Genomic DNA, 115,343 nt, shown 5'->3' with positions numbered 1-115,343 from the left:
GCAGCACCAGGTATATAACGCGCCCTTCGCCCTGGCAAACCAGCTGGTGAGCAACCGCCAGTGGTTGCAGTTTATAAAAGACGGCGGTTATCAGCGCCCTGAACTGTGGCTTTCAGAAGGTTGGGCCTTATCTCAGCAAGAGCAATGGCAGGCGCCCCTGTATTGGTTCAAAAAGGATAACCAGTGGTACCAGTTCAGCTTTCGCGGTCGCCACCCGGTTATCCTGGATGAGCCGGTGTGCCATGTCAGCTATTACGAAGCAGACGCCTATGCGCGTTATGCAGGTGCGCGCCTGCCAACTGAAGCCGAATGGGAACAGGCGGCAACAGCACAACCCGCCAAGGCGAAAGCGCAGGGACAGTTTCTGACTGTGGACACCGCGCACCACCCTGCAATGCCAGTGCAGAGCGGTTTGCAACAGCTTTTTGGAACCCTTTGGGAGTGGACTCATAGCGCTTTCCTTCCCTACCCCGGTTTTACCCCGGCGCAAGGCGCGCTCGCCGAATACAATAGTAAATTTATGATCAACCAAATGGTTTTGCGGGGGGGGTCCTGCGCGACCCCGGCAGCGCAAATCCGTAGTAGCTATCGTAACTTTTTTCACCCGTATCAACGCTGGCAGTTTAGCGGCGTACGGCTGGCAATGACTCTCGATAACGAGGTATAGATGAGCAGTTTACCAACCCAAAACAATGATCCCGTCGTCTCTCCGTCCGACACCTTCTTAGCCGATGTGTTAGCCGGATTGAGTCAGCCGCAAAAACAGCTATCACCAAAGTACTTCTATGATGCGCGTGGATCTCACCTATTCGATCAGATTTGCCAGCTGGATGAGTACTACCCCTATGCATGCGAGATGACAATGCTCCCGACGGTCGCCGAATCGCTCGCTGACCGCTTTCGTCAGCCGGTAGAAGTGATTGAATTCGGCGCTGGTTCATTGCATAAAGTGAAACCCCTGCTGGACAAAATTAGCGCAATCAGCCGCTTCATCGCGATTGATATCTCAGGCGACCACCTTGCCCTGGCCAGTACTAATTTAAAAGCACGCTATCCACATCTCGAGGTCACGGCGGTGGAAGGTGATTTCACAGAAGCACTGCGGCTACCAGCCAGTGACGACAAGCGCATGGGCTTTTTTCCAGGTTCAACGATCGGCAACTTCTCCCCCGCCGATGCTACCCACTTTCTGCAGAACGCCGGACAGACCCTTGGCCAGGGCCAATATATGCTGTTAGGGGTCGATACCAAAAAGCCAAATGATGTACTGCAAATGGCGTACAACGACAGCAAAGGGGTTACCGCTGCATTCAATAAGAATCTGCTGGTACGTATAAACCGTGAACTGGATGCGAACTTTCAACTCGACCAGTTTGAACACCGTGCTTTTTACAATTCTGACTTAGGCCGCGTTGAGATGCACCTGGTGGCCACCCGAGAACAACGTGTCGACGTCGCGGGGCGTGAAATAAACTTTGCAGACGGAGAAACGATTCACACCGAGAACTCCTACAAGTATCACCAGAACGAGTTCGAAAGCTTGCTTGAAAAGGCGGGCTGGCAGGCCGTGGAATGGTGGCATGCACCTGACAAGATGTTTTCGGTGGTGCTGGCTCAAAATTAATCCCTCCTGAACCGGAGGCGCGAAAAAAATAGAAAACCCCGGGACTCAGGTTCCGGGGTTTTTCTTTCAGGTCGTCAGACTAGTTCTGAGTCACCTGTGCATAGTTGGCCGTACCCAGTTGGGCTATGCTCATGCTGCTGTTATCCGACAGCTGGTGGCCCTGGATCAGGTTATTGCTGCCCACCTGAACCAGGTCAACGTCACCCCATGCCCCGCCTACTTCAAAGGCGCCACCACCGATACCCTGAATGGTATTGCTGGAGCCGTACTGACCAAAGCTGGCCGTATTGCGGATATTAGAAACCAGCAAGGTGAGGCTATTCAGTTCACCAAATTGCTCGGCCTGAACATCGTTGTGGCGTGATGAAAACTCAACTTCAGACGTGTTCTCGTCACCCCACTGCGAACCTATGTACTGGTTGTCATTGCCAGCAACGGAAATAGCCAGATAGTTACTGGTCCCTTCCTGAACGCTGTCAATATAGGTGCTGTGGTGATAGATCTGATCAACGTAGGTTTCGTTGTCCGAGCCATACTGAGCCGCACTGATGAAATTGTCATCGCCGCGGAGAACCACTTCAGCGATGTTCTGATTACCATCCTGCTCAATATAGAAGGTATTGAAGGTTGAGTTTGAGCCGTTTAAACGGGTGTAGACATCAACACTGGCATAGTTATTCTGACCGCTTTGCCAGGTATCAATCGCCGTGTCGTTAGCCACGCTAACGTAGCTCAGGCTTTGGTTGCCATCACCACTTTGATAGGCGTTCAGGCTGTTGTTGGTATCCTCAAGCAAGGTTTCAACCTGGTTGTTACTACCGTGCTGCTCTGCACTAACGCCGTTATAGTCACCATACACCTCAGCCTGGATATCGTTCGAACCCGACTGGAACAGCGACCCGTAGTTATTACTTCCTTGAGCAAAATAATCAATACGGTTACCAGCACCGGCGCCTAGCTGAGTCAGGTCAAGACTGTTGTCATCACCTTCCTGCCAGGTAACTGCCTGGTTATCGTACCCGTCCTGTAACGCGTCAAGCGAGCTTCCAATCCCTGCCTGAGTAAAATCCAAATCATTCATCACACCGATTTGAGATGCCACAACGGATTGGGCGGCACCGATCTGAGTAATCAGCGCCGTATTTTGCGATCCGTCCTGCGTTAAGTCCGTCTGGTTTGCTGAAGCGACACCGCAAATTGCAACTGAAACGGCTAACGCTAATACTGATTTTTTGATTGTTAGAGTAGACATGATAAGAGCCTTCTGTATTAAAATCAGGCTGACCGACGTTTTATTATTAGTATGCGTATCAACCTATTCCTGACACTCAACCATTGAATGCCAGACCTGAATTCAGATACTTACCAGCATCGTCGTTCACTGACTCAGTGTAGGCTCAACACTGCCTGCGACAATCGTAATTTAGGGCGACATGATATTTGTAGAAAATTAGAGGCCGAACAAGAAAGGTATTAGTTTTTAATAGCTTAGAAATAGGACCAAACCCGGTTTACTTGCAATTGTCTAACCCAAATGGATTGATAATGCCCTATGAATCAAGCAGTGAGAAATAGCTAATCAGGCTATTCATCTGATTTATAAAGACTTTTAATTTAAATACCCTCACCCGAAACTCGCTCTGGGTAAGGGTATTAAATTCGGGTTTGTATTGATCGGTCTCACCGGCTATTTAATCAGCCGCGTTGAAAGTCCTCAGCACTGTGACGTTCATGAACCTGCTCATCCGGTTCACCCCAGGTCCGGTTTACCTTCCGCCCGCGCTGAACCGCCGGGCGTTCGGCTATCATTCTGGCCCAGCGCAACACATTCGGATACGAATCTGCATCAAGGAACTCAGCCGCCTCGTACACTTCATTCATTACCAGAGCGCCATACCATGGCCAGATAGCGATATCAGCAATGCTATAGGTATCACCAGCTATATAAGTTTGTTCAGCCAACTGACGGTCAAGTACATCCAGTTGTCGTTTAACTTCCATGGTGTAGCGGTTTATCGGGTACTCGTATTTCTCCGGCGCGTATGCGTAAAAATGACCGAAACCACCGCCTAACAGCGGCGCACTGCCCATTTGCCAGAACAGCCAGTTTAAACACTCGGTTCGCTGGGCCTGTTCCGTGGGGAGAAATGCATTAAACTTCTCTGCCAGATACAACAGAATTGATCCGGATTCAAATAACCGGGTCGGCGGCTGCGTGCTATGGTCCATTAATGCCGGAATTTTAGAGTTCGGATTTACTTCGACAAAGCCGCTACTAAACTGCTCACCTTCCATAATATTGATCAAATACGCATCGTATTCAGCCTCGGCGATACCCGCCTGCAGAAGCTCTTCAAGCATTACCGTCACCTTGACCCCATTTGGAGTCGCCAGCGAATAGAGTTGCAAAGGATTCTTTCCCTGCGGCAATGTCTTATCGTGAGTTGCGCCAGCCTTTGGCCGGTTAATGGAGGCAAATTTACCCCCGCTTTCACTGTCCTGTTGCCAGACTTTCGGCGGGACATAGGTAGATTCTGCCATTTGCGTTCTTCCTCTTTAAGTAAGTTATAACCCTGATGCCCTACAGCATTTCATATAGAACTCAACTAACTATCTGATTTATCGAGTTTGAGCTGAAAATTTCAGTCCATAATTAGGATGAAATGGCCATATCGGTATGCGCATAAGCCAATTACTATACCAGTTAACGCCACATAAATAGTTGGCCTGCATACGATTCAGGGACGTAGCAACACAATGAAATTTACTATAAAAATACTCGGCACGACAGCAGCGACCCTAAGCATTTTAGCTGTCGGTTTGCTTGTTTACTCAGCTCGCCAGCATACACAACCAACTGCCGAGCTTGCAGACACCGTACCTGTGTCGTCTATCCGTTACCCGTTTAATCGCCCGCCTCTGGCGCTGGCTGGTGTGCGTCCGTTTCTCGGCCGCTGGCCACGTCGCCGTCCTCAGGGATACGGGCCGTTAGTGCCACTGGATCAGCCCAGCTCACCAGGCCACCAGGTGCCTGCTTTTCTATGGCATGAACCAATAACATCCGACCAAAGTCTGGTCGCCAGTGAACCAGCTCCCGCTGAAGTACCCGCAGCACATCAAGTACGTATTCTTGATGACAACGAAATCAGTCAACTGGCGACCATCGAACCGCCACAACAAACGCCCAGCGACCGAGCCGCCCCCTCGGCTTTAATGGAGCTGGTAGAGAGCATGAGCTCACAGACCTTGCAAGGCTACCAGCTCGAGCAAAGCCTGCTCAACGGCGCCTTGCCAGCGCCTGCGACCAGCGCGCTAACCTTGCAGCAATCTCAATCAACCAATCAGGTGTCACTGCAACAGCAGGGGGAACTCAATAGTCTGGCATTGCTGATGTTAGGTGAAAATAACTACCTTGAAGTGCAACAGCGTGGCAGTGCAAACCTGATCGGCGGTATCGGAGGGGACGCCGCCTTTCAAATGACGGGAATCAATGGCAACGTCAGCTTAATTCAAAGCGGAAGTTTCAATCAGATCCACGGATACCAGCAAAGTTCTGATAGCATCATCCGTGTTGAGCAGACTGGGCGGGGTAATATAGCCATCATAACTCAGCGCTAGACCCCTATCCGGCATGATGTTCAGCGCTCAGATTGAAAAAATAAATGAAATTTCAGAGTCTTACTGGCAGAATGGAATTCCTACACGGCGTCAGACCATAAGGACATGTCGTTTCTATGCTGTTTCTCTCGTTTTATATTGCAATAGCGGCCACTATAGCAGCTGTTTTTGCTGGTCTGCACTGGCGAAATTCGCACGGCTCGAAGCACGACATGCGTCCATACGCTCGCTACCAGGCGACCGTACGCATGCTGCAAAAAAACGGCGATATTCGTAACTTACTCAGTAATGCACGGAAGTTAGAAGAGCTACTGGACGAGCCGGTACTGAATCTTACTCAGCTAAAAACGACCTACTCTGAATTCCAGCGTGGTCATAAAAGCATTCTTGATCTCCAGGCCGAAGTCCATGCATTGCTGGTGGTAGCGCAAATAGAGCCGCGAGCCCTGCATGGCGCTCGCGAGCTGCTTAGCATGCGTGAACGTCAGCTAACCCTGATGAAGAAACTGCAATCTGAATCAAAAACCCTGCAGGATGTCGCCACACGGCAAACCTTCATTCCAATAGTGTGTGATTTGCAGTCGGCGATTGAGAGCTATCTGGAAGCTATGGAATAATTCACCACCCGGTTAAATTCCTTCATTCTCCATGCTTTGACGATACTCTTTAGCCAGGTGTGTCTTGTCCCTTTCAGCTAACACCTTGCCGGCCTGTTGAAAAAAGCCCTGCTCCTCGTCTTCTAAGTGGTGACGAACTTTATGGTCGAGTTTCTTCAGGATCGCTATCCAGGCCGACGACGACATATCCGTCGCTTCCAGCTCTTCGACCAGTTCATCGATTTCGTGATGCTCGGCCATACCATGCCGCGACAGCTCGACGGTGCTGTCATGATCAATCAGTGGCTTATAGAAAAACCGTTCCTCCGCCACCGCATGCTGCTCCAACTGACGCTTTAACTGAATAAAACCTTCCTTCCGTTCTTCTTCGTCGCCTGAGGTCTGCATTAACTTGTCCAGTAAATGGCGTTGTTTATCGTGGTCGAGTCTCAGTTCTTCAAAAATGGTCATAGTCCACCTTAATTACAGAAGTTCAACGAATTTGTCCTCTAACTATGGTTAGCAATTACCGATCACGCAAGCTGCCAGCTTTCATAGCAGGCTCTGATTTACAACACGTCACTTTCTCGGCAGTATGGGATCAGGTTATTAAAATAAGGTAAAAACAATGCGTTACCTGAGCTCAATTGGCATAGCGCTGGTCGCTGTTTTTGTATCAGCGTGCGGCACCCCGGAATCTGCCAGCGATGAAATAACGCTGACCGAATGGCTCGATCAGCAGTATGCACGTCAACTTGAATTTAGCCCGGTGCAACTGTCACGTAGTGGTAATCACTCACGTCATGGAGAGATAGATGAAGTTTCCGATGCGGCATTTGTTGAACAGCTGGAATGGAAAGGTTCCAGTGTCGAGCAAATGCAGCGGATATTCGATTACGACCAGCTCAGTGACGATGAGAAACTCTCATATGATCTGTGGGCATACCAATATGAACAAATGCAGCGTGGGGCTGAATTCCGTCAGCTAGAATATGTGTTTGAGCAAATGATCGGCCCACAGTCGACCTTGCCGCAGGTCTTAATTGGCAGTCACGAGGTGCGCTCGATGCAGGATATGGGCGACTACAATAAACGTATTCGCGCTATTGCCGGGCGTATCAACGAGCTGGTTGAAATAGCACAGCAACGAGCCGAACAAGGATTACGCCCTCCCCGTTTTGCCTACAATGAAGTCATTCGACAGGCCGAAGGCGTGATAACAGGTGTGCCATTTGAGGAAGGTTCTGACTCGCCGATTTGGCAGGATGCGCAAACTAAGGTCGCTAATTTGCTCGAGACCAATAGCGTCAACGAGCGTGGTGCCGATTTATTGCTTGAAGATACCCAAGCTGCCCTGACCGAAGCACTCTATCCTGCGTATCAAAATTTAATTAGCTGGTTACAGGACGACTTGCCAAATACGCTTGAGAACCCCGAAGGCATTAGCCGCCATCAGGGGGGTGATGCCTACTATGAATACCTGTTGTGGTTTTATACCACCACGGAGCTGAATGCCGACCAGATCCATCAGATCGGCCTCGACGAAGTCGCCCGCCTTACTGCTGAGTTGGAAGATGTCCGCGAACGGGTTGGATTTGAGGGTGATCTGGACGCTTTCTTTCAGTTCTTCCGCGAAGACGAACAGTTTTTTTACCCGAATACTGACGAAGGTCGCGAAGCCTATCTGCAACAGGCGCGTGATTATCTGGCAACAATGAACGAGCAAATGTCAAAGTTTTTTGGTTTGTTGCCTGAAATAGAGTTAGAAGTTCGTCGGGTCGAAGCCTACCGCGAACAGGCTGGCGCTCCGCAACATTACATGCGCGGCTCACCACATAATGGACGCCCGGGAATTTTTTACGCCCACCTGATTGATATGCAGGCCATGGCCAGAAATGAGCTGGAAGCAATTGCCTACCATGAGGGCTTTCCTGGCCATCATCAACAAATCTCGGTGGCTCAGCAGGCCTCTGATATTGCGAACTTTCGTACTCAGGCTCGGTTTACTGTCTATACCGAAGGATGGGCGTTGTATGCTGAATGGCTAGCCAAAGAAATGGGCGCCTATCAGGACCCTTATTCTGAATTTGGTCAACTGGTCACCGAGCTCTGGCGCGCGGTGCGCTTAGTGGTCGATACCGGCTTGCACAGCAAAGGCTGGACCCGCCAGCAGGCAATCGATTACTTCGCTACCACGACCCCGGTCTCAGCAGGCGCCATCCAAACCGAAATCGAACGCTACATGACTCTGCCGGGTCAGGCCACGTCATTTAAAATTGGCATGATAAAAATCCAGCAGTTACGCCGTGAGGCAGAAGCCGCATTGGGCGACAACTTCGATATCCGCGGCTTTCATGACGCGGTGCTCGGAGGTGGCGCTATGCCGCTACCAATGCTGGAGCGCAAAGTGCAGCAATGGATAGACAGCGAGTTAGCCGAATAGAGCAACCCTTATGCATACAACCCAATAAAAGGAACTTAATCCATGTCATACATATCTGGTAGTAAAGCGGCGGCACTGGCTGTCGCTGCTATGTTGTTGTCCGCCTGCTCAGTTACCGTAACCGAGCAAATGATCGTGTCGCCCAGCAGCGAAATTGACCAGCAAAATTTAGCACTGCTTACCGAACAAGCGGGATATCAGGAATCCTTCACGGCAACCGAAAACGGCGAGCAGCTGCATACATTGACCCTTGCCCGTGAGCCAAACCAACCCACCATACTGATTCTCCATGGCAATGCACTGAACATGACCCTGCAACCCTGGTTTGGTTTACTGCAAAGTCTCGCCGAGTTGAACTACAGCATTGTTGCGATTGATTATCAGGGTTTTGGTCTGAGTAGCGGCGATGCCAGCTTTAGTGCCATGCGTGACGATGCCAGCAGTATTATCAACGCACTGCCAGCAGAGTCCGATGTTATTGTCTACGGGCTCTCGCTTGGCTCTGTGATGGCAATGGACATTAGCCAGGAACCACGGGTTCAGGGCGTTATTCTTGAGGGGGCTGTGACCACGGACAGCGAAATGATTGAGGTTTTTCGCCAGCGTAATACGTTGGGCAGGCTTGCCAGCGTGAATGTCGACGAGGCTATCAATTTCGACAACACCAGTGCCGTCAATATGCTGAACAAGCCACTTCTGGTTATTCACGGAGAGAACGACAGCAATATACCGGTGTCGATGGGTGAACAGCTTTACGCAGCTTCAAATCACGCTGACTCCCAGCTATACATTGTTGAAGACGGCACCCACGCCGACACCTTCCACGTTGCACCCGAACGCTTCCAACGTGAGCTCAGCAATTTTATAGCCCGCCTTAGCAGCTACGATTAGAAAGCGTGCTGGCTAACGTAATCAATTAAGCTCAAAGAGCAACGTCTGTAAGCTTTGCCGACTGGCCATGCTCAACAGAGGTTGCACTTCCTTTTCTAGTTATTTGCCCAACGCCGCAAGCACGTCCCGGGTAAACTGGATCTCATCAAAACCTGGTTCGCCAGCGATGTCGTAGCCGCGGCGCACGATAACCAGATCCTCGCCTGGTACGATAATCAGGAATTGTCCACGGTTACCGCGTGCAGCGATGGTGTCATCCGGTATGCCGCTGATACGATCATTGAACAGCCACCACTGGGCTCCATAACCAGGCACCACATCGCCGCGACTATTTGGAGTGGGAGGCTGTGCTGGTGACGGGGTCGAAACATACTGCAGCCAGTCCTGCGGCAGGATTTGCTCACCATTCCATTGCCCCTGCTGTAAATGCAAAACTCCCAGACGCGCTAAGTCACGTGACGTTGTCCATACCTGAGACGACAAAATGAAATCGCCCTGCCAGTCGGCTTCAAGATACGTATGGCGCATACCAATTTTATGCAGCACTGCTGTGAACGGAAACGCCAGGTAATCCTGAACTGATTCGAAGCGTTCACGCAGTGACCGTAATGCCAGCATGGTGTCATTGTTGGCATACTTCCAGCGCTGACCGGGAATGCTTTCCAGCGAATTACCAACGGCCTCATCAGCCACAGTGCCGCCACCAATGTAAATACGGTCAGTGCGGTTGCCTGCCTGATTACTGTCCAGGCCAGAGCTCATATGAAGCAAATGCTGAAGAGTAATTCGCTGGCGTGGGTCAGCCGGATGTGACCAGGCGGCAAGGCCTGCTTCGTCGTTGACATCGACAAGGTCCTGCTGCACGGCAGCCCCGACCACACTCGCACCGATACTTTTGGCCACCGACCAAGTGCGTTGGGACGTCGTTGGGGTAAAACCATCCAGGTAATGCTCGCTCAAGATTTCCTTCGGGCTTGCAATAAGGACCGCAGAGGTTCGTGCACCAGACCCATAGTGGTCGCTAAATGCTGACTCGACTACCTGATCAAGCTCAGCATTGCCCGATGTGCCATTCAGATCCGCATGCGTCTGCCAGGGTTCGCCGGAATCCGTTGCCGGGTGTTGGGTAGTGGCTAAGTCCCCCATGAGGCCGTCGACATGTGCTGCCGCCTCCGCCTCTGCGCCGACCGGTAAGTCAACGCAACCGAGCGCTGGGCGCCAGACACTTAACCGCGGTGGCATACCTTGTGCGGCCGAGTCCGACGCATAAGCCACAGCAACCGAGCGGGTGTCGTCGTCAATGGTCAATGCCCCCTGCTCTAATAAATCATGGATCCTCGTTTCCACAACGTCATAAATACCGGTTAACTCGTGTTCAGTAATCTGCTCCAGCGTTTTGTTAACGCTGGGGACATTGTCTGCGGTATTGCTAGCAGCGTTAAACACTGCACTACAGACAAAGTTACTAATGTAACCGGCTGCGTAGGCATCCAGGGTAGCATCGGTTTTATCCTCACTGGCATGCGCTACACCACCGCTGACAGTAACCCCAACGGTCAACGCGAATGCAGCAACTGCCGGAAATTTTACCTTTGAAAAGTTCATAGGCTGACTCAATGTTGTCAAATAATTGCTCTATCATGCAGTCGTTTACACCGGTCTGACAACCACACCAAGCAAAAAGCTTCAAACTTACGCCTATGCTTGGCACTATGAAAAGCTAAGAACCAGTATGAAGTGAGATGGTATGCATATAAACACTATCGCCGAGGCGGCGGACGAGCTGTTCAATTTATTGCGCCACCAAGCGCCGTTGACCGTACTCACCGGCGCTGGGATCAGCACTGATTCCGGTATTCCGGATTATCGCGACAGCCAGGGCGCGTGGAAAAAAGCACCACCGATGCAGCATCAGGAATTTATGAGCAGTACCACAGCGCGGCAACGCTATTGGGCGCGCAGCCTGCATGGCTGGCCGACTTTATACCGGGCCAAACCAAATTCAGCGCACACAGCGTTGGCGACCTGGCAACAACAGGGACTCATCGGAACTATTATCACGCAAAACGTCGATGGTCTGCATCAACGCGCTGGCGGGAGCCAGGTGATTGACTTACATGGTGACGCCAACGCTATGCTGTGTATGGAATGCGGGCAGAGAAGCCCGCGTCTGCACATGCACGAACGCTGCCTGGCGCTGAATACCCACTATGCAGAAATGACCCCGGAGGTAGGGGCTGACGGTGATTCACATCTTGAAGGGGACTTCAGTGACTTTCTGGTGCCTGATTGCATGGCATGTGGCGGTATTCTTAAGCCAGATGTGGTCTATTTTGGTGACAATGTACCCCGTGCCCGGGTCGAACAAGCGCAGCAAGCGCTGGCTAACAGCCGCGGCTTGCTCGTTATTGGTTCATCGCTGATGGTCTTCTCTGGTTTTCGCTTTGCACGTCAGGCCCATCAAGCGCAACAACCGCTGGCACTGCTTAATATTGGCAAAACCCGCGCCGATGATATTGCCGACTTACGCCTTCAGGTGCATATTGAGCCGACGCTGCGCCACCTCATTGAACGATGACGTCGTTGCCTGATGTTTCATTGAGCGTCGCCTAGCGTTAATCACCCTCGTACTCAAATAGATCGTCCAGCCGGCAACCAAATACACTGGCCATGCGAAACGCAGTCTCCAGTGACGGGGAGTAGCGGCGCTGTTCAATCGCAGCCACTGTCTGGCGGGTTACGCCGACGGCGTCGCCAAGCTCAGCCTGAGTCATATTCGCGTGCGCTTCACGCATTACTTTAACCCGGTTTCGTATCGGCAGAGTAGTAGCCATCGTGGTTCCTAAAATGCGCGTCGATAATTGAAAATGCGGAATACGTACTCACTAAGCTGACTTAGAATAAGTGACGCAAACCCCATGTAGAACAATAAGTTGGCATTCCCCACAAAAAGGAAGTGGCCGAGTGCCGTGACCAGACCAAAACCCAGCACCAGGCCCGACAAATGGCCTGCTCTGTCGTGAATACGACGCTCGCGCTCATCCAGTTTTTGCTGTGCATCTTTCGGCCAGAACAGCGCTAAGGCTATATGGCTAATGACTGACCAGACAATAATCGCGACCGTGAATTTGACCACCGCTGCCACTTGAGGATTTATAACTTCCCCCGCGTCCGCTGAAAGCTGCCCTACCTGCATAAAGTACCCAGCTGCCAACACCAGCAGTATGCCCAGCATAACCCAGGCTGATTTCTCTTGAAATGCCATCTTTGTGCTCTCCATTCATTCGTTAGCGCTGATAAGCAAACATGCCTTTTATGTTAAAAATACTTAACATTGATAGCATAGCCTCGTTAAAAGACATGTCAAATATTTTTAACATGACAACCAGCAAGGCAGTAACCTCACAGAGCTAGAGTCGCTGCGCAAAAAAACGAGCCCTAAGGCTCGTTTTTACATTGTGATACTTACAAAATGATTTGATTTACACCTTAAATCGATTCACAAGCTCACTTAAGTCAACCGCTAAACGTGACAACTCCTGACTTGAGGCGTTGGTCTGGTTTGCCCCTGATGCCGTCTGAGCTGAAAGGTCCTGAATATTGACCAGGTTCTTATCAACATCCTTCGCCACCTGCGCCTGCTCTTCTGCAGCACCAGCAATCGAGGTATTACGCTCACTGATTTGTGACACAGAGTGCGCGATTTGCTGCAGTGCTTCGCCCGCAGCTCGTGCAATTTCGAGCGTCTTATTGGCCTGCGATGAGCTGAGCTGCATTCCTTCTACCGACTCCGAACTCGACTGCTGCACCGCCGCCACCATGCCTTCAATTTCTTTGGTCGATTGCTGGGTACGGTGAGCCAGCGCGCGCACTTCATCAGCCACCACAGCAAAGCCACGCCCAGATTCACCTGCCCGTGCCGCCTCGATAGCCGCGTTTAGTGCCAACAAGTTGGTTTGCTCTGCAATACCGCCTATCACATCCAGCACTTTGGTAATATCTTCAACTTTGGCCACCAGTCGCTCAATATTGCCCGCCGAATTCTCAATTTCACCGACCAGATTCTCAATCGTGGTCACCGTAGTTTGCACTCGCTCACGGCCAAGTTGTGCGTGTCCATCTGCTGCGACCGATTCTGCTGACGTTTCCTGCGCATTGCGCGCTACTTCTTCAATAGCAGCAGTTAGTTCATTTACCGCCGTCGCTGCCTGTTCCAGCTCAGCGCTTTGTTCATGCAGACCTCGGGTTGAATCCTCAGTCACAGAACTAAGTTCTTCCGACGTCGACGCTAGCTGTGTAGAAGAATCAGCGATCATGCGTATCGAATCACGCAAATGCTGCTGCATCCCCTGTAATGCCGTCAATAGCTCACTAGCTTCATCTTTTCCTTCGATTTCGATCACTCGGGTTAAATCACCTTCAGCGATAACCTGAGCATTCACTACCGCTTGATGCATAGGAATCACAATGCTACGTGTCAGTATCACAGCCATCGCTGACATTAAGGCAATGGCGACGATAATAGCGACAATAATGGCAAAGCGAGCGTTACTCGCAATATCACTCGCTGCGGCTATGTCGCTGTCCATATGCTGGTCATACAGAACTCTCAGTTCCTCAATCTCGTCTCTGACTTCATCCACTAAAGGTGGTATTTGCTCCTCTCGCATACGCGCCACCTGAGCTGCGTCGCCTCGATCTATAGCTTCCAATAAAGAGTTAGTTACCCTCCGGAAGCTTCCCTGAGTCGCTACGAAGCGATCGAAAATCGCGCGGTCTTCACTGCTCTGAAGTCGTTTTCTAAGCACATTAGTCTGTTCATCCAGCTCTCGCTGACGTTCGGCCAAACCTTGCCGTGCCTGCCTCCTTTGCTCAGGGCTTTCTGCCAGAATAACGGTATTTATCGCATACCGAACTCCCAAGAAATCTCGATACAAATCAGCCGCAGCCATCATGCTGGGGACTTGAATATCGACTATATCTTCAGTCTCTCCATACATCCGCGCAAGCTGATTCACAGCAAAAATACCCATCATTAAAAAAATAAATCCGATCGCTATAAAAAAAATGGCTGAACGGATACCTATTTTAATATTCCTGAACATGGCAACACCTCTTAATTCCTTTAATACTCTATAGGTGAGTTCCATTAACTCACCCGGCTAACGGAAGTTATTTATTTGCTATAACTTCAGTTCATATAGGTTATCGGCGTTGAGAGTACTTCCCTGCAATAGGTGCAATAAATGATCTTGACTTGAGGTGAGGCTAGGTCATAGCTTTTGTAAGGAGTAACTTATGCAGTTGTTATTTTTATACGCTAGATTTAAAACTTAAAAAAGCGGGAAGGCAGAATAATAAAGTAGTTAACTGTATAACTTTGTGGATTTGTTGATAATTGGTAATAACCAAATAAATCTTTTCATTAGACAGGAAAATGAAAAGCAATGGATTTATTAACTCATAAAATCGAAAAGATAATTCATAAAAGTAGGTGCCGCCACAAGGTTCCCCTCGGCGGCAGGCGACATCAAGGTAACGGTTGGTAACCCATCCAGTCAGGTTCTAAAGGCTGGCTTTCCCCATCGTGCTGCAAATCGATATAGTAGCCATCAATTAAATCCAGTGTCAGACAGTCATCGACAGCCAGCAAATCATCTTTATGCAATTGCTCCGCACCAGCCAACCCTGCGTTTATAACCTTGGCCTTAGCCAGAGCCTTCGCCTCTACAGGCGATCCTGCAACCACCAGAGTAAAATCATGAAACTCGGCCATCTGCCCGGGGAAATAACCACCAAAGTTGACGAAGTAAAGTCGCCGGGACTGGGCTACAGGCTGTTCAGACAATTCGACCCGATAACCATCCACATGGTGCACATGAAGGTAGCTGTCCATATGAACGCTTTTCTTGTCGCCAAACCATTGCCGTTTTAATTCTGGGTAAGACTGCTCAATTGTAGTAGCTATCACAAAGCGAATATCATGCAGTTCAATGTTCGCTCCAGGCGCGCTGCCACCCAGGTAGACCATAAAAAGTTTCTGTGTCATGTTATTTTGTTAGCACACTTCATATCCTAAGATACCCATAGCCTACTGTAAGTAGAGGCCTATAAACAAGAAACAGGCTCCAGGTCATGCAGAACCTGGAGCCTGTTTTACTGCTGCTACTCTCATTCGAACTTAAATGCAGCGCGTACTCAACTGCCTGTACGCTCTCGCCCGCTATTAGAAGTTAGCGCGCAGACCTACCATGTAGGCACGACCGAACTGCTCGTGTTCATAGACCCGGCTGCGTTCGCCCTGAAAGCGAATAGCCTTGCTGTCAGTCAGGTTTGTTGCTTCAGCGAACACCGAGAAATTGTCGGTGACTACAAAGTTGGCACTAAAATCAAGCGTGCCACGACCATCCCAGAATATGTTCAGCGATGGGTCTGCAGTGTCAAAAGAATCAACATACTCAGAACGGTAGTTGTATGCCAATTGCGAGCTAAACCGCTGAGTATCGTACTGCAAACCAACGTTATAGCTATGCTTACTGGTACCGGCGAGCTGAGTCGTACCAATTCCAAATGGCAAATCCGCTTCCGAATCGGTGTAGGTGTAGTTAGCGATAAAGCCCAGCCCCGACCAGGCACCAGGTAGGAAATTAAGTGACTGCTGCCAGTTCACTTCAAAACCATATAGTTTACCGGACTCGCCGTTCTCCGGGCGCACCAGATCAAAGCCAGCAAATTCGCCGTCCGCTACAGTTGAACGCGCTTTGAAAATCGGGTCAGTGAGGTCTTTGTAGAACACCCCGGTGGAAATTAAGCCCAGTGGCTCGATGTAATATTCAGCCATTAAGTCAAAATTGTGCGAATAGGTTGGGTCGAGATCGGTATTACCAATATCCAGTGTTCCCTGGCCCGACGCACGGTCTTCAACAATAAAGTATGGCACCAGGTCAGCAAAGTTTGGCCGGCTCAGGCCGGTGCTATAGGCTGCCCGCAGAATAACGCCACTATCCAGTTCATGACGCAGGTGTGCGCTGGGGAATAATTTGGTGTACGAGTTGCTGGCAAAAACAGCTTCCGCCTGCTCCGTATCCTCATCAAATTCATTCGCCTGGCCAGAGGTTTCAGTCCGTTCGGCGCGCATCCCCAGTAACAGGGTAGTTTGTTCCCACTCCATGGTGCTCATTGCATACGCTGCGTAGGTGTCTTCTTCTGCGTCATAGTTTGCGGTTACTGAAGCCGCTGTACGCAACTGGTAATCGTCAGTTTCAAACAATGACCCGTACTCGCCGACAAAGTCACGAACCATTTTAAAGCCGTTGTTGTAGTAGCCACCAAAAGGCCGTGAACGAGAGTCGATCACCAGTTCAGAGTAGTCAGGGGCGCCAGCACCTTCGCCGTTACGTCGTCTGGATTCGTCATTCATTTTATCTTTAAGACGTATCTTGGCACCGACCTTATTGACCACATAGGCATTGCCCCATGTGGTTGGCAAGCTTAAATCGATGTTATACGCCTGCTCAGTTTCTTCTGAATCCCCGAAGCGACGCTCATAGCGACGAAACTCATAATCTTCCAACGGAAAATCAAAGTTATCCTGCACTACGTTATTTTCACCGTCGAGAATTTCAAAAGTCGGTAAATCAGGGTTGCTGAAATCATAGGCCATCGCTGGACGTGATGTTTCGCGGTACACCAGGTAATCCCGATCCGGGTATCTCTGCTCGCCAGTAGAATAGGCTGCAGAAAATTCCAGAGTTGCCCGGTCAAAGTGATGACGCCCGCCAAGCACGGTGCTATTGATGGTGTTTACGACGGTACGGTTACGCAGTTCGTTATCAAAAGTTGTACGTCCCGATACACCAGACAACGAATCTGAGTCCGGAGTAAACTCATCCCATGAGATTTCAATAGTGTCGCGATATTCACTATCTTCAAAACGTGAGTAGGTATGAGATACGTATAAATGCGTATTATCAGTTGGCCGGAAATCTACACGCCCGGTTGCACCGCTACGAATTCGCTGAACTTCATAGTCCTTGAACTCGGTGGTTTCCGGTATGTACGCACCATTATCCTGCAACACCCAGCTATGTTCGATATTATCAGTGACCCGGTTGGTTTCACTGTGATTGAGTGAGAACAACACACCCAGGTTGTCCTGGTCACCAATGCGGTCGCCAAAGGTAATCCCGCCCCGGTAAGCATCGCCGCTGCCCTTTTCGTTTTGACCCAGCCCCAGGTGACCACGCAAGACCCGACCACGACTGTCCAGAGCACCTTGAGTAACGATATTGATATTCCCGGCAATAGCATCAGCATCCATATCTGGAGTGATTGCTTTGGTTAGCTCCAGTGCAGATATGACGTCCGCGGGAATCGTATCTAAATCAATTGCACGAGTGCCGCCATCGGGTGAAGGCAATACAACGCCATTGACGGAAACGTTGGCAAACTCAAGCGGGGCACCACGCACGTTGACGTAACGGCCCTCGCCTTGGTCACGCTGAATAGAAGCGCCTGGCAGACGTTGCATCGACTCAGCGACGTTATTGTCAGGGAAGCGGCCTAAATAGTCAGATGAAACCACAGATTTGATATTATCAGCAGAGCGTTGAGCATTCAGCGCACGCGCCTGGCCACCCCGCCCTCCGATCACCTGAATACGCTCAATCCCGTCTTCCTGTTGCGCCTGCTCCTGTTGATCAAGTATCACACTAAGAAACTGACCACCCTGCGCGCTGACCTGTGCATCGATAAGCTGATTTTCGTAACCCAGATAATCGACCACTAATTGATAATTACCAACGGCAAGGCCGTCAAAGCGGAAACGCCCCTGACGGTCAGTGGTTACTTCACGGTTAGTTCCTTCCAGACGAACAATTGCCCCCGCTACAAACTGACCACCTGGGTTTGAAATTTCGCCGCGGATAGCCTGACTGCTAATGTCCTTGGCCGACGCTGAGATCAGGCTGAAGTTGGCAGCGCTCTGCCCTGCAAAAGCAACTCCATTGCTTGCAGAGATAATTGCCGCGATGGTTAGTGCAAGAATAGTTTTATTTGTTTTAGTGTGTAACAACATGAATTTTCCATCTGGTTGATTGAGTTTCAGATGGGAGGTCATGGTAGGCAGGAATTATGACAATCTGGGCTAAATTCAATGACGTTATTGTGACGCTTTAGCCATATTTATGAAATAAACAGGGTGACTCCGGTGGAGTCACCCTGACTGTTAATGAAGCTGCAAATGATGGATCTCGCCCAGACAACGTTTTATTTCGCTGTATGGGTAAAAGTAAGAGCCAGGCTCAAACGCCGAGCACTCAGCTGGAAAAGGAACTTCTGCCTCGTTGTGCAGCATCCGTACCAGTAAATCGGAGTCCCTGTCGGTCGCGTATATTTCCCATTGCACATTGGCTGACATCGGCGAGATGATTGCTGCACGCCACGGGTTCGTCTCATAGGCATAAAGCGTGCTCGGCTCGACAGACTTTTCTGTATCAGCCAGTTGTAGCCAGGTCGCGATGGGCATAGTTACCTGGGCATGAGTAAATCGCAGACTTGCCACAGGCGCAGCCGATGGCGCCCGCTGGAATTCGTCTATTTGTGCAAACATTTCCATAAACAACGCGTCTGCACCACGGTAGGTAATATCCTCGCCGACAAAACCAGGCCCACGACCATAAAACGAATCTGCGTCATCAACGTAGGCAAGCCAGCTGGCGTGCTCTGGCAACAAAAACGGCGTCATATCAATATCAGCATCCGCCGTTAAATTAGGAGCTATGCTGTACAAGCCATGCAAAGCAAATAACGCATCCAACTCGTCATTAATCTGGTCTTCATCATCTGCCTGAGCAGTGAAGCTATAATCCCCGGCTTGCAAACGCGCGACAAAATCATCGGTGAATAACCGGGTAAGAGCCTCTTCAGCGACCCGACGAGTTTTGTCCCCCGCTTCTATCTGCGCCATTGCCGCAACCAGCCTAGGGTCGTTGTCACGATAGTCGTCATACCCCTCAGAGCCCTCTGCTTTGTGAAAATATACCGTCTCAGGGCTCGCATAAGCGGGTTGAATACGTGCTGCTAAATGGGGTTGTTCAGCCACTAGTTGCGCAACAAAAGCTTCGCCGCTTTGTGCGGCGCGGGAGCGGCCTGAGTGACTTACCAAAATCGAACGGCTAGGGTCAACCTCAGCACTGAAAAGATCGCTATGCCGCTGCAATACACGGCTCGCCATTTGCGCATGTTCCTGTCGGCCTAAGGTGCTGATTTCACCGTATCCTAAGCGTTGATGGGCAGCCAGCATCGCATCTAAAGCTGGCTTAAGTTGCTCCCCTAACCCGGTCAACGCATCTTCCGCCTCTGCCTGCAGCCACAACTGCAGCATCAAGTCATCGTCATCGGCGCTGGATAATCCACGCGAACCATGTCGCGCAACGTGCTGCAGCATCACAATATGATAGCCGTCAGGAGCAGACGTATAAGTCGACACGTCCTGACGTGGCTGATACGGGGTCTTGCTGGTCAATACTGTGTCATCAGGTGTTGCGCCTGAGCATGCCACAAAGCCTGTGACTGAACAAAAAGCTATCAAAAGCAAAGATAAAGGACGTAAATGCATAGTTATCTCGTATATGAATTAACAAAACCAAGTAGCCTACGCATCATATATGTCACTAACATGACATTTTAATGACTACTCCTTCCCCCTCCATTCCCCGACTAACGTCTGTGTCACGCTCCGTCTAGTGACAGGTTCACCAGTCATTGGGTACTTTAAGCTACACTTATAATATTAACGCGCCTTAAGTAACACAGTAAGTGGAGGTTTGACATGGCTGGCGGATGGTCACGCGATGGGGCAGTACAGGATCAAATTGATGCAAGCACAGAAGACAGTGTAAAGCAGGCACGTAGTCAGATACCGGCGGGCGAGAGCCTGCATTATTGTGCTGAATGCGACGAGCCCATTCCTCAGGCCCGGCGCGAGGCTTTGCCTGGCGTGCGGCTATGCATTGAGTGCCAGACCGCGCTCGACAAAGACAATAAAGCCTCATCGTCGTTTAACCGCCGCGGTAGTAAAGATAGTCAGTTGCGCTGATGAGTGAGATGTTTTTTGACGGCTGGGAAAGTTTACTCCGAACACTCGTCGTTGGTGTACTTGCCTACTGCGCGCTGGTGCTGTTTCTGCGAATCGCCGGCAAACGCACCTTATCCAAAATGAACGCCTTCGACTGGGTTGTGACCGTCGCCCTTGGCTCTACTCTGGCCACGATTTTGTTGAGTAAAGATGTCTCGCTGGCACAGGGCGCCTTCGCCCTGGCTTTATTGATAGCATTGCAATTTATTGTCACCTGGTCGAGTGTACGCGCTCGCTGGGTACGCAAGGTTATTGCCGCCGAGCCCAGCCTGCTGGCGTACCAAGGCAACTACTTAGAAAAAACCATGCACCGCGAGCGCGTGACCAAAGACGACGTGATGGCTGCCGTTCGAACAGCTGGCCAGGCATCCATCGAAGATGTCGGTGCTGTTGTCCTTGGCACCGACGGCTCATTCAATGTTATCCGCAAAGGGGCCGAAAACAACTTGCAGGATCAGCGCAGCGGCGTCGCCTGAGAGGCCCCACGGAAGATTGCATTCCACAACAGTACAAACTGACCATGTTGGTAGCCGCGTAAATTTGGCTCTTGAGTAAAGCTAATCACCAGACCGCGCTCATGCGGTTGCACCATCACGTAAGGTTTGTAGGCAATCTGATGGCGGTTGTCCTGCCATAGATAACCGCTTGCCACCAGGTCTTTTGGAGCAGCAAAATTGACCAGGTTACGCCCATCTGAAATACGCAGCGGGGTGTAGATCTCATTACCGATGTAGTTGGTGTACAGCTGCTCCGGCACGCCCGCCGTAAGCCAGTGTTCCTGATCAACCTGTGTCCGGGCGATAATACCGGGCACCCAGTCGGGTTGCGCCTGCGGGTTACGTAGGTATGACTGATGCGTTTTCGCGTCGCTAATGACGGTTCCTTGCACTGAACTCCCTTCACGCGGTTCGGCTGTCTCAGCATCCGTCGCCTTTTGCTCAAGCGCACTGGCCAGTAACGGCGTCTCACCTGCCACGGCAAAACCGGTGGCATTGCCCAGGGTAATCAACACGCCACCCCGCGCTACCCAGCCACGTAAATTCTCCCGCCCCTGTTCACCCAGGGCCTGCTCGTACGCACCTGGCTGAGCGCTGGCCGGCAGTATCAACACCTGATAGCGACTTAAATCCGCTGCCCGCAGTTGCGCCGGACGAATGGCAGTCACCGGGTAATGAAACTCCCGTTCAATAATATACCGCGTACTACCAGCACTTAAGACACTCGACGGTTCGTCCCATAACAGCGCAATGTTTGGTGCCTGCACCGGTTTAAAATTACCTGACCCTATGCTCGGCCCCTGCTCTATCCAACTATTCGCTAAAGGCTCAACAATAGCGCCGGTTTGCGTGCTTAGCGTCGCGAGCAACTGCGTTAAATCATCAGGGTTACCCTGGCGTGGCAAGACAAAACTGCCGGCAGCGAACTCCCGCCCGTCTTCGTGGGTGAATGCACTGTCCGCACTGCGGATGCGCAAACCTTCACGAAGCGCTGCAGTTAACAGGCGTGCGCTATTCATATCGCCCCAACGCACCACATACCCATAATTGGCATCGCCTTCAGCAATATACCCTGGTAAGACACGTTCGCTATCCACCCGCTCGCTGGCAACATCCACCACCTGCTGACACGCAACCAAATCCAGGTTAAATAAATGCGGTAACGACCAGGCTGTCACGTCATAAATTTGATCCCGCAAGTTATTGCTCCGCCGGCGCTCCTGTTCGGCTAAAAAGTCGTCTGCCAGCGGGACTTCCGGGTCGAGTAACGCACGAACCAGAGAATGACTCGGCTGAGCCAGACCCACCACATAAGCGCCCGCCTCATACTGCTCACCGCAGGCTCTGAAACTACTGGTGGTCTGTCGCACCTCAACGCCCTGCTCGGACAGAATTGCCGCTAACCGGCGGTGGCCTGCGGCGTCACGCTGATTCGGCAAAATATAACTGCGGGTTTGACCGCGCTGTGAACCCTGCTCAATACCCTGCTGGCGAAAGGCGTAGAAATTCTGCAGCAGTTGCTCGCGATTCTCGGCAACCGTCTCGATACTGGCCATAAAGGCAACAAAATTGCGCTGTACTCCATCTGCAAAGGTCAGAATGTCGCCACTGCTTTGCAAAAAATGGTGCCCACGGGCCGATCCCATTTCATAGGTTGATGCCATAGCACCGGAGAAATTGGGCCAGTTCCCGCCGTATCCCGGGTAGAAAAGGTCAAAAATTTCAGCGGTAAAGTAATCAAAACCAAACTCATCGAACCGACGTGCGTTGTTCTTTCCCAGCGCCACCAGGCCGTCACGCTGGGCCTGAGTGACTAGCGGATTCAGCGGCTCAGCAGAAGGCGCAAAAAAGTAACTCTGATCGCCACCCATTTCGTGGGAATCTATAAAGTACAAAGGCCGAGCCTGCTGAAACGCCGCCACCCGCCCCCGTGATTCAGGCTGAGTTAAGGCAAACCAGTCACGGTTCATATCAAACAGGTAATGGTTAGTGCGCCCATTCGGCCAGGGTTCGTTCTGCTCTGCGGACAAACGGTCAGACGAGTGTTCAAGTCCGACTGTGGCATAGTAACGACTAACAAAACGAGCGCGGCCGTCTGGGTTTTGCAGCGGATCGATGTAGATCAGCGTGTTATCCAGCAAATTTTGCGTATCCTCGTGCTCACTGGCGAGTAAGTGCCAGGCAGTCACCAGCGTCGATTCCGCGGGTGAAATTTCGTTGCCATGCACGCTCGCGCCAATCCAGATACTGCCCGGTAGCTCAGCAATCAGGTCGTCAGCCTCGCGTTGGTTTGTCTCGCGCGGGTCCGCCAATGCCGCCATTGAAGCCTGATGCTGAGATAAGTTTGCCAGGTTCTCAGGCGATGAAATGACCGCATAGAACAAGCGCCGCCCCTGCCAGGTTTCGCCATAGTCAACTAACCGAATACGCTCTGGGTGCGCCTGCGCCAGCGCCTCAAAATAAGTGGAGATCTGCTCAGGGGAGCTAATCCGCGAGGCCGCCGGATACCCCAAAACGTCCTCAACTGTGGGCGTCTCGTCGTATTCTGTGTTTGCCCACTGCGGGACACCTGAATCAGCGGCAGTAACGCCACCAAAGACCAGCAAAATGCTGGCCGCCAATGCCTGATAAATACGCTTTCGTTGCATGTCTGAACCTATTATGGAATTAGAATTTTAATTTAGACGTCTAAACGTCTAGGTGCTTATCCCATATCAGAGTCAGGAAGTCTATGATTTATAAACTTCACGTGTCAGGCGTTAGCGACCCCTAACCTGAGTAGAACATGCTTTCGTGGGTTACCACTTCCTTTGACTGCTTTACTTCAAAGATAAAATCAAAATTGGAGACTTTCGCTTCGGGTTCGTCGTCAACCGTCAACGTCAGCACAAAATTGCGCTTTTCCCCGGGTTCAACAGTAAAAGTACCAGCCTCAGACAGGGTAGCCCCTTCCAATCCTGCAACGGTTAAGTCGAAGGTTTTCGTATAGCTGGATTTATTCAGCAAGGTCAAGGTGTAGGTGTTTTCAACCATCCCGTCGTTATTAATCCGATATAAAGACTGGCGATCTCGTATCACCCCAACTTCAAAGCTTTGCCAGGTTGTTGCCCAAAGGACGATCCCTGCAAGCATGACAACTGAAGCAACTCCATATAACCACTGTCCGATCCCTCGGCTTGACGCCGCTTTCTCACCGCGGAAACCGATCAACTCTTTTGCGTAACCAAACTTATCCATGACTTTATTGCAGGCATCGACGCACAAACCGCAGTTAATGCATTCGTACTGCAGACCATCTCTGATATCGATACCAGCGGGGCAGACCTGCACACATAACTTGCAATCAACGCAATCGCCAAGGTTTGCTACCGCTTGTCCACGTTTTCTTGGGCCTCGGTTTTCGCCGCGGGTGGCATCGTAGGTGACCACTTTTGTACTGGCATCAAACATAGCGGACTGGAAACGTGAATATGGACACATATGCTGGCACATTTTTTCCCGCATCCAGCCGGCATTGAGATAAGTGCAAACAGCCAGCGTCATCACCCACCCCATCACCAGAGCAGAGCTGGATAAGGTAAAAAAGTCACTATATAACTGCCTTAGCGGCACAAAATACGACATAAAAGTCAGTGCAGTGATGAGCGAAATGGCGAGCCAAAGTGCATGCTTCGCACTCTTTTTGATAATTTTTTCGGGTCGCCAGGGCGCTTTATCCAATGCCCGGCTTTGGTTGTGAGTGCCTTCGATGCGCCGTTCAACCCAGTTGAACAGCAGGCTCCAGACGGTTTGCGGGCAGGTAAAGCCACACCATACCCGACCATAACGAACACTAACAAAGAACAAAGCAAACGCCGATAGCATGAACAGCAAGCCGAATATAATCAGATCTTGAGGGAAAAGCTTGATCGAAAAAAGCGTCAGAGTTTGCTCGCCAACATCAAATAAAATGGCCTGCTGACCATGGTATTGAATAAAGGGCAAAAGAATAAAAAGAAGGACTAGAATCACGTTGAGGTAACGTCGGATACGCTGATACTTACCGGTTTCCTCTCTGATATAGATTTTACCATCATCCACCGGGGCCTGAAAAATAACATCTTTGTCTGCAATTAATTTAGAACTCACCGTAATTACTCCGCAACAAACTATACGGCGGAGTTTACGGACTGCTATGTCCTGACATAGGTACAGACAGCAGTAAAAAAAACAGATCAGCTCAGTGCTGACCTGTTGACATGCTCACGGACCTGTTGAAAGAACTTTTGCAATAACGCTTTACTCGATTCTGTTAGCTGAAAAGAAGCATTAATACGCAGGCAGTGACTGAATGCATCGTTCAAGGTAAACAACTTACCGGGCGCTACTGTTATATTCATATCCAGCGCTTCGCGGTATAGCGACGTGGTGTCGACATGACTATCAAATTCCAGCCATAGAAAATAGCCACCACTGTGACAGTGAATGGTCGCGATTCCCTTAAGCAACTGGCTTAAAAATTGGTGCATCGCCTTCTTCCGCGCAGCCAGTGTTTTACGCAGCGTCTTGAGGTGTTTTTCATAGTTCTTTGTCGACAGGTATTCAACCAAAGACAACTGAATCGGTGTGCTGGTTGCCAGCGTGCTCATTAACTGGCGTTTCTGTACGTCTAACGCGCGCGAACCTGCCGCTACCCAACCTAAGCGAAATCCAGCCACCAACGACTTAGAAAACGAAGAACACAGCATCACATTGTCACTGCAATCAAACTGCTTTACTGGCACGGGTGGCACGTCACCTTCGTACAATTCGCCATACACATCGTCTTCAATCAAAACAACCTGATAGTTAGCTAACAGCTGGGCAAGCTGCAATTTCTTATCATTACTGAGAGAGTACCCAATTGGATTCTGAAAATTGGACATCAGCCAGCAGGCTTTCACATCATAAGCCTGAAACGCTCGCTCGAGGGAGGCCAAATCAAGCCCATGTTCAGGGTCTACCTCCACCGAAACCGCTTTAAGTCCAAGCCGCTCCAGTGTCTGCATAGCGCCATAAAACGCTGGCGCTTCAATCACCACCCAGTCACCAGGCCTGGTTGCTGCCTGAAGGCTCAAACTGAGTGCCTCCAGTGCCCCGGCCGTTATTACAATTTCATCGGGCGAGATATCAACGCCACGCGCTGCATACCGCTTTGCAATAAGTTGCCGTAACGCCTCGTTGCCTGGAGGCAGGTTATCTAACGCGGCCATCAATGATATTTGCTTTGCGGCTGAGGCCACTGCCTTATTCAGCTGCTGCCTGGGGAATAACGCCGGATCAGGGTAGGCAAACCCGAGACTTAACGTGTGAATATTGCGCGATGCCTGCAGCACTTCAAATACAAAGTCATTCACACTAACCGCTTCAGTCGGTTGAATAGCGCGTGAGCGACCTTGTGGTACTGATACCGAAGCCGACACGCTATACCCTGAACGTTCCCGGGCTGCCAAGACCCCTTGCGATTCAAGCATCTGATAGGCATGCAACACAGTCATCAAACTATAACCTGACTGCTCTGCCTGCTTTCTTAAGGACGGAAGTTTTTCGCCCGGCAACCATACCCCTTTCTCAATCTGAGAGGCGAGCTGGGCGGCCAGTAATTCGTACTTTCTCATGCAGGACACCTTCATTCATAGGTCCTGCTAACGATAACAAATTAAATCTCTGGCTGTTATAAAAAAGCTGGGTTAAGCCGGGCATTGCTAGCCGTTGCAAACTGACAAACCCATCGATGATCTGAGAAGGGGTTGCCTCTCAATGTAAATAACTGTATAAATAAACAGTACATTAAGAGCACCACCGTGCTAACAAATTTAATCCATACATAGCACACCACGAGGAATGCCCATGGCTGTTATTACGCAATATGTAGTAGTGCGAGACGGAGAACAAAAGATGACATTTAACAGTAAGTCGGAAGCCGACGCACACGACAAAATGCTGGACATGGTGGAAGAACTATTCCCCCTGCTTGAGCGCAGTGAAACCCTCACCGACGAGAAGCAAGTAGAGGACATGGCATTTTTCCTCGCCCGCGAACGCGAGCAACTGCTAATCGCCCTTGGCGCGAAAAAACCAGCTAAAAAGAAAGCCCCGAAAGCCGATGCCAGCGCTGACGCCGGCGACGATGCCGCGAAAAAGAAAGAATCTAAAGCGGCATAATAAATCTATAAACTTAGTGCCCTCCTCTTCCGAAAAGTGTAGGGCACAACACCTTCTGCAATTGCTGCCAGCCTGGTCAATTTCTACCTGAACATTTTATAAAAAGCAGGTAGGATAAGTATCTATAAGACCATAAAGGCATAGGCAACCATGAAAAAACGTCAGGTTTGGGGTGTAATTACAGCACTCTCAGCAGCTCTATGCTTTAATCTTGTCGGCAGTCAGTTTAGCCCAGAGGTTGTGAACAATACCTACACCGCCCTTTTTGTTGGACTGATCTACGTGGTGGTTTGTGTTCCCCTGACCATAACGAGCATGATCCTGACACTGCCTTCAACATTCAAGTTATTAAAGGCAGAACAACGTCGCGAGCATGGCTTTACCCAACCACTATGGTTAACCGTGTTCGCCGCAAACCTGTTGCTTAGTGTCGTCTATTTATTGCTGATCGGCCTTATCCTCTATGGGATTATTGCAGTTAGCCTGGGCGGTTAACTGAAAAGCGACCATGTACAACTGGAAGATGCAATCACATCTCCACATTGAGCCGGAGTAACAACGTAATGATGATTATAGAGCTAATGAGAACCGGTGATCTTTCACCTCTTCTGGTATTGCTGATGACGTGCCTGGTTATAATTTCACCTCTGGCGCTCCTTACCGCTAAAATAAAAAATCGCTTAAGCATCAGCGTTGTCATCTTGTGCGTCATACCATTGGTGAATGTCTATGCGTTATTTTTCCTGATGCTGATGCGTAAGCTGCCTAAGACCGAGGGTCGTCCGCTACAACAGGAATAACAAACTCCAAACCAGAGTAAGCATATAAAGGTCATATCCTAACAAGAATGAGATGTTGAAAATGAATCAAAGAATAGGTAAGAAATCTGCAATCTATTTTTTCTTTATAGCAATACTATCCAGCCTGGCTGTAATTGGATACGCACTTAATTTACCCAAGCATTTATTCTTACTTGTAGCATTAGTAATCTGTAATTCATTTATCGTGGCTACAGGAGTTTCTATTTTTATAATGACATTCCTGAAAAAAGATTAGCTCGATTGAACAGGTCTCCACGGATAGATCCAAAGTTAGAAAGTACGTTGCACACCTGGCCTCACCGAAACTACCGCCGAGTCCGCTCTTAGTAAAAGCGCTGGTAGAAGCAAGGAGGCGGCATGAAAGAATTATTCATTTACCTTAAAGTCCTATATAAATAATAAAAAGAGCCTTGGGTTTAACTTATTTAATACCCAAGACTCTTTTCAATCCCAAAATCAAACCGATATATTTTCTTTACACTTCCGTCTAGAAAGTACATCTCGAACAGTAAATCCCACTCCCATAATCGAAGCGAAAAATAATTTACCAACTACCTCCTGAACACTGTTTTCTATAGTGTAGCTCCAATCAAGAAGCACATTCATAGCAAAAAGAAGCTCAATCAAACCGAAAGAAATAAGGAAATTCTTAATAAGAAAAACAACAAAATTTGATTTTTTCATAGTTAATCTACTTTCACCAAGGAAATAAAGCTATCATTTCTTTATCCCAAGTATTGTATTGTACATGCAGTTCAGTCATCGCAAATGGAGCAATTAAATCATTCAGTGAAAATGGTCGATGCTGAATTGCCGTGTAATCTGAACAAACAATATAAGTTGAGCAGTCTCTAGGGCTACCAACATTCAGAGTCCCCGGACAGTTATAAGGATTCCCCCCGCATACAGTTCTGATCCAATCATTGTATACGATCGGGTTATCCGTATAATGTTTTACAAAGTCTTGAATACCCATTTCGCAGTGGGCACTAGCACTATACCGCCCCCCGGTCACCTCCTGATAAGCATTCATTGCAGCGAAAGCAGCTCCCACACTCCTCCCAATCAATCCCCCGGGCGTAAACACCGACACTGCCGCTACTGCAGCAGAGATGCCTTGGCAAACTTTTGTTAACTCGGGGTCATTTTCATAGCCTGGCGGCAGAGGAGCTTGCTGAGCTTTAACTTGAAAGTTAGCAAGAAGCGTTATAGAGACTGTCAGTAAAACTGTTAATATTTTATTAGTCATTTTTGAATCCTTTCATTTAGTTAATTGCTTCCCAGCACTACTAATGTTGTGATAACTGATTCCTACCTTCTAACTTGATAGAACTGCAACCCATTGAATCTAAAAATAAATTCTATTCACAAATCCACATTAACTTCCTTGCAACGCTGTTGGCATCCGTTGAAGTACTCGTACAAATATCTCGAGAGTGTAGAATTATTGCAAAAAAATATTTTATTGCAAGCTTCTACAGTACAAAATTTATACGTTTTTTTATGGTAAATGAAATAGATTAATTGAATTTATCGATTGTATATATGATATTTGCTATGTGCACTCTCAAAAACCAGAACAAGGAGAATCAAGTTGATCCTAAGCTAATTGCCCAATCATTAAGCCCTTGGCATTCAACAGAAAGACCCCACTCGACGCATTTGAACATGCTAAACAATGGACCGATAGGTTTGTTCGGCTTCGTTACGAGTACAAAATATGTTTTTCGCTCTCGATGTGCCTGAGAAAGAAGAGTATAGAGAGGCATATGTCGAAGCCGTTGAAAACTGCGCCGTCTTGGCATTCCACAAGCTGATATCCCAAGCGCGATGAACTGACCAATTGACTATACGCGCCTTTCAACGAGCTGTGGCGATCACATATGATTCAGCTGCACTGTTAATGAGACGGGCCACCGCGTTCCCCGAATAGGGCTCGTTATACCCACGCAACAATTAATGAAGTAAAAAGCCGAGCGGCGATTAAAAACATCAATAGTGCAATCAGTGTATTAATGATACGCCATGCTTTAGGCTTGTTGAGAACTGTAGCAAGTTTTCTGGCTACGAAAACAAGACTATAAAACCAAGTAGCCGACGCGATTAAAGCACCGGCGACGAACCAAGGCTTTAACTCCTGAGATAAGCTTGCGGTTACCCCACCAACCAGCACCACAGTATCAATGTAGACATGAGGGTTAAGGAATGTCATCGCCAATGCCATTAGGATCGTTGATTTTAAACGAACAGGCGATTGGTCGTCATTCTCGATATTCAAGGCGCTGGTACCGTGAATTGCGGAGCGTAACGCCATGGTGCCGTACCAAACGAGGAAGATAGTTCCCGCCAGACTTAGCAATGCTCCCCATACACTGTCTACCGTGACCAACGCACCTACTCCGAATACCCCTGCACCAATAAGTAAAAAGTCACCAAGAAAACACACCGTGGCAGCAGCGAAAGGATGGCTATTGGTTAGCCCTGTTTTAAGCAAAAACGCATTTTGACTTCCTATGGCAACGATCAATCCTCCTGAAATCACCGCGCCCATAAAAAGCGTACTCACAAATTCATACATACTTGCGTCAAACATTGACTCCCTCCCTAAGCTGCACTGATAATGCTAAGATCTCAATGTTTCACTATAAAGAACAAAAAGTCAATATAATGACCGAAGCCAGCAATGAATCCGTTAACACCGCCATCGCTAAGCGCGTCAATCAGTTTCGCAAAGAGCATGGCCTGTCTTTCGATGAGCTCGCGCGCCGCGCTGAAATTAGTAAAGGCATGATTGTTCAAATCGAAAAAGGCCGGGCCAATCCCAGTATTGGGGTTCTTTGCAAGCTGGCAAATGCCTTGAGTGTATCGGTCGCAGATATTGTGGATATATCTGAAGGTTCGAATATAAAAGTTAACCAGCCCAATGACATCCCCACCCTGTGGCATGGAGAGCAAGGAGGAACAGCTCGCTTGCTAGCAGGAACCAAGGGAGCCGTCATGGTTGAGCTTTGGCGCTGGGAAATGTTTGCAGGCGAGGCATTTAAATCAGATCCTCACTCCAAAGGTACCATTGAGCTTATTTATGTTGAGCAAGGATGTTTAACCGTTGTCGTGAATGAGAAGCCCGTGACGCTGGAGCAAGGGATGTCGGTGACGGTTAGTATGGACGTGCCACATGCTTATGAAAACCGCTCAAATTCTGCTGTGCGTTTTACTATGTCGGTGTATGAGAAAAGCGGCTATTAGTTGTCACTCCAAATCTGCAGTTAGCAGCCCGTATGCGCTATGGTGATTTCAGACATAAAAAAAGGCACCCAATTGGGTGCCCTTTTTCATTTGGTGGAGCTGGCGGGATTTGAACCCGCGTCCGCAATAACTCCGCTCTCGGTCCTACATGCTTAGCCATCTCATTTAGTTAACTGCGTAAGTCGCCGAGTGGCAGGCTACTTAGCAGCGATCTCGATTAGTTTTAATGCTTCAGCTACGAGAGAAGCTTCCACACGAGTCTGATTTAGATGACTATCCGAACCTCGTCTCCCAGACTAAGCGCGAGTGGATAGTTAGCGGGTCTTAGGCCGCTAAAGCGTAGTTGTCGTCGTTTGCAACTATAAAGTTGAGGCTTTTTACGAGGCCAGCCTCACCTCGGCATGCACCTTAAGTTTCATTTATCCCGTCGAATCCAGATCAGCCCCGAATTCTGGTATATCTTACTTAAGACTGTTCAAGTGTACCTGAGCGCCAGCTATAACGCCAGATGATTCCGCTCAGGTGCCTACTCTATCACCAGATATGTGGGCTCACTATCATTTTTCAAGGCCCCGGTTACCTTGCTGATACTCTTTACGCTGGTGATAATATTCTGCGCGCATTTCCTCTACTGTCTTATGTTCGATCTCCATCATCGACTCGGCGTCGTTCATAAAGCTCAGTTCACCATCGAACTCAATTAAATGCTCGCCTGGCTGGTAGCCTTGGGCTTCGTTATGGGCTACAAATTCCGGCCACCATAGCGGATGTTCGGGCAGCTCTACTTGAGCCCATTGGTCGTTACTAAGATAACGTTTAGCCACGGCTAACATGCCGTAACTTAAAATCGGCATCAATTTCAGTAGACCCCAGCTATAACTCCACTTGGCTCTGCGGTGGTTGTTCACTGACTCCTGCAGGTTGTGGCTAAATAACTCCGCGTCATTCTTTAAAATACTCAGCATCGTACCGACTAAGGCACGGTCGTTATTGCTACGTTTATTCTGTAAAAAGCGCTCCGCCGAGTCGACTGCTGTATCGTGGAACTCTGGATTGCGTAACGCGATGATGCAATCAGTTACAATGTGGCAGGAAACCCGGCCCACGCTTAACGGAAGCGAGCGCGGCAATACGAAATCAATGTATACGTCGTCATTGGCCGCATAGCCATAAAGTGCTTTCCAGGCATAGCCGCCATGATCGTATCCACTTGAATTATGAATGACTTGGTTATATCGATTAAACGAATACAGGGTGTTAAGGAGGGACTGAGGATCGTTTTGTATTAACGCATTTATATAACCAAAACTCAGAAAATTCCATTGTCTGAAATGCACAAAAAAGTCTCGGGGTTCCATGTCGCGCGGTTTATAGCTGCCATGCGGCTCGGCATAAAAAGCCTGAAGCCTGTAGTACTCTCGCGATAGCTCGCCTTTGCACTGCGTGACCGTCATGTAATCGATTTTATGCAGTTCTTCGAGAACAAACTCGCGGTCTTTCTTGCTGAGGCGGACGGGTAGTTTCTTTGGTAGTTCCATGGCTCAGGCCGCTCCGACTTTATAATAGCAACGTAAAGACGGATAGATTACTCGGCCCACTACCGGTCGGGCAAGCTTACGAAAAAATTTTAGCCTTTATTTACAAATAGTTATATTTAAATCACAAACTGCAGTCATCACAGCGCGACTGGCCGGTCAGCAAGCGGGAAATTTTGTAGCGGTTGCGGGCGAAGAACAAATAGGCTTTATCGGCCAGCCAGCGGATCCCGGGCCAACGCAAGGGAGCAGTTAACCAGCCCCGGCCGACCAGCGACCAGGCGGCGTGGGTTACATCCAGACCGTAGAGCATCTCACCGTTGTCTGTCTTGCCATGCAAAATGCTATCCGCCGCCGTTTTGTCGATGTCCGGATAGCGGGCAGCAAAGCCGTCGGCGTGAATATCTTCAAATGCCATCTGACTCTGTGTGTCCAGTTTGCGCAACTTACGCATTTCATGCACGCACAGCGGGCAACCACCGTCATAGAATATGGTTAATCGGCTCATACTACCTCGCCATCCCCCTCCCCTAGTCAGAGAGGTTGATTTTACGCCAATTTAGCTCATGTTGGAGCGTTGCTTTGGGCTCCAGCATAGTCGGGTCCAACTCATGGATATCAAGGCCATCTTTTAACCGTAGCGGCAGGTCCTGGTGCACCAGTGCTTTACGGCCCACCGCCAGCAATGCATCCGGGTACTGTTCGGCCAAATCTTCCATATTGTTCTCGGTAATACCGCCATTGATAATCAATGACAACCCTTCCACTTCGGAGGCTACTTGCGCCAGCGACTTGTCACTGTCTTTAAGGGCTTTGCGGTTGACCGCTGTATCTGTGGTGTGGACATAGGCCAAACCGGCGTCACGCAATTTCTCGAGCAGGTAACGGAAACCGTCTTCACCCTCTGGCCATTGATAGTCAGGGTCGGTGACCGTAATCTGGCTCAAACGCATACCAATCACGAAATCTTCACCACAGGCATCATGCACGGCTTTCACCAGCAGTAGCAGGAAGCGCATGCGGTTGTCGAGGTTACCACCCCACTGATCTTTACGGTCATTAAACTCCGTGTTTAAAAACTGGTTTAGCAAATAGCCGTCTGCAGCGTGCAATTCAACGCCATCGAAGCCAGCGGCTTTTGCGCGTTTAGCTGCACCCACAAAGCCATTCATGATCTGGTTGATATCCCCTTCATCCAGGGTTTCCGGCTTAGTCCAGTTTTCAAGTTTGCCATACATAGACAGCGGAACACCTTTGGGGCGAACTTCGGAGACTCCTTTAGGGTGCTCATAAAACCGGTTGTACTGCATTTGTGCCCCGGCATGCATCAACTGGCAAATAAAAGCGGCACCCGCGCCGTGCACTTTTTCGACCACGTTTGCCCAACCTTCCTGCTGGCTGTCGTCGGTAATACCTGGCTGGTACTGATAACCCTGACTGGCTTTGCGGTCGGTGTACACGCCTTCACTGATGATAAGATCGAAACCACCATCCGCGAACCTTGTGTAGTAATCTTCCATTAGCTCTGTGGGTTCGCCTTCATGCTCTGCACTGATGCGGGTCATGGGGCCTACCACCAAGCGGTTTGATAATTCAATATTGCCTAAGGTCGCGTGCTTAAATACTTCTGACATGGACTCTCCTGAGTTCTGTTTCAATCCAATACTAACTGTCGTTTAACGTGCCTCAAGCACTTAATTTTTTAGCAATTTTTGCGATGTGTTCACCCTGAAAACGAGCACCATCGAGTTCATTTTCGGATGGCTGACGTGAACCGTCACCGCCGGCGATGGTACTGGCACCATAGGGGCTGCCGCCGCTAATCTCATCCATGGTCGACTGGCCGGCAAAACTGTACGGCAATCCGACCACAACAAACCCTAAATGCAATAACAGGGTGTGGAAGTTAAGAATGGTACTTTCCTGGCCGCCGTGTTGAGTGCCTGTCGAGGTAAATACGCCCCCTACTTTGCCAATCAGCGATCCGCTCGCCCATAACCCACCGGCCTGGTCGAGAAAGTTTTTCATTTGCGACGCCATCATGCCAAACCGCGTCGGCGTACCGAAGATCACCGCATCGTAGTTTTTCAGGTCATCGACCTTCGCTATGGGGGCGCTTTGTTCGACTTTATAGCCAGATTTCTTCGCGACTTCTTCCGGAACCAGTTCAGGAACGCGCTTTATGTCGACGTCCGCGCCACCCTTACGGGCGCCTTCTGCCACCGCATTGGCCAAGGTTTCGATATGACCATAACTTGAATAATAAAGAACCAGAACTTTTGCCATGTTGCCTCGCAATTCGAATAAGTAATAATAAGTGCATTACTTCAGAAGCTTAGCAGACGGTTTCAATCGGGCAACATGCCCTGACCTAAAACTACGGCCGCACGTAAACGTTTGCTGCCATAGCCGAATGCACGGGAAAAGATTTCCCGTGGGATGGGTAAGTACTGACGAGCGGCCGGGCTTTGCCAGGGTGTATCGTCTTCATCGGGGTCATTGATATAGACAAAGTCATCATCAATGGCCGTGATCAGGACCCAGTGCGGAGCTTTAAACTGATCAAACTGATAGGTGCTGATAAGCGTAATGACCAGCTTACCCTGCTCCAGATCCTGTTCCAACTGGGTCATGTAGTAGTCACTGACATGCACCGGCACTCTGGCCCGCTCCAGTGCTTCAATATCAGCCTGTTGGATTTTAATCATCACTTCGCGCTTGCTATTATTTCGCACCGAATCCAGCAATACCGGGCCGGGCTGGCTTATCCACAGTTCAACCGCCATGCCGCGTTTGTGCGCGGCCCGGGCCAGGCCGTGCGGGCCGCATCCTCCGTGCCCCGACGTCATATAAATGGTGGTCGCTTCGCGCCACAGCTCAAGTTCTTCCAGTTCCGGGTTATGCAGCGGATAACCAAAATACTTCATCGCCATCAGCAGGCTGGCGGGACCACAGGTAAACGGGGTGGTCTGAGTTAAATAAGGAACTTGTCGCGGTAAGCGCTCGCTATCAAAGAAATGCAGCTGCTTTTGCAGCACACAGGCGGCGGAATGGTCATCAAAGTAATCATTCTTGAGGCCAATATCCTGATAACCACGCTGATGAAAGAAACTCAGCGCTTCGTTGTCGTCGGCTTTTACTTCGAGCCGCATAAATAAACTGTGCTCACGCTGAGCTAAGCGCTCCATATGAGTCAGCAGACGGCTGCCATGCCCTTGCCGACGCTGGCTTTGTTCAATTGCAAAGGAGTACATCCGCGCCAGTTTGGTCGCCTGACGGTACAGCATAATGGCGTAACCAAGCAGACTCCCCTGATTATCCAACACCCATACTTCCGCTTCGCCCAATTTAATAAAGCGACGAAAACTGCGTTCGCTTAAAGCGTCGTAGGGAAAACTCTGGGCTTCAAGGGTCGCTAAGGCGGGTACATCAGCTAAGGATGCGAGACGGATCATAGTCATACTGCTATTTGACGCGCTTTCCCTTGTTTGCGCAAGTAGCCGCTGGAAAAAAATGCTGTTAAAATACGCGCCAAATTCCACCCCGTTGAACTGGCTGAGCTGATTCTTGTTTCAGCCACGACAGCAACCGCACAACCTACACCCAAGTATTGCGAGGACCAGCTGTGAGCGAGCAAAAAAAATCGTTAAGTTATAAAGACGCAGGCGTTGATATCGACGCCGGAAACGCATTGGTAGAGCGCATCAAAGGCGTCACCAAGCGCACTGCTCGCCCTGAAGTTAAAGGCAATATCGGTGGTTTCGGTGCTTTATGTGAGCTGCCATCCAAGTATAAAGAGCCGCTGTTAGTCTCTGGTACCGACGGCGTCGGAACTAAATTACGTCTGGCCATTGAAGCTGGTAAACACGATACCGTGGGCATCGATCTGGTCGCGATGTGCGTCAACGACTTAATTGTGCAGGGTGCTGAACCGCTGTTCTTCCTCGATTACTACGCCACTGGCAAGCTGGATGTCGATGTGGCTGCGGATGTCGTGACTGGAATCGGTGAAGGCTGTGTCCGCGCAGGCTGTGCATTGATTGGCGGGGAAACCGCAGAAATGCCTGGTATGTACCAAAGCGGCGATTATGACATCGCCGGCTTCTGCGTCGGTGTGGTTGAAAAATCTGAGGTCATTGACGGTAGCAAAGTTGCACCGGGTGACGCCTTAATTGCTGTGGGTTCCAGCGGCCCGCACTCCAATGGCTATTCATTGATCCGCAAGGTACTGGAAGTCAGCGGCGCTGACTTAAACCAACCGTTAGATGGTAAGCCTTTGGTAGAGCATCTGCTCGAACCAACCCGTATCTATGTGAAGTCAGTGCTGGCTTTAATGGCTGAGCAGCCGATCCATGCGATTTCCCATATTACTGGTGGCGGCTTCTGGGAAAATATCCCTCGTGTTCTGCCGGACGGCACTAAAGCGGTCATCGATGGCTCCAGCTGGCAGTGGCCCAGTGTTTTCAACTGGCTGCAGGAAGCCGGCAATATCGACCAGCGCGAAATGTACCGTACCTTCAACTGTGGCGTTGGCCTGGTGATTGCGGTACCGGCCGAAAGTAAAGACGCGGTGGTCGCCAAGCTCAATAGCGAAGGTGAAAATGCCTGGGTTATCGGCCATATTGAAGCGGCTTCAGCGGATGACGAGCTGGTTGTCATTAATGGTAGTAAATAAATAATGACTGATTCGTCCACAGCACGTAGAAAACGCATCGTGATCCTGATTTCGGGGTCCGGTAGCAATATGGTGAATCTGGCTGAGCATTGCAAAAACGGCAGCATCAACGCGGATGTTATCGCGGTTATTAGTAATCGCGCGGACGCCGCCGGGCTGGCGAAAGCAGAAGCGCTCGGTATCCTCGCTGAAAGCCTGCCGCATAAGGACTTTGCGACCCGTGAAGCTTATGATGAGCGGTTGACCGAACTGGTGGCGGGTTATCAGCCGGATTTGGTTATTCTGGCCGGTTTTATGCGTATTCTTAGCCCTGTCTTTGTCAATGCATTCAACGGGCGGTTGCTCAACATCCACCCGTCGCTACTACCAAAATACAAAGGTATTCATACTCATCAACGTGCGTTAGAAGCGGGTGACAAAGAACATGGTGTCAGTGTTCATTTTGTTACCCAGGAACTCGACGGCGGCCCGGTCATACTGCAGGCCAAAGTCCCTGTATTCGAAGGTGATGACATTGACGACCTGCAGGCCCGCGTGCATGAGCAGGAATATCGGATTTACCCGTTAGTGGCCAGATGGTTCTGTGCTGAGCGTTTACAGCTAACCGAGGAAGGCGTGATGCTCGATGGTCAGTTACTTGGCTTACAAGGGTATGCGGCTGATTAAAGCCGCTACCCTGCTTTCCTCGTGCGACTTTTACTCAAATTGCAGGTTGGTTAATTCGATCTGCGCCTGCTCTTTGCCTTCTTTTATCTGCTGCATCCGCACCATGGTGTAATTTAACTCGGGTGCAAACCAGAAATACGTCTGCCGGCGGTCGCTTTCACGCACCCGATCGATGCGAATCGCTTCGACCTCGCCATAGGGTAAATTCAGGGTTTCCGTTTTGACTCGGGCAAACTCATAGTCACGCTGATTCCCTTTCTCATCGACCAGTGAATACATCCAGCTGTCATCGCCTCCAGCAACATCCAGTTGCAGTTGGTGGAGGACGGCGTTCGGGTCCAGCAGGTCAGCGTCCCATTCAATATCTACTTCATTGCCGCTGGCATCCACAATACGTTCGTTCTCGCGATCGAAGCGTACATTCAACGCCCGATCCGATCCGGTACCGCTGCGGGAATACTCAAATGACTCAGGCACCACCCGCCCGTCCTGCATACGAAATATAGTTTCATTCTCACGATGATCTGACAAAAACAGCAACGACGCACTGGTCACTGTGTAATAGCGCCATGTGCCATCGTCTAACTGTTCCAGAATGCGTGAGGCATCGCCACGCTCCGAGCCTCGACGCGTTAGCACATAGCTGGCTTCATAGGCCAAGGTTTCGGCTCCGGCAGAAGCCTCCGCATCATCTTCTGCCGCCCAGCTTAAGGTCGAGCCCGTTAACATTACGCCGCCAAGCGCGGCAATTGACCAGTGTTGAAGTCGCTTCATAAAGTGTTTTCCCATCAGTCAGATAGCTGAATACCAGCGTGATTTTAGCGTAGCAGTAATCGCTAAATCTCTCCAAGTTATAGCTTCGAGTGTTTTAAGCAGAAAAAATTCCCTTAGCAGAGGTTGGTAAACTTGCAAACTGGTCGGCTTTGATCTACCTTGGAGGGTACTGGTCAGACCTCAAAACTGGAGTAAACAACATGAGTGTCGCAATTTGGATCATCGCTACCCTGCTTGTGCTTGGCGCGTTGATTTATCATCGCAGTTCACTGCGAGTATTCACCTTAGGTACCCTTGTTATGCTTGGCATCGCAACGGGGTTAAGTATTTTTGGCAACACCACGTTAACTGTACTGTGGATTATTGCAGCTGTGCTGTTAGTGCCTCTGAACTTAGGTTTTGTCCGCAAAAACGTGATGACCAAACCAATTCTGGCGATGTACCGCAAAATCATGCCGGAAATGTCGGCCACTGAAAAAGACGCTATCGATGCTGGTACTGTCTGGTGGGACGGCGAGATTTTCCGCGGGTCTCCTGACTGGAAAACTCTGCATAACATCCCTGCTCCGCGCCTTAGCGCTGAAGAGCAAGCATTCCTGGATGGCCCATGCGAAGAAATTTGCGCCATGCTGAACGACTGGGAAGCAACCCACGAACTTGCTGATATGCCGGAAGACGTATGGCAGTATCTGCGCGAGCACAAATTCTTCGCCATGATCATCAAGAAAGAATATGGTGGCCTTGAGTTTTCTGCGTATGCACAGTCCCGTGTGCTGCAAAAGCTGGCTGGTGTTAGTACAGTACTGGCGTCAACGGTCGGTGTACCTAACTCATTAGGTCCGGGCGAGTTGCTACAACACTATGGTACGCAACAGCAAAAAGACCATTATCTGCCACGCCTGGCTACCGGTGAAGAAATCCCGTGTTTTGCTCTGACCAGTCCGGAAGCGGGTTCAGATGCCGGTGCGATTCCAGACAGCGGTGTTGTCTGTAAAGGCGAATTCAATGGCGAAGAAATACTGGGTATTAAGCTCAACTTCAACAAGCGCTACATTACGCTGGCGCCTATCGCTACGGTTGTTGGTCTGGCATTCAAAATGTACGACCCGGATGGCCTGATTGGCGATAAGAAAGAACTCGGTATTACCGCAGCGCTGTTACCCCGTGATACCAAAGGTATGGAAATTGGTCGTCGCCACTTCCCATTAAACGTGCCGTTCCATAACGGCCCGATCCGTGGTAACGACGTATTCATCCCGCTTGACTACATTATTGGTGGTCAGGAAATGGCTGGTAAAGGCTGGCGTATGCTGGTCGAATGTTTATCAGTCGGCCGTGCGATTACCTTGCCGTCGAACTCAGCCGGTGGTGCTAAATCACTTGCTCTGGTGACCGGCGCGTACTCTCGCATTCGTCGTCAGTTCAAGCTGCCTATCGGTAAAATGGAAGGTGTTGAAGAGGCGCTGGCTCGTTTAGGTGGTAACGCCTACCTGATGGACTCAGTGACTAAACTGTCAACCACAGGTATCGACCTGGGTGAGAAACCATCGGTAATTTCTGCCATTGCTAAGTACCACATGACCGAAAAACTGCGTACCGCAATGAACGACGCTATGGACATCCACGGCGGTAAAGGTATCTGTTTAGGTCCGAATAACTATCTGGGCCGTGGTTACCAGGGTACGCCAGTGGCGATTACCGTGGAAGGTGCCAATATCCTGACCCGTAACATGATGATTTATGGTCAGGGCGCAATCCGCTGCCATCCTTTCGTACTGGAAGAAATGGAAGCTGCGCACCATGAAAATGGTAAAGAAGGTCTGCGTCGTTTCGACAAAGCAGTCTTCGGCCATATCGGCTTTGTGATGTCGAACTTCGTTCGTTCACTGTGCTTTGGCTTCGGTGGCAGTGTGTTCATCAAAGCGCCAACCAGTGACTCAACCAAGGCTTACTACAAGCAGCTGACTCGCTTCAGCTCTAACCTGGCACTGATGTCTGACGTCGCCATGGGTGTATTAGGTGGTTCACTGAAACGTAAAGAGCGTGTATCGGCTCGTTTAGGTGACATGCTAAGTTACCTCTACCTGGGTTCTGCGGTACTTAAGCGCTTTGAAGACGAAGGGCGTCAGAAAGAAGATCTGCCGTTCGTACATTGGGCGATGCAGGATACCCTGCACAAGCTGCAGGAAAGCCAGTTAGCCATGCTTGATAACTTTGGCGGCGTTGGCTCCATGCTAAAAGCTATTATGTATCCATTTGGTCGCATCGCGAAAGCACCTAGCGACAAACTGGATCACAAAGTAGCGCGTTTGCTGATGAGCCCGAACGATGCGCGTGAGCGTCTTGGTGAAGGCCAGTTCCTGTCTGAGCGTGGCCAGTACGGCTATGTTGAGAAAGTACTGCGCGATATCATCGCGGTTGAGCCTCTGTATGACACAATCTGTAAAGCAGCAAAACAACGCTTTACCTTTACTCAGCTGGATCAACTGGCTAAGAAAGGTCTTGAGTTGGGCGTTATTAATGCCGACGAAGCTGCTCTGCTGGAACGTGCTGAAGAAGGTCGCCTCAATGTGATTAACGTCGACGACTTCGCACACGAAGATCTGTTGGCTGGCCGTGGTGCCCGCGAGCACTTTGAAAAGCAACAGGCGGCTAAGCAAGACGCTGCGTAATTGCTAAAGCCAGACAACTGGCTTACCTGTATCAAGTAAAGGGCCGCTTTGTGTAAGTGGCCCTTTTTCTATCAGGCTTGTCATCTACTTTCATTATTATTGAGGAGCATACTATGCGTAAATGGATACGCCGTTACATCAGCTCAGCGTCGGGCATCCGCCGCTTGCTGAATTGGTACCGTCCCTATCGCGGAGCTGCTATCAAAGTAACCGCGCTAAGTAAGGACTTTACCTATGCACGGGTAGAAATGCGCCAGCGTTGGTACAACTCGAACTACGTGGGTACCCATTTTGGCGGTTCACTGTACTCGATGGTTGACCCCATGTTCATGTTGTTACTCATGCGCCAGCTGGGGCCCGATTACATTGTCTGGGATAAATCTGCTCATATCGATTTCAAACGCCCGGGCCGAGGCCGTGTCTATGCTGAATTCAGCCTTACCGCGGCGCAGGTTGAGGATATTAAAAAGGCGGCAGACCAAGGCGAGCGCGTGCTTCCGGAGTGGCAGGTGGAGGTGATGGATGAAGACAACAAGGTGGTCGCCAGGGTTGATAAGACCTTATATGTGAAGAAGAAAACCTGAATGAATGTCGTGCTGCAAAAGCTTTAGTCGTAACGCGGCTGACGTTTGGCCAGCCACAACATAAAGCTCACCCCAAGAATGGTAGGAATGGTCCATAAATACGGATTAAACGCCTGGGTTGGCATAAACAAAGCAGCGCCGAACGATAAAAAAGCTGAATACGCAGCAATTCCCGCGCCTATCATTGAGGTAAAGTGCTGATAGAGCCATTCCCGCCGTAAACGCCCCGGTGCCGGCTGAGACTGACGCAGAATAAAACGGATATTGCCCGGGACCATTAAAAAGGCAATAAAAGAGACGCCGATCAGGAGTAACTCGGAGTGGCTCCAGCCAAGCCAGAAGATCCAGATAGCTAAAGCCGCCAGGGCTCCATGTAAGCCAACAATCCAGGTGGTGTTGTAAAGATAATGACGGCCTTTATTCCGCACCGTTTTCAAGCCAAACAAGACCAGTACAGTGGAAAGAAAACCAAGATAGAGCATCATCCAACCCAGGGTCAGCCGTGTCTCGGCCGTGCCATTGACCCATTCCGGTGCGGTGAGATGAAAACTGGCGAGGAACATCGCTGTAAGCCCGGCCGCTATCATGCTGATAGCAAAGACCCGCCCTGTCACACGATGCGTTCGCTGCCCCTTTTTTACCACTAAAGGCAGCCAAAATGTAACCAGCGCAACGGATCCTGTTGCGACGTGAAAAAATACCAGGCCTGCAATTAGCCAATCCACTATTGATTCCCCTTAGTTCCTTGGCGGGCAGTATGAACCCTATTCAACGAACACATTGCCAGCACTAGGTAAAAACTCTGTAAACAGCATATACAGTGGCGGGAAATTCGCTATTCTCACTATGCAACTGAGCAACGCTCAAGAGCGCTCACTCTTAATTTTTTGTCATGGATGACACCCTGATATGTGTTGCGTTAAGAGTGAGTTTACGGCGCCCCCTCCCCCGGGGCGCTTTTTTTTTGCCCTGCTTTTTATTCTTATACTTGGCCAGCTTTTGAACTGGCTGTCAACTGATCCAGCGTCTGCGCCCAGTGCTCAACCCAGCCAGGCAGTTGCGGCGATTCAAGGTGAGCATTGCCAGTTGCATCCATCAGCTGCTGAGGAGTCAGGCCGCCCTTACGGTTCCAGAACATACCCCGAATCACCACAATAGCCGCGACATTGTCCTTTGCATCCAGTATTTTGTGCTCTATGAACGCCCACTTGTGGTTCCAGCCAAGCAAGCGTGTCTCCACATAAAAGCGATCAAATGCTTTTAACTGCCGCATATAACGTGCAGTCACATCGCCAATTACTGGGATCGCTTTATGTTTACGCGCTACCTGCAGACAGCCGGAACGGATAAACCAGTCGACCCGGCCTAAGTCGGCAAAACTAAGATAGCGACCATTGTTGACGTGCATATTGACGTCCAGATCATTGGGCAAGGCGCGAGAGCGGACGCGTAAGGTTTGCAGTGGACTCACCCGCCCCTTACGTGCCCGTTTAAGCAGTATCCAGAGTAAACGTAGTAATAAATTCATAACTATCTAAATCCGCTGAAATAATGCTTTACGCTAGCATAATCAGGGGGCTATAAGCGAGGTCTGACCAGAAATTACAAACAATTCATTTGGACGTCTAGACAGCCTTACTTCCTTTTGCTAGGCTTGAATGGCTCGATTGAGCGCCGCCGATTTAACACCTGCAACTTGCGGGCGGCTAATAAATACCGCTAAAGCGCGCATTGCGCGCGAACCAGACATTTTTGGAGTTCGCCATGAGTATACAATTAGAAATATCCCGCCCTACTCAACCCGACCAGCACTGTGTGAAGTGCCGTCAGCCTCATCAGGCCGGGCAACACCGGGTGGTCCACAACCAGCAAATTTCACTATTCGCTAATTCGACCCCGTTGTTTGACCAGCCTTATGGCACCGAAGAAGTACGCCTGACTGATGGTTGGTTTTATTTAAGTCTGCACTGTCCGGTAAAACCCGTACTGCAAACGCTAAAAGCAGAGAAGCTACCGTGGTTGTGTCCACACTGCGCCGGCTATGAGGGTATTAGTAACCTCGATGCCCCGGGTGCCACCATTCTTAATGATAACGGTGAGCAACGGGCTACCGGCGTTCACCATCTGTTCGACAAACAGCGGCATGAACAGGAGGCGGCAAAGCTGGTGTAGCCAGTCAGGCTCCACCTTCCTTTAGTACAAAAAACAGTGCAAAAAAACAGTACAAAAAAAGCCTGCGAAAACGCAGGCTTTTTTATGCGGTCTGGGTGACAACGCGGCTATTTCAGTAAGCCAATCTCTCGCAGCCGCTCATTCAGGTACTCGTCTGCGGTGATCGGTTCAAACTGCTTTGGGTTATCCTCGCTATGGCAGGTTTCCAGCGCATCAATCACCACGTCCGGGTTAAAGTGAAGGAAAAACGGAATCGAATAGCGTGACTTATGGCTGTACGGGGCCGGCGGATTAACCACCCGATGCGTCGTTGAAGGCAGCACACCATTGGTTAAGCGTTGCAACATATCGCCAACGTTGCAAATAATCGCTCCGTCAATAATGGTTACCGGAATCCACTCCCCGGATTTTGACAGCACTTCGAGGCCAGGCTCACGAGAACCCACCAGTAGTGTAATCACGTTAATATCTTCATGCGCACCGGCCCGCACCGATGGCGTACCTTCGTCAATAATAGGTGGGTAATGCAGCGGACGCAGGATTGAATTCCCTGAGTCGACACGGCTTTCAAAGTAATCGCGCTCTTCACCCAAATACACAGCAATGCCTGCCAGCACACGGCGACCAAGCTTATCCAGCTCGTTAAACAGAGATAGCATTCGGGTTTTAAATTCGGGTACTTCGGCTGGCCACACATTGGGCTGCAACTGGGGATATTTTGGTGTGCCTTCAATCTCGCGCCCAACATGCCAGAATTCTTTCAGGTCGACATGGGTGGCGTCTTTCGCAATTTCAGTCCCGAATGGAGTATACCCCCGCGCCCCGCCCTGACCAGGCATATGATACTGCTTTTTTATTTCATCTGGTAAAGCAAAGAGTTCACGGCTAATATCAAGCGCATCATGAATGATGTCGTTATCAAGACCATGCTGAGTAAGGGCGACAAAGCCGTTGACTTCATAACCTTCGCCAATCGCCTGAACGAAACCTTCGAAATCACTATCGTAACGGCTCATATCAACATGTGGGATAGAATTCATAAAAATACCTTTGCTACACTACAAATTTCATCGGCGCATTGTAACCGAATGTGATTCACGGCACACTTGATTCATACTAATTTATGCATTACTGCTGAGTTTTGAAATAATGAGCGAAACATCAAAGAACCCCTCAATGTTTGAACTGCGTTGGTTTAAAACCTTTATCTGGACCCTGGCGACTTTCTTCGCCATTTTATTCGTGCTGCCGTTGGCGTACGAACTGTTCGTCATAGCGACGCCGGAAATGGATGCCAGTGCAGAGCGAAATTCACGTCAACTGGTTCAGTTTACCTCCAATATATTTTCCTGGGTGGCCCTGTTTTTAGGCTGTCTGGTGGCATGGAACCAGCGCCAAACCCATATTCGCCGGGAACGCCTGCATAAGCGGGTGATCGAACGCACTCGCGAAAAACGTCGTCAGGCGCGCGAAGCTCAGTACGAGAAACTGTATGGTAAAAAGCCGCCAAAAGGCCGCTCGACCTCTTAGATTCAGCACCATAACCTTAGGCGAGGACACGTTATGCGCTCTCTGATTAGTTTACTGACCCTTTCTGCTGGTCTGCTATACAGCGGACTGGTTACTGCCCAGGCGACGTTCCCAAACTATGTCGAGCCCTCGTACAGCAACCTGACTCTGGCGTACACCCAGGCTGACTTCGAAGACTACAGTCCGACAGCGGATGATATTAGTATCCGTTTTGAACAACGAATCATGCCAACTATATATGTCAGCGGCCAGTTCCATGAATTCAGCGAAGCTGTAGACAACCATGCAATCGGACTTGAGCTGGAAGATGCTCAGCTCGGTGTTGGCTGGATGGACCGTTCCCAGGTTGGGCCTCATGTCGATGCATCCGTGCTGATTGGTCGTGAAACGTACCGGCGGCCCAATATGGCCCTGCCCGGCAACCAATTCTATGACGAAAGCAATTATTTTGGCTTGCAGATAGGATTACGTGAAGTACATGGCCCACTGGAAGTCCATGTTGGCGCCGCTTACCTCTTTCATGACAGCGAACAGGACAACCAGATACGCTGGCATGTCACTGGCTATATCAACCTGTGGGCCAACTTATCAGTTGGCTTACGCTACCAGGATAACGACTGGTACAGCTTACGCAGTGTAGAACTACGCTTGCGCTGGTAATCTCAGCCAGTTTATTGTTGAGAAGCACTGGCAGGCGACATACACTTAGCACTACTTTGATCGCAGTGACTATGATGTATAAGAGCCTATGAAAAATTTACCTGCTGTTATTTCCCTCAGTGCTTGTCTCGCTTCTGCCGCCTTCTCCGTGTCTGCGCAGTCTCTAAACCTGACTCAGCCGAGTTACACCCATTTCTCCGGCAGCATCGGCGAAAACTCCCGCGGCTATCGCAGTTATAACCTTGATACTGAGTATGAAATTGGCCACAAACTATTTGTTACTGGCACCTATCAGCATGTTCGCCAGCGTTTCAACGATGACACCACCTTCCGTGAAAGCATTATTGACCTGGGCGTCGGCCGCTACTTTAACGTCTATGATCGCACCACACTCGATGTTTCTGTGTCGCTCGGCAATTTCACCCAAAGCAGCAATCCGTTCAGTGCCTCCGGCAATACTTTCTATACCCTGAACAGTGGCCTCCGCCGTCGGCATGACATGTTCGAGTACCGCCTTGGCTACCGTTACATCGATATGGAAAGTTTCGACAGCAACCATGGTATTGTCGCTTCCGCCCATATTTACTTCACCCCACAAACTGCTTTAGGTGTTTATTTTAACGACGTTTACTCCAACTCCAACTGGAGTTTGGGCATGCGCTTTTTGTTCTGATCAGACCTGCTTCAGACAACTTATTCTCATCCCTAAGCGCCGTTTAGTCTGCACTTCCACGGTAAAACGGGTACTGGTCAGTACCCGTCACCTCATGTATGCTTAGCCAGTTTTGAACATTTACTATAACGATGCTTTGTAAAAGCACTGCGCTATTCATACGGGGAATATCCAATGAGTGATAACAACACCGTCGCCGAAAATAAAGACGGCCTACTCAACCGTATCCTGAATAAAGTCGAAGTTATTGGTAACAAACTGCCTGATCCGGCAGTGATGTTTGCCGGACTGCTCGTCATTATCTGGGTACTAAGTCTGATTTTTTCGCAATTCAGTTTTGATGAAGTGCATCCACTCAGTGGTGAACAGGTCGAAGTCAATAACCTGCTTGCGCCAACTGCCATCGCTGAATTCCTGTCCACTATGGTCACCACGTTTATGCATTTCGCACCACTGGGCGTAGTGTTAGTTGCGATGCTGGGTGTTGGGGTCGCTGAACGCAGTGGCTTTATAAACGTTGGCATTAAATTAATGCTAAACGTGACTCCACGTGCTTTGCTAACACCGATGCTGATTCTCGTCGCGATCGTCAGCCATACGGCAGTCGACGCTGGCTACGTGTTGGTTATTCCCCTTGGTGGTATTATTTTCTATGCCGCCGGGCGCCATCCATTGGCGGGTATTGCGGCAGCTTTCGCCGGCGTCTCTGGTGGTTTTAGTGCCAACTTTGTACCTAGTGCTATTGATCCCTTGCTGCAAGGCTTCACTCAGACTGCGGCACAGATGTATGACCCTGCGGTACAGCTTAACCCACTCAATAACTGGGGCTTTACCGCTGCCTCGTCCATACTCGTTGTTGCGGTTGGTTGGTGGCTGACGGATAAAGTTATCGAGCCGCGCCTGAAGAACACCGAAATCGACGGTGACACCGATGACATTCCGAAAATTGAAGATGTCGACTCGCGTGACCGCAAAGCTTTTTTCAGCGCGTTAATCGTGATGATTCTTGGTATTGCTGCACTAGCAGCCGCTGTTATCCCCGAAGGCTCCGCATTGCGTGACCCGGTAACCCAGGAAATCGCCTCGTTTGATGCGCCGTTGATGTCCTCTATCGTACCGTTGATTTTTCTTCTGTTTTGGATTCCCGGTATTGTGCATGGCTATATCGCAGGCACTTTTAAAGAATCGAAAGACGTCATTATGGCGATGAGCAAATCAATGGAAGGCATGGCCTACTACATCGTCATGGCGTTCTTCTGTGCGCTTTTCATCAAGGCATTTGGCGATTCGAATTTAGGCACCTTGCTTTCCATCAAAGGCGCCAACTTTCTCCAGGCGCTAGCGATGCCAGGCAGCGTGACCTTGGTGGGTATTATTTTCCTGGTTGCCTTTATCAACCTGTTTGTTGGTTCAGCATCGGCAAAATGGGCGCTTATCGCACCAATTTTCGTCCCCATGCTGATGCAACTTGGCTTATCACCTGACCTGACCCAAGCCGCCTACCGCGTTGGGGACTCGGCCAGTAACATTATTACTCCGCTGTTACCCTACTTCCCGTTAGTAGTGGTGTATTGCCAACGCTACGTTAAAGGCACCGGTATAGGCACATTGGTTTCACTGATGCTGCCGTATTCAGTCGTGTTACTGGTTCTATGGTCTGCGTTCTTAATTTTATACTGGACCATTGGCTTGCCACTGGGCCTGCAGGCAACCTACGAGTACCCGGCAGGGTAAAGCTATAGCTTAGAAGTTAACCGTTTAAAAGAGCGCCCCTGTGGCGCTCTTTTTCATTCTATTTGCATGCTATGATACCGGTTAATGCCCCTTTTGAGTTGAACGAGGTTACCACCATGTCATCCTTGCCCGGTTTTATTAGCATGTATTCGGAACTTGTTGCGGCGCCCTCGGTGTCATGCCTCGACCCGTCCTGGGATACCAGTAACAAAGCGGTCATCGATAAACTGGCTGGCTGGTTCGAAAGCTTAGGTTTTCAGGTTCAGGTTAACGAGCTGGACGCACAGCAAGGCAAGTTCAATATGCTTGCCAGCTATTGCCCAGCGGGTAACAGTGACGGCGGTTTACTGCTGGCCGGCCATACTGACACTGTGCCCTGGGATGAAGGCCGCTGGACCCGGGACCCGTTCAAACTGACAGAAGCCGATGGCAAGCTATATGGTTTAGGCAGTGCCGATATGAAAGGCTTCTTTGCCTTTATTCTCGAGGCGTTGCGAGATAAAGACCTCAGTACCCTGAAAAAACCATTACGTATTCTCGCCACTGCTGATGAAGAAACCACTATGGCAGGTGCACGCGAACTGAATAAATTTCCCGACTTAAAGCCTGACTACGCGGTTATTGGCGAACCCACCAATATGGCACCGGTCATTATGCATAAAGGCCACCTGACGGAATGTGTGCGGGTCACCGGACGCAGCGGCCATAGTTCCAACCCTGCGGCGGGGCTCAACGCGATCGAGGTGATGCATGAAGTCATCAGCGAATTACTCGCCACCAAGCAGGAGATGGCCGCAAACTACCAGCAAGCCGCATTTGAAGTTCCCTACCCGACCCTGAACCTGGGGCATATTCATGGAGGGGATGCGGCCAACCGTATTTGTGCCTGTTGTGAACTGCACCTTGATATGCGCCCACTGCCGGGCATGAACATTGATGACCTTTACAGCATGCTCAACAGTCGGCTACATGATTTACAGCAGCGCTATCCTGATGCCATTGCAGTGCATTCTATGCATGCTCCCATACCTGGCTATGCCTGCCCGGCCGACTCGGCTATCGTCAAGCTGGCTGAAGAACTGAGCGGCGAAAAAGCCCAGCCTGCCAACTATTGCACCGAAGCCCCCTTCGTGCAGGATCTTGGCTGTGAAACCATCATCATGGGTCCGGGGTCAATCCGCCAGGCACATCAGCCTGATGAGTACATCACCTTAGCGGAGATTAACCCTTCGCAACAACAACTTGGCCGTTTAATCGAACGGGTCTGTGGGCCCTTAGCATAGGAAAAATAGCAGAACATGGATTTTGCAAAGTTCACCCTACTCTGCGGCGTTGATGAAGCTGGCCGCGGCCCGATTGCCGGGCCGGTCGTTGCTGCCGCGGTTATCCTTGATCCGGCACATCCGATCGAAGGAGTTACCGACTCCAAAAAGTTAAGCGAGAAAAAGCGTCAGCTACTCAGTGAGCGTATTAAGCAACATGCACTGTACTGGGCCATCGCCCAGTGTGATGTTGAGGAAATTGACCAGCTGAATATTCTCCACGCATCGATGCTGGCAATGAGCCGTGCTGTCGCTGCGTTACCGGTGGCGCCAGAGCATGTGCTCATAGACGGCAACCGACTGCCTGACTTAAACGTGCCCGCCACCGCTATTATTAAAGGTGACGCCAGTGAAGCCTGCATCGGTGCAGCTTCGATTCTGGCTAAAGTCGAACGTGACCGGCAGATGCTCGAGTGGCATGAAAAGTACCCGGTGTATGATTTTGCCAGGCACAAAGCCTACCCCACCCCGCAGCATCTGCAATTAATCCGTGAGCATGGAATAACGCCGATTCACCGTCGTAGTTTCCGGCCTGTGCGTGAATTATTGACGGTCTAGTTAGCAGTCCGGGCGGGCCCCAAAAAACCGACAGACCTATAAAAACAAAAAGCGAGTTTCTGATGAGTAAAATAAACGGCAAAACGATTTGGTTAACGGGTGCTTCATCCGGCATCGGCTTGGCACTGGCGGAGCAACTAGCCGCCGAAGGCGCCAACCTGGTACTGACAGCCCGCAATGAAGAGAAATTACGCGAGATAGCGAATCGCTTGCCAGGAACTCACCTGGTATTGCCAATGGATTTATCCCGTCCGGAAAAAGCGGTTAACCGCGCTGAAGCCTTCCTCGACGACATTAAGGTCGATATTCTGATCAACAACGCTGGCATTTCACAACGCAGTCTGGCCTTGGAGACTGATTTTGAAGTCTACCGGGACCTGATGGAAGTGAACTATTTTAGTGTGGTGGCACTAAGTAAGCTGATTGCACCACGCTTGGTTAACCAGGGTGATGGTCACATTGTGACCGTCGCCAGTGTCGCTGGCAAAGTCGGCAGTAAACGCCGTTCCGGGTATTCCGGAGCGAAGTTTGCGGTTATCGGGTTTATGGACTGTTTTCGTGCTGAACTGGCGGACAAAAACGTACGCTGCTTAACCGTGTGCCCGGGTTTTGTTCACACTCAGATTGCGCATAATGCATTAGTTGGTGACGGTTCAGCGCTCGGACAAGCCGATCCTGATAATGCAGGGGGTATTTCCGCCGCCCAGTGCGCGGCTGAAATAATCACCGCCATCAAAGCAGATAAAGATGAGATTATTGTCGGCAAGGGACTGTCTAAAGCTGCTCCTGTGCTGCAACGTTTTCTGCCAGGCCTGGTGCGGCGGATGGTTGCAAAGCGAAACTAGTCACGCGGGTTTAAATCCAGCGGCGCACCTTCTGCTGATAAGCCAGATACGCTTCACCGAACTGTTGCGACAACGCCCGTTCTTCTGGCTGGATCTGAAAACGATTCATGTAGAAGACAAACAACGGCAGCCACAACAGCGCGGTGAGTGCGCCTAACCACAGCGCGAACCCGGTAAGCGCCAGCAAAAACCCCAGATACATCGGATTGCGGCTAACCTTGAAGACCCCTTCGGTTATTAAGGTATTGCTGTCTTCGGGCTTAAGCGGATTGACCGTAGTCTGAGCCGCATAGCAGGTGCGCACGCCAGAGACAGCTATCTGGAAGCCAACAATGGCAAATACCAATGCGATAGCAAGCTGACCGGCAAAGGTAACCAATACCAGCGGCACATATGTGGTAAATAACCACATACAGGCCGCTGTAATTACCACCACTAGCAAGGGTGGAATTTTCAGTTCTAGTTTATTCACAAGCTACCCAAACGTTATAAGTCCTTGTTTACACCATGGGTTTGACGCCTTTGCCACTATGCCCCTGGCGATTCCAGAAACCGATAATACCACCAGAGCGAACCATCAGCCAGGTGAGACCAACCAGAATAAGTCCAAGTATAAAAGCCAGGATGCGCGAATAACGGGTGCTTGAATAAACCCCACCGTCACCAACCGGAACCGGGTTACGTGATGCAATCGGCAGCCCATAGCGCTCCGCCATGTCTTTTACCCCGATAAAGTGAATCGCGGGCACGCCCTCACGTAAAAAGTACCCCATCACCGTATCCACAGCAAACGCGCGTGCCGGGGCGTTACGCAATAAGCCTGGTGCAAACAAACTATCGATACTCGGAGGGCCGACGATGGTGGCGCCGCCACCTACGTTGATGAAGGCTTTAAACGGACGACCCGACGAGTGTTCACGATAGAGCGCAATACGGTCGGCAACTGCTTCCTGGTAATTACTCGGCTGAATGTAACTCGCTCCGCTACGTTCAATTGCTTCGCGGATAATACTACGGCCTTCCGCCGATAAATCTGCGCCACGGTCTTCGACACCACCTATCGAGGCAGCCACAGGCCGCAGCGTCAACAGTTCCGCATCACGAAGCTCACGCTCCATATCCAGCCACAGCAAACCTGGTAAGTTAGCACCATACTGAGAGGACGACCCCGAAGCGATAATAACGGCTTCTGCACCCAATGCCTCAATCGCAGCGTAGACAGCTATATTCAGCGCTGGAAACGAACCGGATACAGCGACCGCGACTAAATCCCCCTCTTCTACGTCCGCATCCGCCAATAATTTCACGGCAACGGCGCCCCAATTGGGGTTGACTGAGGTTTGCTTTGATTCCAGACCACCGATGGTCGTTGTGACTTCGCTACTCGACGGGCCTATCAGACCTGATCGCTGCGGGTCAGTCTCCGGGTTTATCGGCCGCAAATTGCTACGAACTGAACGGATCACATCATAGCTGTCGCGGACCGTACCTGAGGCCGCCACCATCGTTGAATAATGCTCTTCAATGACCGGATCCCGCACCTGAATCTTTTCAGCTGCGAGTAAGATAACAATCGCCATGCCCGCCAGAAAAATAAGTCCCCAGGCTGGAACCTGCGACGAACGCCAGTAAATCTTGGTGTATTTACTCATACTCTGTCTCCTTACCAACCTGGCATTTGTATTGTTTGCTGCGCTTCATAGGCCATCAGCGCATCGGGCATCAAAATGATTAAAGCCAAACGTACCAGCACCGCGGTAACGGCCAGACCACAGAGGGTCTGCAATACGCCTTGGCGGTCAAACCAAATCGCAATCAGACCGGGGATGATATAACCGATAATGCTGGTTTCCATCACCGCCATCATAAAACCTGACTCGAGCTGAGCGACCTGTGCTTCCGCTTCACCCGTCTGACCAATCATTTCCAGATCCGCCCACGAGACCAGACTACCGAGGAACAAATCGAGTAACCCTGCAATCAGGTACCCCGTCAGGATCATAATAATCGTCTGACGACGGCCATAGATAACTACATAGGTCGACACCATACGCACAATAAGAAAAGTGACGAACGCGGCGAATAAGGTTACAGCTACGCTGAGCGGACTCATAAGCTGCAGGGCCATATAGCCTGGCACGACCAGCCCTCCCGCTGCGAGTCCAAATGTGGTGCTTAGTACCAGGGTAAAGAACAGGCCGATGCCAATGGCAACAGCAAGAATATTTAGCGCTATCATAAGTCTTCCTCTTTCAACGCACGATTCTGGAAAAAGCGCGCAACGTCTTCACCGCCACCATGAATATTACACATACCGACGACCAGAGATTTATACCCGCATTCTTCAAACAGAGTTTCGATAATATCGGTCATTGCGCCCTGTTCCATGACCACAATTCGGTTTGGGTCGATCCCAGCTCTGACCGCCATGCGCACAAACATTAAGGTGCCGGAGCCCATCACCACGTACTTATCCGGTGCAGTCCAATTCACGGCGGCTTCGGCCATTTGTTGCGAGCGATGCGGCCGGTCCGCGCGGCAGTTAACCAGAGCAATACGCCGACGACCTTCGCCGTGACGTTTGATTAAACGCTCCCAGATATGGCCTGTGGATTCAGGATCATTGGCGGCGAATGCATTGACAAAAATCATATCCCGTTTGAAATACTCAAGATGCAGGATGCGCATTGCCCCAGCTTCAGGTTCAAGGTCGATCATGCCTTGCAACGCTGCTTGTCTCTCAACCCCGAGGTGTTGGCAGACATTCAGAGCCAGCGCGATATTTTCGGCATGCTCGCTGTACTGGAACTGGCTGAGGACATCATCGCCAATCGCTTTGACTTCAGTTTCGCTGACACCGTGCAGGTCGCTCTTGCGATCCTCGGTGGAATTACGAAAGACATGCAATAAATCTCGTTCCGCCGTAAACAAAGCCCCTTTCACCGGTGTACTTCCGGCTAATGCTAATGCCACGTCTTCCTCGCCCGGCCCCATCACATCAAGGTGGTCAGGTCGCGCGTTGGTGATGACACCAAGGTTTGAACGGACCATTTTCAGTTCAGTGAGCGACTGATAATGAGGCTGCAACGCCATGCACTCAACCACGACAATGTCCGGACGGAACTTTGCCATTCGCGCCATCAGTCGCATTTGCTCGATAATATTCGCGCCGCTAATCCGATAGAGTGCAAATTCACGCCCTTCCGGATCAGTGAATGCGGCGGCTGAACCAGTGGTTTTTGCACAGACCCGCTTGCCGCCACCGCGTAACCCAGCAGCAATAAGTCTGGTTACGCTGGTTTTGCCGCGGGTCCCGTTGACATGAATACGAACTGGTATGGATTTGATTACTCGCCGGTGATGCCAGGCTTCAACAGCACCGGCAACGACCAGCACAAGCCAAAGCGCCGCCATAACCAGCAGTGTGTCAGGTATGGCCACATTGATTCCCCCAAAAAAGTAAATACTGCTCTATGGTTATAACCATTGCTGTCTAAATTGCCAGCGGATATACAAAGTATTTACTTTCTAAAAAATCAAATATAGCCAATAAATCAAGTTATTAGAGAAGGGCTATCGGCCACTCCAGACTAGCTGCTTTGGGCCAGGTAACGGTCCAGCGCATTGGCGAATTGCTGACGGTCACGGGCATGCAACGGGGGTGGCCCCCCGGTATGCTCACCACTGGCGCGCATGGTGTCGTTAAAATCGCGAATATTTAACCGCGCCCCGACATTGCCGGCATCAAGAATGTCACCTCGCGGTGTTATTACCAGGCCTTTTTTTCCAATGACTTCGCTGGCCAGAGGAATGTCCGCCGTAATTACCAGATCTCCGGGTTCGCAGCGTCGTACAATTTCGTCATCTGCTTCATCAAAACCACCGGCCACCTGAATTGACTTTATCCAGGGAGTTTTGGGTGTCGCCTGGTAATGGTTGGCGACTAAAATTAATGGCAACTGCTTACGCACCGCAGCGCGGAACAGAATATCTTTGATAACACGAGGACACGCATCGGCGTCGACCCAGATGGTCATAACCCTGTTCCTTCATTGATTGAGTGGATGGAGTGTGGCTGGTAAAGGTTTAGTAGTATATCGACCGTCACTGTCATCGAAGTCAGCGCAGACAGCCGCTCAAGGCCTTCTCGCCCTGCTTTGTGCTGATGAGGGGTCATTGCCACCAGATCCTGAATGCTATCCTTACTGGGTAGCTCAACAGAAAAACAAAGCCGTTCAGACTCAATCAGCTGCCAACCTGGGCGGCTGTTGGTCGACTCTGCTTCAGCCTCACGAGGGTTGTTATAGAGCACCTGGCGCAGTTCATTCAGATGACCGCTGGCGGGGTCAACTTTGAGTAAGTATCCGGTTGGCTTCAGCAGCCGCAAAAACTCGTTGTCGACGGCAAAGCCAAAGGCGCAAATGATCGCATCGAGACTGCCACTGGTTAAGGGAACACGCGCGTTTGACGCAACCAGATACGTTGCCGTTTTATGCCAGGGCGCAGCGGCGCGCACCGCCCATTTGGAAATATCATTCCCCAGTAACTGCAAGCCGGGGCGTTTGGCGGCCAGTTGGCGAAGATAATAGCCCTCACCACAGCCCGCATCGAGCACGCCCCCCTGTTCAGCAACACACTGCAACAGTCGTTCGATAGCATCAGCTAACGGCTGATAGAACCCCTGTTCGAGAAACCGCCGGCGTGCCTGCACCATCGCCTTGCTGTCACCCGGATCTTTAGAACGTTTGTGCTGGGCAGGCAATACATTGATGTATCCCTGGCGGGCTTGATCAAACTGATGCCCGTGCAAACAACGCCAGCTCCCCTGCCCGAATACCAACGGATTTTCTGCCGCCTGAGTGCTGCCTGAAAAACCGCTGTCTAAACAGACCGGACAACAAAGTAATTCTGTCATTGTTGTGACCACAGGTGTTGATATTGCTGCCACCAACTTAGCGCAATCGCCCGGTTTTGGGGGTTAGCTCGGGGGTTTAACACACTTGGCAGACGTAAATAATTATCCCCAATATCCTCGGCTAATGCCTCATCCTGGCTTGCCAGTTGCAGGGCGTATAATGCCAGCATCACCTCATAATCGTCGGACGAGTCTAAACGCTCAATCAACGGAGGGATTGCCTGCTTGCCGATCTCACCGAGATTCTCCGCAGCGGTGTACCAAACTTTTTCATTCTCGCCATCGCCATAGCTGTCTACGAAATCGCGATCAGCCAGCCGACGCAGGTTATAAGACAACGAATCAGCAGCTGAGTCTGCTGTTGGCGGTGTATCCACGGTGACCTCTGTGTCCTCACTCTGCTCAGACGACGGCGACGAACCACAGCCTGCCAGTGCGAGGGAACTGGCGATGGTTACTCCGAGTAGCAACCGATATAAAGCGCGTTGTTTCATTGTTTTCTTGAACCCTTACTGGTGTGAAGTTAACTGCATCCGGCGATGGATTTAGTTATACTGAGCCACATAATCCTTAGTTTACAGGTCGACCTTTGATGAAAGTAGTCGTTCGATATTTTTTTCGCGGTGTCCGCGCCGTTCTTACGCCCGTGATGTTGATTAGTGAAACACTCACTACCCCAAAACCTATGCAGCGAAGTGCCCAAGGTCAGCAAGAGGTCGACAAGGCATGTCGTGATTTGGCGCTCTATCAGTTTCGCGCCTGCCCCTTTTGCATCAAAGTACGCAAAGAAATGCGTCGTCTGAATTTACCTATTGAAATCCGCGACGCACAACTGGACCCGAAGCACCGGGAAACCCTTCTTCAGGGTGGCGGCAAAAGCAAAGTACCTTGTTTACTGATCCGTCATCAGGACCGCGAAGAATGGCTGTACGAATCCGATGACATAAAAACCTACCTCAATGACCGCTTTGCGGCTATAGAGTAAACGGCAGGTTGCGCGGGGAAGTCTAGCTTCCATTCGGCCGACTGGCAAAGTATCCCGCGCGCAACGGCAGTCCGGCTCGCAGTAACTCCCTGACTTCATTGAGTACATTGAGCTGGATATCTTCCCAGTCACTACGCAGCGCATAACCATAGGACACAAGCAGTTCTTCCAGCTGAATTAAGGCAAACCAGAAGGTCCGCTCCTCACCTGAGCAAGTCGGCAAGGTCATGCCAGCAAAACGCTCACACCAGTCCTCACAAAGCCGATTGAGTTCAGCCAGAACCGATTGATAGTGCCCTTGTGGATGATAATTCGCATCCAGCAAGGCCAGTAAACGCAGCCGCTGCTCCTTCATAAAGCACTGATAGTCATCCATAACCATTTCCCAGGTTTAATCGACAGACTACTTAGTCTAGCTTCAGCGGATCAAACTGCCTGCGGTAACCTGTAGGTTTCAGCGGATTTCAGGCACAAAAAAAGCAAGCCCGAAGGCTTGCTTTCTGGAATCTGTTCAGTCCGACTTACAGCGGAGTGATGTTTTCCGCTTGAGGACCTTTAGGGCCTTGAGTTACAGTGAACTCAACGCGCTGGCCTTCAGCTAAAGTTTTGAAGCCGTTGCCCTGGATTGCGCTGAAATGAGCGAATACATCTGGACCGCCGTCTTGCTCAAGGAAGCCAAAACCTTTTGACTCGTTGAACCACTTTACTGAACCTTTGATAACTTCTGACATACTGGTAATTCCCGTATAAAAATTTGAAAAAATCGTGCGGATAAAAATAAAACTACTTGAAACTACAGGACGAAGAAATTACGAGTAATCAGACATCGAAGTGGAGGATCAATTAAATATTTCTTAACCGACGAGACTCAGTTTACTCCCTCTCAAGCAGAAGTCAAAACTTATTTCTGTATTTATTTCAAGGCGACTCTGCACCTTAAGCCAGCCCACTGCTTTGTAGCAGGTTGCGCATGTGCAATTGCCAAAACTCGATTGGTTGAGCCAATGCGTTGCGGCCCACTGAGATTTCAAACACGCAATGGTTGGCGCTGTGCTGACGTGGCATGGGTAACATCAGCACGTCATGTTGTCGCGCGTAGGCAATAACCTGAGTCATTAGCTGACTCGGAGGAAGCTCTATGCGGATATGAAACATCGCGCACTTAGGCTCTGCGGGGATTAGTTCAATGCCGTCGATCTCAGCCAGCGCCGGCGCCAGCACGACCGTGTAGCTAACCGCCTCACTGATAGCGTCGAGGTTGTCATGCATGCCCTGCTGTGCAGCCAGCACGTAGGGATAGAGCGCGTACAGGTTGCCCCCGGCTCGTCGTGCCCAGACCCGTGCTTTCTGGATAAAGTCTGCATTGCCCAACAAGGCAGCCCCGGCGATACCACCAATGTCTTTGTAAAAAGAAACATATAACGAGTCGGCTAAGTCCGCGATATCCGCCAGGCTATGTTGATAGGCTGCCGCACACTGCCAGATACGGGCTCCGTCTATATGCAATGCGATCTGATGTCGTTTCGCCCACTGCGCTTGCTCCTGCAGAGACTGCCATGAGGGAAGCTCTCCACCAAGTTCGCGCAATGGTAACTCATATACCATCGCGGCAGGTCTTTGCTGGGCTGGCCAGGCTTTGCAGTCGCTCAGGCGCGCGGGACGGTCTGCCGGACCGTACTGAAGCTTTTGCAACTGCCATAATTTTCGGTAACCGCTTTCTTCGTGCAGTAATAAATGACTGCTGGGATGCAACGCCACCCGATTGTTATGTCGTTCATCACAGTGAATACGCAGGGCCAGGGGCTGGGCCATGGTGCCACTAGGCAAGAATAAAGCGGCTTCTTTGCCAAACCTGCTAGCCAGATCTTGCTCGAAGCCCTCAATGAGTTCGCCCTGTCCGTAATAGTCCGCCTCAGGAACGTTTTTTGCCCGTTCACTCAAGCCGAGTAAGACGTCACTCATGCTGCGCTGGGGATGGCGCAAAAAAGAAAATTTAACCTGCCGGGCGGCATCTTTATAAGCTTGTTGTAACCTTGCATCGGCAAAGGCCATTCTAAGTCTCCGTTAATTCTGGCTACACTGATAAGCCAAACCAGGTACCGACTAGCGCGGTGACCAGCATAGCACCGGCACCCCACAGAGCGACACGCATTGCACCTTTGATTACTGATGCCCCTCCCGTCCGGGCCGCGAATGCGCCCAATAAGGCCAGAAACAATAGACTAGAACTGGCGACGCCTGCAACAAGTTGTGAAGGTGGTAACAACCAGCTAGCCACGAGCGGCAACGCGGCTCCGATACTAAACGCCGCCGCCGACGAGATGGCTGCCTTTAATGGCCGCGCCCTGAAGTTGGGGTTAATGCCCAGTTCATCACGCGCGTGCGCTGCCAGCGCATCCTGGGTCATTAACTGACTAGCCACGTCACGCGCCAGAGAACGAGACAAACCACGGTTGATGTAAATCTGAGTGAGCTCTTCCAGCTCAAACGCGGGATCAGCGTTTTGATGACCCCGCTCAAGTTCGATATCCGCTCGTTCCAGATCAGCCTGGGAGCTGACTGAAACATATTCTCCGGCGCCCATCGACAGCGCGCCGGCCACCGCGCCAGCTACACCGGCCAACAGAACCGCCTCTTTGCCCGCGGCTGCGGCAGCGACCCCAATCACCAGGCTGGCGGTTGACAGAATACCATCGTTGGCCCCGAGTACCGCCGCCCGAAGCCAACTCGCCCGGTGAATACGGTGTCTTTGCTGCAATCCTATGTACCTCTTATAGTTCGAACCAGACTACTTTTCTTTATGATCTCCTGCATGTGGTTTACCCGTTCCTGGTTCGGCTTCGTGCGGCGTAGTTTTCTGTTCAGCAGCAGGTTTAGGCTGGGTCTTGCGTTGCTCTTCCTTGCTTTTCTTTGCTTTCACAGCGCCCCCTGCGTTGGCGGCATCAACATCGCCACGAGGCTTACTTTCTTTCGGATACTCCTCTGCATCCTGGACAATTTCCCGTGTTTCCGGGTCAGCCTGCTTCTGTGCCTTGGTTTCTTCGGTTCGACCGCTAAATTTAGCGCCTTCCGATGCCGTTGACTTTTTCTCCTCCGCTTTCATTTTCTGATCACGAGTCGGGTCTACACCCACCGTTGAATCTTTGTCTGGCTGATTCGAGCCTGAGAATAAACGTTTCCAGAATCCCATCACTGCACCTCGTTTTTCACTAAGAACATCCTTTAAAAGGCTAGTGCAATTCACGAAAATGGCGAATTGATGACACAAAAAAGCACACCCGAGGGTGTGCTTTTACATTCAGTGATGACTGGCGCTACGCGAGTTACCTCACGCCATTTCCACTAACATGCTGGAGGGATCTTCAAGAAACTCTTTCCAGCGGTTATTGAAATTCGCCACCGTCGCGCCATCAATAATGCGATGGTCGCCTGACCAGCTTGCCGTCATGATATCGCGGGCAACCACTGCGCCTTGCTCATCAAAACGCGGCAGACTTTGCACCTTACCTAAGGCAACAATAGCGGCTTCGGGCTTATTGATAATGGGCGTGGTTACCGTACCGCCTACCACTCCAATATTGGAAATGGTGATAGTACCGCCTTTCATATCGGCCTGAGCGACTTTGCCGTCACGCGCTGCATTGGTCAGTCGGGTGACTTCTTCCGCGACCTGCAACAAGGTCATATTCTGCACACCTTTGATGTTCGGTACCATGAGTCCAATTTTGGTCGCCACAGCCATGCCAATATTGTGATCCTCGAAATAGGTGATCTCACTGGCTTCATCGTTCAACTGAGCATTCATAATCGGATATTCTTTAAGCGCCAGCGACAGCGCTTTGATAAAGAATGGCATCAAAGTCAGTTTAACGCCTTTGTCGACGTACTTCGCTTTCAGCTTCTTATGCATGGCACGAAGTTCAGTTAAATCAAATTCTTCAGCATAGGTGAAATGCGGAATGGTACGCACCGACTCAGCCATTAATCTGGCCATCGCCGCTTTAACCCCTTTCAATGGTTCAGTGCGGCTGCCACCTGTGGCTTTAGACGGACTTGAAGTCGCTTGCGCTGGGGCTGGTTTGTCCTTGCCGCCATCAACATAACTCTGAATATCTTCTTTAAGAACGCGCCCCTTGCTCCCGCTACCAGGTACTGCCGCAATGTCGATGCCAGCTTCGCGGGCACGCCGGCGTACCGCAGGGCTCGCCAATGCTTTACCTTGCGACGCTGCTTTGGGCGCTTCTGTGGCCGACGCTGCTTGGTTGCTGGCCGCGGTGTCAGCGGATGCTTTAGCAGGTGCATCAGCGGCTGCGTCACCAGTACCTTGCAAGGCAAATAAAGGGTCACCCACTTTGGCGATTTCACCTTTAGCATGGTAAAGCTTGCTCACCACGCCATCTGTCTTCGCCGGGATCTCGACCACAGCCTTATCAGTCATGACTTCAACCACAACCTGGTCTTCTTTTACCTGGTCGCCCTGTTGAACATGCCATTCAACGATCTCGCACTCGACAATGCCTTCGCCAATATCCGGCAATATAAAGTCATTGCTGTGGCCATTGCTTTGAGGGGACTCCTCACTGGCAGTCGCGTTTATTTCGTCGGCGCTGGAGTCCGCAGGTTCTTTCGGCTGCGGCTTACTCTCAGCTGTCTCTTCTGATGATGACGAGCCTTCTTCATCGATCGCAAACAATGCCTCACCAACCTTCGCGACGTCACCTTTCGCATAATAATGCTTAACCACAACGCCATCAGATTTAGCCGGAATTTCTACCACGGCTTTATCGGTCATTACCTCAACCACAACCTGATCTTCTTTCACGCTGTCGCCTTCAGCTACCACCCATTCAACGATTTCGCACTCTACAATGCCTTCGCCAATGTCAGGTAAGATAAAATCTGTACTCATGCTCAGGCTCCTTAGTAATTCAGTGAACGCTTAATGGCTTCGTAGGTTTTCAGGTGGTCTGCCATGTACTCTTTCTCGTGCGCCAGTGGGTACGGCGTATCCAGGCCCGAAACCCGCGCAATCGGCGACTCCAGGTAGAGGAATGCCTTTTCCTGAATTGTTGCAGCCACTTCTGAGCCGAACGCCATCGTATGCGGCGCTTCCTGAGAAATAACCAGGCGACCGGTTTTCATCACTGACTCAGCGACGGTATCCGCGTCCCACGGCAAAATACTGCGCAGGTCGATAATTTCACAGCTAACACCATCTTTCTCAGCCAGTTCTGCTGCTTTCTCGATCACTTCGATCTGCGCACCCCAGCCAACCAGAGTAATGTCGCTACCTTCTTTCACCACCTCCGCTTTACCCAGCGGAATGGTATATTCCTCTTCCGGCACTTCACCAACCGCGGCACGGTACATCCGCTTGGGCTCCATAAAGAGCACTGGATTCGGATCGAAAATCGCACTTAGCAACAAGCCTTTCGCTTCATACGGATTGCGTGGAATAACAATTTTCAGACCAGGAGTATGGGCAAAGTAGGCTTCTGGTGACTGCGAATGGTAGTGACCACCATGGATACCACCGCCATAGGGTGTACGTATCGTCAGGCCACCCACATCAAATTCGTTGCCTGAGCGGTAACGAAACTTCGCCGTCTCGTTGACGATCTGATCGAATGCCGGAAAAATATAGTCGCCAAACTGAATTTCCGCGACTGGCAGGCCACCCTGCGAGGCCAGGCCGTTGGCAAAGCCAATAATACCCTGTTCAACCAACGGGGTATTAAAACAGCGGCTACGCCCGTATTTTTCCTGCAGACCACTGGTGGCACGGAAAACGCCGCCGAAATGGCCGACGTCTTCGCCAAACACAGTGACTTTGTCATTCTTTGCCATCGCCACATCAAGGGCACTATTGATGGCCTGTAATAAATTCATCTTCGCCATTATTATTTCACCCCTTCTGATGTCTTCGGATACGCGTCCGGATACTTACGAACGTGCTCTTTCAGTTGCTCAAGCTGCTCTTTCAGCTGCTCGGTCGGGGTGTCATACACATCATTGATGATTTCATCAATGTGCGGAACTGGAACCTTCTCTGCTTCTTTCAGCGCCGCCAGTACTGCTTCTTTTACTTCCTGCTGCTGGGCATCGGCATCTTCTTCATTAATCCAGCCTTTGCTCAGCAGGTAATTGCGAAAACGTTTCAGCGGGCACTTATCACGCCAGGCCTGTTCTTCATCACGGGTACGATAACCAGTCGGATCATCAGAGGTAGAATGGCCAGCCATACGATACGACATCGCTTCAATCAGCACTGGCTCGTTTTCCTCAACCGCTAAACGGCGTGCTTCCTGCGTGGCTGCATAGACAGCCAGAATATCGTTGCCGTCGACACGAATGGTTTTCATACCATAGCCAACACCACGCGGTGCAATACCGTCACCAGCCAGCTGTTCGCTGATCGGCGTGGAGATCGCGTAGCCATTGTTGCGGCAGAAGAAAATTGCCGGCACTTTCAGCACCGAGGCCATATTCAGCCCCGCATGGAAGTCACCTTCTGACGCCGCACCTTCACCAAAGTACACCAGCGTGCATAAGCCTGAGTCTTCATGCTTTTGCCCATAGGCGTAACCTGTGGCCTGCGGGATCTGTGTGCCCAGCGGCGATGAAATAGTCATAAAGTTCAAATCAGCGCAGCCGTAGTGAACTGGCATCTGACGTCCTTTACCGAGGTCTTCCGCATTTGAAAACAGCTGGTTCATGAACTGCTTAATAGTGAATCCGCGAAAAGCCAGTGACCCTTGTTCACGGTATTGACCCATGATCATGTCGTCGAACTTAAGCGCCGCTGCAGAGCCTATGCTTGCCGCCTCTTCGCCCAGTGACGAAAGGTAAAAGCTAATCCGCCCCTGGCGCTGAGCTGCAATCATGCGCTCATCAAGAACCCGAATAAATTGCATGGTACTGAACATTTTCAGTGCCAGGTCTTTATCTATTTCAGGCAGAGTAACGCCTTCATGAGGTTTGCCATCTTTATCCAGCAACTGGAACATCGGAATGCGCAGTGCATGACCGTCGATAACCTCAACTGAGGTCACCACATCAGGCTGTTTCGTTGTTTGTGTAGCCATAACCTTCTCTCTTTCGATCCGCAGTGCAGCGAAAGCCGTGCTGCGGTCTGAACGTGGATGCTGTTACAAATGTGCGCAACTTTACCTTTACGTCAACTTGGTTGCAAACGGATTCGGGCTTTGTGCCATGCGCCAGGTGTTCACTGCGCAATACAGTTCACAGCAAGCCCCCAAGCGCCGCGTCATGCGCCGTTGTTGGCTGAAACTGGAAGACTGCTCAGACCAGATTTAGTTGCCCGGGATCTATTTCTTTTACCGTGATCAACGCGCGCTGACCGAGTGCAACCTTGGCATTCGGAAAAATAATCGCCTCGCCTTTTTCCAGCACCGGGTACGCTTTGTCACCATCGCGGGCGAGAACGTAACCGGGCTCGAATTCAGTAAAATTTGCCACGTCATCAGCAAAATTGAGCTCAAAGTCCTGCTGGGTACGATTGATACTCCGCAGCACCTGATAGATATGGTGCCGGGCCGGGTCAAACTCACCCAAGGCAAGGTCCTGACCGGCAATCAGCTGGCGCAACGTGCTGCGGCAGGCGGCAAAGTTCTCTACTGGATTTTCACCAAAGGGGCGGACTTTCCCTAACTCGAGCGTAAAGGCGTCCGCATCGAACTGACGCACACTAAAATACGAAAAAGTGGTGGTCGGCCCTTCGTGCAGTAGCACTGTATCTACGCCCATAGCAGCCAACAGTTGCAGCTGCGCCTTCTTGTAGGGCTTGCCATGGGTGAACGGGTAGACTGCGAACTTCTCGTGCTGTGAATCACGAATCGCGGTGTGCATGTCATAATGCAGCCGTTGCCGCTCGCCAGCTGGCGCCTGTTCGAAGAAACGCTGCACATAGCCTTCAATCGCTTTAGCGCGTACACGTTCGTTGTTGCTCAGGCCTTCACCTTCACTATGAGCACCACTGAACAGGCGGTTCATATTTTCATCAACAAAGCGCTTACCAATATTAATCGCTGCCGGATTGGCAATAATGAACATCACCCGCACCGCAGGCGTAAGTGATTGCTCACGAATGGCTTCAATTAACTCATCACAAATCTCAATTGGAGCCGTTTCATCACCATGCACTGCGCAGCTCAGCACCAAGTCCAGTGAACCCTTTGTTGCTGGGGTAGAGTTTGCTGGGGTAAATACAATCACCCCACTGTCCCAGACTTCGACCCCAACACCATTGTCCAGGGAGGTGGCACTGAGTACGTCGGCGTTACTTTCAATGCCCCATTCGTTGGCGCGGGTAAACTGCAAAAAATTCTCGTTGTTGAGCACGCTGATCTAGTCCCCTTGTTTGTTATCTTTTAATTCATTTTCAAATTCTTCCAGCCGGGTACTGGTTGCCTTTAACTGCGCTTTACGCTCGTCTTCCGGCATTGGTCCTGGTTCAAAACCTTTGGTCGCCAACAAGGCTCGCAACACCCGTGAACGATATTCACGGCGATACAACACCCCCACAACCACAGCACTGGCGACAATAAAGAATAGCGGATTGGTAAACCAACACAGATAAGCCAGAGCAAAATAGTAGGCGCGCAGGCCGTAGTTGTATTCATGTCCGGCCTGATCAAGGACCTTTGCGGTGTTCCGCGCATAACGGTCGCGAGCTTCTTCACTCACCGTCGAACGACTCATGTTAGGCGCCATACCGAGTAACACAGAGACAAAACCAAACTGGCGAATGGACCAGGTGAACTTGAAAAACGCGAACACTAAAATAGCGGCCAGGCCGGCGAGTTTAAGAATAACCAGATTGGCGGTCTGTTCGGCGGTGAAAGGTAATTGGTTGATAACACGTACAAACGCATCACTTGAAGCTAACACGGTGAAAACACCAGCCAGCACCAGAACAGTGGATGAGGCAAAAAAGGTCACGTTGCGCTCAACATTACCAATCAGGCTGGCATCCGCGATGTGGTTATCTTTGTGCGTCACTGCATACATCCAGTCGACCCGCAGGCTGCGCAGAATGCTGGAGAGGCAATGGATATGACGGGCTCGTTTTTTAGCAAACAATGAATAGCCAACCCACAGCACTACAAACCAGGCTAAGGCGACAATATCGATCAGAGGAAGCTCATTCATGCGGGGGTCCTTGCGCTTAGGTTGATGCCTTTATTATGCTTTCGCATCATAGACCTAAGCGCCCCCCGCATCAAGGGCTGAAGCTAGTTAGAGGAATCCATTGCCGGCTGGCTCAAGGGCTGTTCGGCGGGCCCTGGCTGGGACTTCCTGAACAGGCGCTTAACGTCATCCAGAACCAGGTATAAGCATGGGATCAGTAACAACGTAATAACCGTGGCAAATAAAATACCAAATGCCAGTGATATCGCCATCGGAATAACCAGTTGTGCCTGGATGCTTCGCTCGAGAACGATCGGAAGCAGACCAGCAAAGGTCGTCAGCGAGGTCAGTACGATCGCGCGAAAACGTGCACAACCGGCATCCACTACCGATTGTTTCAGGCTCACACCCTGTTCCCTCGATTGATTGACATAATCCACCAAAATCAGGCTGTCGTTGACCACAACCCCCGCTAACGCAATGATACCAAATAAGGACAAAATACTAACCGGCATACCAATAATCAGATGTCCGGCGACCGCCCCGATAATACCGAACGGTATCACCGACATGATAATCAGCGGCTGGCTGTATGACCGCAAAGGAATGGCTATCAGTGCATAGATACCAAACATCGCAAATACAAAACCTATTGCCAATGCGCCTAAGGCGTCCTGCTCGTCCTGACTGGCCCCTTCGAGGCCGAAACGAACGTTGGGGTACTTCGCTAAAATATCATCCAACTGTTCACTGCGAATATCACGAATAATGGCGAAAGGTTCGACTCGGGACTTATCGACCCGTGCCCGCACATTGACCGAGCGCACACCATTGACCCGATTAATCGAACTGTAGCCGTCGGCTTCAATAGCTTCGGCAACCGCAGTGAACGGCACTTCACGACCATCGGCGGTACGCACTTTCAATGCTTCCAGATTACCAATCGACTGTCGTTCAGACAGTGGGTACCGGACCATCACCCGCACTTCTTCATCGTCACGCTGGATGCGTTGCGCTTCTGCGCCATAAAACGCGTAACGAACCTGGGTCGCCAGATCCTGCAAAGTAATACCTAATTGATCGGCCGTTGGCTTCAGTACCAGCTGAATCTCTTGCTGGGGCGCGCCAAACGTATCTGAAATATCAAATACCCCATCGTACTCCGCCATCGCCGTTCGCAGTTCCAGTGCAGCTTGTGATAACTGATCCAAATCAGATCCGCTTAACTGGAACTCAATGTCGTAACCACCGCCTCCGCCGATACTACCTTCAAAGTTGAGGCTCTTAATCCCAGCCATTTCCGGTACTTTCTCACGCCACTGGTTAACAATCATAAAGCCATCGATTTCACGCGACTCACCTTTTTCAAGCTCTACAACGATGGTTCCCTGTTCGGCTGAATTAATAAAGGTATTTACATGGCGTACTGCAGGTTCGTCATGTTCCTGCTGATACTCTGAGTCGATTTCATACAGTGCGTTGCGGATTTGGCTGAGTGACTGAATGGTTCGTTCTTCGTTTGTGCCGGGCTGCATTTCCAACGACACCTGAACGAAGTCACTGGGAATATTGGGGAAAAACACCCAGCGCACCACACCACTGTTTATCAGCCCAATCATTAAAATAAACAAAGCGAGAAACGTCGCCAGCGTGGTATAGCGGAAGTCGACACATTTTGCCGCAAATGGGCGGTAACGCGTTTCAACGAAACGTTTCAGTTTGTCCGCAAAGCCGTTGCGAAAGCGCTGAAAACCGTTCTGCTTCGCCTCTGCCGTACGCGAGAACTTCATATGGTTAATATGCGCAGGCAGGATCCATTTCGATTCAATCAGCGAGAAACCAAGGCATAAAATAACCACCCAGGCAATCGACTGCCAGATCCCAGCCATGGCCCCATCCACCATCAACATGGGGACAAACGCCACTATCGTCGTTAACACCCCAAAAGTAGCGGGGATAGCCACCCGCTTGGCTCCGCGAATGACGTTTTCTTCACTCTTGCCATACTTCTCTATCTCAGAGTATGTGCTCTCGCCAATGATAATCGCATCGTCGACCACAATACCGAGAACCAGAATAAAGCCAAATAATGAGATCATATTGACCGAAACATCAATCGCCGATAGCTGCATTAGCATAAAGGCACCAAGGAAGCAGACCGGCAGCCCCACCATGACCCAGAACGCCAGGCGAATTTGCAGGAACAGGCTGAGGGCGAGGAACACCAGTAAGACACCGATGTACATATTGTTCAGCATCAGGTCCAGGCGCCCTTGCAGGTAGTACGAACTGTCGCCCCAGTGGGCCAGTTCGACGCCCTCTGGCAGGTCATTGCGTTTATTGTCGACGTAAGATTTCACCGCTCTGGCAATGGCCAGGTCGTTCTGATCACCGATTGATTCAACGCGAACAAAGGTTGCAGGTTTATCATCAAACTCAGCAAAACTGCGTCGCTCGACAAAGCCATCCTGAACCCGGGCTATATCGCTTAGCAGCAATCTGGTACCGTCATCCCTGCGCACCAGCACAATGCGCTCAAACTCATCTCCGATATAGCTTTGGTTCTTGGCGCGGAGCAAAATATCGCCATTGGGCGTACGGATCGACCCGCCGGGCACATCCAACGACGTGCCGCGGATGGCTGCCGTGATATCGTTAAAGGTTAATCCATAGCGCTGCAAATCAGCTTCGGCCACCTCAATCGAAATTTCGTACTCGCGTGCTCCGACGACTGCGACCTGACTTATGCCAGGCTGGCTGCGTAGTTCATCACGGACTTCATTTGCCATCAATTTACGCGCCCGCTCGTCCAGATCTCCATATACCGACAACCAGATAATTTGCCTTTGCATACGGGTACGATAAATATTTGGCGGCTCTATCTGCGCCGGAAAGCTGGTGATACTGTCGACCCGCATACGGACTTCGTCCATCACTTCCTGAATTGGGTAATCGTTCTCCAGTTCAACTGAAATCGATGCCAGCCCTTCGCGCGCTGTACTGCGCAGGTTTTTGATTCCCTGAGTGTTATCCAGCGCATCTTCGATGCGAATGATAACCCCCTGTTCCACTTCCTGAGGCGCGGCGCCCGGAAACGGCACCTGGATCGTGATCATGTTCAGCTCGACAGTAGGGAACATTTGCTTACGAATGGTCAGTACCGACATGATGCCGCCAATAATAATGAACGCCATCAATAAGTTCGCCGCTACCGTATTACGGGTGAACCAGGCAATAAGACCCCGCTCAGGTGGGCGCTGATCTGGCTGTTGCTCACTCATCCGCAGCCCCCTCTACCGCTTCGTCCGACTCTGTGGAGGCGTCGCTGCCGTCTTGCACTTCAGTTGCTTCCTCGTCCCCTTCGATACGCACTCGCTGACCACTAATGGGATTATCCAGTTGGGTCAGCATGACCCGCTCGCCAGCTGCCAGACCTTCTCTGACAAAAACCGTATGCCGATCCCGCCGCTCGACCACAACTTCACGTTGTTCCAGTATGCGGGGGGCCTCATCTGAAATCACCCAGGTCATATTATTTGAATTGACAGCGTAGCGCGGAAGCTCAACCAGATTCTCAAGCCGAATCCCTTCGACCTCTGCTTCAACAAAACGACCAAAATTAAGCACCCGCTCATGGCTGGAACCCTGACGGTTATAAGGGTCCTGCACCTCGACTACGGCATAGGTGACCTGACTGCCAGCATCAACTACACCTTCGGTTCTTACTATCGTTCCTGGCCATTCATAGCGGCGTCCTGAAATCGACGCTTTCAGCGTCACAGCCGGCCCTGATTTATCCTCAACCAGACCCGTTGGAATATCCAGAAATGCCATGTCCTGGTCGGTTAAGGGTAAGCGGATTTCTGCGATATTGGTTCCGAGTATGTTGCCAACCACCGAATTGGTCGAGACGTATTGACCCAGGGTAACCTCGCGGCTTTGCAACACACCATCAAAGGGCGCCCGGATCCGCGTCCGCTCAAGATTTCGCTCCGCCTGCGATAACCGCGCGTCCGCCGATTGCAGTTCAGCCAGTGCACTGGCCAGTTGCGGTTCACGTAACCCCAACGACGGAATCTCGCCAGCCTCGATAGAACGCCATTCCGCTTCTGCCACGCGGCCCATCGCACGCTCTTCCGCCACCGCTGCCTGGGCGCGGGCCAGATTTGCCCGCGCTTCTTCGCGTGCGACTTCGTAATCAGAGGGGTCAATCTGCAACAGCACATCACCAGCATTGAAAAAACCACCCACCACGAAACGATTATCGACATGAACCACCTGACCACTCACTTCAGCCACCAAAGTGGTGTCATACTTAGGTAATACATTGCCTTGCGCAGCAATGCTAAACTGATGACTGTCTGGTTGTACCACCTGAAAATCTACCAATACAGGGAGTCGTTCAGCGCCCCCTCGCTCAGGTGCCTGGCGCATACTGGCCAACAGAACCGCGACCAGGATCGCAGCAACAAGAATGACAATGGGTAAAATAATGCGTTTCTTAGAAGCCATGGCGTTATACTATTATTAGAAGTTGAAGGTATTATGAATGAGTTATCCATCCTGTGTCAGCCGACAAGGCGTAACCATTTGTAAATCAGACAAGGAAAGATGTAACTAACTGTGTCAATCGTCCAACACTCATACGAACCTGCTCTCATGCTGACAGGTGGCGGCGCCCGCGCAGCCTACCAGGTCGGCGTACTAAAAGGCATCGCCAGCATGGTGCCTCGCGCTCATCCCCTGCCATTTCGGATTCTGACCGGTACCTCAGCAGGCGCACTGAACGCAGCCAGTCTGGCCTGCTATTCATCCAATTTTCATCTGGCGGTAAAGAAACTAGAGCAGGTATGGACCAACTTTTCCACCGATCAGGTCTATAAATGCTCAACCGGCGAAGTCTTCGGGCATCTGATGAGTCGGGTTGGTCGAATTTTTCAGTCCGAAACCGCTGAGAACCCTGCCTCCAGCCTTTTTGACAATCAACCGCTGCGGGAACTTATTCATCGGGTGGTCGATTTCAGAAAAATAGACCGCCAGATACAGCGTGGCTACCTGCGCGCTATTGCCATCAACGCGTCCTGTTACAACAGTGGACACTCGATCTCATTTTTTGAGGGCGCCTCCCATTATAAGAACTGGAAACGTGCCAACCGCGAGGGTGTCCGCAGCCGCTTGACGGCTGAACATCTGATGGCATCTGCCGCTATTCCGATGATCTTCCCCGCTATCGAACTGCAACATAAGTTTTACGGCGACGGCGCTATTCACCAGATATCGCCATTAAGCCCGCCAGTGCACTTGGGGGCGAGTAAAATCCTGGTGATAGGTGTCGACCAGCCGCACATGGAGGATCATCTGCAGCGGCATTACGTTCCGTCTAGCGCCACTATTGCCGGGCACTTACTGGATACTATCTTTGCCGATACCCTGAATTCCGATGTTGAACGTATGCAACGTATCAACAGTACCATTCGTCAACTGCAACGGGCCGGCAGTGAACACCCGGAACTACGCCTCGTTGATACGCTGATAGTCAAACCGGAACTGGATTTCAATCAAATGGCGCACCGCCATTTTGAGCGCATGCCCAGTGCAGTGCGACGCCTGCTAGGGCTGGTTGGAGTCGATCAGGATACCCCTTCCAGCATCGTCAGTTACCTGCTCTTTGAAAAAGAGTACTGCCGGGAGCTAATCGATATTGGCTACCAGGATGCGCTGAAACAGGAAAGTGAAATTCATCACTTTCTTGAGCTTGGCGGCCGACCAATACGATAAACAATATAGCTTGTGCTGGCTCAATAACAACTACGCAAACTTTGCTAGATCTTTACACAGCCTGATCTACAATTACCGTTTACTTTCTATACTCTAACTATGTGCACCTACGAAAAAACTCCTAGGAACCATCTTTGTTCATAGGACGTTTAGGGGGCTAACCGATCATCGACCTTTTAAGATAGAAGGTACGATAAAGATCATAGTGTGCAGGATTGTGAGGTCAGGGTATCAGGCAAGGTTGCTTAAAATGTCCACAGGGCACACCCTACCCCACGATGATGTATGAATGTATAACAATGCCTCGGTAAAGCAGTATAAGTTGTAAAACAGGCTCGATAGGGATGGACAAGCTAGTGAATGCATCAGCACCACAGACCGACTTTGCAGGCAATACGTATTCAGGTACCGAGCTGTTATTGCAGCAACTGCAAAAAAGCCTCGAGTTAGAAGCTATTTTGAACTCGTACTATACCTTTATCCAAAGCGAGCTCGACCTGCTTAGCCTCAGCTATCAACACCAGGATATTCAATCGGTCCTAATGCGCCATGCTGCAGGACTGGAAGCCCCCTGCAAGGTCCATCAACTGCGCTTGAATGGCAACTTTCTCGGTGAACTTCATTATTATTTTTCTACCAGCCCGAATAAGCAGCAGCTCAGTTGGCTTAAACACTGCGAAGTAAATTTGCTTTATCCGTTGCACAACGCTCTTCAATTTCGCCGCTTACGCTTTCAGGCAGTACGCGACCACCTGACCAACCTGGGCAACCGCGTCCTACTGGACGAAGTGCTGCAGCAACTACTGACCGAACATGAACGCCACAATCAACGCCATGCGCTGGTATTACTGGATCTGGATAACTTTAAAGCGGTCAATGATATCCACGGGCATCAGTGCGGCGACCATGTACTGGCTGAATTCGCCGCGATCCTGCAGCAACAATTGCGGGGCAGCGATCGGTTGTTCCGCTATGGTGGGGATGAATTCCTGGTCATTGTTGACAGCCCGGATGAAATTACCTTGCAGCGGATTTTCCGTCGTTTACAACTATCCATCGATAGCCATCCGTTATTACGCGAGCATGCTATCACCTGCTCGGCAGGCGCGGTTTTCGTCAAACCATCACATGACGCAGAAAGCCTTCTTGAAGATGCCGACAAAGCACTTTACTGCGCCAAACGAAACGGTCGTAATCAGTTAGTAACGCCGGCTACGCTAGCCCTGACCCAGTTCGGGTAAATACCTCGCTGGGCCCCTTGCGCGCACTCAATTTGATGATTGATACCGAGTAACGGCACCCATAACAGCTGGTGGCCGTCGGTAACAACCGGCCAGCGTTGGCGTTGCCATTCTGCAATGCCCTGCTTTTTTAATAAACGATGCGCTTTATGCAAAGTACCACCGGGTCTGCGCTGAAAATCATCAGAATGGCGCAATAGTCGCACCTGCAACTGCGTATCTGCGTCCACCATGACTTCCTGCGTTCCGCTCGCTGTCAATTCGCCTAGTCCATCCGGCAATTGGAGCGCCTCTGCACCATCCCAGGCCAGACTAAACTGGCTTAAGTCCGCGAATAACGGAAGTACCTGCACGCGGTCACGATGACTACGCAGTTGCCACTGCGACCAGCGCACCTGAACCTTACCGCCCTGCATCTGCTGCAGCATCTGCGAGAGTACGGCTTCGCTGGGCATCGCCGCGCCCTGACGCTGAATGAACAAACGTAACAGCGCGGCCTGGTGAACAGAGGACAGGTTGTCGAAAGCGCTGCTATCTAAACCATTTTCGTCCAGGCGTAACTGCAAATCCGACTCCAACAGACTCTCTAGCAACTGCTGTTGCTCACCACAAAGCCGTGCCGAACGAGCAACAGTTTGTTCGAACTGCGGCCAGCGGGCGCGCAATTCAGGGACAATCTCGTGACGCAAAAAATTGCGTTCAATGCGGGTATCGAGGTTGGTATCATCTTCCACCCATTGCAGTTGACGCGCATTCGCATACTGATAAATTTCATCTTTGCTGTGCCCAAGCAACGGGCGACACAGTCGGCGCCTTCCGCTGAATGGCGCCACAGCCGCCATCGAGGCAAGTCCTTTCGGCCCGGAACCGCGTTTAAGCTGCAATAAAAATGTTTCAGTCTGATCACTGAGGTGCTGACCAAGCAGGATCACTGCGTTGTCGTCAGTCAGTTCGGTCAGGCGCTGATAACGGGCATCACGCCCCTGTGCTTCTTTACTCTGGCGATTGCTGAGCGGAACATCCAGCGGTTCGACAATGTAGTCAATGGAGGAACGCTGGCAGTACTCACGCAGGAACTGCGCCCACTGTGGCGAGTCAGGGTGAAAATAATGGTCCAGATGAATAGCAAGGTAATGATGTTGAGGGTGTTGCTGCCGGTAGCGCAGGGTTAAATCGAGCACTGACTGGGAGTCAGCGCCACCACCTAACGCAACGACAATGGAGGACGGCCCTTGCAGTTGCAAACTGGCAAGGGCCGCACAATAACTTTGATAAAACTGGTCACTAATGGACTTAACAGTAGCCAAAATTCATTAGTTTCTGGTAACGGCTGTCAAGCAAACTGTCGGTATCCTGCCCTTGCAGACGGTCAAGATCATTCAGTAGTTGTGCTTTTAAACGACTCGCCACTTCAATATGGTCACGATGCGCCCCGCCCAAAGGTTCTGCAATGATGGTATCAACCAGACCCAGTTCGTGTGAACGCTGAGCAGTAACCCCCATGGCATCGGCAGCCAGTTCGGCTTTACTTGCACTTTTCCACAAAATCGAGGCACAGCCTTCCGGAGAAATAACTGAGTAGGTGCTGTATTGCAGCATATTAACTTTGTCACCAACGCCTATCGCCAGTGCGCCGCCCGACCCACCTTCACCGATCACGGTACAGATTGTTGGCACTTTCAAACGCGACATCACTTTAAGATTACGCGCGATGGCCTCACTTTGACCACGTTCTTCAGCGCCAACACCCGGATACGCACCAGGGGTATCGATGAATGTCAGAACAGGCATCTTAAAACGTTCCGCCATTTCCATCAGACGCAATGCTTTTCGATAACCCTCTGGTTTCGGCATGCCGAAGTTACGACGTACTTTCTCACGGGTTTCGCGGCCTTTCTGCTGACCAATCACCATCACTGGTTTGCCATCCAGACGGGCAATGCCACCCACGATGGCTTTGTCATCAGCAAAGGCTCGATCGCCTGCCAATTCATCAAAATCGGTGAACATATGCTGAATATAATCCAGCGTATACGGACGCAATGGATGACGAGCCAACTGTGCAACCTGCCAGGATGACAGGTCAGAAAAAATCTTTTCGGTCAGCTCAATACGCTTCTTTTGTAACTGTTTCACCTCTTTTTCAAGGTCAATGTTCAGATCACCTTTAGCGCTGACACTGCGTAATTCATCGATCTGCGCTTCTAATTCAGCGATAGGTTGTTCAAAATCCAGAAAATTCAGGCTCATCAGTACATTCCAACTTTCGATTAAAAGACCAGCTTGACCTGGCTGGTGCCCAGTATATCCCATAGTTCGTAAAGGACATCGTCTTTCGGTTCAATAAACCAGTTACCACCTGGTTTCAGATCCACACTGGCATTCTCTAACTGACATTGTAAAACAATTGGGCAGGTTCCCCCAGCCGCACTTTGCAATGCCTGTTCGATACGAGTCAGCTGCGGTTTGGCCAGTGTGGCAAGGTCGAGCTGAATACTCAGACCTTTAACGTATTGGGCACGCGCCTGCTCTACTGTCATTACTTCATAAGCGGTCATTGTATTGCCACCACTGAAGTTATCAAATCGGACTTCTCCTTTTACCCACAAAATTGAGTCTTTTTGCAGCAAGTCCTCATATTTTTCAAACTCCTGGCTATACAGTCGCATATCCATTCGCATACTTCTATCATCGAGCGTCACGATGGCCCAGCGCTGGCCTTTCTTATTGACCATCATCCGCACATCCAGCACCAGTCCCGCCGCACTGACGTAATTACCACGCCCGGTTTCACCCAGGTCGGCTAAACGGCCACTGGCATAATGTTTCAGCTCGCGCCGATAGCGGTTAATCGGGTGACCGGTTAAATAGAGTCCTAACGTCTCTCGCTCAGCCTCGAGCCACATCGGTTCTGGCCACTTTGACACCTGCACAAATTCAGCATCAATATCATCTGTCGACTCAGCGCTTAATACGCCAAACAGATCCGCCTGCCCCATGGCCTCATTTTTCGCTGCCTGATCCGCCTGTTTCATTGCTTTTCCGAGTGTTGCCATAAGCGTCGCCCGGTGCGGTCCAAGGTTATCCAAAGCACCCGCTTTAATCAGTCGCTCCATAACCCGGCGATTCAGTTTTTTGAGGTCGACCCGACGACAGAAATCAAACAAATCCCGAAATGGCCCGTCCTCATTACGCGCGGTAATAATAGACTCTATCGGCCCCTCGCCGACTCCCTTGATAGCACCAATGCCATAAACAATACGCTGCTCGTCATCGACACTGAATTTATGTTCGCCTTTATTCACATCGGGCGGCAAGATGGTTAACCCCATGCGTTCACATTCGTCGACCAGGGTAACAATCTTATCGGTGTTATCCATATCGGCCGACATCACCGCGGCCATGAACTCTGCGGGGTAATGAACCTTCATCCACAAGGTTTGATAGGAGACCAGCGCATAAGCTGCAGAATGCGACTTGTTAAAGCCGTAACCGGCGAACTTCTCTACCAGATCAAAGATTTTAATTGCAAGTTCCGGGTCAATTCCATTATCAGCCGCGCCTTTTTCGAACACCGCGCGTTGCTTTTCCATTTCTTCCGGTTTTTTCTTACCCATCGCCCGACGCAGCAAGTCAGCACCACCCAGGCTATACCCGGCCAGCACCTGAGCGATTTGCATAACCTGTTCCTGGTAAAGAATAACCCCGTAGGTCGGTTCCAGAATCGTCTTCAGGGAGTCGTGCTGATATTGTGCATCGGGGTAAGAGATTGCTTCCCGGCCGTGCTTACGGTCAATGAAGTTGTCGACCATCCCTGATTGCAGAGGCCCCGGCCGGAACAGCGCCACTAAAGCGATAATGTCTTCGAAGCTATCCGGCAGCAGGCGCTTGATCAGCTCTTTCATTCCGCGTGACTCAAGCTGGAATACGGCAGTCGTCTCGGCTTTTTTCAGCGACCGGAAACATTCCTTGTCATCCAGAGGAATCGCCACAATATCAACTGGTTCACGGCCTTCCTTACGCAACCTCGGGTTCACCATATCCAACGCCCACTGGATAATGGTCAGGGTGCGTAAACCAAGGAAGTCGAATTTAACCAACCCAGCAGTTTCAACATCGTTCTTATCAAACTGAGTAACCGGAAAGTTTCCATCTTCATCGCAATAGAGCGGTGAAAAGTCGGTAATTTTAGTCGGCGATATCACCACCCCACCGGCGTGCTTACCAGCATTTCGGGTTACACCTTCAAGACGCCGGGCCATATCAATGACCTCTTTAACGTCTTCGTCTTCGTTGTATAACTGAGGCAGACGAGGCTCTTCTTCAAAGGCCTTGGCCAGAGTCATCCCGGGAGCGCCAGGAATAAGCTTGGAGATTCGGTCAACAAACCCATACGGATGCCCAAGTACCCGGCCAACGTCACGCACCGCTGCTTTTGCGGCCATAGTACCGAACGTAATGATCTGAGACACCGCATCGCGGCCGTATAGATCAGCCACGTGGTCAATCACCTCGTCACGCCGATCCATGCAGAAATCGACATCGAAATCGGGCATCGAAACCCGCTCCGGATTCAGAAAACGCTCGAAAAGCAAATCGAATTCAAGCGGATCGAGATCGGTAATTTTCAGCGCATAGGCGACCAGCGAGCCCGCACCCGAGCCCCGCCCCGGCCCCACCGGAATATTGTTGTCTTTACTCCACTGAATAAACTCCATCACGATCAGGAAGTAACCAGGGAAGCCCATGTCATTGATAACTTTCAGCTCGATTTGCAGGCGCTCATCATATTCACCGCGTTGAGCGGCCCGTTGCTGAGGGTCCGGAAAAAGAAATTCGAGCCGTTCTTCAAGCCCCTTCTGCGACGCCTGCACCAGATAATCAGCAATGCTCATATCGCCAGTTGGAAAGTCCGGCAATACATACTCATCGAGCGTCACGGTGACATTGCAACGCTTGGCTATTTCGATCGTGTTGGCGAGCGCTTCTGGAATATCTGCGAACACCTCTGCCATTTCGGCTGCACTGCGCAGATACTGTTGTTCGCTGTATTGCTTGGGCCGACGTGGGTCGCCTAGGGTATAGCCGTCATGAATTGAAACCCTGATTTCATGGGCGTCGTAGTCTTCAGCATCGAGGAAAACGACTTCGTTCGTAGCCACCACCGGGAGGTCGTATTGACTCGCCAGATCAACCGCCAGATGCAGATAGTCTTCTTCCTGCGGCCGTCCGGTGCGGATTAATTCAAGATAAAAATGGTCGGCGAAATGGGTTTGATAAAATTGCAGGCTTTGCTGCAACGCTTTCTCATTGCGCTGCAGTAACGCCTGGCCGACATCACCGTCTTTGGCACCAGAAAGCACAATCAAACCGTCTGCTTTGTCAGCCAGCCAGCTTTGCTCGATGCACGGCCGCCCGCAACGATGACCTCGAAGGTAGGCATCCGATATCAACAGGGTCAAATTCTGATAGCCCGTGTTATTTGCTGCCAGTACCGTCAGACGGAATGGGGTATCCGGCCAGTCATCGCTAAGCACCCACAAATCAGCCCCGATTAATGGTTTAAGGCCGAGGTCTTCTGAGGTTTTGTAATAACGCACCAAACCACACATATTCATCTGGTCGGTCAATGCCACAGCAGGCATTGCCAGCTCAGACGCTCGCTTACACAGCGGCCCTACTTTTTGTACGCCATCGATCATGGAAAAATCGCTATGCACACGCAAGTGAATAAAAGCAGGTGTTGATGTCATTAAATAGGTAACCTTTTGCAGCTAAAACGCGGTCATACGCAGACAGCTAAACATACACAAACAGACCTGTTATTGTGCCTTAAAGACAAGCGGATCGCCACCGATGAAAAGGGTCCAACCAGGGTCGGAAATCTGTTACCCTTTTGAGGTATAAGGGACTACTAACAAAGAGTAAAAAAACACTATGCGCAACAACCTTCCGGTAAGTGGAAAAGAACACCGTTACCCAGAGCATTATCGATTAATTTCGTCTACTGATACCCGCGGTATCATTACTCACTGCAATGACGCTTTTGTCGAGGTTTCCGGCTTTAGCGAAGAGCAACTGATTGGTGCCCCTCATAACCTCGTGCGCCACCCTGATATGCCCCCAGCTGTCTACAAAGACATGTGGGAATGCTTACGCAGCGGTAAAGCCTGGATGGGGGTGGTTAAAAACCGCTGTAAGAACGGCGACCACTACTGGGTAAGTGCGTATGTGACCCCAATTAAAGACGGTTCAACCATTGTAGGCTATGAGTCCGTTCGGGTGAATGCGGATGAAGCCTCGAAGCAACGCGCACAACAAATGTATGATCGTATCCGCGCCGGAAAATCTGCCCGTACCGGCATGCAACAAGCGCTTAGCTATGGTCGCGAAATGCTACCTGTGGCAGTGCCTGGTTTAGTTGGTAGTGCCATTCTGGCGGCGATTGCTGGCCCTACTGCAGCCATCGTCGGTCTGGCCAGTGGCGCAGCCGCCCTGGCCTGGCAACAGGCGCATTCAAATAGTTGTCTGCGTGCCATGTTAGCTCAACGTCCGGATGCCTATCAGGACCCGTTGGTCGCACAAAGCTACAGTGACTGGCATGGTCTGCGCGCGCAATTGAACTTGGTACTGCTAAGTGAGGCAGCTCGTGCCCGCACCGCCTTGACCCGGATTGAAGATGCCGCCACTCAGTTGCATCAAATCGTCGCGCAAACCCGTACTCAGGCTCAGTCCAGTAACCAGTTGATCGAAGAGCAGAACAACGCGACCGAGAATACCGCCTCAGCGATTAATGAAATGGCGACCTCAATCGGCGAAGTAGCAGATAAAGTTGAGAGCAATGCCGCCCAGGCAGATGTCGCCAGCAAGAGTGTCGACAGCAGCACCGAAACTGCCGCTGAAGCGCTGCTTGCAATTGAGAATCTGAATAAATCAGTGCACAGCATTGCTGCGACGGTGAAAGCACTGGCTGAATCAACAGGCAGTATTGGGCAGGCCGCTGACCTGATTTCTGACATTGCTGAACAGACTAATTTACTTGCGCTCAACGCAGCGATTGAAGCGGCACGCGCTGGTGAGCACGGCCGTGGATTTGCAGTCGTCGCCCAGGAAGTTCGCGCGTTAGCGCAACGCACACGCGAATCAACACAGAATATCCATTCAATTGTGAATAACCTGAAAGAACGTGCAGAGGACGCCGTCAGTGTTTCTCTGGCCGGTGAAGAAACAGCCTTGGCTGGGGTAAGTAAGGTTGAGCAAACAGAAAGCGCGTTGCGTGATATTGCACGTGCCATCAACGATATCACCGACGCCTCAATGCAAATGGCGACCGCTGTGGAAGAGCAAAGCAATGTAGCGGAACATATTAATCAGCAAATTACCGCTATTTCCGATATCGCTCAGCAGAGTAAACAGAATGCCCAAAATACATTCGACTCAAGCGAGCAACTGTCCACCACCACGGAAGAGCTGTATTCACTGATTAAGCGGTTTGCAGCGCGTTAGTCGGTTCTACCAGGCGTCGATTCTGTAAACCTGAGCAGATAAAGGTATATAGGGGCAGACCACCAGCAATGGTGGTTTGTGCTCTAGCCATCCGGCACGAATTTCAGGCACAAAAAAATCGCCTTAAGGCGATTATTAAGTGGCGGAGCGGACGGGACTCGAACCCGCGACCCCCGGCGTGACAGGCCGGTATTCTAACCAACTGAACTACCGCTCCACACGGTACTTTCTATCCGAAAGCTTGTTCATCTTTGTGCATGCTTTTTGCTGCTTGCGTTTGCTCAGTTCAAGTGGCGGAGCGGACGGGACTCGAACCCGCGACCCCCGGCGTGACAGGCCGGTATTCTAACCAACTGAACTACCGCTCCACATACCTGAGCTTACGCTAACATTGCATCAAGAAACGAATTGGCGGAGCGGACGGGACTCGAACCCGCGACCCCCGGCGTGACAGGCCGGTATTCTAACCAACTGAACTACCGCTCCGCTGTATACAGCGTTCGCTCTCAATGCGGCGAGGATAATACGAGTCGCCCGCGTCGCCGTCAACCCTTTTTTCCGCCTTTGCGTCTGTTTGCGCACGAAATCGCCAAAACGTCTACTTTTTAGCTTTTCCGCTGTTCTTTCCTTGCCCACGGCGACGGAATAGCATCACGCCGATCCAGCCGAGCACCAGAACCAGATTCACCCCTACAATCAAACCCAGCATAACCCGTTGTTTACGTAAGCGTTCACGCTCTGCTGCAACCTGTGCAGCAATTTCAGCCTCTCGCTGCTCTGCCCGGATCGCTGCCAGTTCCTCGTCTGTAGGCCCCGCTGGTTCGGGCTGACGCGCCATAAAGTCATAGGTAGCCACGGTAGCCTCGATTTCGCGCCCGTCTGTGGTGGTCGCAAACAAGGTTAAATCGATAGCAAAACTTCCATTCACATAATTTGGGATCCGTTCCCGCAATCGGTCACCCATCGCTGTGCGGATATCTATCCGCTGAATTTCGCCATTGGGATACTCAACATCGCCGCGTAAGACCAAGTCATCAACCTGCAGTTGTTCCTCATCGACGTGAATATCAAGCACATGAGGCACTCCCTCAGTGGCGGACACCCGCACTTCCAGTTGAACTGGCAACTCAGCCAGCATAATTGGCGACTGCTCGTAGGTGCGTTGGTACAATGGCGTGATCGCCTGGTACGACGGCAAGTACGGTCCCGACGGTGCATTGAACCAAATTTCACCGGTAAAGATACCGTCTCTGGCCCGTACGTCATGACCACGACCATCGTCGAGAAAATCCCCTAAGTGCCGCGGATTAATACCAAAGTTGTTGTGGTTCTCATCATTGGTACTGACCAGATGAAGCTGCATCTGGATGGCACTGCGAAAATCGCGTTGCTCAATGGGCTCACCAGCCTCGGTGAAACGCCCTTCAACGCTGATGGTCTCGCCGCGGAAAATACGTTGCGGCAGTGGCTCCGCATGAAACTGCAGATCAGAGATAACCATCAACCGGCTTTCAGGTCGTAGTGCTCCGGACACTTGCCAGGGACCGCGCATGGGCGATTCGATACGCACCTGGTCAAAACCGGCACCAGACTCCCATTGCACGTCTTGTGGATGACGCGAGCTATACCACTTACTGCCATCTGGTAAAATCAGCACCACAGGGTCAGTCCCATGATCACGAAAAAAGACCATGGTGATCTCATCTACATGATCGTCAATACGAAACCGATCACCAAGCAACGGTAATTGATTATCAGGTGCCATTTCGGTTAACCGAAAGGCGTCGTACGGATTAGGTAAAGATTCAGCCACCGCCGCTGGCTGAGATGCCAGCAAGACAGTAAGTGCTAAACCACAACGAATTAACCAGACACGGGCCAAAGAGACTCCCCTCCCTTCTTAAGAAGCTTTGCGATGCGTTGCTGATGTGCTGCTTCTTCTTCGGCAGATGCAGGTAAAACCTTTAGCGCTGGCCGTTGATCGGGTAAGCGTCGGATGGCTGTGAGGTCAGTCAGCTGACCATCTTTGTCTTTATCTGCCAGCGACAGTTTGCGCTGGCCGCCGGTCATCCACAGATAGACATCAGCCAGGATTTCGGCGTCGAGTAACGCGCCATGCAGGGTACGGTGTGAATTATCAATATCGAACCGTTTGCACAGTGCATCCAGGCTGGCCCGTTGCCCGGGATACAACTGCCGCGCCAGCGCCAGGGTATCCAATACCCCGGCAATGTCTTTGGTTAAGCCGTACGGCGCATTAATGCGATTAAACTCAGCATCCATGTGGCCAACGTCGAACGGCGCGTTATGGATAACCAGCTCAGCACCACGGATAAATTCAACAAACTCATCAACGACTTGCGAAAAAACTGGTTTGTCTTCCAGAAACTCATTGGTAATCCCATGCACGCGGATGGCATCTTCTTCAACCAGGCGCTCCGGGTTCAGGTAGGCGTGAAAATGGCGCCCTGTCAGTTTACGTTCGATTAACTCAACGCAACCGATTTCGATGATACGATGACCCTGTTTAGGGTCGATACCTGTGGTTTCTGTATCCAGCACAATTTGTCGTTGCGATTTGGAATCAATCAGTTCATGCATATCATCAACCTTTTATTTTTGCTGTCGGGCTGCGTATACTCGACGCTTTCACTGCACCGGCATATCTGTCAGAGCGCTATAGTAGCAACATCAAAACCTGAGAAGAAGCATGCAGACAAAGGACGTAACAATATTTACCGATGGCTCCTGTCTAGGAAACCCCGGACCTGGCGGCTACGGGGCGATTTTACGCTACGGAAAACATGAAAAAGAACTGGCTCAGGGTTTTCGTCTGACCACGAATAATCGAATGGAGTTGATGGCCACAGTGGTCGCACTCAATGCGCTGACCAAAGCCTGCAAAATCGATGTCTACACAGACAGCGAATATGTCCGCCAGGGCATTACTAAGTGGATTCAGGGCTGGAAAAAGAAAGGCTGGATGACCAGCGCAAAAAAGCCAGTCAAAAACCAGGATCTATGGCAGGCACTGGATAGCGCAATTGCCCGCCACAAAATTGAATGGCACTGGGTTAAAGGGCATTCAGGCCACCCGGAGAACGAGCGTTGCGATGTATTAGCTCGAACCGCGGCCGAGCGTGGCCCTCATGACGAAGACCACGGATATCAGCCGGACTAACCTTACAGGCGCGCTTTGCGCGCCGCGAACCAGCCGATAATCATCATCACCACAAAAACCAGCGTAGCGACGCTGCCCGATGTCAGTGCCGCTATCGCCGGACCCGGACAATAGCCGACCAGTCCCCAGCCTAAACCAAACAGCAGCGCTCCAATCACCAGTGGTTTGTCAATGCGGTTGCTTTTTGGCAGGTGAAATTGAGTATCGCAGACTGGCGCTTTACGCTTGCGGATAAGCAAGAATCCGGGTAGAAAAACTGCCAGTGCCCCTGCCATCACCAATGCCAGGCTGGGGTCCCAGCCCGGACCCAGGTGCAAGAAGCCGAGCACCTTATTGGGATCGATCATCGCTGACACCGCAATCCCCGCCGTCATCAGGAGTCCGCTTAGAAAAGCCATTAAAATTACCATGTGGCTGCCCCCTGAGTGAATAAGGTTGCAATGAGGAAGCCCGCAGCCATGAAAATTAACGTGGCTACAATTGAGCGCTTCGATAACCGGCCAATACCACAAATACCATGCCCCGAGGTACAGCCCGACCCTACGCCGGTGCCGACGCCAACCAGTAAGCCAGCCACGACCACTTCCCAGCCAAGATCTGGCGTGGCAAAGGTAAAGTCGGTTAAAATCAGGCCAACCAACAAAGGCCCCACTAATAACCCGGCGACAAAGGCCAGCCGCCAGGCCCGACCCTCGGTTTGAAATATAGCGCTTGACGCTATACCCGAAATACCAGCTACCCTGCCCAGCATTAACATCAGCAATAGCGCGCCGCTACCGATGATAGCGCCGCCTATCAGCGCACTAATGGGGGTGAAGTTTTCCATTTTTTTCTCGCCTTACACTGTTGGCTTGCCGCTATCGACCCAGGCTTGCATCCCACCTGCGACTGAAAATACTTTTTCTAAACCCATTTTCTGTAACGACTCTGCGGCCAGCGCAGAGCGTCCACCGGAGCGACAAATCAGGTAAGTCGGACGAGCCTTTAGCTGCTCCAGCGCGACCATAGGTTCGCAGCCACTTGCTGCTACCGATGGATGATTGGCCAACTGGAATTCGAGCACGCCGCGCGGCAGATTGATTGCCTCTTTTATATGATGATCGCTGTATTCAGCGGGTTCCCGAATATCAATGATCAACGCGTCTGACTCTGTCACCTGAGCCAGCTCATCAACGCTGCATTCAACGATTGCCTGCTTTGCCTCTGCTACTAACTGTTGTGCTGTTTTCATAACCTTGTCTCACCTTATACTGCTTTTTGTGCACGCTGCACGACCAAACTACCCTGCTATTCTGATTAATATTAACAGGGCCTAATTAATTCGCTATAAAACGGACTGATAAATCACCACAGCGGCCATTAACACCAGAAAAACCGCAAATCCGCGCTGCATTTTCTGCTTAGGTAACCGTATGGCCAGCCAGCTGCCGCCAAAACTACCTATCACGCCTGCCACAATCATGGTGGCGATTACGCCCATTTCGAACTGATAACCAGCATTCGTCATCGGCACATAGTACTGGGCAAAACCGACCACGGATTTAAGTGCAATAATAACCAGACTTGTTGCGATCCCGATCGGCAGACTTAGCCCACCCAAGAGAACCAACGCCGGAACAATCAAAAAGCCACCGCCAACCCCGACAAACCCAGTGATACAGCCTACAATCAGACCCTCTGCCATCACTTTCCAGGGCCGTATAACAATGGGGGCACCCAGTTCAGGTAAGCGCGCCCGCCACATCATGTAAGCGGCCACTATCATTAACAGCGAAAATACCAACAGCTGCCAGCGTGGATCTACCATTAAACCCGCGAGTGCGCCAAGCCAGGTTCCAAACACGCCTGGAATACCGAAAAAGCCAACATGGCGCCAGCTGATTAATTTCTTAAATGCGTTTTGCACTGAACCAAAAAAACTGATGCCGGCCACAATCAGCAATGACGAGGCAATCGCTACCTGAGGGTCCTGGTGCAAAAGATAAAGCAACACCGGTACGGTAAGAATCGAACCGCCCGAGCCAAACAAGCCAAGACTTAGGCCTATTATCAACGCACCAAAAAGAGCCATCTTTAGATTCCTGCTTCTATCGCCAGTCACTATATTCAAAAATAGAATATACTTATAACCAAGAAATTATAAACCCAATATTAAGTATGTCAAATGTTTCGACTGGTCGGCGACGGCACGGCTTTCGGGGTTGTAACCTGACGTGCGAACTGGAGAAATCCCGGGCTCGGGGTTAATGGGAACACGCGCTTTCGGGCAATCAAATAATAGCAGCTGCGCAGCCAGGGGACATAATTGCACAATCGATTTTCGCTCTCGTGACTGGCATCACTGCGGCTAAGCCAAAGCGCGCGGCTGCCAGCGTAACCACTGGCCAACACTTCATAGTTCAATAACCCCAGCCAGTCTTCAATCCGGGCCTTACTAAAATAGCGACCACTCCATGGCGGTTTGCCCGCACTACCGGGAAATAACCCGGTCAGGGTTGCCAGCGCTAGCGGATTATACAAAGTTAGGATCAGGTAACCGTCAAACGCCAGGCTACGATCTGCTTCACGCAGTAACTGATGGGGGTCATCCGCATACTCAAGTACATGCGCCATGATCACCACATCTACACTGCGCCGGGCAAAAGGTAGTGCGTTCAGCTGAGCCCGCACCCGGGCATCATCGCCAGGATGAACCGGGACTTTCTCACGTGCCCGGCAACCTTTTGAAATGGCTTCACTTAACCGACCCAACTGGAGCGCGTAATCGCCGGCTATGGTTGCCCAGTACGGAGCCAACGCATTGCGCTCCGCCTGACACAGGTAGCTACCATGAGCCAGATCACGCCAGGCCAATGGCTGACGTTTGGAACGTGCGACTAAAGCTGGTTTTATTAACATCTAAGGCCCCTTATACTGGGCAGTATACTCTGACTGAGGATGCAGACTTATGCAATTACATGCCATTCGTGCGTTTGACGACAATTACATCTGGCTGATTGACGCTAGTGACGGTAAGCATTGCGCGGTCGTCGACCCAGGTCAAGCGGCGCCGGTACTTGAGTACCTGGACAAGCACCAGTTAACACTTAGCGCGATCCTGATTACCCACCATCATCACGACCACACCGGTGCTATTGACGAGTTAGTGGCGCGCTTCGGCTGCCCGGTATTTGGCCCGCATAATAACATTGCAGGTATTACCCACCGACTAGAGGATGGTGATACTATCAAGGTGCCTGATCTGCCTCTTGAATTGGCAGTGCTCGCTTGCCCGGGGCACACGCTGGACCATATTGCCTTCTACGCTGAACCCTGGCTGTTTTGCGGTGATACCTTGTTCTCAGCCGGCTGCGGTCGTATGTTTGAAGGCGAACCGAAGCAATTTTTTAGCAGTTTACAGCGTTTTCGACAGCTACCTGAGGATACGCTGGTATATTGCGCTCATGAGTACACTGCGGCCAACCTTGCCTTTGCAAAGGCAGTGGAACCCGACAACCATATGCTTGACAAACATTCGCAATGGGTGCAAAAAAAACGTCAACAGGATATGCCGACGTTGCCATCTACGTTAGCCTTGGAGGCAGAAATTAACCCCTTTTTGCGCTGCCACTTACAAAGCGTCAAAGATGCAGCGCAAATCCATGCGCAAACCAGTCTTGGTGACCCGGTAGAAGTCTTTGCCTGTCTACGCAACTGGAAAGATAACTTTTAAGTCAATGGCATACCAATCAGTATGTATCATTGGCGTAGATTTTGCTTAAATTTACATCAGTAAGTAGCCGCGTAGCGGTTACCTTTAACGATAAAATGGCTTTAAAAGCCGTGCGCTACATAGGTTGTATATGAAAAAAATATGTCTTGCGGTACTCGGTGCCCTTGCTTTGTCTGGCTGCCAGGCGACCCAATGGGTTTCTGATAATGTGATGCCGAAGCCTTATACCGATGAGGAACGCACTCACTCCATGGATGAGGGCCTGGCGTTATACGCGCTCAATGCCCCCGTCAATTTACCGACACCAACCTCGACCGATACCAGCCTCTCCCCTCAGCAACAGGCTGACCTGTGGGATCGCATACGCTTGCAAATGAGTATTGATGTGCCTGTTAACGAACGAGTGCAGACTCATATCGATTGGTACACCCGCCACTCGAGCTATATTGATCGCATTTCACAGCAGGCCGCACCCTTTTTATATCTCATTATTGAGCGTATCGAAGAACGTGGATTACCAGTAGAGCTGGCGCTGGTGCCTGTGGTCGAGAGTTCCTATGATACCTTTGCCTACTCTCATGGCAGTGCATCAGGCATTTGGCAGTTCATCCCGAGCACCGCGACTTACTACGGTTTGGATATCAACTGGTGGTACGACGGCCGTCGCGACATCATTGCTGCCACCGATACCGCGCTGGATTACCTGGAACGCCTGCACCGTACCTTTGACGGTGACTGGCTGCACGCGATGGCTGCGTACAATGCAGGTCAGGGCCGGGTCGCCGGAGCGATCCGTCGCAATAAAAATGCCGGTCTAGAGACTGATTTCTGGTCACTAGACTTACCACGCGAAACGCAAAACTACGTTCCGAAAATTCTGGCGCTGGCCGAGCTGTTACGTGACAGCCAAAACTATGGCGTTGACTGGCGTTATGTTGCCAACCAGCCTGTCACCGCGGTAATTGAACTTGAGAATCAGATAGACTTAGCGCAAGCCGCTGAAATGGCGGGGATGACTCTGCACGAATTGCATCGCTTTAACTCTGGGTATAATCGCTGGGCTACCGGCCCGGACGGCCCCCATCGTTTACTGCTGCCAGTGGCCAACGCCGAGCAGTTTAACGTTGCCCTGGCGCAAACGTCGCCTGAGCAGTGGATGAACTGGCAACGCCATCAGGTACAAAGCGGCGAATCGCTGATCCGGATTGCAAATCAATACGGTACAACCGCACGTGCAATCCAGTTAGCCAATGAACTCGACGGGCACGTTATCCGCCAGGGCGACCATCTATTGATTCCGGTGGCCAGTCTCGACCTCGAAGAATACACCCTGAGTGCTGAGCAACGCCGGGTGTCGACGCAAAACCGTTCGCGAGGCAATCATCGTATTAACCACCAGGTCGCCAGTGGCGACACCTTATGGGACCTTAGCCGTAAATACAATGTGCCGGTACGCAGCTTAGCCTCATGGAATAATATGGCACCGGGTGACTTTCTTCGCCCCGGTCAGACGCTGACCATCTGGCGCCAGGAGCGTCCCTCCAATGCAGGCGATGGCGCGGTGGTCCGGGCGGTCTATTATCAGGTCCGTTCAGGCGATTCGCTGGACCGGATTGCCAACCGTTTCAGTGTCTCCATTGCAGACATTGAGCGCTGGAATGAGATCAACCGCCAACGCTTTTTACAGCCAGGCCAACGGCTTACCTTATACGTTGACGTCACCCGGGTAAATATCTGATGAAACGGCTACTTTTAATTGGCTTGTGTTTGATTTGCTGGGCGCTGGCAACGTCTGTTAAAGCCGACACGAATGACGAAGATAGCCGCGGTTTTTCGTATCGGATAGAAGGTCAGGCGGTGCTCGCTGACGGCGAAGAAATTGAAGTCGACATGTTACTCGGCTTTCAGCGCAGCCAGACCCATGGCTGGTATTTCCGCGCTGGACCGGACTACATTTTCCGCAACACGCCGCCGGAAGCCTACTACCTGAACCTGATCCTGGACGGCGAAGGACACGCCTACGTTCTGGAATTTTCCGATCAGCCGATTAAGACCTTTCTTGTCACCGTGGATGACTATGAACTGGAACTAATGCCAACTGAAAACCCGGAGATAAATTTTGGTGTTCGCCTGCGTATGGACCAGCGACAGTACCTTTTCGACAGTTCTCACCCGCGCCTGCGTTTTGAATTAACGGAAGATGGGCTGAGCAGCATCGTAGCCGAGCGCACCATGCGCGACTTATCCATCCGCCGCGCCGAGTAACGCCAGTAAGTCTGCTTCGCTGAGCACTGGGACCCCCAGTGCCTCGGCTTTAGCCAGCTTCGACCCTGCTTTTTCACCAGCAACCACACCACTGGTTTTGGCTGACACACTACCAGCAACTTTTGCTCCAAGTGCCATCAACTGCGCTTTCGCTTCATCCCGGGTCATCTCAGTCAAGGTCCCGGTCAATACATACGTCTTACCGCTCAACGGCTGTTCGCTTTGACTCGGGGCACTCAGCTGAGGCCAACTAACGGCCTTATCACCACTAATCAGCGCATTGATAACCGTCAGGTTATGTGGCTCACGAAAGAACGCGTACACATGTTCAGCCACGACCACGCCCACATCATTGACTTCCTGCAGTGCGTCTTTGTCTGCAGCCATTAAGCTATCCAGCGATGCAAAGTGCAGCGCCAGGTTTTGCGCCGTGGCTTCCCCTACTTCCCGAATACCCAGGCTGTATAGGAATTTGGCTAAAGTAGTGACCCTGCTTTTATCTATGGCGGCGACCAGGTTCTGCGCTGATTTAGTCCCCATACGCGGTAACGATGCCAGTTGCTGCGTGGTCAAACTGTAAAGTTCAGCCGGGCTTTGTACCCACTCGCGCTCTACCAGTTGTTCAATCAGCTTGTCACCCAGGCCGTCAATATCCATGGCTTTACGCGACGCATAATGCATCAGCGCCTGCTTACGCTGTGCCGCACAATACAAACCACCGCTACAACGCGCCACAGCTTCGCCTTCAACACGTTCAACCGCGGACTGACAGACCGGACACTGGGTTGGAAATTCGATGGCTTGCGTGGACGCCGGACGTTCATCCAACACCACTCCAACGACCTGCGGAATAACGTCGCCAGCGCGCCGAACGATCACGCGATCGCCAATACGAACGCCCAGCCGCTCTATTTCATCCGCGTTGTGCAGCGTCGCATTGGATACGGTAACCCCGGCCACTGTCACCGGCTCCAGCCGGGCTACAGGGGTAATAGCGCCTGTCCGACCGACCTGAAAGTCGACCCCTCGCAACCAGGTAAGCTCCTCCTGAGCCGGAAATTTATAGGCAATCGCCCAGCGTGGAGCCCGTGAAACAAAGCCCAGTTGCTGCTGCAAGTCGATTGCATCAAGCTTAAATACCACACCATCAATTTCATAGCGCAACGCTGCTCGGCGTTGCTGGATATCTGCATAATACTCAAAGCATGCGTCACTGGTATCCAGTTGACGAGTTTCAGGACAGACCGGCACACCCCAGTCTTTTAACTGCATTAAACGCTGGTAGTGGCTGTCGTCATCCAATTCACGAGCCGGTTCGACTTCTCCCATCGCATACGCATAAAACTGCAAGGGTCGCCGGGCAGTAATCCGCGAATCCAGTTGGCGCAGACTTCCGGCCGCCGCATTGCGTGGATTGGCAAATACTTTTTCCCCCAGCTCGCGCGCTTTCTCGTTATAGGCGCTAAAGCCTGCCACTGGCATAAATACTTCACCCCGCACTTCCAGCCGCGCCGGGACATCGCCGCGCAAGCGCAATGGCACGTTTTTAATGGTCCGTACATTGGCGGTAATATCTTCGCCCTGATAACCGTCACCACGGGTAGCCGCACGCACCAGCTTGCCGTCCTCATATAAAATACTAACGGCTGCGCCATCCAGCTTAGGCTCTGCACACCAGCGCAGCCCTTGCTCCCCGCTCCGCTCTTCAATCCGGCGAATAAATTGTTCCATCGATGCCTGATCAAAAGCATTGTCGAGGGACAACATCGGCACCTCATGGGTAACCGTAGCGAAAGCCCCGGACGGCGGCGCACCTACTTTTTGCGTTGGTGATTCATCGCTGGCCAGTTCTGGAAACTGGCTCTCAAGCTCCGTTGCCCGCGCAAACAGGCGGTCATATTCTGCGTCTGGTACGCTCGGCGCGTCCTGCACATAATACTCATAGTTATATTGCTGCAGGCGATCGCGTAAGTCTTCCAGCTCGGCTTCCGCAGCGGCCAGTGATAAAGATGTTGTCATGTCTGAATTACCAGTTGGTCGTGGGCTTTTGCAAACGTTGTTTACGTTCAAATTCGCGAATACGCTGATAAGTATGCTGCACCGACTGCTTGGTCACCGGGTTGCGGTTACCATCCAGCACTGCCGCTCGGGGCATTGCGTCCGCGATTTTATTTGCCGCATTGTACATCATGGTGAATGCCTGATGACCGTCACTTTTTAGTGGCAGGGTCATAAACAGCACCAGCCCTTCTGTATGGAACCGCTCCATACTATGGATATCGAAGGTCCCGGGGTTAAACATATTGGCCACGCTAAATAACACAGGTCCATGTCCGGAGGACTCCAGGTGACGGTGGAAAATATCCATTTCACCATATTTGAGCCCCAGCTCAGCGGTCATCTGCAGCAATATAGCGCCCTGAATATCCCCGGTAATAAACAAGGTAATCACTTCCATGTCGTCCTTTGCTGCAGGCTCTGCTTGAGGTTCTTCTTCCGCCTCTGCAGGCTCTTCAAGCGGGCTGTGCTGGTCGTTCTTAACCTGCTGCGCCTGATCGGTTGTTGCCCGCGGCGACTGCTCTGCGCCCGCGCTGTCATCCACCAGCTCGTTATCGTCATCAAGCAAGCCCATTTGCTGCTGCTCAACTGACGCCCGCTCATCATTCAAATCAATTTCCATTTGCTGCAGATCTGGCTCATGCAACTGCTCATCGTGCAGCAGATCAGTTTCCACATCAGTCGCTATCTCAGGCTCACGCTTACGGCTACGGCCCGGTCTGGTCGACACGTCACGCGGTGGTCGCGAGGTATCCTCGCTGAGATCAATATCATCGGCGGCACTGAACAGATCGTCCGCCTGCCGGCTACGTTTGCGTTCAAGGGTTTCCTGCTCTCCTCGCGCTTGCTGGTTATTCTTGCGGATAGTCCATAGCCCCTTACCAAGCAGGGCTAGTATCACCAGTAAACCAATTATCATTAGAGCAATGCGTAAGCTATCCATCGTGTCCTTGTAACCCTTTGTTAGTATCAGGAGGCGTCGGCCAATGCCACGGCCTCATCCACATCGACTGCGACCAGGCGACTAACACCTGGTTCCTGCATGGTTACCCCAGCGAGGTGGGTCGCCATCTCCATCGCTATCTTATTATGGCTGATATAAATAAACTGTACCGATTCTGACATTTCCTGCACCAATCTACAAAAACGACCAACGTTGGCATCATCCAATGGTGCGTCCACCTCGTCGAGCATGCAGAAAGGCGCAGGGTTCAGGCGAAATATAGCAAATACCAGCGACAATGCCGTTAACGCTTTTTCCCCACCCGAGAGCAAGTGAATAGTGCTGTTCTTCTTGCCCGGGGGCCGCGCCATGATAGTGACCCCGGTTTCCAGCAGGTCGTCGTCAGTCAGTGCCAGGTAGGCACTGCCGCCCCCGAATACTTTAGGGAATAACTGACTCAGATCGCTATTGACCTGATCGAAAGTTTTGCGAAAACGTTGCCGTGTTTCTTTATCGATCTTTTTAATCGCGTCTTCAAGTAACGCCAGTGATTCATTCAAATCATCATACTGACTGTCGAGGTAAGCCTTTCGTTCCGCCTGAGCCTCGGCCTCTTCGATCGCCGCCAGGTTAATCGCCCCAAGCTGCTGCAACGCGCGGGCTATCTTGTCCAGTCGCTGCTGCCATTCACCTTCGTCTGCATCCTCCGGCATGGCTTCCAGCACTTCTTTCAATGCATAGCCTGTTTCCTGCAGCCCTTCAAGCAGGCTATGGCCTCGTTCGCGGGAGGCGGCCAACTCAAGCTTGCTAGCTTCGACCTGCTCTCGCTGCTGCTCAATTCTCTGCTGCACACCTTGCTGACCACTGTTGAGCACGTTCAACTCAGCGTCGACCTCTGCCAGCGCCTCAGCAAATGCCTGTTTCTCCGCCTCAGCGTCTTCGCGGCGAGCCAGCGCTTCCGCCAGCTCTTCCTGCTGTTCGGTCGTATCCTGATCCTGCTGCTGCCCCTGCAGACCCGCTATACGCTCACGTAACGCTTCTTCATTGCTGCTACTGCGTTGCATGGAACGCTGCAAATGAGCCTGCGACTGCTGTGCCTGCTGCTGCTTCAGTTGCAGCTGATAGACATCCTGTTGCACCACCTGTTGCTGGTCGCGCACCGCCTGCAATTGTTGCCGTGCCTGACTCAATTGTTGCTGCTGCAACTGTTCTGCCGGCTCCTGATCACTTACTTCACTACGCAGGCTGTCGAGTTCATCTTCCAACGCCAGCTTACGTTCTTCCTGTTCAGCCAGGGTCAGCGATAATTCCTCAACACTTTGCTCCAGTTCGTCACGCTCTTGTTGCTGGTGCTCAAGCCGTTGCTGCAAGGATTGCAATTCAGTGCGTTGCTCAAGAACCTGCTGCTGACGGTTACGTAGTTGCCCGGCAATACGCTCCAATTCAGTTTCGCTGCGTTGTTTTTCCTCGCGCAACTCACGTTGCCGTTGTTCCAGCGCCGCCGACTGCTGCTCCAGTTGCGCATAATCTGACTGCAATTGCTGTAAGTTCTGCTGCCAGGCAAGAACACTGTCCGCCGAATCGGTTGGCTGTTGAATACCATCCGGGGTATACAGCCGCCCTGCTTCGTCAACAGCCATCAGGTAGGACTGCTGGCCAAATAACTCTGCCGCTTCCTCTCCGTCCGCGACCACTGCCACATGCCGGAACAAATGCAGATGCGCGGCATCACCACTTAACCGGGTGGCCAGGCTTTTCGCCGGAGGCGGCTCAGCGGTTTTAGTCAGGTGCAACAGCCCCCCCTGGGTTAACGGCGCTTGCAATAACGTTTCGAACTCTGCCTGACGCAACACAGGTGCATGCAGCAGCGGGCCTGCCACCGCTTCAACGGCACTTTGCCAGCGTGTATCGACCTCCAACAGCTGCAACAATGACGGCGCATGCGCCTGGCCCTGAAGCCAGCTATCAAGCGCTGGTTGCTGAGCCGGTTCGGCACTGGCCAGCAATTGTTCAAACGAGGCGATGCGGCCGCTGACTTGTTGCCGCTGGCTGTTCAGCTGGTGTACTTCAGCACTCAGCGCTTCCAGGTCAGTCGCTTGTTGCAGGCTATGTTGTTTTGCTGCCTGATAAGTCTGTTCAGCTTCCTCTAGCTGCTGTTCGCTTTCACTTAGTGTGGCGCTTAACTGCGCCTGTTCCGCTTGCAAATTCTGTTGCTGTAACTGAGCCAGGCGCGTTTGCGCCTGCTGATACTGAACATCCAGCCGCTGTTGCAAGCTCTCCATGCCGGCCAGTTCAGTCTGACCAACCTGGATCCGCTGATTTCTATCGCGCATTCGCTGCGCGAGAGCATCCGCTTCCTGCTGCTGGTTTTGCAACGCCTCTTCAAGTTCGAGTAAACGTTCACTGCTTTCTTCAAGCTCAGCCTGTTTAAGTTCAAACTCCGGCTCAAGCTGTAGCAGCGTTTCTGCTATCAACTCAGCCTCAGCGCTTTCTTCGTCCAGCTGGCTACGCAACTGTTCAAGCTGCAGAGTCGCTTCGTCCAGATCACGCCGCCTTTGGTCCGCCAACTGACGTTGATGCTGAATACTCTGTTCAATCCGGGTAATGTCATTGTTGCACTGGTAGAAAGCTTGCTGCGCTTTATCAAAGTCAGCTTTGAGTTGTGCCTGGCGCTCACGAAGCTCGGTCTGGCCACGTTCACTGCCACGTTGTTCGGCTATCCACCGTTCTAACTCGGTTTGCTCGTCACGCAACTGAGCTTCAACCCGGTCACATTGCTGTTGATAATGCAGCCAACGCAATGCCTGCAACTGTGCCTTAAGCGTCCGTTCTTCCGCTTTTAAGGTTTTATAGCGCTGCGCTGCTGCTGCCTGACGTTGCAATTTGGCAAGCTGAGTGCCTAGTTCGTCACGCACATCGGTTAATCGTTCCAGGTTTTCCCGCGTGCGGCGCATGCGGCTCTCGCTATCCTTGCGCCGTTCTTTGTATTTCGAAATGCCTGCGGCTTCTTCAATAAAGACACGCAGCTCCTGCGGGCGGGACTCTATTAAGCGGGAAATCATACCCTGTTCAATAATCGCGTAGCTACGTGGGCCTAATCCTGTCCCCAGAAACAGGTCCGTAATATCGCGGCGCCGGCATTTACTGCCATTGAGGAAATAACTGGACTGGCCATCCCGGGTCACCAGGCGTTTGACAGAAATTTCCTGATAACTGGCATACTCGCCCTGCAAGCGCCCTTCGCTGTTATCGAAAACCAATTCAACACTGGCCCGGGAGACTGGCTTACGCGAATTCGATCCGTTAAAAATAACATCGGTCATTGCATCGCCACGCAAATTCTTCGCCGAGCTTTCGCCCAGTACCCAGCGCACCGCATCAATCACATTTGATTTACCGCAGCCGTTCGGCCCGACTACACAGGTCATCTGCTCGGGGAAAGGTACTTTGGTTGAGTCAACAAAGGACTTAAAACCAGCCAGCTTGATATAATTTAAGCGCATCATTTATAGCTTTTTATTCGCGAGCCCCTAGTCTAGCGGCAAACCAGACCTGACTACAACTTTGTCATAACTATGCAAAAATACCCGTAGATGTTTGCAGGCTGCGGCGAAGATACATAGTATTAGCTCCAACCCAACAGAACTAACCATCCCGAGGTGTATTTTGCCGTTTCGCAGGCTTCTTAATCTGCTATCGCTGTTTGCTCTTATCGCCAGCTCCGCACAGGCGGAATCCGGCAAAGGAGCCGCCGACAACAAATACACCCTAAGCACCTCGCTATGGACGACACATTTTAATCCGCAGCCAGATCATAACAACACTCAACATTTTATTGGCTTTGAACGGCGCGGCGACAATATGGTGTCAATTCCACTTAACACACGTTTCCCGGCATTAAACAACGCCACCCCGTTACTCGGATTCGCTTTTTTTAATAATTCGTTTTCGCAGTCCAGCGTATATGCGTACGCTGGTTACGACTACAACTTCTGGCAACGTGAAAACAGCGCCATGTTTGCTAAAGTGACTGCTGGCTTTATTCACGGTTACCGTAATGAATATCAAGACAAGGTACCGTTTAACCATTTTGGCACCTCACCGGCGGCCGTTCCGAGCCTGGGGTTCCGTTATAAACAGATGAACGCCGAGCTAGCCGTTCTTGGTGTCTCCGGTGCTATGTTACTAATTGGTTATAATTTTTAACAAAAGCCATTGCCGATACTAAACATTCATCGTAGTATTAGTAGCTAAGTGTTGATTTATTTATTCATGGCCTGAGGTTTCATACCTATGTTCCAGCGCTTACTCTACATTATCGGCTTTTGCATCCTAAGCTCAGCGTCAGCTTCTGAGCAGTCTCCTCAGCGTATTATCTGGTTAACTGACGTTGACCCTGACGTGCCCGTCGCAACCCCAACTTCCTCTTCTGATATCAATAGTCAGTTACTTGAGCTGTATCAGCCTTACCTGAGAGACTTCGACGTCCAGCCACGCTTTGTTAATTCAGCCCGCGCCCAGGCGATGCTGAGCGAACAGGCTCATGTCTGTCGTGGTAAGAGTGTTTATAATGAAGAACGTGGTCAGTACGCCTATGCATCGGCCCTGCCGCAGGTGGTGTTCCCGCCGCTGCGGCTGTATATGCTGGCGTCTCATCGGCTGGCGGACCAGGTCGAAGCGTTAAAGTCTGCTTCGGAGGATGACCATCTCTCACTGCAGGACGTGCTTTCATTGAGCCCGAATCTGACCCTTGGCCTGGTCCGGGGCCGTTCCTACGGTGAAGATTTAGATCAAGCACTCAGCAGAGACCGTCATAGCAACCAGTTGTGGATCCGATCGGTACCTGATCAAGCGTCCGGGCTTTTCGATATGCTCGTCAGTGGGCGCATCGACCTGACCATTCATACCTCAGTCGCGATGGAACGCTTTATTCAGATGAGTAATCAAGCGCAACCTGACCTTAAAGTCATTCCCTTACGCGAAGCAGACCGAGCCTTGCTTGGCTACCTGCTGTGTAATCGCAGCGAGCAGGGTCAGCAGTTTCTGCAAAGCGCCAATTTGGCGATTGAAGAGCTTAGCCGCACGCAGGAATACTTTGATATGCATATGAGCTGGGTCCCGGCTGCCGAACGGCCCTATCTGGCACGCTTATACAATGACATCTATGGGACCAGTTTCCGCCCCGATTAATCCGCCTCGTCGATGTCCGGAGTTTGTGGCAGACGTTTGTTCGGCTGTACTCCCATCGCCCGAAACTTCTCTACCCGGCTAATGATGTTGCCTCGCCCTTCGGCTAATTTGTTAAACGCGGAATCCAGGTGCTTTTCGGAGTTTTGCAACGCGCCGCGCACCTTCTGCATGTCCTCGACAAAACCAACAAATTTGTCATACAGCCGGGCTGCGTCTTCAGCAATACGCTGCGCATTCTGGTTCTGATATTCGTATTGCCAGATATTGTGGACCGTGCGCAGAGCAACCAACAGGTTGGTCGGGCTAACCAGCATGATATTGTTATCCAAAGCCAGGCTAATCAGCTCGGGATCTTTATCCACCGCCAGCAGAAACGCTGGTTCCAACGGAATAAACAACAGCACATAGTCGAGCGTTCGCACGCCATCTAAACTCTGATAATTCTTTTTGCCGAGCTCTTTTATATGCTGACGTAAAGACTGCAGATGCTGCTGCATTGCCTGCTCTCGCATGCTCTCATCGTCACTGTTAAAATAGCGCTCGTACGCGGTTAACGACACTTTCGAATCGATAACCACATCTTTGTCATTCGGCAAATGAACCACCACATCGGGCTTAAAACTCTTACCTTCTTCATCCCGGTGTTGGCGCTGAGTTGTATATTCATGCCCTTCTCTCAACCCGGACTGGTCAAGCATACGGCCCAGTACCACTTCGCCCCAGTTGCCCTGCTGCTTATTGTCGCCCTTTAAGGCCATGGTCAGAGCCTGGGCTTCAGACGCCATTTGCTGATTGAGCTGGCGTAACTGATTCAGTTCCTGCTTTAACGACGCCCGTTCCTTGGTTTCATCATTAAACTGCTGCGACACTTGCTGGCGAAAGGTATCGATTTGCTGACGCAGAGGTGCCAGCGTATGGCTCAATGTTTCCTGATTTCGTTTATTGAATTGCGCTGAGGTTTGTTCCAGGATGCGTCCTGCAAGACGTTCAAACTCTTTTTCGAGGCGCTCTTCACTGCGCTGAAGCAGGCTTATTTTTTCATCCGCATGCTGCTTAATTTGCTCAGACTGAGTGCGGGTGCTGGCCAGTTTTACCTGAAGTTGCTGTTGATAGTGCTGCGCTTCACGCAGCTCATCCTGCTGCGCTTCAAAACGTCTGGCCAGTTCATCGTAACGCGCTTCCAGCAGGCGTTTGGGTTTTAGGTTCCATAACCCGTAAACACCTGCGCCAAGGGCAAATGCTGTTACCGCGGCAAGGGCCAGCAACCAAACCGGCGAGCTGAGCTCCATTTAAAACTCCTTCATTGCTTTTCAAATAAAAAGGCCTGTTGCCAATCATATCGGCAACAGGCCTTGCATGCATCCATTATAGGCGGCTTAGGTGTAGTGACTGCCCCAGCTACGCTTAGCCTGGAAAGGCATCAGCTTCAGCGATCTTAACTGCCCATGTCTCCGGACCAGCCTGATGCGCATTGTTTCCTTGCGCATCTACCGCAACCGTCACCGGCATGTCTTCGACTTCAAACTCATAGATAGCTTCCATCCCCAGATCGTCAAAGGCAACAACCTTTGCTTTCTTCACCGCTTTGGCCACCAGGTACGCCGCACCGCCCACCGCCATCAGGTAGACAGCCTTATGTTGAGCAATGCTATCGACCGTCTTCTGGCCGCGCTCTGCTTTGCCGATCATACCGATAATCCCGGTCTGCTCGAGCATGGTATCGGTGAACTTATCCATCCGCGTGGCTGTGGTCGGCCCTGCAGGCCCGACTGCCTCGTCGCCAACAGGATCGACAGGCCCTACGTAGTAAATAAACTTATCGGTAAAGTCGACGGGAAGCGGTTCACCTTTGCTCAGCATGTCAGCGATTCGCTTATGTGCGGCGTCACGCCCGGTTAACAACTTGCCGCTCAGAAGTACGGTTTCACCCATTTTCCAGTCAAGAACATCGTCTTTTTTCAACTCATCCAGGTTCACCCGACGAACATTTTCACCCACTTCAAAGGTAATATCCGGCCAGTCTTCTAGTTTCGGCGGCTGCAAATCGGCGGGTCCCGACCCGTCAAGGGTAAAGTGCACATGCCGCGTCGCAGCGCAATTTGGGATCAGAGTGACCGGCTTGGACGCCGCATGGGTTGGCAGTGAATTAATTTTCACATCGACCACTGTGGTAAGCCCGCCGAGACCCTGAGCGCCAATACCAAGCTTGTTAACCCGCTCAAAAATTTCCAGCCGCAGTTCTTCTTCCGCGTTCTGTGGGCCCCGCTCAATAAGTTCGTGAATATCCACCGGGTCCATCAGCGACTCCTTGGCTAACACCGCGGATTTTTCCGCTGTACCACCAATGCCAAGACCAATCATACCTGGCGGGCACCAGCCAGCGCCCATCTTCGGCAGTGTTTCAACCACCCAGTCGGCAACCGAGTCACTCGGATTCAGCATCACCATCTTCGATTTGTTCTCAGACCCGCCACCTTTGGCCGCGATCATGACATCCACCTTTGCCCCGTGAACCATATCCAGGTGCACCACCGCAGGCGTATTGTCACCGGTGTTCTTGCGCGTTCCAGCAGGGTCAGCGACGATAGAAGCACGTAACGGGTTATCCGGGTTCAGATAGGCGCGACGGGTGCCTTCATCGACCATTTCCTGCACCGTCATATCCGTTTTATCCCACTGCACATCCATTCCAACTTTGACAAAACAGGTAACAATTCCGGTGTCCTGACAAATTGGGCGATGTCCCTGGGCTGACATCCGTGAATTCTGCAGCATCTGCGCGATCGCATGTTTCGCCGCTTCACTTTGCTCGCGTTCATATGCGTCCGCCAGCGCCTGGACAAAATCCAGCGGGTGATAGTACGAAATAAACTGCAGCGCATCTGCAATGCTTTCAATAAAATCCTGCTGTTTTATCACTGGCTTGGTGTTGCTTGACTCAGATTTTGCTGACATAGCTTGGGTCGACATAATTACCTCTAGTCCGGCTACAATGGTTGCCCGGCGCTAACCAGGAAACGTGATTCTTAAGCGGCGGTTATGATACTCTGTTTACCTTCAAGCTGCCAGTTAGAGACCTTGTTAAATGCCTCTGTCATCGTTATCCAATGTAGTACTCAGTCGCGAAGTTCCGTACTCCGACTGGTCCGATACACTGGCCCTGTTCACCCCGTTCAGTCGCGAACCCTGGGCGTTGCTACTTGACTCGTCAGCCAGTGTCCACCCCAATAGTCGCTACGATATTCTGCTGCGCCAACCACTGCAGCAACTCAGCGCATCGGTGGAAGAACTGCGCCAGCAAGGGCTGGATCCATTCGAGAAACTGCAACAGCAACTCTCGGCTCAGGCGGACTATAAAGGCGAGCACGACTTGCCATTTACCGGCGGCGCTGCCGGCTACTTTGCATACGATCTCGGTCGCTTACTGGAGTCCATTGACAGCCCGGACGCAGGATCTGCGAGCAGTGATATTAATCTGCCTGATATCGCCCTGGGGTTTTATCAGCACGCATTAATTATCGACCATCAGGAACAGCGTAGTTTTGTCCTTGCCCCCGCCGACCAACTTGAGCACTACGAGGCATTCTGGAAGCCTCCGCATGCACTGGGGCAATTTGATTTTTCCCTATCCAGTGCCTGGCAGAGCAACATGACTAGACCTGCCTACCTTGCAAAAATTAAGCATATCCATCAGCACCTGCGGGCGGGAAACTGCTACCAAATAAACCTCGCGCAACGCTTCAGTGCCAGCTATCAGGGTGATGAATGGCTCGCTTACAAAGCGCTTCGCGAAGCAAACCGGGCACCTTTTTCTGCTTTCATGCGCCTGCCTGACGGAGCCATATTAAGTCTGTCACCTGAACGATTTTTACAAACCGATGCCACCGGCGCAGTGCAAACAAAGCCTATTAAAGGAACGCGTCCGCGCAGTAATGACCCACGGACCGATACCCTGCAACGGCAACAGCTCGCCGCCTCGGCCAAAGATCAGGCCGAAAACCTGATGATCGTCGATCTGCTGCGCAATGATTTAAGCCGAACCTGTCTCCCAGGCAGTGTCAAAGTTCCGGCTTTGTTTGCTATCGAGAGTTTCAATGCGGTGCATCATCTGGTTAGTACAGTCGTCGGCCAACTTGCGACACCACTGCAAAGCATCGAATTGCTGCGTGCGGCGTTTCCTGGCGGTTCGATTACCGGGGCACCGAAAATCAGCGCCATGCGAATTATTGACTCACTCGAGCCCCACCGACGTAGTGTGTACTGCGGCAGTATCGGCTATATTAATAAAGATGGTTCCAGTGATACCAATATTGCGATCCGAACCTTAGTCGCCGCCCAGGGCCACCTGCATTGTTGGGCTGGTGGCGGGATCGTGATGGATTCAGTAGCGGCAGACGAATATCAGGAAACCTTTGACAAAGTTCAGCGAATTCTCCCTGTACTCACCAGCATGGGTCAGGCTGATCAAGTGAGTCGCGGTGATGATTAAAACCCGGGAGCAGTTTATTCGCCAATTCAACCTCGGCCGGCCAAGCCCGACACGCTTTGTCAAAGAGCTCCCCATCCATTACGAATTGCGCCCGTCGGCGGTATTAATTGCGCTGGTCGAACAGCCTCAGGGCATTGAAGTGGTACTGACTAAGCGTACTGATAACCTGCGCCACCATGCTGGCCAGATTTGTTTTCCGGGCGGTCGCCAGGACGCTGACGACGGCTCACTGCAGGTTACCGCCCTGCGCGAGTTCGAAGAAGAGCTCGGGGTACACCGCGATCAGGTAGAGATTATCGGGCAACTGCCAGACATGCCGGTGATCAGCCGTTTTATGATCCGCCCCTATGTTGGGTTTCTTAAGTCGCTGCCCCAGTGGCACCCTGCTCCGGCTGAAGTTGAAGAAGTATTCACCGTACCGCTGCACCAGTTGCTCAGTCATCAGCTGCATTATGCCTATCAACTGCCACGCTTCGGTGTGCAGCGAGTGTGGTTCATTCCCTGGCGTGAACGAATGATTTGGGGCGCAACCGCGGCGATTGTGCGCAGTTTAAGCGAGCAGCTTCTACCCACAACACAGAAGCTGTACAGACCACTTAACTGAGGCTTGCATAAGCCTCGCTTCGCCCCCACACTAGCCGTCATACTAAGCCAATGACATGAATAACGGAGTTTTCGAATGATCAGCGTATTTGATATGTATAAAGTCGGTATCGGGCCATCCAGCTCGCACACCGTTGGGCCTATGCGTGCTGCCCACGACTTTATGCGTGAAGTCGACAAGCAATACGGGGTCAGCAACGTCACCCGGGTTGAAGTCGAGCTGTTTGGATCGCTCGGTCAGACCGGTAAAGGCCACGGCACCGGAAAAGCGGTCATTCTCGGTCTTGCCGGTGAACTGCCCGAAAGCGTCGATACCAGCAAAATCGATGATTTCCTTGCCGATGTTGACCAGAGTCAGCAACTTCCTCTGCTCGGAGAGCATCCGGTTAAGTTCCCGCGCCAGGGGGCGATCGTGTTTCATCGCCGCAAAAGCATGCCTAAGCATGCCAATGCGATGGAACTGCGCGCCTATCAGGATGAAACCCTGCTGCATAAAGATCTCTATTACTCCATTGGCGGTGGTTTTATCGTCCGCGATGCGGATTTTGATGAAACGCTGGAAGAGGCCATCGAACAAAGCACCAAGCCGATTCCTCACCCATTCGACTCGGCCGCGGACTTGCTTGAGCAATGCGGCCAGCATTCAATTAGTATCAGTCAGCTGATGATGGCGAATGAAAAAGTGGAACGCGCAGAGGACGATGTTCGCGCAGGTCTGCTGCATATCTGGAAGACCATGCAGGACTGTATTGACACGGGCATACGTACCGAAGGTATTTTACCCGGTGGGCTCAAAGTTAAACGCCGGGCGCCGGGCTTACACCAGTGCCTAAGCACGGAAGAACAGAATGACCCAATGGGTGCAATGGACTGGGTAAATCTTTATGCCCTGGCTGTCAACGAAGAAAATGCGGCCGGTGGCCGTATCGTGACCGCACCGACCAATGGTGCGGCCGGTATTATTCCGGCAGTGATGAAATATGCCGACACCTTTATCCGTCCGCTAACTGACGATGATGTAGTCAACTTTCTGCTGACCTCGGCGGCTATCGGGATTCTGTATAAGAAAAACGCCTCAATTTCCGGCGCAGAAGTTGGTTGTCAGGGCGAAGTTGGGGTCGCCTGTTCAATGGCCGCTGGTGCCCTCGCTGAAGTCATGGGTGGCAGCGTACGGCAAGTGGAATGTGCCGCCGAAATCGGTATGGAGCACAACCTCGGCTTAACCTGTGACCCCGTCGGCGGTCTGGTTCAGGTACCTTGTATTGAGCGCAATGCGATGGGATCGGTTAAAGCCATTAATGCTGCGCGTCTGGCACTGCGCGGAACCGGTGATCAGAAAGTCTCGCTGGATAAGGTTATTAAAACCATGTGGGACACCGGGAACGACATGAAAAGCAAATACAAAGAGACCGCCCGTGGCGGCCTCGCAGTTAATATTACGGAGTGTTAAACAGCAACCTCAGTACATCGGCAGCTCGAAGTTCGCAAACATCGCTTCGAGCTCGTCGTGACTGCGCATTGTCATTGCTTTTTCGACCACTTCTTTTGTCAGATGCGGCGCAAAGCCCTCGATAAAGTCAAACATATAACTGCGTAAAAATGTTCCTTTACGGAAGCCTATCTTAGTCGTCGAGTGATCGAACAGATGCCCTGCCGGAATTGCCACCAGGTCATCATCTTTCTGCTCTTCATACGCCATACTGGCCACCACCCCAATACCAAGCCCCATGCGCACATAGGTCTTGATGACATCGGCATCAGTCGCAGTAAATACAATCTGCGGGTCAAGGCCGGCACGGGAAAAAGCTTTATCCAGCTCAGAGCGACCAGTAAACCCATACACATAAGTAACCAGTGGAAAACTGGCAACATCTTCAATGCTAATGGATGCCTTTTGCGTTAACGGATGCCCTTTGGGCACCAACACTGAACGGTTCCAGTGATAGCACGGCAACATAATCAAATCATGGTAAAGATGCAGCGCTTCGGTGGCGATTGCAAAATCCGCCTTGCCTTTTGCCGCTGCTTCACTAATTTGTTGCGGAGACCCCTGGTGCATATGCAACGAGACCTGAGGGTACTTGTTGATAAACCGCTGGATCACCGGCGGCAATGCGTAGCGCGCCTGAGTGTGTGTGGTCGCGATATTGAGCTTACCCTGATCGGGTTTGGTATGTTCTGCAGCGACCGCCTTAATGGCATCGACTTTCGACAGGATATGCTGGGCAATTTCAATCACGTCCTGTCCTGCTGGCGTGACGTGAGTCAGATGCTTCCCACTGCGGCCAAAAATCTGAATGCCAAGTTCATCCTCCAGCATCCGGACCTGTTTACTAATACCGGGCTGAGATGTGAACAGACTCTCAGCGGTGGCTGACACATTAAGGTTATTGTTAACCACCTCAACGATGTAACGTAATTGTTGCAACTTCATATACATTGCCTTGATTGAGCCTGCCGTGACGCGGGGTTGGCTACGACAAGCGAAAGCATCCGGCCAGGCCTCTACTGGCTGGCGGTCCCTTTGCTATATTCTCTAACCGTATAAGATTGTCAATATCTATTCAAAGTGTCAAATATAAGCGTTGAATGGACTGTATTTTTCTCTGTCCAGGCCGATACATAATCAGAATTCTTTACACATTGATCCCGGACGCGCAGATTATGCTAAAAGATCACAACCAGGCAGCCGACTTCGCCACTATTTTAGGGGCTGCGGTGCATGACATGAAAAACTCGCTCTGGCTGTTGCTGCAGAATATTAATGAAGTGTCCGAAGAGCTGGGGGACACCCCTGCAGGACGCTCTTTGGCCGATATTCAGTATGAAGCACAACGCCTCAACACCGGGCTCATTCAGTTACTGAGCTTGTACCGCAACGAGTATGACGCCCTGCCCGTTAGCCTCGAAGAGCAGTTTGTCGATGAACTCTTCGATGATTTAGTTGAGGATAGCCGTTTTTATGCCCAGCGCCACCGGGTAGAGCTAAGCATAGACGTCGACTCTGGGTTGACCTGGTTTATGGACCGAACCCTGATCAACGTACTGCTGCAGGATGTGGTGATTAACGCCCTGCGCTACGCGCATCAGCGTGTTCATCTGACCGCTGTGGTAGAGGATAACCAGCTGCTTATTACAGTGCGTGACGACGGCGACGGCTACCCTGACGATGTGCTTGCGCAAATGGCCTCAGGTGAACCCGATATCCGCTCAGGACGCACCGGGCTGGGCCTCTATTTCGCTCAGCGTATCGCCCAGGGCCACGCCCGCCACAATGTCGCCGGTAGTATCCAGCTTAGTAATGCCAGTCAGCAGGATGACAACGGCATGCCAGAGCATGGTGGCATTTTAACCTTGCAACTACCGTAAGTGTAAAAAGTCAGTTATTATACGCCCTGCGGTCAAAATTAATAAAAAATGAAAGGAACGCACAACGCATGCTATACGTCATTATATTGCTTATTGTCGCTCTCGTTTTACTCGCTTTCGCGGTCAATGCTTACCAACAGCACCGCCAGCGACAGGAGCTGGAACGCCGACAAAAAATGGCTCGTTTTCGCAACACCCTGGATGAATCAGAAACGCTGATTGCCAATGCCAACGTGTTTCCCGTCGGCCGCAGTCTGATCTACGTGCTGCATGCCCGTGCCCGTGATGCACTGCATAAGCTGTCTGAAGTTGCGCCTAAAAATGAACTTTATAAAGAACGTCTGCGCGAGTACGACGAAATTATGAATACACTGCGCCCGGACGATCACACTCTGGTCACAGAGACCTTTGCGCTACCTGAAGGCGACAAGCAGATCATCACCATGATTCAGTCGCTGAAGAAGCTTCGCAGTGTGTTAAAAAGCGAACACAACCGTGGTCGCATCGACTCCAAGCACTTTCACGAAGAAGACCGCCGGCTCGAATTTACCCAGCTTAGAATTAACGTAGAAAGCCTTGAGCGACGCGCCGATGCTGCATTCAATTCCAATCTGACCGGGTCTGCCCGTCAGTATTATGAGAAAGCCTTATCCACGCTGCGTAACCAAAGTTACTCCAACGAGTACATTGTCGACCACACCACCCGGGTTGAAAAACGCTTACAGGAAATTACTGACTCGCTACGCGAAACCAACTCTCGCGATGCGGCGGAGCGTGCAAAAGATGTCGATGAACTGGATGAACTGTTCCAACCGAAGAAAAAATGGTAAGTCATGAGCAAGGATTCACGCCTGGTTTACAGCACCGATAGCGGCCGCATTGCACAACCTGAGGCAGCGCCTCAGGTTGGCCCCAGTGACGGGGTCGTCCGTATTCAACGGGAAACCAAAGGCCGCAAAGGGAAAGGGGTGACCATTATACGCGGTCTGCCCCTGCCCCAGGACGAACTAAAGAAACTCGCCAAACAGCTAAAAAAGCTCTGCGGCGTCGGTGGCAGTGTTAAAGACTTCGATATCGAAATGCAGGGCGATCAGCGCGATGCCTGCAAAGCATTTCTAGAGAAGCAAGGCTATCAGGTTAAACTGGCAGGCGGCTAAGCTTACATTGGCAGGATGCACTCGACGGTGCGTCCGTTATCGTTCCAGCACAGCTCACTGGTTAATTGTCTGATTAGCTGCAACCCACGTCCAAAACCATCATCCGTAGGTTCCTCTGCGACCAGTTCGGCATGGCTGAACCCGGTACCGGAATCAGTCACTCTAAGTTTCAAATAGCGTCTGGCTGGACAATACTCAATCCCAAACTCGATCCATCCGTGTTGCAACGCCTGTAAACGCTCCTGGTACAACTGATAGTACTGCTCAAACCCTTCCGGCGTGCTCTTCAGGCTTGAATCAAGTTGCAGCAAGCCATGTTCCAGCGCGTTACTGTAGGCCTCCTGAAGAACCGTAAACAACTGCGATTTAACCAAGCCAAAACCAGGAATATGAGACAAATCACGGACAATTTGGTTTACTGGATCGAGCTGCTGAATGTCCTCACTGTGCAGGCGTATTTTGACCTCGAACGGGATCCCGGACGGAGTGGTGTTGTCCTGGCGTGGCTTGAGCCCGGTCGGTCTGCAACGCAACCACGCCATCGACACATCATCACGCTGCTTACGCCCAATCATCAGGCGCTGCACTGCAGCGGTCAGTTCGCCCATGTTAGTGCAGCCCTGCAGCAGCTCCCGCACACCATCCACGCCGAGCATTCCTTGCTCGGCAGGCAGTTCCGTTAAACCGTCTGTATATAAAACCAGGCTATCATCCGGACTCACCCGCAACGACGAAACCCGGCTATCAAATTCATTATCAGTCAGGATCCCAAGCGCCAGATGCTGCGGTTGCAACGCCGCCCAGGCCCGTTGATCAGCACCCAGCAATACCGCAGGCGGTATGCCGCCGTTCCAGTAGCTCACACGCTCACCGGACGCAGAAAGCTCCACCACTAATGCAGCAAGGAACATGTCGGTGGGCAGTAAATGATGCAGCCGCTTGTTAATCTCGCGCACGATCTCACCAACCGAAGCCCCCTGCTCCGTTAAGCTAAAGAAGGTTTGTGAGGTCGGTAATGCACCGACGGCGGCCGATAATCCATGCCCGGTAAAATCACCCAGTAACACATAGATGTTACCTAGTGGCCCGGGAGCCGCCAGTAACAAATCGCCGTTAAACATAGACATCGGCGACAGGTAGGTATGCAGGTTAGGATAATCCAGATAATTATGAGCTAACGAGTTCTGGAAAATATGTTCAACGATTTGATGTTCACGTTCGATACGGCTTGAATGATACGCCAGCGCTTTATTCTTTTCGGCCAACGAACTACTTAATTCGCGGGTACGCATATGCGCGCGTAGCTTCGCCTCCAGCACCACGGGTTCAAACGGCTTACTGATAAAGTCATCACCACCAGCTTCCAGACACTGTAACAGGGTCTCCTGCTCATCCAGTGCGGTGATAAAAATTATCGGTAAATGGACTTCCCCCGCCAGCTGTTTCAACTTTGGCGCGGTGGCTAAGCCGCTAAGGCCAGGCATAAGCACGTCAAGCAGCACCAGGTCTGGGGTAAAACGCGGGTACACGGCAAGCGCGTCAGCGCCGTCGTTAACAGTCAGGCACTGGTAGCCAAAGCCACGCACCATATCGCTTAGCAGCAACCGGTTCGCAGCCTGGTCATCAACAATCAGAACGCGCATCATCAATCGATATGAAAAAGTTTATCGAAACGGGCTATTTCAAGGATATTACGGATTTCCGGCCGGCAATTAACCAGGTGAAAATTTTTCTCACCCACACCGACTGACTTGCGCATATTCAGCAGCATACCCAGCGCACAACTGTCGATGTATTCAGTTTCACGAAAGTCCACGACCACCGTCTCAGCGCCGTCTTTCAGCTCAGCATAGGACTGTCGGAACTGCTGGACCAGGCCAAAATCAAATTTGCCTTTGACGTGGATAACAAATTGCTTGTTGTCGTTAGAGTACTCGGTCGAGAGGGTCATTTGGTTACCATCCGTTATTTAGGTCAGTGTGACAAAGGTAATCAGCAGAAATAATTTTAAATTCATACCTTTGTCCTAGTACAGCTTGTCAAATGCCGTGTGATTTCTTACTCTGGTGACCTACAACATATGCAGGAATTATTTAATGTCGGCTCAGTTTAACGCCAGTCAGTTGTCCATTCTACTCATTGAACCTTCCGAGGTACAACGCAAAGTCATTACACGCCACCTGGCCGACGCGGGAGTGCGCCAGGTTGACGGTGCAGCGACCATCGCTGAGGCCCAGGAAAAGCTGGGTTACCTTAATCCGGATCTGGTAGCGAGCGCGATGTACTTCGAGGACGGTGACGCCGACAAAATACTCGACTTTATGTTCTCTCAGCCGCATCTGCGTGATACCCCGTTCATGCTGGTCAGTAGTGAAACCAAACGCAACTACATCGAACAGTTTAAGCAACTCGGGGTCGTTGCTATCCTGCCCAAGCCCTTCACGTTCCCGCATTTAAAACGAGCTTTAAATGCAACAATTGATTTAATTGAACCCCAGGCACTGAAGCTAAGTAATTTTGAAACGGAAGATTTGAGCGTGCTGATTGTGGATGACAGCGTCACTTCGCGTCATTACCTCGGGCGCGTGGTACGTAGTATTGGGATTGAGAATATCGTTGAAGCAGAGAGTGGCGCCCAGGCTATCGAGGTACTACGCGATTACCCGGTCGACCTCATCGTCACCGACTATCATATGCCAGAGATGAATGGCGACGAGTTTGCCAAAACTGTGCGCAATGAACTGAACCAGCAGCACGTCCCTATTCTGATGGTTTCGGCCCGCGCCGACGAGCTTCAACTGGAGCAGATTGAGCAAAGTGGGGTCAATGCACTCACCGACAAGCCGTTTGAACCAGAAACCTTGCGCACCTTGCTGGCAAGTATTCTCGACGACCTTTGAGCATAGTCTGCGCGTATAAAAACGGCGCAGAATCAAACAAAAAAGCTGCAGTTCAATACTGCAGCTTTTTGTTTTGCACCTATAAGTTCATGCACCTCAGAGCTTAGTCACGACGCTGACGATACTTGTCCCATAGCTGAGTCTGGCGACTGCTCATTTCGACCGCCCGGCCGTCAATAAACATGTAATCCACCGAGTGCTCTAGCGGATCAAGTATATCCCCTTTTGACACCACCAGGCTGGCACTTTTACCCACTTCCAATGAGCCGAGGCGGTCTTCAACCCCCATCAGCTTTGCCGGTGCCATGGTGATGGAATAGAGAGCGGCGTCATGATCAAGCCCAAATGCGACCGTATGGCCCGCCGCAAAGGCGAGGTTGCGAGTATCCCAGAAACCCGGGTAAGCAAGTGCAAACTCCACGCCCGCCTGCGCCAGCTTGGCTGGGGTCGCAAAGGCGGTGTCGTAGGCATCATCCTGACGCGCGGGTAAGCCGTAGGCATCCCCGAAAACAACCGCGATATTGCGCTGAGCAAGTTCGTCGCCCATCATCCAGGCATCGCGCCCACCGATAATGACCGGGGTGATCCCCTGCTCGTCCGCAAACTCGATAGCCTGGGTGATTTGACGGCGGTCATCGGCATGAATAAACAGCGTTTTGGAACCATCAAACAAGCCGCGCATGCCTTCCCAGCGAACGTCCTGACGTCGCTGAACACCGGCTTGCTGAGCATCAGCATAGGCTCTGGCAGTGGTAAAGACGCGATCCAGTTCGTCACGCATCTCGGCCTGTGCTTCGCGCTGCTCTGCTGGCGAACGTCGTTCCCACGGAGAATTACTAACAGCAACCTGAGGCCAGCTGATATGAATACCAATGTCCGACTCAGTCAGGCTGTCACGGTTGTTCCACCCATCCAGGCTCATTAAGCTGGAGTTACCGCGCACCAGGTTGCCTTGCGGCACCACCTGCGCGTGGGTAATACCATTATAACGGACCGTTGGGATAACATCGGAGTCCGCATTAAACGCAGTATGTGCGGAAACTTCCGGGGTGATATTGCCAATTTCATTGGCATCCCTGGTTGCCCGAACGGCTTCCATTTCAACTAACCCCAGCGTGGTATCCAGGGCTATCAAACCAGGGTATACGTGGCGCCCCTCAATATTAATGATCTCAGTCCCTTCAGGCAGGTTGATATTGCTGCCAATGGCGCTGATTTTACCGTCTTCAAACAACAAGTCGCCCTGAATACGGCCGTCCGTTATAGTGTGCAAAGTGCCACCCTGAAGTAACACTGGTGAGCTTTGTGCACTTCCGGGCGCGACATTATGAGCCAGCACCGGTGCGGCTAGAACACTCGCCGCTAGCAAAGTTAATGCATATTTCATTCGTGCTGTCCTCCATGTTGATGGCCATGAGCAAAGGTTTCTGACCAAACATCGTACTCACTGTCACAATGCCAGGTTGGCTGTTCTGTCTTATAGCCATTGCTGGCTCCGCGGCTGGCGTTGCTGCCTTCGGCGAGGATCTGTTGAATCAATGCTTGCTGTTCCTGTTGAATCAGCTCACGGCGCTCAAGATCCGCCTCACGGTCAAAGAACTTATGACCCTCAATCCAGGTTTGCTGGACCTGAGCATACGCCGACAGTGGATGATTATTCCAGAGTACGAAATCAGCATGCTTACCTTCTTCAAGACTCCCGACCAGGCTGTCAATTTCCAGCTGCATGGCCGGATAGAGCGTAATCATACGCAGAGCTTCCTGCTCATCCATGCCACAGTAGCGCACTGATTTCGCGGCTTCGATATTCATTCGGCGCTGCAGATCGTTGCTATCAGAGTTAAGGCTGGTCAGTACGCCTTGTTCCATCATCTCACAGGCATTGAACGGAATAGCGTCAAAGGCTTCAATTTTGAACGCCCACCAGTCGGCAAACGTTGATGCGCGGGCACCATGTTCAGCCATTTCCGACGCTACTTTATAACCTTCCAAAATATGAGTGAAAGTATGAATGCTAAAGCCCAGCTCATCGGCGGTTTCCATCAATGCTAAGACTTCAGAAGCGATATAGGAATGAGCATGGATATGACGTTCCTCACGCAGAATTTCCAATAACGCTTCTAAGCGATAATTACGACGCGGTGGTGCAGTTCGTGAACGCTCACGTCGGCTCATATCGTTGTAGGCTTGCTGCGCCTGCTCATATTCAGCAGCAGTGCGGAAGAAATCGTGGATAACTGCGACAACACCCATACGGGTTTGCGGGTAACGGTGATTATTAATCCCCCAGTTACTCTGTTTCACATTTTCGCCGAGGGCCATCTTAATGGTTGGCGGCGCTTCGCTGAACTTAAGTCCTTCTGCATTCTCTCCCCAGCGCAGCTTGATTGTCTGCCCCTGCCCGCCAATGGGGTTAGCCGAGCCATGCAATAAATGCGCGACCGTGGTACCACCGGCTAAAGAACGGTAGATATGAACATCATCCGGATTTACCACATCACCGATGCGAACTTCAGAGGTGATTGCTTCGGTGCCTTCATTGACCCCGCGAGCAATCGCAATGTGCGAATGCTCATCCACGATACCAGGCGTAACATGCATACCTGTCCCGTCGATTTCCAGGTATCCGCGAGGTGTCGGTAAATCCTCACCGATGCTGTAGATACGTCCGCCACGTACCACCATGTCCGCGTTTTCCAGAACACCGGCATCTGCAGATGTCCAGATTGTGGCATTCTTAATGATCAGGTTCTGTTGCTCTGGCAGCTCGTCTACCCCTAAGCCAATATTCGGCAAGGTCAGCTGGCTACGGTACTCTGGTGAACCAGCCTGACGAGCTGATGTCTGCTCCTCGTCGGCATCGCCCTGACGCTCGGCGACCACAGCATGGTCCCGACCCGCGGCATCGGTATAACTACCGGATAACTGGTCTCGGTTACGGGCACTTAAGGAAAAGCGGTAAACACCATTACCACCGAACGCTTGCATGTCCACCACAAAATTGAGCTGGTGAGCCTCTGCCACTACGTGAGTGACGTCGGCCTGATGATCATCAACACTTAGTGTGCCTTTCACATCGCCTTGTTGTTGCAATGTCAGTGTGTAACTTTGCCCTTCAACGTTGATGCTGAACTCGCCGGCAAAGCGGGTTGGGTGCATGGGCTTCAGTGCATGTTCCTGGCCCTGAGTCCACACCGAAACAATTTCACCGTCACTAAACAGATCGCCGCGAGTGACCACAAAGTCGGCCATATAGCCCGGTACCAGGCGACCAGCCTTGTCGTCCACACCAGCAATACGTGCAGCTGACGTGGTTAACGCGGCCAGCGCCGTGTCAGGTTGTAAGCCATGCTCGATGGCCTGCCGTACATTGCTCAGAAAGTCGCTACGGTTTTCAAGCCCGTGCAAGGTGAACGCAAAGTCGATCCCAGCGTTGGCCATTGCAGCCGCATTGCCGGGTGCGCGTTCCCAATGTCGTAAGTCAGCAACCGACACATCCAGCTCAGCATACTGAGCACTTACATCAGGTGCCGCCGGGTAATTCAACGGCAGAATCAACGACGAACCAACTTCAGCAATATCCGCTAAGCGCGCATATTCAAAGCCCGACCCGACATAGCTGACCGGGACATCGAACTCGCTGAATACCTGGTGCGCACGGGCAATATCGAGCTCTTCAGTGGTTTCAAAAATAACCCCCTGCTCAGACACATTACTCAGCGCAGCAAGTGCTGCATTGTATTCGAGTACACCACCGCCACTCAGGGTCCGGCCCTGAGCCTGCGCGTACCACTGGGCGTCAGACAAGGTCTGGCGAATTAACGCAACACTGCCCATCAACGAGGCCGGATACTGCTGGGTCGAACTGCCTTTATCGAACGAGCTAAAATGGCGGGTGACAGGCTGGTAGACCACCTGGTTTGGAATTTCATCGGCAAGCGAGACGGTGGTGCCCTGGCCGCGGAAAATGCCATCCATACGGACGCTCTGAACCGCAGTGAAGCCTAATTCACGATAATTATCGGCCTGCTCTGAGTCGGTTGAAAACCCATCCACCCAGCGCAATTGAGCATGAATCGCATCATTTGCCGCATTGCCGCCAGTGCGTTGGTTGTCGTACTGAGCTGGCTCGCTACGCGTATAGCGTTGCGCAGCCTCGGCTTCGGTCACCCCATAATTGCTATACGGGTCAATAAAGCCCGGGTAAATGGTATAGCCGGTCGCATCGATAACCCGCGCCCCCTGAGGCGCCCGGTTGTTACGCTGAACCGCAGAAATTTTTCCGTTTTCGATCACCAGCGTAGCATTATCTAACTGCTCACCAGGTTCGGTCACGATGGTTGCGTTTTGCAACGCAACTAAAGTGGGACTGTTGTCGTGGAGGCCGCGAACTGGTGTAGTATTGCCAGCTGACGCTGTCACCACCACAGTTCCCAACGCTGCCA

Annotated in this window: 105 protein-coding genes, 3 tRNA genes and 1 other RNA gene (2 of these 109 running past the window's edge); 41 read left to right on the top strand and 68 right to left on the bottom strand. The window is 51.3% G+C overall.

Annotation, left to right across the window (positions count from 1 at the left end):
• Window positions 1-667, top strand: partial view of an ergothioneine biosynthesis protein EgtB gene (egtB, locus tag CWE14_RS08200; protein WP_126798923.1) — the 3' portion only. 590 nt of this gene lie to the left of the window's left edge; the window shows 667 of its 1,257 coding nt (coding positions 591-1,257); its start codon lies beyond the left edge, outside the window; its stop codon occupies window positions 665-667.
• A complete protein-coding gene (gene egtD, locus CWE14_RS08195; RefSeq protein WP_126798922.1) occupies window positions 668-1,624 on the top strand; it encodes an L-histidine N(alpha)-methyltransferase in 957 nt (318 codons plus the stop codon). It begins immediately after the preceding gene.
• A 79-nt stretch (window positions 1,625-1,703) separates the two neighbouring features.
• Here egtD and CWE14_RS08190 read toward each other — a convergent pair whose 3' ends face one another.
• Together CWE14_RS08190 and yghU are read right to left on the bottom strand one after the other, a co-directional pair.
• Window positions 1,704-2,876, bottom strand: coding sequence for a hypothetical protein (locus tag CWE14_RS08190; protein ID WP_126798921.1), 1,173 nt, complete (start codon window positions 2,874-2,876; stop codon window positions 1,704-1,706).
• 443 nt (window positions 2,877-3,319) lie between these two features.
• On the bottom strand, window positions 3,320-4,165 hold the full coding sequence (gene yghU / locus CWE14_RS08185; RefSeq protein WP_126798920.1) for a glutathione-dependent disulfide-bond oxidoreductase: 846 nt from the start codon (window positions 4,163-4,165) through the stop codon (window positions 3,320-3,322).
• 216 nt (window positions 4,166-4,381) lie between these two features.
• Between yghU and CWE14_RS08180 the strand changes: the two genes are divergently transcribed.
• Window positions 4,382-5,242, top strand: coding sequence for a hypothetical protein (locus CWE14_RS08180; protein ID WP_126798919.1), 861 nt, complete (start codon window positions 4,382-4,384; stop codon window positions 5,240-5,242).
• Between the two features lie 116 nt (window positions 5,243-5,358).
• A complete protein-coding gene (locus CWE14_RS08175; protein WP_126798918.1) occupies window positions 5,359-5,859 on the top strand; it encodes a hypothetical protein in 501 nt (166 codons plus the stop codon).
• Between the two features lie 12 nt (window positions 5,860-5,871).
• On the opposite strand, the gene CWE14_RS08170 is transcribed toward CWE14_RS08175, so the two are convergent.
• A complete protein-coding gene (locus CWE14_RS08170) occupies window positions 5,872-6,309 on the bottom strand; it encodes a hemerythrin domain-containing protein (protein WP_126798917.1) in 438 nt (145 codons plus the stop codon).
• A 157-nt stretch (window positions 6,310-6,466) separates the two neighbouring features.
• Here CWE14_RS08170 and CWE14_RS08165 point away from each other — a divergent pair, with 157 nt between their 5' ends.
• Both CWE14_RS08165 and CWE14_RS08160 read left to right on the top strand, forming a co-directional pair.
• Window positions 6,467-8,281, top strand: a complete 1,815-nt coding sequence (locus tag CWE14_RS08165; protein ID WP_126798916.1) for a DUF885 domain-containing protein — start codon at window positions 6,467-6,469, stop codon at window positions 8,279-8,281.
• Window positions 8,282-8,323: 42 nt separating this feature from the next.
• Window positions 8,324-9,172, top strand: coding sequence for an alpha/beta hydrolase (locus tag CWE14_RS08160; protein WP_126798915.1), 849 nt, complete (start codon window positions 8,324-8,326; stop codon window positions 9,170-9,172).
• Between the two features lie 99 nt (window positions 9,173-9,271).
• On the opposite strand, the gene CWE14_RS08155 is transcribed toward CWE14_RS08160, so the two are convergent.
• On the bottom strand, window positions 9,272-10,777 hold the full coding sequence (locus CWE14_RS08155) for a serine hydrolase domain-containing protein (RefSeq protein ID WP_126798914.1): 1,506 nt from the start codon (window positions 10,775-10,777) through the stop codon (window positions 9,272-9,274).
• A gap of 142 nt (window positions 10,778-10,919) precedes the next feature.
• Here CWE14_RS08155 and CWE14_RS08150 point away from each other — a divergent pair, with 142 nt between their 5' ends.
• The gene (locus tag CWE14_RS08150) at window positions 10,920-11,750 is read left to right on the top strand and encodes an NAD-dependent protein deacetylase (protein WP_126798913.1); all 831 of its coding nucleotides are present in this window, start codon (window positions 10,920-10,922) and stop codon (window positions 11,748-11,750) included.
• A gap of 37 nt (window positions 11,751-11,787) precedes the next feature.
• Here the strand turns inward: CWE14_RS08150 and CWE14_RS08145 are convergent, their stop codons facing one another.
• From CWE14_RS08145 to CWE14_RS08120, 6 genes are all read right to left on the bottom strand, one after another.
• Complete coding sequence (locus CWE14_RS08145; protein WP_126798912.1) at window positions 11,788-12,006, bottom strand: helix-turn-helix transcriptional regulator; 219 nt, start codon at window positions 12,004-12,006, stop codon at window positions 11,788-11,790.
• A gap of 8 nt (window positions 12,007-12,014) precedes the next feature.
• A complete protein-coding gene (locus CWE14_RS08140; protein ID WP_126798911.1) occupies window positions 12,015-12,437 on the bottom strand; it encodes a hypothetical protein in 423 nt (140 codons plus the stop codon).
• 217 nt (window positions 12,438-12,654) lie between these two features.
• Entirely contained in the window at window positions 12,655-14,277 is a 1,623-nt protein-coding gene (locus CWE14_RS08135; RefSeq protein ID WP_126798910.1) for a methyl-accepting chemotaxis protein, read from the bottom strand.
• Between the two features lie 425 nt (window positions 14,278-14,702).
• Window positions 14,703-15,221: a DUF1543 domain-containing protein gene (locus CWE14_RS08130; RefSeq protein ID WP_241972357.1), complete on the bottom strand. Its 519-nt coding sequence runs from the start codon at window positions 15,219-15,221 to the stop codon at window positions 14,703-14,705.
• A 177-nt stretch (window positions 15,222-15,398) separates the two neighbouring features.
• The gene (locus CWE14_RS08125; protein WP_126798909.1) at window positions 15,399-18,248 is read right to left on the bottom strand and encodes a TonB-dependent receptor; all 2,850 of its coding nucleotides are present in this window, start codon (window positions 18,246-18,248) and stop codon (window positions 15,399-15,401) included.
• Between the two features lie 150 nt (window positions 18,249-18,398).
• Window positions 18,399-19,697, bottom strand: a complete 1,299-nt coding sequence (locus CWE14_RS08120) for a histidine-type phosphatase (RefSeq protein WP_157981799.1) — start codon at window positions 19,695-19,697, stop codon at window positions 18,399-18,401.
• Between the two features lie 306 nt (window positions 19,698-20,003).
• On the opposite strand from CWE14_RS08120, the gene CWE14_RS08115 reads away from it, so the two are divergent.
• Together CWE14_RS08115 and CWE14_RS08110 are read left to right on the top strand one after the other, a co-directional pair.
• A complete protein-coding gene (locus CWE14_RS08115; RefSeq protein WP_126798907.1) occupies window positions 20,004-20,270 on the top strand; it encodes a DksA/TraR family C4-type zinc finger protein in 267 nt (88 codons plus the stop codon).
• Entirely contained in the window at window positions 20,270-20,785 is a 516-nt protein-coding gene (locus CWE14_RS08110; RefSeq protein ID WP_241972356.1) for a DUF421 domain-containing protein, read from the top strand. Before CWE14_RS08115 ends, CWE14_RS08110 begins: the two co-directional genes overlap by 1 nt.
• Here CWE14_RS08110 and CWE14_RS08105 read toward each other — a convergent pair.
• From CWE14_RS08105 to CWE14_RS08095, 3 genes are all read right to left on the bottom strand, one after another.
• Window positions 20,764-23,454 (bottom strand): M14 family zinc carboxypeptidase, encoded by a 2,691-nt coding sequence (locus CWE14_RS08105; RefSeq protein WP_126798906.1) that lies wholly within the window; start codon window positions 23,452-23,454, stop codon window positions 20,764-20,766. The genes CWE14_RS08110 and CWE14_RS08105 overlap by 22 nt on opposite strands.
• 121 nt (window positions 23,455-23,575) lie before the next feature.
• Window positions 23,576-24,934, bottom strand: coding sequence for a cytochrome c oxidase accessory protein CcoG (gene ccoG, locus CWE14_RS08100; RefSeq protein ID WP_126798905.1), 1,359 nt, complete (start codon window positions 24,932-24,934; stop codon window positions 23,576-23,578).
• 86 nt (window positions 24,935-25,020) lie between these two features.
• A complete protein-coding gene (locus CWE14_RS08095) occupies window positions 25,021-26,442 on the bottom strand; it encodes an aminotransferase-like domain-containing protein (RefSeq protein WP_126798904.1) in 1,422 nt (473 codons plus the stop codon).
• A 232-nt stretch (window positions 26,443-26,674) separates the two neighbouring features.
• Here CWE14_RS08095 and CWE14_RS08090 point away from each other — a divergent pair, with 232 nt between their 5' ends.
• Window positions 26,675-26,989, top strand: coding sequence for a YebG family protein (locus CWE14_RS08090; protein WP_126798903.1), 315 nt, complete (start codon window positions 26,675-26,677; stop codon window positions 26,987-26,989).
• Window positions 26,990-27,139: 150 nt separating this feature from the next.
• Window positions 27,140-27,484 carry a hypothetical protein gene (locus tag CWE14_RS08085; RefSeq protein WP_126798902.1) on the top strand — a complete coding sequence of 115 codons (345 nt, stop codon included), beginning with the start codon at window positions 27,140-27,142 and terminating at the stop codon, window positions 27,482-27,484.
• A 782-nt stretch (window positions 27,485-28,266) separates the two neighbouring features.
• Here CWE14_RS08085 and CWE14_RS08080 read toward each other — a convergent pair.
• The 3 genes from CWE14_RS08080 to CWE14_RS08070 all read right to left on the bottom strand — a co-directional run bounded on the left by CWE14_RS08080 (window position 28,267) and on the right by CWE14_RS08070 (window position 30,403).
• Window positions 28,267-28,494: a hypothetical protein gene (locus CWE14_RS08080; RefSeq protein WP_126798901.1), complete on the bottom strand. Its 228-nt coding sequence runs from the start codon at window positions 28,492-28,494 to the stop codon at window positions 28,267-28,269.
• A 13-nt stretch (window positions 28,495-28,507) separates the two neighbouring features.
• Window positions 28,508-29,059 (bottom strand): hypothetical protein, encoded by a 552-nt coding sequence (locus CWE14_RS08075; protein WP_126798900.1) that lies wholly within the window; start codon window positions 29,057-29,059, stop codon window positions 28,508-28,510.
• Window positions 29,060-29,749: 690 nt separating this feature from the next.
• Entirely contained in the window at window positions 29,750-30,403 is a 654-nt protein-coding gene (locus tag CWE14_RS08070) for a LysE/ArgO family amino acid transporter (RefSeq protein WP_241972355.1), read from the bottom strand.
• Window positions 30,404-30,444: 41 nt separating this feature from the next.
• Here CWE14_RS08070 and CWE14_RS08065 point away from each other — a divergent pair, with 41 nt between their 5' ends.
• Window positions 30,445-31,056: a helix-turn-helix domain-containing protein gene (locus CWE14_RS08065; RefSeq protein ID WP_126798899.1), complete on the top strand. Its 612-nt coding sequence runs from the start codon at window positions 30,445-30,447 to the stop codon at window positions 31,054-31,056.
• Between the two features lie 91 nt (window positions 31,057-31,147).
• On the opposite strand, the gene ssrA is transcribed toward CWE14_RS08065, so the two are convergent.
• The 6 genes from ssrA to CWE14_RS08035 all read right to left on the bottom strand — a co-directional run bounded on the left by ssrA (window position 31,148) and on the right by CWE14_RS08035 (window position 36,046).
• Window positions 31,148-31,502: a transfer-messenger RNA gene (gene ssrA, locus CWE14_RS08060) on the bottom strand.
• A 111-nt stretch (window positions 31,503-31,613) separates the two neighbouring features.
• The gene (locus tag CWE14_RS08055; protein ID WP_126798898.1) at window positions 31,614-32,594 is read right to left on the bottom strand and encodes a hypothetical protein; all 981 of its coding nucleotides are present in this window, start codon (window positions 32,592-32,594) and stop codon (window positions 31,614-31,616) included.
• A 121-nt stretch (window positions 32,595-32,715) separates the two neighbouring features.
• The gene (locus tag CWE14_RS08050; RefSeq protein WP_126798897.1) at window positions 32,716-33,099 is read right to left on the bottom strand and encodes a thiol-disulfide oxidoreductase DCC family protein; all 384 of its coding nucleotides are present in this window, start codon (window positions 33,097-33,099) and stop codon (window positions 32,716-32,718) included.
• Between the two features lie 22 nt (window positions 33,100-33,121).
• Window positions 33,122-34,225: an oxidoreductase gene (locus CWE14_RS08045; RefSeq protein ID WP_126798896.1), complete on the bottom strand. Its 1,104-nt coding sequence runs from the start codon at window positions 34,223-34,225 to the stop codon at window positions 33,122-33,124.
• A 52-nt stretch (window positions 34,226-34,277) separates the two neighbouring features.
• Window positions 34,278-34,877 (bottom strand): NAD(P)H:quinone oxidoreductase, encoded by a 600-nt coding sequence (gene wrbA, locus CWE14_RS08040; RefSeq protein WP_126798895.1) that lies wholly within the window; start codon window positions 34,875-34,877, stop codon window positions 34,278-34,280.
• A gap of 62 nt (window positions 34,878-34,939) precedes the next feature.
• Window positions 34,940-36,046, bottom strand: coding sequence for a GNAT family N-acetyltransferase/peptidase C39 family protein (locus CWE14_RS08035; RefSeq protein ID WP_241972354.1), 1,107 nt, complete (start codon window positions 36,044-36,046; stop codon window positions 34,940-34,942).
• A gap of 170 nt (window positions 36,047-36,216) precedes the next feature.
• Between CWE14_RS08035 and purM the strand changes: the two genes are divergently transcribed.
• Window positions 36,217-37,266, top strand: coding sequence for a phosphoribosylformylglycinamidine cyclo-ligase (purM, locus tag CWE14_RS08030; protein ID WP_126789716.1), 1,050 nt, complete (start codon window positions 36,217-36,219; stop codon window positions 37,264-37,266).
• A gap of 3 nt (window positions 37,267-37,269) precedes the next feature.
• On the top strand, window positions 37,270-37,932 hold the full coding sequence (gene purN / locus CWE14_RS08025; RefSeq protein ID WP_126798893.1) for a phosphoribosylglycinamide formyltransferase: 663 nt from the start codon (window positions 37,270-37,272) through the stop codon (window positions 37,930-37,932).
• A gap of 30 nt (window positions 37,933-37,962) precedes the next feature.
• Here the strand turns inward: purN and CWE14_RS08020 are convergent, their stop codons facing one another.
• The gene (locus CWE14_RS08020; protein ID WP_157981798.1) at window positions 37,963-38,706 is read right to left on the bottom strand and encodes a DUF3108 domain-containing protein; all 744 of its coding nucleotides are present in this window, start codon (window positions 38,704-38,706) and stop codon (window positions 37,963-37,965) included.
• A 200-nt stretch (window positions 38,707-38,906) separates the two neighbouring features.
• On the opposite strand from CWE14_RS08020, the gene fadE reads away from it, so the two are divergent.
• Together fadE and CWE14_RS08010 are read left to right on the top strand one after the other, a co-directional pair.
• Complete coding sequence (gene fadE, locus CWE14_RS08015) at window positions 38,907-41,378, top strand: acyl-CoA dehydrogenase FadE (RefSeq protein WP_126798891.1); 2,472 nt, start codon at window positions 38,907-38,909, stop codon at window positions 41,376-41,378.
• Window positions 41,379-41,491: 113 nt separating this feature from the next.
• Window positions 41,492-41,962, top strand: coding sequence for a DUF4442 domain-containing protein (locus CWE14_RS08010; RefSeq protein ID WP_126798890.1), 471 nt, complete (start codon window positions 41,492-41,494; stop codon window positions 41,960-41,962).
• A 23-nt stretch (window positions 41,963-41,985) separates the two neighbouring features.
• On the opposite strand, the gene CWE14_RS08005 is transcribed toward CWE14_RS08010, so the two are convergent.
• Together CWE14_RS08005 and CWE14_RS08000 are read right to left on the bottom strand one after the other, a co-directional pair.
• On the bottom strand, window positions 41,986-42,687 hold the full coding sequence (locus tag CWE14_RS08005; RefSeq protein WP_157981797.1) for a DUF2306 domain-containing protein: 702 nt from the start codon (window positions 42,685-42,687) through the stop codon (window positions 41,986-41,988).
• A 257-nt stretch (window positions 42,688-42,944) separates the two neighbouring features.
• Window positions 42,945-43,490: a thioesterase family protein gene (locus CWE14_RS08000; RefSeq protein ID WP_126798888.1), complete on the bottom strand. Its 546-nt coding sequence runs from the start codon at window positions 43,488-43,490 to the stop codon at window positions 42,945-42,947.
• A gap of 236 nt (window positions 43,491-43,726) precedes the next feature.
• On the opposite strand from CWE14_RS08000, the gene CWE14_RS07995 reads away from it, so the two are divergent.
• The gene (locus tag CWE14_RS07995) at window positions 43,727-44,134 is read left to right on the top strand and encodes a hypothetical protein (protein ID WP_126798887.1); all 408 of its coding nucleotides are present in this window, start codon (window positions 43,727-43,729) and stop codon (window positions 44,132-44,134) included.
• A gap of 107 nt (window positions 44,135-44,241) precedes the next feature.
• Here the strand turns inward: CWE14_RS07995 and CWE14_RS07990 are convergent, their stop codons facing one another.
• Window positions 44,242-45,174: an isopenicillin N synthase family dioxygenase gene (locus CWE14_RS07990; protein WP_126798886.1), complete on the bottom strand. Its 933-nt coding sequence runs from the start codon at window positions 45,172-45,174 to the stop codon at window positions 44,242-44,244.
• Between the two features lie 136 nt (window positions 45,175-45,310).
• Between CWE14_RS07990 and CWE14_RS07985 the strand changes: the two genes are divergently transcribed.
• The 7 genes from CWE14_RS07985 (at window position 45,311) to CWE14_RS07955 (ending at window position 51,456) form a co-directional block, all read left to right on the top strand.
• Complete coding sequence (locus CWE14_RS07985) at window positions 45,311-45,664, top strand: hypothetical protein (protein WP_126798885.1); 354 nt, start codon at window positions 45,311-45,313, stop codon at window positions 45,662-45,664.
• 33 nt (window positions 45,665-45,697) lie between these two features.
• Window positions 45,698-46,324 (top strand): hypothetical protein, encoded by a 627-nt coding sequence (locus CWE14_RS07980; protein ID WP_126798884.1) that lies wholly within the window; start codon window positions 45,698-45,700, stop codon window positions 46,322-46,324.
• Window positions 46,325-46,412: 88 nt separating this feature from the next.
• On the top strand, window positions 46,413-46,997 hold the full coding sequence (locus tag CWE14_RS07975) for a hypothetical protein (RefSeq protein WP_126798883.1): 585 nt from the start codon (window positions 46,413-46,415) through the stop codon (window positions 46,995-46,997).
• Between the two features lie 174 nt (window positions 46,998-47,171).
• Window positions 47,172-48,731 (top strand): AbgT family transporter, encoded by a 1,560-nt coding sequence (locus CWE14_RS07970; RefSeq protein WP_126798882.1) that lies wholly within the window; start codon window positions 47,172-47,174, stop codon window positions 48,729-48,731.
• A 116-nt stretch (window positions 48,732-48,847) separates the two neighbouring features.
• Window positions 48,848-50,014, top strand: a complete 1,167-nt coding sequence (argE, locus tag CWE14_RS07965) for an acetylornithine deacetylase (protein WP_126798881.1) — start codon at window positions 48,848-48,850, stop codon at window positions 50,012-50,014.
• A 15-nt stretch (window positions 50,015-50,029) separates the two neighbouring features.
• A complete protein-coding gene (gene rnhB, locus CWE14_RS07960) occupies window positions 50,030-50,611 on the top strand; it encodes a ribonuclease HII (RefSeq protein ID WP_126798880.1) in 582 nt (193 codons plus the stop codon).
• Window positions 50,612-50,673: 62 nt separating this feature from the next.
• Window positions 50,674-51,456 (top strand): SDR family oxidoreductase, encoded by a 783-nt coding sequence (locus tag CWE14_RS07955; RefSeq protein ID WP_126798879.1) that lies wholly within the window; start codon window positions 50,674-50,676, stop codon window positions 51,454-51,456.
• A 10-nt stretch (window positions 51,457-51,466) separates the two neighbouring features.
• Here the strand turns inward: CWE14_RS07955 and CWE14_RS07950 are convergent, their stop codons facing one another.
• The 7 genes from CWE14_RS07950 to CWE14_RS07920 all read right to left on the bottom strand — a co-directional run bounded on the left by CWE14_RS07950 (window position 51,467) and on the right by CWE14_RS07920 (window position 56,865).
• On the bottom strand, window positions 51,467-51,928 hold the full coding sequence (locus CWE14_RS07950) for a methyltransferase family protein (RefSeq protein ID WP_126798878.1): 462 nt from the start codon (window positions 51,926-51,928) through the stop codon (window positions 51,467-51,469).
• 28 nt (window positions 51,929-51,956) lie between these two features.
• Window positions 51,957-53,108, bottom strand: coding sequence for a poly-gamma-glutamate system protein (gene pgsW, locus CWE14_RS07945; RefSeq protein WP_126798877.1), 1,152 nt, complete (start codon window positions 53,106-53,108; stop codon window positions 51,957-51,959).
• 11 nt (window positions 53,109-53,119) lie between these two features.
• A complete protein-coding gene (gene pgsC / locus CWE14_RS07940) occupies window positions 53,120-53,695 on the bottom strand; it encodes a poly-gamma-glutamate biosynthesis protein PgsC (RefSeq protein WP_126798876.1) in 576 nt (191 codons plus the stop codon).
• The gene (gene pgsB / locus CWE14_RS07935) at window positions 53,692-54,897 is read right to left on the bottom strand and encodes a poly-gamma-glutamate synthase PgsB (RefSeq protein ID WP_126798875.1); all 1,206 of its coding nucleotides are present in this window, start codon (window positions 54,895-54,897) and stop codon (window positions 53,692-53,694) included. Before pgsB ends, pgsC begins: the two co-directional genes overlap by 4 nt.
• Window positions 54,898-55,046: 149 nt before the next feature.
• A complete protein-coding gene (locus CWE14_RS07930; RefSeq protein ID WP_126798874.1) occupies window positions 55,047-55,493 on the bottom strand; it encodes a YaiI/YqxD family protein in 447 nt (148 codons plus the stop codon).
• Complete coding sequence (locus tag CWE14_RS07925; RefSeq protein WP_198676557.1) at window positions 55,490-56,371, bottom strand: putative RNA methyltransferase; 882 nt, start codon at window positions 56,369-56,371, stop codon at window positions 55,490-55,492. Before CWE14_RS07925 ends, CWE14_RS07930 begins: the two co-directional genes overlap by 4 nt.
• Complete coding sequence (locus CWE14_RS07920; protein ID WP_126798872.1) at window positions 56,368-56,865, bottom strand: HEAT repeat domain-containing protein; 498 nt, start codon at window positions 56,863-56,865, stop codon at window positions 56,368-56,370. Before CWE14_RS07920 ends, CWE14_RS07925 begins: the two co-directional genes overlap by 4 nt.
• A gap of 98 nt (window positions 56,866-56,963) precedes the next feature.
• Between CWE14_RS07920 and CWE14_RS07915 the strand changes: the two genes are divergently transcribed.
• The gene (locus CWE14_RS07915; RefSeq protein WP_126798871.1) at window positions 56,964-57,356 is read left to right on the top strand and encodes a glutaredoxin family protein; all 393 of its coding nucleotides are present in this window, start codon (window positions 56,964-56,966) and stop codon (window positions 57,354-57,356) included.
• 22 nt (window positions 57,357-57,378) lie between these two features.
• Here CWE14_RS07915 and CWE14_RS07910 read toward each other — a convergent pair whose 3' ends face one another.
• From CWE14_RS07910 to CWE14_RS07855, 12 genes are all read right to left on the bottom strand, one after another.
• Window positions 57,379-57,732, bottom strand: coding sequence for a hypothetical protein (locus CWE14_RS07910; protein WP_126798870.1), 354 nt, complete (start codon window positions 57,730-57,732; stop codon window positions 57,379-57,381).
• Window positions 57,733-57,877: 145 nt separating this feature from the next.
• Entirely contained in the window at window positions 57,878-58,087 is a 210-nt protein-coding gene (locus tag CWE14_RS07905) for a cold-shock protein (protein ID WP_126789741.1), read from the bottom strand.
• A gap of 205 nt (window positions 58,088-58,292) precedes the next feature.
• Window positions 58,293-59,408 (bottom strand): threonine aldolase family protein, encoded by a 1,116-nt coding sequence (locus CWE14_RS07900; RefSeq protein WP_126798869.1) that lies wholly within the window; start codon window positions 59,406-59,408, stop codon window positions 58,293-58,295.
• Between the two features lie 22 nt (window positions 59,409-59,430).
• A complete protein-coding gene (locus CWE14_RS07895) occupies window positions 59,431-60,114 on the bottom strand; it encodes a VIT1/CCC1 transporter family protein (protein ID WP_476723720.1) in 684 nt (227 codons plus the stop codon).
• A gap of 30 nt (window positions 60,115-60,144) precedes the next feature.
• Complete coding sequence (locus CWE14_RS07890; protein WP_126798867.1) at window positions 60,145-60,546, bottom strand: hypothetical protein; 402 nt, start codon at window positions 60,544-60,546, stop codon at window positions 60,145-60,147.
• 138 nt (window positions 60,547-60,684) lie between these two features.
• Entirely contained in the window at window positions 60,685-62,265 is a 1,581-nt protein-coding gene (locus tag CWE14_RS07885; protein WP_126798866.1) for a dihydrolipoyllysine-residue acetyltransferase, read from the bottom strand.
• A gap of 11 nt (window positions 62,266-62,276) precedes the next feature.
• Window positions 62,277-63,254 (bottom strand): alpha-ketoacid dehydrogenase subunit beta, encoded by a 978-nt coding sequence (locus CWE14_RS07880; RefSeq protein ID WP_126798865.1) that lies wholly within the window; start codon window positions 63,252-63,254, stop codon window positions 62,277-62,279.
• Between the two features lie 2 nt (window positions 63,255-63,256).
• Window positions 63,257-64,441, bottom strand: a complete 1,185-nt coding sequence (locus tag CWE14_RS07875) for a thiamine pyrophosphate-dependent dehydrogenase E1 component subunit alpha (RefSeq protein WP_126798864.1) — start codon at window positions 64,439-64,441, stop codon at window positions 63,257-63,259.
• 217 nt (window positions 64,442-64,658) lie between these two features.
• On the bottom strand, window positions 64,659-65,717 hold the full coding sequence (astE, locus tag CWE14_RS07870; RefSeq protein ID WP_126798863.1) for a succinylglutamate desuccinylase: 1,059 nt from the start codon (window positions 65,715-65,717) through the stop codon (window positions 64,659-64,661).
• A gap of 6 nt (window positions 65,718-65,723) precedes the next feature.
• Complete coding sequence (locus CWE14_RS07865; protein WP_126798862.1) at window positions 65,724-66,527, bottom strand: DUF599 domain-containing protein; 804 nt, start codon at window positions 66,525-66,527, stop codon at window positions 65,724-65,726.
• Between the two features lie 83 nt (window positions 66,528-66,610).
• A complete protein-coding gene (locus tag CWE14_RS07860) occupies window positions 66,611-69,787 on the bottom strand; it encodes an efflux RND transporter permease subunit (RefSeq protein WP_126798861.1) in 3,177 nt (1,058 codons plus the stop codon).
• Complete coding sequence (locus CWE14_RS07855; protein ID WP_126798860.1) at window positions 69,780-71,018, bottom strand: efflux RND transporter periplasmic adaptor subunit; 1,239 nt, start codon at window positions 71,016-71,018, stop codon at window positions 69,780-69,782. The genes CWE14_RS07860 and CWE14_RS07855 overlap by 8 nt, the downstream gene beginning before the upstream one ends.
• Window positions 71,019-71,165: 147 nt before the next feature.
• Here CWE14_RS07855 and CWE14_RS07850 point away from each other — a divergent pair, with 147 nt between their 5' ends.
• Both CWE14_RS07850 and CWE14_RS07845 read left to right on the top strand, forming a co-directional pair.
• Window positions 71,166-72,284: a patatin-like phospholipase family protein gene (locus CWE14_RS07850; protein ID WP_126799103.1), complete on the top strand. Its 1,119-nt coding sequence runs from the start codon at window positions 71,166-71,168 to the stop codon at window positions 72,282-72,284.
• Between the two features lie 344 nt (window positions 72,285-72,628).
• Window positions 72,629-73,525 (top strand): GGDEF domain-containing protein, encoded by an 897-nt coding sequence (locus tag CWE14_RS07845; RefSeq protein ID WP_126798859.1) that lies wholly within the window; start codon window positions 72,629-72,631, stop codon window positions 73,523-73,525.
• Here the strand turns inward: CWE14_RS07845 and tilS are convergent.
• Genes tilS through dnaE form a run of 3 tightly spaced genes read right to left on the bottom strand, consistent with a single transcriptional unit; the run spans window position 73,480 to window position 79,278 of the window.
• Window positions 73,480-74,832, bottom strand: coding sequence for a tRNA lysidine(34) synthetase TilS (gene tilS / locus CWE14_RS07840; RefSeq protein WP_126798858.1), 1,353 nt, complete (start codon window positions 74,830-74,832; stop codon window positions 73,480-73,482). The two genes, CWE14_RS07845 and tilS, sit on opposite strands and share 46 nt — an antisense overlap.
• A complete protein-coding gene (accA, locus tag CWE14_RS07835) occupies window positions 74,819-75,775 on the bottom strand; it encodes an acetyl-CoA carboxylase carboxyl transferase subunit alpha (protein WP_126789754.1) in 957 nt (318 codons plus the stop codon). The genes tilS and accA overlap by 14 nt, the downstream gene beginning before the upstream one ends.
• Before the next feature lie 20 nt (window positions 75,776-75,795).
• A complete protein-coding gene (gene dnaE, locus CWE14_RS07830; RefSeq protein WP_126798857.1) occupies window positions 75,796-79,278 on the bottom strand; it encodes a DNA polymerase III subunit alpha in 3,483 nt (1,160 codons plus the stop codon).
• A 184-nt stretch (window positions 79,279-79,462) separates the two neighbouring features.
• Between dnaE and CWE14_RS07825 the strand changes: the two genes are divergently transcribed.
• On the top strand, window positions 79,463-81,031 hold the full coding sequence (locus CWE14_RS07825; protein ID WP_126798856.1) for a methyl-accepting chemotaxis protein: 1,569 nt from the start codon (window positions 79,463-79,465) through the stop codon (window positions 81,029-81,031).
• Window positions 81,032-81,171: 140 nt separating this feature from the next.
• On the opposite strand, the gene CWE14_RS07820 is transcribed toward CWE14_RS07825, so the two are convergent.
• The 5 genes from CWE14_RS07820 to dnaQ form a co-directional block, all read right to left on the bottom strand.
• Window positions 81,172-81,248, bottom strand: a tRNA-Asp gene (locus CWE14_RS07820).
• Between the two features lie 74 nt (window positions 81,249-81,322).
• Window positions 81,323-81,399 (bottom strand) — tRNA-Asp (locus CWE14_RS07815).
• Between the two features lie 41 nt (window positions 81,400-81,440).
• Window positions 81,441-81,517 (bottom strand) — tRNA-Asp (locus CWE14_RS07810).
• Between the two features lie 112 nt (window positions 81,518-81,629).
• Entirely contained in the window at window positions 81,630-82,913 is a 1,284-nt protein-coding gene (locus CWE14_RS07805; RefSeq protein WP_126798855.1) for a TIGR03503 family protein, read from the bottom strand.
• Window positions 82,895-83,632, bottom strand: coding sequence for a DNA polymerase III subunit epsilon (dnaQ, locus tag CWE14_RS07800; protein WP_126789758.1), 738 nt, complete (start codon window positions 83,630-83,632; stop codon window positions 82,895-82,897). The genes CWE14_RS07805 and dnaQ overlap by 19 nt, the downstream gene beginning before the upstream one ends.
• A gap of 109 nt (window positions 83,633-83,741) precedes the next feature.
• Between dnaQ and rnhA the strand changes: the two genes are divergently transcribed.
• The gene (gene rnhA / locus CWE14_RS07795; protein ID WP_126789759.1) at window positions 83,742-84,212 is read left to right on the top strand and encodes a ribonuclease HI; all 471 of its coding nucleotides are present in this window, start codon (window positions 83,742-83,744) and stop codon (window positions 84,210-84,212) included.
• 2 nt (window positions 84,213-84,214) lie between these two features.
• Here rnhA and CWE14_RS07790 read toward each other — a convergent pair whose 3' ends face one another.
• The 5 genes from CWE14_RS07790 to CWE14_RS07770 form a co-directional block, all read right to left on the bottom strand.
• The gene (locus CWE14_RS07790; RefSeq protein WP_241972353.1) at window positions 84,215-84,610 is read right to left on the bottom strand and encodes a DUF6691 family protein; all 396 of its coding nucleotides are present in this window, start codon (window positions 84,608-84,610) and stop codon (window positions 84,215-84,217) included.
• A gap of 5 nt (window positions 84,611-84,615) precedes the next feature.
• A complete protein-coding gene (locus CWE14_RS07785; protein WP_126798853.1) occupies window positions 84,616-85,038 on the bottom strand; it encodes a YeeE/YedE family protein in 423 nt (140 codons plus the stop codon).
• A 12-nt stretch (window positions 85,039-85,050) separates the two neighbouring features.
• The gene (locus tag CWE14_RS07780) at window positions 85,051-85,443 is read right to left on the bottom strand and encodes a rhodanese-like domain-containing protein (RefSeq protein WP_126798852.1); all 393 of its coding nucleotides are present in this window, start codon (window positions 85,441-85,443) and stop codon (window positions 85,051-85,053) included.
• Window positions 85,444-85,536: 93 nt separating this feature from the next.
• Entirely contained in the window at window positions 85,537-86,283 is a 747-nt protein-coding gene (locus tag CWE14_RS07775; RefSeq protein ID WP_126798851.1) for a sulfite exporter TauE/SafE family protein, read from the bottom strand.
• Between the two features lie 89 nt (window positions 86,284-86,372).
• Window positions 86,373-87,110: a class I SAM-dependent methyltransferase gene (locus CWE14_RS07770; RefSeq protein ID WP_126798850.1), complete on the bottom strand. Its 738-nt coding sequence runs from the start codon at window positions 87,108-87,110 to the stop codon at window positions 86,373-86,375.
• A 49-nt stretch (window positions 87,111-87,159) separates the two neighbouring features.
• Here CWE14_RS07770 and gloB point away from each other — a divergent pair, with 49 nt between their 5' ends.
• From gloB to CWE14_RS07755, 3 genes are all read left to right on the top strand, one after another.
• Window positions 87,160-87,924, top strand: coding sequence for a hydroxyacylglutathione hydrolase (gloB, locus tag CWE14_RS07765; protein WP_126798849.1), 765 nt, complete (start codon window positions 87,160-87,162; stop codon window positions 87,922-87,924).
• Between the two features lie 130 nt (window positions 87,925-88,054).
• Entirely contained in the window at window positions 88,055-89,662 is a 1,608-nt protein-coding gene (locus tag CWE14_RS07760; protein ID WP_126798848.1) for a LysM peptidoglycan-binding domain-containing protein, read from the top strand.
• Window positions 89,662-90,189, top strand: coding sequence for a hypothetical protein (locus CWE14_RS07755; RefSeq protein ID WP_126798847.1), 528 nt, complete (start codon window positions 89,662-89,664; stop codon window positions 90,187-90,189). Before CWE14_RS07760 ends, CWE14_RS07755 begins: the two co-directional genes overlap by 1 nt.
• Here CWE14_RS07755 and ligA read toward each other — a convergent pair.
• Genes ligA through smc form a run of 3 tightly spaced genes read right to left on the bottom strand, consistent with a single transcriptional unit; the run spans window position 90,166 to window position 96,693 of the window.
• Window positions 90,166-92,208 carry an NAD-dependent DNA ligase LigA gene (gene ligA / locus CWE14_RS07750; protein ID WP_126798846.1) on the bottom strand — a complete coding sequence of 681 codons (2,043 nt, stop codon included), beginning with the start codon at window positions 92,206-92,208 and terminating at the stop codon, window positions 90,166-90,168. The two genes, CWE14_RS07755 and ligA, sit on opposite strands and share 24 nt — an antisense overlap.
• A gap of 7 nt (window positions 92,209-92,215) precedes the next feature.
• Entirely contained in the window at window positions 92,216-93,190 is a 975-nt protein-coding gene (zipA, locus tag CWE14_RS07745; RefSeq protein WP_126798845.1) for a cell division protein ZipA, read from the bottom strand.
• 26 nt (window positions 93,191-93,216) lie between these two features.
• Entirely contained in the window at window positions 93,217-96,693 is a 3,477-nt protein-coding gene (gene smc / locus CWE14_RS07740) for a chromosome segregation protein SMC (RefSeq protein WP_126799102.1), read from the bottom strand.
• 163 nt (window positions 96,694-96,856) lie between these two features.
• On the opposite strand from smc, the gene CWE14_RS07735 reads away from it, so the two are divergent.
• Entirely contained in the window at window positions 96,857-97,396 is a 540-nt protein-coding gene (locus CWE14_RS07735) for a sn-glycerol-3-phosphate transporter (protein ID WP_126798844.1), read from the top strand.
• A gap of 87 nt (window positions 97,397-97,483) precedes the next feature.
• The gene (locus CWE14_RS07730) at window positions 97,484-98,380 is read left to right on the top strand and encodes a hypothetical protein (RefSeq protein WP_126798843.1); all 897 of its coding nucleotides are present in this window, start codon (window positions 97,484-97,486) and stop codon (window positions 98,378-98,380) included.
• Here CWE14_RS07730 and rmuC read toward each other — a convergent pair.
• Both rmuC and CWE14_RS07720 read right to left on the bottom strand, forming a co-directional pair.
• Window positions 98,377-99,669, bottom strand: a complete 1,293-nt coding sequence (rmuC, locus tag CWE14_RS07725) for a DNA recombination protein RmuC (RefSeq protein ID WP_126798842.1) — start codon at window positions 99,667-99,669, stop codon at window positions 98,377-98,379. The two genes, CWE14_RS07730 and rmuC, sit on opposite strands and share 4 nt — an antisense overlap.
• 115 nt (window positions 99,670-99,784) lie before the next feature.
• The gene (locus tag CWE14_RS07720; protein WP_241972351.1) at window positions 99,785-101,350 is read right to left on the bottom strand and encodes a fumarate hydratase; all 1,566 of its coding nucleotides are present in this window, start codon (window positions 101,348-101,350) and stop codon (window positions 99,785-99,787) included.
• A gap of 115 nt (window positions 101,351-101,465) precedes the next feature.
• Here CWE14_RS07720 and pabB point away from each other — a divergent pair, with 115 nt between their 5' ends.
• The 3 genes from pabB to CWE14_RS07705 all read left to right on the top strand — a co-directional run bounded on the left by pabB (window position 101,466) and on the right by CWE14_RS07705 (window position 104,922).
• Window positions 101,466-102,869: an aminodeoxychorismate synthase component I gene (gene pabB, locus CWE14_RS07715; RefSeq protein WP_126798841.1), complete on the top strand. Its 1,404-nt coding sequence runs from the start codon at window positions 101,466-101,468 to the stop codon at window positions 102,867-102,869.
• Complete coding sequence (locus CWE14_RS07710; protein ID WP_241972350.1) at window positions 102,862-103,473, top strand: CoA pyrophosphatase; 612 nt, start codon at window positions 102,862-102,864, stop codon at window positions 103,471-103,473. Before pabB ends, CWE14_RS07710 begins: the two co-directional genes overlap by 8 nt.
• A gap of 75 nt (window positions 103,474-103,548) precedes the next feature.
• Window positions 103,549-104,922, top strand: a complete 1,374-nt coding sequence (locus CWE14_RS07705; RefSeq protein ID WP_126798839.1) for an L-serine ammonia-lyase — start codon at window positions 103,549-103,551, stop codon at window positions 104,920-104,922.
• Between the two features lie 9 nt (window positions 104,923-104,931).
• Here CWE14_RS07705 and cysB read toward each other — a convergent pair whose 3' ends face one another.
• The gene (gene cysB / locus CWE14_RS07700) at window positions 104,932-105,906 is read right to left on the bottom strand and encodes an HTH-type transcriptional regulator CysB (RefSeq protein ID WP_126798838.1); all 975 of its coding nucleotides are present in this window, start codon (window positions 105,904-105,906) and stop codon (window positions 104,932-104,934) included.
• 230 nt (window positions 105,907-106,136) lie between these two features.
• Between cysB and CWE14_RS07695 the strand changes: the two genes are divergently transcribed.
• The 3 genes from CWE14_RS07695 to yciH all read left to right on the top strand — a co-directional run bounded on the left by CWE14_RS07695 (window position 106,137) and on the right by yciH (window position 107,998).
• Complete coding sequence (locus tag CWE14_RS07695; protein ID WP_157981796.1) at window positions 106,137-106,841, top strand: sensor histidine kinase; 705 nt, start codon at window positions 106,137-106,139, stop codon at window positions 106,839-106,841.
• A 68-nt stretch (window positions 106,842-106,909) separates the two neighbouring features.
• The gene (locus CWE14_RS07690; RefSeq protein WP_126798836.1) at window positions 106,910-107,671 is read left to right on the top strand and encodes a hypothetical protein; all 762 of its coding nucleotides are present in this window, start codon (window positions 106,910-106,912) and stop codon (window positions 107,669-107,671) included.
• Window positions 107,672-107,674: 3 nt separating this feature from the next.
• Window positions 107,675-107,998, top strand: a complete 324-nt coding sequence (gene yciH / locus CWE14_RS07685; protein WP_126798835.1) for a stress response translation initiation inhibitor YciH — start codon at window positions 107,675-107,677, stop codon at window positions 107,996-107,998.
• Window positions 107,999-108,000: 2 nt separating this feature from the next.
• On the opposite strand, the gene CWE14_RS07680 is transcribed toward yciH, so the two are convergent.
• Both CWE14_RS07680 and CWE14_RS07675 read right to left on the bottom strand, forming a co-directional pair.
• Window positions 108,001-109,641: an ATP-binding SpoIIE family protein phosphatase gene (locus CWE14_RS07680; RefSeq protein ID WP_198676556.1), complete on the bottom strand. Its 1,641-nt coding sequence runs from the start codon at window positions 109,639-109,641 to the stop codon at window positions 108,001-108,003.
• A gap of 2 nt (window positions 109,642-109,643) precedes the next feature.
• Window positions 109,644-109,949, bottom strand: a complete 306-nt coding sequence (locus tag CWE14_RS07675) for an STAS domain-containing protein (RefSeq protein WP_126789781.1) — start codon at window positions 109,947-109,949, stop codon at window positions 109,644-109,646.
• A gap of 145 nt (window positions 109,950-110,094) precedes the next feature.
• Between CWE14_RS07675 and CWE14_RS07670 the strand changes: the two genes are divergently transcribed.
• Complete coding sequence (locus CWE14_RS07670) at window positions 110,095-110,898, top strand: response regulator (RefSeq protein WP_126798833.1); 804 nt, start codon at window positions 110,095-110,097, stop codon at window positions 110,896-110,898.
• A gap of 103 nt (window positions 110,899-111,001) precedes the next feature.
• Here the strand turns inward: CWE14_RS07670 and CWE14_RS07665 are convergent, their stop codons facing one another.
• Window positions 111,002-112,285 carry an amidohydrolase family protein gene (locus tag CWE14_RS07665; RefSeq protein ID WP_126798832.1) on the bottom strand — a complete coding sequence of 428 codons (1,284 nt, stop codon included), beginning with the start codon at window positions 112,283-112,285 and terminating at the stop codon, window positions 111,002-111,004.
• A protein-coding gene (locus CWE14_RS07660; protein WP_126798831.1) for an amidohydrolase family protein crosses the window boundary here: on the bottom strand, window positions 112,282-115,343 show its 3' portion. Its footprint extends 34 nt past the window's final position; the window shows 3,062 of its 3,096 coding nt (coding positions 35-3,096); its start codon lies off the right edge, out of view; it ends in the stop codon at window positions 112,282-112,284. The genes CWE14_RS07665 and CWE14_RS07660 overlap by 4 nt, the downstream gene beginning before the upstream one ends.

This window comes from Aliidiomarina soli (assembly GCF_003986975.1).
Taxonomy (GTDB): Bacteria; Pseudomonadota; Gammaproteobacteria; order Enterobacterales; family Alteromonadaceae; genus Aliidiomarina; species Aliidiomarina soli.
The sequence above is the reverse complement of the archived record's forward strand: the minus strand, read 5'-3'. Positions and strand labels throughout refer to the sequence as shown.

Excerpts from the sequence above, each read along its gene's own strand:
- egtD (WP_126798922.1), top strand. The coding sequence starts at position 668 with ATGAGCAGTTTACCAACCCAAAACAATGATCCCGTCGTCTCTCCGTCC.
- CWE14_RS08190 (WP_126798921.1), bottom strand. The coding sequence starts at position 2,876 with ATGTCTACTCTAACAATCAAAAAATCAGTATTAGCGTTAGCCGTTTCA.
- yghU (WP_126798920.1), bottom strand. The coding sequence starts at position 4,165 with ATGGCAGAATCTACCTATGTCCCGCCGAAAGTCTGGCAACAGGACAGT.
- CWE14_RS08180 (WP_126798919.1), top strand. The coding sequence starts at position 4,382 with ATGAAATTTACTATAAAAATACTCGGCACGACAGCAGCGACCCTAAGC.
- CWE14_RS08175 (WP_126798918.1), top strand. The coding sequence starts at position 5,359 with ATGCTGTTTCTCTCGTTTTATATTGCAATAGCGGCCACTATAGCAGCT.
- CWE14_RS08170 (WP_126798917.1), bottom strand. The coding sequence starts at position 6,309 with ATGACCATTTTTGAAGAACTGAGACTCGACCACGATAAACAACGCCAT.
- CWE14_RS08165 (WP_126798916.1), top strand. The coding sequence starts at position 6,467 with ATGCGTTACCTGAGCTCAATTGGCATAGCGCTGGTCGCTGTTTTTGTA.
- CWE14_RS08160 (WP_126798915.1), top strand. The coding sequence starts at position 8,324 with ATGTCATACATATCTGGTAGTAAAGCGGCGGCACTGGCTGTCGCTGCT.
- CWE14_RS08155 (WP_126798914.1), bottom strand. The coding sequence starts at position 10,777 with ATGAACTTTTCAAAGGTAAAATTTCCGGCAGTTGCTGCATTCGCGTTG.
- CWE14_RS08150 (WP_126798913.1), top strand. The coding sequence starts at position 10,920 with ATGCATATAAACACTATCGCCGAGGCGGCGGACGAGCTGTTCAATTTA.
- CWE14_RS08145 (WP_126798912.1), bottom strand. The coding sequence starts at position 12,006 with ATGGCTACTACTCTGCCGATACGAAACCGGGTTAAAGTAATGCGTGAA.
- CWE14_RS08140 (WP_126798911.1), bottom strand. The coding sequence starts at position 12,437 with ATGGCATTTCAAGAGAAATCAGCCTGGGTTATGCTGGGCATACTGCTG.
- CWE14_RS08135 (WP_126798910.1), bottom strand. The coding sequence starts at position 14,277 with ATGTTCAGGAATATTAAAATAGGTATCCGTTCAGCCATTTTTTTTATA.
- CWE14_RS08130 (WP_241972357.1), bottom strand. The coding sequence starts at position 15,221 with ATGACACAGAAACTTTTTATGGTCTACCTGGGTGGCAGCGCGCCTGGA.
- CWE14_RS08125 (WP_126798909.1), bottom strand. The coding sequence starts at position 18,248 with ATGTTGTTACACACTAAAACAAATAAAACTATTCTTGCACTAACCATC.
- CWE14_RS08115 (WP_126798907.1), top strand. The coding sequence starts at position 20,004 with ATGGCTGGCGGATGGTCACGCGATGGGGCAGTACAGGATCAAATTGAT.
- CWE14_RS08110 (WP_241972356.1), top strand. The coding sequence starts at position 20,270 with ATGAGTGAGATGTTTTTTGACGGCTGGGAAAGTTTACTCCGAACACTC.
- CWE14_RS08105 (WP_126798906.1), bottom strand. The coding sequence starts at position 23,454 with ATGCAACGAAAGCGTATTTATCAGGCATTGGCGGCCAGCATTTTGCTG.
- CWE14_RS08095 (WP_126798904.1), bottom strand. The coding sequence starts at position 26,442 with ATGAGAAAGTACGAATTACTGGCCGCCCAGCTCGCCTCTCAGATTGAG.
- CWE14_RS08090 (WP_126798903.1), top strand. The coding sequence starts at position 26,675 with ATGGCTGTTATTACGCAATATGTAGTAGTGCGAGACGGAGAACAAAAG.
- CWE14_RS08085 (WP_126798902.1), top strand. The coding sequence starts at position 27,140 with ATGAAAAAACGTCAGGTTTGGGGTGTAATTACAGCACTCTCAGCAGCT.
- CWE14_RS08080 (WP_126798901.1), bottom strand. The coding sequence starts at position 28,494 with ATGAAAAAATCAAATTTTGTTGTTTTTCTTATTAAGAATTTCCTTATT.
- CWE14_RS08075 (WP_126798900.1), bottom strand. The coding sequence starts at position 29,059 with ATGACTAATAAAATATTAACAGTTTTACTGACAGTCTCTATAACGCTT.
- CWE14_RS08070 (WP_241972355.1), bottom strand. The coding sequence starts at position 30,403 with ATGTTTGACGCAAGTATGTATGAATTTGTGAGTACGCTTTTTATGGGC.
- CWE14_RS08065 (WP_126798899.1), top strand. The coding sequence starts at position 30,445 with ATGTTTCACTATAAAGAACAAAAAGTCAATATAATGACCGAAGCCAGC.
- CWE14_RS08055 (WP_126798898.1), bottom strand. The coding sequence starts at position 32,594 with ATGGAACTACCAAAGAAACTACCCGTCCGCCTCAGCAAGAAAGACCGC.
- CWE14_RS08050 (WP_126798897.1), bottom strand. The coding sequence starts at position 33,099 with ATGAGCCGATTAACCATATTCTATGACGGTGGTTGCCCGCTGTGCGTG.
- CWE14_RS08045 (WP_126798896.1), bottom strand. The coding sequence starts at position 34,225 with ATGTCAGAAGTATTTAAGCACGCGACCTTAGGCAATATTGAATTATCA.
- wrbA (WP_126798895.1), bottom strand. The coding sequence starts at position 34,877 with ATGGCAAAAGTTCTGGTTCTTTATTATTCAAGTTATGGTCATATCGAA.
- CWE14_RS08035 (WP_241972354.1), bottom strand. The coding sequence starts at position 36,046 with ATGATCCGTCTCGCATCCTTAGCTGATGTACCCGCCTTAGCGACCCTT.
- purN (WP_126798893.1), top strand. The coding sequence starts at position 37,270 with ATGACTGATTCGTCCACAGCACGTAGAAAACGCATCGTGATCCTGATT.
- CWE14_RS08020 (WP_157981798.1), bottom strand. The coding sequence starts at position 38,706 with ATGAAGCGACTTCAACACTGGTCAATTGCCGCGCTTGGCGGCGTAATG.
- fadE (WP_126798891.1), top strand. The coding sequence starts at position 38,907 with ATGAGTGTCGCAATTTGGATCATCGCTACCCTGCTTGTGCTTGGCGCG.
- CWE14_RS08010 (WP_126798890.1), top strand. The coding sequence starts at position 41,492 with ATGCGTAAATGGATACGCCGTTACATCAGCTCAGCGTCGGGCATCCGC.
- CWE14_RS08000 (WP_126798888.1), bottom strand. The coding sequence starts at position 43,490 with ATGAATTTATTACTACGTTTACTCTGGATACTGCTTAAACGGGCACGT.
- CWE14_RS07995 (WP_126798887.1), top strand. The coding sequence starts at position 43,727 with ATGAGTATACAATTAGAAATATCCCGCCCTACTCAACCCGACCAGCAC.
- CWE14_RS07990 (WP_126798886.1), bottom strand. The coding sequence starts at position 45,174 with ATGAATTCTATCCCACATGTTGATATGAGCCGTTACGATAGTGATTTC.
- CWE14_RS07985 (WP_126798885.1), top strand. The coding sequence starts at position 45,311 with ATGTTTGAACTGCGTTGGTTTAAAACCTTTATCTGGACCCTGGCGACT.
- CWE14_RS07980 (WP_126798884.1), top strand. The coding sequence starts at position 45,698 with ATGCGCTCTCTGATTAGTTTACTGACCCTTTCTGCTGGTCTGCTATAC.
- CWE14_RS07975 (WP_126798883.1), top strand. The coding sequence starts at position 46,413 with ATGAAAAATTTACCTGCTGTTATTTCCCTCAGTGCTTGTCTCGCTTCT.
- CWE14_RS07970 (WP_126798882.1), top strand. The coding sequence starts at position 47,172 with ATGAGTGATAACAACACCGTCGCCGAAAATAAAGACGGCCTACTCAAC.
- argE (WP_126798881.1), top strand. The coding sequence starts at position 48,848 with ATGTCATCCTTGCCCGGTTTTATTAGCATGTATTCGGAACTTGTTGCG.
- rnhB (WP_126798880.1), top strand. The coding sequence starts at position 50,030 with ATGGATTTTGCAAAGTTCACCCTACTCTGCGGCGTTGATGAAGCTGGC.
- CWE14_RS07955 (WP_126798879.1), top strand. The coding sequence starts at position 50,674 with ATGAGTAAAATAAACGGCAAAACGATTTGGTTAACGGGTGCTTCATCC.
- pgsW (WP_126798877.1), bottom strand. The coding sequence starts at position 53,108 with ATGAGTAAATACACCAAGATTTACTGGCGTTCGTCGCAGGTTCCAGCC.
- pgsC (WP_126798876.1), bottom strand. The coding sequence starts at position 53,695 with ATGATAGCGCTAAATATTCTTGCTGTTGCCATTGGCATCGGCCTGTTC.
- CWE14_RS07930 (WP_126798874.1), bottom strand. The coding sequence starts at position 55,493 with ATGACCATCTGGGTCGACGCCGATGCGTGTCCTCGTGTTATCAAAGAT.
- CWE14_RS07925 (WP_198676557.1), bottom strand. The coding sequence starts at position 56,371 with ATGACAGAATTACTTTGTTGTCCGGTCTGTTTAGACAGCGGTTTTTCA.
- CWE14_RS07920 (WP_126798872.1), bottom strand. The coding sequence starts at position 56,865 with ATGAAACAACGCGCTTTATATCGGTTGCTACTCGGAGTAACCATCGCC.
- CWE14_RS07915 (WP_126798871.1), top strand. The coding sequence starts at position 56,964 with ATGAAAGTAGTCGTTCGATATTTTTTTCGCGGTGTCCGCGCCGTTCTT.
- CWE14_RS07910 (WP_126798870.1), bottom strand. The coding sequence starts at position 57,732 with ATGGATGACTATCAGTGCTTTATGAAGGAGCAGCGGCTGCGTTTACTG.
- CWE14_RS07905 (WP_126789741.1), bottom strand. The coding sequence starts at position 58,087 with ATGTCAGAAGTTATCAAAGGTTCAGTAAAGTGGTTCAACGAGTCAAAA.
- CWE14_RS07900 (WP_126798869.1), bottom strand. The coding sequence starts at position 59,408 with ATGGCCTTTGCCGATGCAAGGTTACAACAAGCTTATAAAGATGCCGCC.
- CWE14_RS07890 (WP_126798867.1), bottom strand. The coding sequence starts at position 60,546 with ATGGGATTCTGGAAACGTTTATTCTCAGGCTCGAATCAGCCAGACAAA.
- CWE14_RS07885 (WP_126798866.1), bottom strand. The coding sequence starts at position 62,265 with ATGAGTACAGATTTTATCTTACCTGACATTGGCGAAGGCATTGTAGAG.
- CWE14_RS07880 (WP_126798865.1), bottom strand. The coding sequence starts at position 63,254 with ATGGCGAAGATGAATTTATTACAGGCCATCAATAGTGCCCTTGATGTG.
- CWE14_RS07875 (WP_126798864.1), bottom strand. The coding sequence starts at position 64,441 with ATGGCTACACAAACAACGAAACAGCCTGATGTGGTGACCTCAGTTGAG.
- CWE14_RS07865 (WP_126798862.1), bottom strand. The coding sequence starts at position 66,527 with ATGAATGAGCTTCCTCTGATCGATATTGTCGCCTTAGCCTGGTTTGTA.
- CWE14_RS07860 (WP_126798861.1), bottom strand. The coding sequence starts at position 69,787 with ATGAGTGAGCAACAGCCAGATCAGCGCCCACCTGAGCGGGGTCTTATT.
- CWE14_RS07855 (WP_126798860.1), bottom strand. The coding sequence starts at position 71,018 with ATGGCTTCTAAGAAACGCATTATTTTACCCATTGTCATTCTTGTTGCT.
- CWE14_RS07850 (WP_126799103.1), top strand. The coding sequence starts at position 71,166 with ATGCTGACAGGTGGCGGCGCCCGCGCAGCCTACCAGGTCGGCGTACTA.
- CWE14_RS07845 (WP_126798859.1), top strand. The coding sequence starts at position 72,629 with ATGGACAAGCTAGTGAATGCATCAGCACCACAGACCGACTTTGCAGGC.
- accA (WP_126789754.1), bottom strand. The coding sequence starts at position 75,775 with ATGAGCCTGAATTTTCTGGATTTTGAACAACCTATCGCTGAATTAGAA.
- dnaE (WP_126798857.1), bottom strand. The coding sequence starts at position 79,278 with ATGACATCAACACCTGCTTTTATTCACTTGCGTGTGCATAGCGATTTT.
- CWE14_RS07825 (WP_126798856.1), top strand. The coding sequence starts at position 79,463 with ATGCGCAACAACCTTCCGGTAAGTGGAAAAGAACACCGTTACCCAGAG.
- dnaQ (WP_126789758.1), bottom strand. The coding sequence starts at position 83,632 with ATGCATGAACTGATTGATTCCAAATCGCAACGACAAATTGTGCTGGAT.
- rnhA (WP_126789759.1), top strand. The coding sequence starts at position 83,742 with ATGCAGACAAAGGACGTAACAATATTTACCGATGGCTCCTGTCTAGGA.
- CWE14_RS07790 (WP_241972353.1), bottom strand. The coding sequence starts at position 84,610 with ATGGCTTTTCTAAGCGGACTCCTGATGACGGCGGGGATTGCGGTGTCA.
- CWE14_RS07785 (WP_126798853.1), bottom strand. The coding sequence starts at position 85,038 with ATGGAAAACTTCACCCCCATTAGTGCGCTGATAGGCGGCGCTATCATC.
- CWE14_RS07780 (WP_126798852.1), bottom strand. The coding sequence starts at position 85,443 with ATGAAAACAGCACAACAGTTAGTAGCAGAGGCAAAGCAGGCAATCGTT.
- CWE14_RS07775 (WP_126798851.1), bottom strand. The coding sequence starts at position 86,283 with ATGGCTCTTTTTGGTGCGTTGATAATAGGCCTAAGTCTTGGCTTGTTT.
- CWE14_RS07770 (WP_126798850.1), bottom strand. The coding sequence starts at position 87,110 with ATGTTAATAAAACCAGCTTTAGTCGCACGTTCCAAACGTCAGCCATTG.
- gloB (WP_126798849.1), top strand. The coding sequence starts at position 87,160 with ATGCAATTACATGCCATTCGTGCGTTTGACGACAATTACATCTGGCTG.
- CWE14_RS07760 (WP_126798848.1), top strand. The coding sequence starts at position 88,055 with ATGAAAAAAATATGTCTTGCGGTACTCGGTGCCCTTGCTTTGTCTGGC.
- CWE14_RS07755 (WP_126798847.1), top strand. The coding sequence starts at position 89,662 with ATGAAACGGCTACTTTTAATTGGCTTGTGTTTGATTTGCTGGGCGCTG.
- ligA (WP_126798846.1), bottom strand. The coding sequence starts at position 92,208 with ATGACAACATCTTTATCACTGGCCGCTGCGGAAGCCGAGCTGGAAGAC.
- zipA (WP_126798845.1), bottom strand. The coding sequence starts at position 93,190 with ATGGATAGCTTACGCATTGCTCTAATGATAATTGGTTTACTGGTGATA.
- smc (WP_126799102.1), bottom strand. The coding sequence starts at position 96,693 with ATGCGCTTAAATTATATCAAGCTGGCTGGTTTTAAGTCCTTTGTTGAC.
- CWE14_RS07730 (WP_126798843.1), top strand. The coding sequence starts at position 97,484 with ATGTTCCAGCGCTTACTCTACATTATCGGCTTTTGCATCCTAAGCTCA.
- rmuC (WP_126798842.1), bottom strand. The coding sequence starts at position 99,669 with ATGGAGCTCAGCTCGCCGGTTTGGTTGCTGGCCCTTGCCGCGGTAACA.
- CWE14_RS07720 (WP_241972351.1), bottom strand. The coding sequence starts at position 101,350 with ATGTCGACCCAAGCTATGTCAGCAAAATCTGAGTCAAGCAACACCAAG.
- pabB (WP_126798841.1), top strand. The coding sequence starts at position 101,466 with ATGCCTCTGTCATCGTTATCCAATGTAGTACTCAGTCGCGAAGTTCCG.
- CWE14_RS07710 (WP_241972350.1), top strand. The coding sequence starts at position 102,862 with ATGATTAAAACCCGGGAGCAGTTTATTCGCCAATTCAACCTCGGCCGG.
- CWE14_RS07705 (WP_126798839.1), top strand. The coding sequence starts at position 103,549 with ATGATCAGCGTATTTGATATGTATAAAGTCGGTATCGGGCCATCCAGC.
- cysB (WP_126798838.1), bottom strand. The coding sequence starts at position 105,906 with ATGAAGTTGCAACAATTACGTTACATCGTTGAGGTGGTTAACAATAAC.
- CWE14_RS07695 (WP_157981796.1), top strand. The coding sequence starts at position 106,137 with ATGCTAAAAGATCACAACCAGGCAGCCGACTTCGCCACTATTTTAGGG.
- CWE14_RS07690 (WP_126798836.1), top strand. The coding sequence starts at position 106,910 with ATGCTATACGTCATTATATTGCTTATTGTCGCTCTCGTTTTACTCGCT.
- yciH (WP_126798835.1), top strand. The coding sequence starts at position 107,675 with ATGAGCAAGGATTCACGCCTGGTTTACAGCACCGATAGCGGCCGCATT.
- CWE14_RS07680 (WP_198676556.1), bottom strand. The coding sequence starts at position 109,641 with ATGCGCGTTCTGATTGTTGATGACCAGGCTGCGAACCGGTTGCTGCTA.
- CWE14_RS07675 (WP_126789781.1), bottom strand. The coding sequence starts at position 109,949 with ATGACCCTCTCGACCGAGTACTCTAACGACAACAAGCAATTTGTTATC.
- CWE14_RS07670 (WP_126798833.1), top strand. The coding sequence starts at position 110,095 with ATGTCGGCTCAGTTTAACGCCAGTCAGTTGTCCATTCTACTCATTGAA.
- CWE14_RS07665 (WP_126798832.1), bottom strand. The coding sequence starts at position 112,285 with ATGAAATATGCATTAACTTTGCTAGCGGCGAGTGTTCTAGCCGCACCG.